Source organism: Flaviramulus multivorans (assembly GCF_021728415.1).
Classification (GTDB): Bacteria; Bacteroidota; Bacteroidia; order Flavobacteriales; family Flavobacteriaceae; genus Sabulilitoribacter; species Sabulilitoribacter multivorans.
In genome coordinates, this window is sequence record NZ_JAKKDV010000006.1 from 57,672 (window position 1) to 173,014 (window position 115,343).

Below are 115,343 nucleotides of genomic sequence, written 5' to 3' on the forward strand. Positions count from 1 at the left end.
CCTGTTGGAAAAGGAGAATCTATACAAAATGCTTCATCTACATATTATCAAAACTAAAAACATTTATACACACTTTATAATCTTTAAATAAAAGCCAAAAACATAATTTTAAAATGCATCAAAAAACTTTACTCTTCCTGTTCATTTTTTCATTGATTTCGATAACTGTAGTTGCTCAAATAGTTAAACCACCCAAGGGTCGTATTGCTATAGTTGCCGATGGAAATTCACCCGACCCTGATGATCTTGGTGGTACAGCCATTTCTATTGCATTACTTAGATCTGCAGGTCTTGAGGATAGACTTGTACATTATTCACATAGTTGCGATTTAGTAAGAGACGACAGAATTTCTGAAAAAGCCGAAAAAGAAAGACACCATTTAATGCAAGTAGCTTGCGACATGACGGCACGTCGTTGGGGCGGATTTGAACAGCTTAAGTTTTACGATGCCCTATGGCAAAAAGAAGAAACCATTAACGATTTAGCTTGGGCTATAAATGCATCAACTGCCGACGATCCTTTATGGATTATTGAAGCAGGAGAGCCTGATATTATTGGTATGGCCTTAAAAATAACACCTACAGAGAAACACCAATTTGTAAAAGTTGTAACGCATCACCCTGCTAATGATAACGCAGGCGATTATTATACTTGGCAACAAATATTAGATTTTGGTATTGAGGAAGTTCGTATTCCAGACCAAAATATTAAGCTAAAAGTAGATATTGAACAATGGGATTGGGCAAAAAAACATGAAGACCCACGAATAAGACTCATTTGGACAATAGGAAACATAGCAGAAATTGATAACATAGTAAACTTCCAAAAAGGTAAATGGGATTGCTCTGATGCCGGTATGATTTTATATTGGATTACGGGTGCGAATGTAAATGATGGATTAAAACAAGGAGATATTGAAGATGTAAAAAACATGCTTTTAAAATATATTAATAAAAATCCAGAAATTAAACGCAGAAAATAATCTTCAACATGAACTATAAACTTTCTTTTGTTTTATTAATAGCTTTTTTAAATACAAGTATTTCTTTTACTCAAGAAAAAAACTTAGAAGTTTTAGTATTCTCAAAAACACAAGCTTTTAGGCATAAATCTATCCCCACAGGCCTAGAGTTTTTGGCAGATATGGCTAAAAAAAATAATTGGAACATACAGTTTTCTGAGGATTCAAATGATTTTAGCATTAGCAATCTTTCACAATATCAAGTTTTAGTTTTCCTAAATACTTCGGGCGATATTTTTTCTGAAGCACAAAAAGCTGCGCTACAAAATTATTTTGCACGAGGTAAAGGTTTTGTTGGGATACATGCGGCTTCTGACACAGAAAAAGACTGGGACTGGTTTACTGAAATGATTGGAGCTACTTTTAAAAATCATCCTAAAGTACAAGAAGCAACTCTTAATATAAATACAGAATGTAATCATCCAGCCATTAACGGACTAAAAAGCAAAGAAGTATTTAAGGACGAGTGGTATAATTTTTTAAAACCCGTAGGGAAACACGTATCTGTTTTAGCTTCCTTAGACGAATCTTCTTATGAAGGCAAAAAAATGGATACCGATAATCACCCTATAAGTTGGTATCATATATATGATGGTGGTCGTGTTTTTTATACCGGCTTAGGACATACGGATGAAATTTATAACGATTCAAGATATTACAGTCATATTGAAGGTGGTATTTTATGGGCTTCGGGCATGAAAAAAGAACCATCGATTTCAAAAAAATGGACCAATTTAATTGATGGCAATCCTCACAAAAATTGGGATGTATTTATTGGTGCTCCACATGCTACAGTGAAGGATTTAGAAGGTGTAGACCCAAAAAGCGATGGTAAAAATGCTAAACCCTTAGGATTAAATAACGACCCTAAAAAAGTATTTGACTTTAAAACAATTGAAGGTGAGCAAGTGCTTCATATTTCGGGTGAAATTTATGGCGCTTTAACTTCTAAAAAAGAATATCAAAACTATCATTTAAAACTACAATTTAAATGGGGTAAAAACATTTGGGAACCTAGGTTGCTCCGTAAAAGAGATAGTGGTATTTTATATCATTGTACGGGATCAAATGGGGCCTTTTGGAATGTTTGGATGCAATCTCAAGAATTTCAAGTTCAGGAAGGTGATATGGGAGATTATTATGCTTTAGCTGGAACCATCATTGATATTCCTTCAGTAAAAAAAGAAGGCCAAAAAGAATTTGATTATGCAGTTGAAGGTCAACTCCATACATTTTCAAGTGCAGAAAAAAAATTTCCGGCGCATTGCAACAAAGGTTTAAACAATGAAAATCCGTATGGCGAATGGAATACCTTAGAATTAATTTGTTTTGAAGGCACAAGTTTACACATTGTGAACGGAAAAGTTGTAAATGCCTTATTTAATTCACGTCATAAAGATTTAGATGATAATATTGTACCGTTGCAAAAAGGACGCATTCAAATTCAATCAGAAGCAGCAGAAGCGTTCTATAAAGCCATTAAGATTAAATCGATTGATAAAATCCCTAATAAGTATAAAAAATACGTAAAAGGCTATATGAAAGGTTAACATTTATCCTGATCTATTAATAAAACAAATCGTTAATTAATTTTAACTAAACATTCTTCTGTTATTGAGGAATAAGCTCGATAAGTTTAACACTATGCGGTTCTAAATCAACTTCTAACGTAAGTTTACCTTCTACTTTTTTAATTAAAGAACCTGAAATGGTTTGAGGTAATTCAGCCAACTGGATATATTTTGATAAGTTGGCATTAAGCACGTTTTTCCATCCATCTTCAAAACGATCTGAAGGTCTGTTCCCATAAATACGTCCATTCGTTTTTTCACCTACACCAGCAGCTCTAACATCTTTATAAAGCTCGTGCATCATGATACCATGTGTTTTATCAACCGTCCATTCATTCATTCTCCAAGTTGTTCCACCAGCAATAATGCCGCCTTCTAATTGCGGATACAAGGTTCTTTTTGACGTGCTCGTTCTAGTTGTGTTGTGGTTATAAACCAATAGGTAGATTATATCGCCTTTAACCACAGGAATTACTCCCGCATGACCACTTAAACTTTCTATAGCTTCTAGTCTATTTCCTCCTTCCATCTTCAAAAACATTTCAGTCACATTTCTTCTACCTTGGGGCAGATCGCTAGATTCTATTTCTTGTCCCCAATCATAAATTTCAGTGATTCCGTTCTCGTAAGCCAAATCGGCTATTCTTGCATACCAGCTTGCCCCAAATTCTGTGGCATCTGTTAGACTCACTCCTCGAACTCTATTTTCGTCACGCAATATTCCAAATTCCTGTATATCAAAAGGTATATTGCTAAACTGAGGGTAACTATTAAGTTTTGCTCTAAATGCTTGAACCGCTTCTGGGAGTCTTACTTTATTTTCATCCATTTTCTCGTAATATGAAAAACAGAAAAAATCCATTTTTGTACCTGTTTCTCCAGTTGCATAATTTGTACCGTTTGCACAATGGTCAATAATTTCTGTGGTATATGTCGCTACGCCCTCTGTTAAATTATTTCCCGGACCAATAATGGCATCAGGAATTACTTTTAAAACTTCATCTACGGTAATATCATAATGCTTAAAAAATTCTTCTTTTGTACCATTCCAGTGTTGAGGTGAGTAATTTGGCTCTGTAGCTACTCTAAAACGCCAAGTTTTAACTTCATTCATACCAAACTCAGTGATAAGCGTTTGCAAGAATGCATTTATGTATTGTCTCCAAATGTTATAATCATCTGGTGGATTTGTATTTCCGTAGGTATTCACCTCTTTTACAGCATTCATTTCCCAGGGCACATTATCTAAAACAATTCTTGGTTTGAAGCCTGTTTGCATGAAACCACGCATACTGCTTAATAAACCGCTAAAATCTGTTATAATGTTTCCTGAGCCATCTACACCTTTATAAAAATCGTTTAAATTATCAGTTCTTCCTCCAAGAACTCTCACCATATTGTAACTTTTTACATAAGACTTTATAGGATCAAGCGAAGATCGAAAACTAGAACTTGCAAATCTGGTTTGATTAACCATGGGCCTAGTGGACCAAAAGTTATAAAATTGCCCTACTACTGCTCCTGTATTTATAGCTACTAAATTATTTGGATCTACAACTATTACTGGCTCTTCAGGTTCTTCAGGCTCTGGGTATTCTATAATTACTTCACCAATATCGTCAGATTTTGAACATGTAAAGAAAAGGGTAAATACTGATAGAAATAAAATAACAGTATACTTTCTTGTCGAATAAATTGATTTCATAATCTAATCTTTTACTACAAAACAATTGAAAATAGACATGAAATCTATCCTGTACTGTCGTGTTGTGAAAACACATATTAATTGAACAAAAAGCTTAGGTTTCTTTTATAATTGCTTTAGTTTTAGGATTTTTATATCTTTTTTAATCAATGATTACTTTACTTTTCCACCAGTTTTCATTGGGTTGAAAATCTTTTGAGAGGACCTCTAAACGTTGCTTTTCCAAAGATGGCCATTTGTTATTTATGGTATTTAAATAACGTGTTTCAGCTTTATTTTCATTGTATTTCGTATCGTCAACTGGATATTTAGCGTTTACCTCTTTTAACCACGACAATAAATTATCACTAAGTGATTTTGCAACTTCAGGATACCGAGCAATGACATTTAAATCATCATTTTCTTGTGATGGTAATTTATATAACTCTTCACAGCCATCTTCCCAATAGTGAATTAGCTTCCATCCATTTTCTTGAATTATGGATGTGGGCTCTCCTCCTTGATTTCCATAATGGGGATAGTGCCAATACAATGGTCTGTTTACCTCCAAAGGCTGTCCTTCTAATAATGGCTTAAGACTGATACCATCTTTATGCTGCTCTGGATTTAATGGCACATTAGCCAAATCTAAAAGCGTTGGATAAAAATCGGTATTAATTACAGAAAACTCTGTTTTTACACCTGCATTTTTTAACCATGGTACTTTTATAAAATAGGGTTCGCGTATACCACCTTCCCATTGGTAGCCTTTTCCGCCTCTTAGTGGTAAATTACTAGTTGCATAATGATCTCCTGATGCTACTCCTCCGTTATCTGAGGTGAATACAACTATAGTGTTCCTATCTAATCCGTTATCTTTTAATGCTTTCAAAACGATACCCACCGCGTCATCCATAGTTTCAACTAATCCTGCATATATAGGATTGTCTTGTACTTGACGGACAGGTAATACACGCTCCATCTTATAACCTGAATCTGCAATGCCTAGGCTATCGGCTTTATCGCGGTATTTTCGCCATTTTGCTTCTGTAGTTTGAATGGGTGCATGTACAGCATAAAAAGATAAAAATGCAAAAAATGTTGTGTCTTTATGTTTTGAAATAAAATCGGCCGTTTCATTGGCTAAACGGATGGTTAAATTTTCACCATCTTGATTATTTTTTAATTTAGGATTTTGCCAAGGCGCAAAGTATCCACCTTTTGGTGAACCTGCTTCTATACCAGCGATATTAATATCGAAACCATGATTTTCAGGATAAGAGCCTTCGCCTCCTAAATGCCATTTTCCAGCAAAATAGGTTTTATAGCCATTGCTTTTGAATGCTTCGGCGATGGTAATTTCTTCTATTGGTAAGGCTTGAACGTAATCTGCCGGTAATAATTTATCATGGCGATCTCTTGAGCGCCACGCCTCTCCTGTTTTTGCTCCTATCCAATCGGTAATGCCATGACGTGCAGTGAACTTCCCTGTCATGATACTGGCGCGCGACGGACTGCATACGCGACTTGCAGCGTAACCATTCGTAAATATCATCCCTTGGTTTGCTAATTTATCTACGTTTGGGGTTTCGTAAAACGTGCTACCCGTAACTCCTAAATCGTGATAGCCTAAATCGTCTACTAAAATGAATAAAACATTGGGTTTTGTTTGTTCTTTTTGTACTTGCCCTTTGCTATTACAACTTAAAAAAACTAGTAAGACTAAACAGAAACTGAATATTTTAGACAGATGCATATTTACTATTTTTTTAATCTACTGAGGTTTTACTTTTTTGTGGTTAAGCATAAACATAACTATTAGCGCGTTAGGGATTGCTGCGGCATCCTTTTTAATACTCGACTTGACTAAAGATAGTTTTTAAACTATACAGTAACAGATTGCCACGTCGCTCGCTCCTCGCAATGACATATTAAAAAGATATAGCGGAAAGCCCGACCCCTTGCGGGTAACGCGCAAATATTTAATTAAAGTTTTGCCGCTTTGGGCCCATCATAATCATAAGTGAACCAATCGACATCGATATATCCTGCATCTTCTTTTTCGTTCCATGAAAAGAAGCCTAAACGATCGCCCGTCCATTTTCCAAACGCAATGGTAAATGTAGGACCGAAAGGTTTATAGTTCTCGCCATCGAGACTATACTCGTAGGTAGCTTGGTTGCTGTTATTTGATGTTTTAACGTATAAATCGTTTCCAGTTATTTCTGGGCCTTTAGTTTTTTGCGCCATTGGGTCCATGTAAAACAGATGTTTTTTTCCGTTTTCGTCCATTTCTATACCTAGCAAATTGAAAACGCCACCAAAGCGTACAAAGCCTGCTAATTGATGTGGTTTCATTCCTGAAATATCAAATTTTGCCTCGGCAGTTCCTGCGGTTATACCCATAATACGCTGACTTAGCGTATTTGAAGCTCTCCAGAAATCGGAGTCAGACCCATCGTTGTTGGTCCACTCATTTATGTTTGGTCCGTAGCCTTTTTCGTTTGGTAATATTTTGCTTGCTTTAAGGCGTAACCAACCCGGACGCTCGGTTAAAGACCAATGTGTATTTCTTGGATTGTGGTTCCATTCCCATTGGAAACCTAATTTTGGCGATGAAAAATCGTCGTCTGAACTCGGTGCAGCAATTGGGTAACCATCTATTGGTTTTTTATATTGTTTTACTGGTTCGCCAATACCGTCATTATCTTCGTCTATGCCTATAATTGGCCATCCGTCAACCCAATTTACAGGTTCTAAACATTGTGGACGACCTTGAAACGGTATAGTATCGTTTTGAATGAGTTGATGCATGTACCACCACGATTTATCTGGTGCCTGCATTAATGCGCCTTGGCTTGCACTACGGTTGTTAAAGGCTGTACCCTTTTCTAGAACAGTTTTTACTTCGTATGGACCATAAATGCTTTCTTTTGAACGCAGCACAATTTGCTTACGGTCGTTTTTTGGATTTTTAACTCCTGGTTTGGTGGATGTATCACCCATGGTCCATTGCGCTAAAAAGATATACCAAGTGCCATCTATTTTATAGATTTTAGCAGCTTCGGCACCCATACCTGTATAAACCAATTTACCTTCATCAAGAATTTTGGTACCATCCCAACTCATTTCGTAAATTCTATTTTCATTGCCTTCAATTTTATTACTTGCTGCTTTTTGCTTGCCTGCAGTGTTAATAATCACGTAAGCTTTATGCGCTTCTTCATCCCAAAATACTGCTGGATCATCTAATACTTTTGCCTTTGGAAGCATCATAATAGGCTTGCTCCATGGACCTTTGATATCTTTTGCTGTTGCCACCATTAAACCATGTTGATAGTCAATTTGATAGCAATACCAAGTGCCATCGTGATAGGCTAAATCTCCTGCCCAAGTACCAAAAGAATAACCATTCATTCTATCCCAATTGTATTCTGGTGCCCAAGACAGGCTAACAAATACGTGACCTACATTGGTCCAGTTTACCATATCCTTAGATTCCAAAATAGGCATCCCTGGCGACATGTGTTGTTTGGATGTAATCATATAATACGTATCACCTACTTGCTCAATATCGGAATCTGGATAATCGGCATTTAAAATAGGGTTGATGTATGTGCCGTCACCTTGATCTCCAAAGCTTCCTGTTTTAGCTTGTTCTAGGTTTTCAGATTCTTTTGATTCACTAACTTTATTTTCTGAATTTGATTTGCAGTTTGAAAGAATGATGACAGATATCAAAACGAATGCTTTAAAAGTACTTAAATAAGATGTTTTCATGAGACGATTATTTAAATTTTAGTAATTTTTTTTGTCAAACGATTTGTATCATTCTTAATAGTTAAAAAATATATTCCGGATTGTAAATTACTTATATCTACGGATTGCTCGATTGAAGTACTTTGCAGTGTTTTTATAATTGCGCCTTGCATATTAGAAATTATAAGCTCTGACTTTATAAGCAGATTATCAATATTTATTATACCATTTGTTGGGTTTGGATAGATTTTTATTTCTCTTCTGTTTACATCATTTATAGATAGAGCCTCATAACAGGAAGATTCTGGATTATTTAAATTAAAAGCAACACCATCTGAAACATCACTTCTTCTTAACACCATTTTATCCATAAAAAAGAAATTTGACCTTGCATCAACAATTACTGAGTAATTTCCCGCAGTATTAAAAGTTGCCCATATAAATCTAAAAGAATCCCCATCGTTGGTGTTTGTTACAAAACCCCAGCGTTGCTCAGGAGTAGAATTTATGGGATGCCTATTCATAAAAGCCTTGAAATAACCATCAACACTAGAGCCTACAGGACAATCTCTATTTGGATTACTATTGCAATTAGGTTTTGGTTCTAACGCTTGAGTAGAAGTTGAACTACTCACTTTTGTAGCATAAAAGTCATCAGCCACTATACGAAGCCAAGCATCATTATGCTCGCCTCCTGACGAACCTGCTCCTATACGACCACGCCACGTAAATCTATAGGTGCCTGGATTATTAATTTTTATGTTATATGTTATTGGTGCACCAGAAAGTGCATTGAAAGACTCTATGCCATTCCAAAATATATAATTGATAGTTGATCCAGATAAATTAGGGTCTGATTCACTACCAGTTTGCCAATTTGACCCAGAAGGTAAGATACCCGATTCCATCTCTATTGTTAACAGACCATTTTGTTCCTCGAAAGGCAGAGTACCATCACATGCCGTTTGTGAAAATGAACATACTGAAATTGTAAACAGAGTAATAAATATGGGGATGATTTTATTTTTCATTTTTAAAGATTTTATATTACCCGTATTGAAAGCAAATGAATTCTACGGTTTTTTATTTTTCTTGTATTCAATTTTATAACTGCCCGAACCTAAAACTACATTTGTATTTTCAATTACTTCGGATTTATATTCCTTCTGAAAATCATAAAATGACAAACCGTTTATTTTAAGGGATTCCTTTTCACTCTCATTTAAAACCAATTTAGCTTCTGTGTTGAAAGGCACTTCAAACGTCATAGATAAGATCCCTGTTTCAAACGTCCAATCGTTTTTAATGTTCCCATAAGGGGTGGGCACAATAACTTTTGTTTGGGTAATTTGGCTTGGAAATTCTGGATTGACAGTAAATTGTTTATATCCAGCCTGTTTTTGGCTTGATTTAATGCCTCCCAAACATTCGAAAAAGTAAGCCGAAAACGCACTATGCATGGGGTGGTTTAAAGAATTCGTTGGCCCTTCCATGGTTTCCCATTCAAATTGGCGCTCTGGCCAAGTAGTAAAACCTGAATTCATCACATAGGTTTGACTTGGGAAATTTGGTGTTGTTAAAATGTTATACGCCAAATCTGCTTTTCCGTATTTAGACAACACGGTATAAATGTAACGGTTACCGTGAATTCCTGTGGAATGGTGTCCACCTTTAACTTCAACAATATCGTACACCAAACCATTAACTACATTTTCTATCTCTTGCTCAGGAACCATATCAAATTGTAAAGCCTGAACCGTTGCAGTTTGACTTTGGTACCACTTGTGTTCTGTACCTGGAATATTAACTAAAAATTCTTTGTTGAATGCTCCTTTTAAAGCTTCTTTTTCTGATTTCATTTTTGATTGAAACGCCGCATCATTATTCATTTTCCCGAAGGTTTCCATAATGCCTAAAACATCATAAAAGTAAGCGTTAGCTGAAATAATCGGGTCGCATTCCATAGCGCTTGGGTTTTTTCTTCTATCCCATCGTGGTGGGCACCAATCGCCCATACCATCTTGCATAATACCATTTTCACCTTTAAAATTGAGATAAAAGTTGGTTAATTCTTTCATTTCAGGATAATACTCCTTGACAATGGTATCATCGCCATAATATAAATAGTTGTACCAAGGTAAATACATGGTTGCCACACCCCAATCGATTTTTGCATACGTAGAGGTACGCTTTCCAGGGGCGATCATGGTAGGCACTTGAAATTTGATATCTGGATTATTATGCCCTTTGGTAGGACGCATTTGCGTGCGGATATCTTCCATATACTTTTTATAAAAATCGTACATGTCGTAATTATACAAGGCATACTCACAAAAAGCGTGGGCATCACCCAACCAACCACATTTTTCGCGATGCGGGCAATCTTCTGGTATACCGTGAATATTATCAACAATAGTCCATTTACTTATGCTGTGCATATTATTGAATAAATCATCGGAACATTCAAAACTACCCGTTTCCTGGATATCTGTAGCCACCAAAACGGCTTTAATCATATCGGCATCTGGTTTTCTGGAAACGCCTTTAACCTTAGCATATCTGAAACCGTGGTAACTAAATTTAGGCTCCCAAGATTCAAGACCATCTCCTTTACAGATGTACTGATAAATTTGAGGCATGCCGTTGGCACCACCTCCTGTAGACCCTTGAAAAATATCTTTTCCGTTGGTTAATAATGCTTCGGTAGTAATGATTTCAATAAGTTGACCTTCTTGCTCTTTAACATTCAATTTTACCCAACCGGCAATATTTTGTCCGAAATCGACAATCCACTCACCATCGGCACCCTTAAATACGTTTTGCGGTTCAAATTCTTTTAACTTTTTGATTGCGGGGATTTGTTGGGCACTTATTTTATTTACTTTGGGAGCAGCTTCTTTGGCATTTCCCCAAGCACTATCATCATAATCAACACTTGTCCAATCACCTAATTCGTAATGCGCATCATACGTATCGCCGCCATAAATGTTGTTGAATACTATTGGACCCGTAGATTCCTTCCATGTTTCATCGGTATAAAAATCTGATGACGCACCATCTGTATAGTTTAATTTTACCAAACAACGAACAGTTGGTGGACCATAAGAAACCCCTTTTTTATTTGATTCTGGATCGCCATTCCAAGAAATATTTTGTCCATAAAATCCATTTCCTAATATAATTCCGAAGGCATTTTTACCAGAATTCAACTGTTCTGTAATATCATAATTTACATAATACGCTTGCTTATCGTAGTTAGATGGCGCAGGGTCCAGCACATGGTCGCCTACTTTTTCACCGTTTAGATACAATTCGTAATAGCCTAATCCGCAAATATAAACTTGGGCATTTTCGATATCTTTACTAAGGTTTATCTCTTTTCTAAAATAACCAGCGGCAAAACCCTCAACTGGCTTCCCTTTTTTCATATTACCGGTTATGTAATCCCTAAAACGATACGGAGAAGTTCTAGTATCTTTGTTTAAAGAAATCCATTTCGCTTCGCCCCAATTAGCTTCATACATCAGTCCCATTTCAAATTTTTGAATATCAGACCAACTAGATGCATTTCCACTTTCGTCCCACATTTTCACCTGCCAATAATAGGTTTGTAGCGGTTTTAACAGCTTTCCTTGATAGGTTACAAAAGTAGACTTATCACTTTCCACCTTGCTTGAATTCCATAAATCGGCATCGGTTTCATTTAGTTTATCTACTGAAGAAGCCACTAAAATGTGATACGCCGATTGCGATTTATTATATCCTTCGGCATTTGCTACCCATGAAAAAAGTGGCGCTTCGCTTTCAATGGCGGTAGGGTTTATTTTTGAATTAAGTAATAACTTGTCAACAGACAATGATGTATTTAGCGATATTTTCTCGTTACAAGAGAAACAAAAAACAGCCAATAGTAAAATGGAAAATAGAAGTTGGTTTTTTTTCATTATTGTAGTTTGATATTTCTGATGTTATTGTATTATTTGATTTAGATATTAATTTTCGGAACTAATTAAACTCCCATACTTATTAAGTGGTTTTAAAAACTTATTGAACCACAATTTTATGGGTTGAGATGCCTTGACTACCTACTACTTGCAATATGTAAATACCGGCTTGATTATTGTCAAAATGAATCTCTTTTGATGAAACAAATTTTCCGTTTTGAATTTCTACACCATTCATGGAATAAATCCTGTACTGTGCGGCCTCTCCGTGATTCAATTTTATGTTAAAGGTACCATAACTAGGATTCGGATATATACTTACCTCGGCTTGTTTAGCGATTTCTGAGTTTGATAATGAGGCGTTCGTTAACTCAATAATGTTTATTGAAAATTTTGGCAAAGTAATACTGCCACTTCCTTGGCTAACTAAAGTTAACGGGTCCACATCAATCCCAATGGCTCTTTCTTCGACCATAGAGGTAAACGACATGGTTTTATGTACTGCAGCATCTGTATAAGCCACTCCATCAATATTTATATTAAATGGTACATCCTGATTGCTAAGGTTAACCACAAAAACTGAGGTTTTCCCCTCTTTAACTACTACTCTAGCATTAACAGCTTTTACCCCATTGACCAAACTTGGCACTTGCATATCACTTTCAATTAACGTAGTGTTTTCAAAAGCCAAACGAATAATTTCATAAGCTGAACCAAACAAGGTTTTTTCTAATGGATATTTAATTCTTGGACGTTCAACCCCACTTGGTGAAATATACGTTTCCCAAACGTAATGCGAATTTAATTTCCCATTTACGCTAAACCAATTTGCACGCTCAAAAACATCTTGGTTTTCACTCATAAAAATATAACAGTCCGCCATACCTAAAGCAGACACCGCATTCGGGCCGCCCGATTTCACACCCCACTCGGTTAACCAAATGGGTTTATTAGGTGCTACTTGATGCGCATAATCATAAATTGAATTTCCTAGGTCTTTACGGGCTGTAAGTGCAGTGCCGTAAGCTTCGTCGCTATTTGTGGAATCATCAGGGTCTGAACCCACGTAGGTATGTACAGTAACGGCATCAAAATAAGTAAGATCTTGTGTTAAATCGGCATTCCAATTAGGGTTTGCCCAATTATCTCTTCTTAATAAAGGAATAGAGACTTTAATATTGGGGTCTTTGGATTTTAGTGCTGCCGACATGGCTTTTGCTCTGGCAATATAATCTTCGGTATTTGGAATGATAGAGCTTCTTTGCCCTGGATAAAAATTTTCATTTCCCATTTCAACAGCTTTTACATCAAAACCTCTTGCAATTAAATCATCGTATCGTGCTATGGTTTCTGGACATCCGTTATTAAAATCGTTACCATCTGCACTCATGTTAAACGTCCACATCATATCAAACCCCTTGCCTGTTGCAGATTTTCTAGTTGCATTTAAACCTGTGAGGCCTTCTATTCCAACTTTAATATCAAGATTATCAAATGTGTTTATGCTGGCTAAATGATCCACTGTTTTAGTTCTGATAGTTTTATTGACACCTTGTTCGTACTCAAAACTTTCTGTTCCGAAAAGTCGTGTAACATCGCGCCTCCAATCATACCAGTTAGACCATAAACCATGTGGAAACCTTATGGTTATAGGTTTTAATTTGTTTATTAAATCCTTCTCTGTTGTGGTTGAAAAATGATGTGTATTTGTTCCAAGCAATAAATTATTATACAATTCTTTTGAAGAAGACGTTATATTAATGGTGGCTTCCATATCTGATGGTAGGCTAAAAGGATAATCTTGAGCAAATGCCATTGCTGAGATTAGCATTGTAAAACAAAAAACCAATAACTTTTCTAACATCTTATTTTTAATTTTTTCTAAAAATAAAGTTATTCATATCTAGTCCCATCCTGTTCTATCATGGTTAAAATAAAAAGTTATGTTATATTTACTATTAGCAAAAACACTAATAAGCATCAAGTACAAAAAGTAAAAGTATTTAAATCAAACCCGCTCTAATTTAACGGGGTACGCTTTATTAGCATTCCATTGGCAGACATATAAATTTTCATCTTTATCGACACACACGTCATGGCAATGATGAAAAATGGGCTGTTCTTGCACCATTCGTTGTAATTTCCCTTTTTTGTATTTTGGTTTTGTCCCTCCTGGGTTAGAAACCACCTTGCTTTTTTCATCTAAAATAGTAACAAAACCAGATTTAGGGTTTATATTAAAAGGATGCGTATTCTTATTGCCTTCTACATAATCTATCTCTGATGACCAACAGACTCCAGAATACAAGTTTTTATTATGAATTACTGGCCGACATACAAATGCCCCAGGCAAATCAATTTGTTCTATATATTTGCCCTCTAAGGTGAAACGTTTAAAACAATTTGCCGCTCTTGATGTAATTAACAAAGTAGGCTCACCTTTACCCCTATAATCAATACACACCCCATGAGCGGTTTGAAATTGATTTTGTTCTGTGCCTCTTCCTTCTCCAATTTTTCTAATAAATTCACCGTCTTTTGTAAATTGTAAAATGTAATTAGATCCATAACCGTCGGCAAGATAAATATCTCCATTGGGTCCTATGGCAGATTCTGTGGGTTTAAAAGGAGCGTCTTTATCATAAGCCCCATATTCAGAAGGGTGGCCTATTATCATCAGCTCTCTACCATTCGTTGTTGTTTTTATTAGGCTTTCTCCTTTAGTATCACAGATAAATAAAAAATCTTCAGAACCATCATTCCATAGCGATAAACCATGTCCACCTCTATATCGAATACCCCAAGAGTCTAATAATTTTCCTGATTTATCATAAATCAAAATGTTGTTATGCGTATCATCCCCCACCATAATCAGGCGTCCTTTAGAGTCCATTACCATTTCATGACAATTCTTTACAGGTGTAATAGTTCTATCTAAATCGCCCCATGACTTGTGTACCTTGTATTTAAAATCACCATGACCAATTACTTCATCATACATTTCAGGTTTTGATTTTAATATGTTGAAATGCGGAACAACCACCAAGCCTAAACTTACTTTTGCAGTAGTATTTATAAATGTTCGACGATTTATTATAGACTTTGTCATGGTTGTTTTGATTTTAAGCGACGTTTTCTTTTGAAGATTTCATAGGATTACCAAATAAATCTAGTATTGGTTGGCCTTTACCATCTGGGGTAGTATAAAAAGGTCTACCTTCTATTTCATAATGGGTTTCTGGATGAATTCCTAAAGCATGATAAATAGATTGATGCACTTGGTCTATCACGACAGGATTTTCTACAGAAGAACAAGGTCTCTCGTCGGCAGTTTTACCATAAACCAACCCTTTTTTTATACCACCACCCCACATGAGAATAGAGCTTCCATCTGTAAAATGGCGATGCATGCCATAATGCTTTTCGTGCTCAATAATATCAGGTTGATTTACTTGGTCTTTTACCTTTTTACCTGGCCTACCTTCCATAATGGCATCACGACTAAACTCACTGGCTAGAATTATCAATGTTCTATCGAGGTGCCCACTTTCATCTAAATCTTTAACAAGTTGAGCTATAGGTTTGTCTATTAACTGTTTCATTTTTACAAGTCTTGTATGCCCATTTTCATGAGTGTCCCAGCCTAAAAAAGGTTCATATTCGGTAGACACACTAATAAAACGCCCTCCATTTTGAGCTAAACGCTTTGCTAACAAACAACCTAGTCCAAAACGCCCTGTGTTATATGTGTCATATACCTCTTTAGGTTCTTGTGATAAATCGAAAACCTTGGCTTCTGGCGAATTCAATAAACGATATGACTGTTCCATTGAACGCATTAAAGACTCACGCTGATAATCACTGGCCTGCTCCATCACTTCGCTTTTATTTGCGAGTTCTTTAAACAGTTTATAACGCGCTTCAAAACGTTTAAGAGACATTCCCTTTGGAGGACGCACACTTTCCAAACCACTTGATGGGTCTGGAATTAAGAACGGACCAAATTCAGTACCTAAAAACCCTGAAGAGTGAAATGCTTTTAACTCTTCTGATTCCCCCATTGTAAAACGTTGCCCCATGGCTATAAAAGGTGGAATTACAGGGTTTGCTGGCCCCAATTCCTTAGCTATCCAAGCCCCAATATGTGGTGCCTGTACAGATTGTGGTGGCTCATAACAAGTATGCCAATGGTATTGATGACGGGTATGTAAAATATGTCCTAAATCGGCTGATTTATATGAACGAATTATAGCTCCTTTATCCATTATGCTGCCTATAGATTCTAATCCTTTTGAAAAATATAAATCATCAACTACAGTTGGTTTTTTAGGAAATGTACTTAACACTCGCTTACTTTCCACGCCTTTTTCAAACGGCACATAAGCTTTAGGGTCAAAGGTTTCGGTATGCGCCATTCCTCCTGCCATCCAAAGTAAAATGACAGTATCTGCAGTTGAAGCCATTTTTTGAACTTCAGGCGAACATGAACTTAAAAAACTAAAACCCGGAATTGTAGTTGCAGCCGCTGATAAACTAGCAGCACTCATTTTCTTCAAAAAATCTCTACGTGACTTATTTGTATCCATTTTTCCTTTTTAGTTGATAAACTGAAATTCTGGAGACATTAAAACAGCCCAAAATACATCTTGCAATTGTTCTTGCTTTGGATTCTTTCCTAAAACATTCAGCATAATTGTTTTTTCTTCATTTGATGGTTCTCTATTTAATGCCTTTTGATATAAGTTTTTTACAATTGCTCTGCTATCATCTCCATAATTTTTTAACCATGATTGTGCTCCTTCTTCTAAAATTCCGTAAAAAAACTCTCCATTTGTTAGTTCTAAAGCTTGTAATAAAGTCGCTTGATCTTCTCTCGAAGTGGTAACAATTTCTCTACTAGGCCTACCTAAAGCTTTCATAAAGGGGTGTTGCTTTACCAAACTAGCACGTGCAAATTTTTCGTTGTGGGGTTTAAAGGTGAAATCGAGCAGTTGTCCCCAATTTTTAAAATTTCCAGTACTATAATTTCTAACTTTTTCCCATGAACTATCATCATATGCAACCGCAACCCAATCACCTTCCGGTAGTTCTCGAGAACTCACCCATGAGGTATCAGATTTTAATAGTATGGATTTGCCCGACGCATAATCCAATTTTAAAGCGAACAAAATACCTGCAGGATTCGCAATAGCTCCTGTGTTTCCACCTTCAATGGCGATGGTATTTTTTCCTGGCTTTAATTGTTTGGTGATATCAATTTTGTCTACAACCTTCCAGTTTTCGTTCGCCATTAATTTTTTTCCGTTAAGATAAAGCACATATGAATTATCTACAGAAATTAAAATCTCTCCTTTCTTTATCGCTTCTTTTGAGACATTAAATGATTTTCTAAAATATCTTTTACCAGGTTCAGGTAATACCACCCTTCCCAACTCTTCTTCTAAATGCCAAATACGTATAGCGTTAATATCATCGCCATTAGGATTGAATGCTACCTGTGGATACAAAGGCGCAATAATTTGACTAACGGCATCCGAAAATTGCTCAGCACTAAGTCGGCGCGTTACAGGACCTTTAAAAACATACTTGGTTTTTAAGTCCTCTTCTTTTCTATAATTGACCATAGGTAATTGATAGACTTTAGAAGTCATGATGCGCTTAATTAAATGTTTCAAGTCTGAGCCCGAATCCACAAAATCTGCCGACAACCAATCAAGCACATGGGCATCCCATGGTGCATTATCCATTTCATCTAAAGGTTCAACAATGCCACGACCCATCAATCGGTCCCAAAACCTATTGGTAATGGTACGGTACAACCTTCCGTTATCTCGTTGTACCATAACCTCAGCAAGCTTTAACAACCTATCCTTAACCGTTTCACCTTCTACGCTACCAAGTTCAGGATATAAAAAATTAGCCTTCGCCATTTTGCCAATTGGTTTATCACATCGATTCAATTCTAGAATAGTATCAGAAAAAACAGTTGCAAAACCGTAAGCCTGTTCTAAGGTTAAGTTACTCACAAAACTATTATGGCAAGAAGCACATTTTACATTAACCCCCATAAGGGACTGACCAATATTTTGCGCAGCTTGCATCTCTGTTCTCTGGCTAGCATTAACCACACCGCGCCATTGAATCCCTTGAATAAAGCCTTCTGAACCCCTAACAGGGTTTACCAATTCAGTTACCACTTGATCGTACGACTTATTATTCATTAAAGAAGCAAACAACCAATTTGTAATTGGTTTTTTATCACCTACACTATAATAGTCGTTTCGTAATAAATCATTCCAGAAGCTCAGCCAATGTTGAGTATAGTTTTTATTATCATTTAATAAAGAGTCAATTAATATTTCACGTTTATTAGGACTTAAGTCTTCTTTAAACTTTTGAATCGCTTCTGGTTCAGGAAGCAATCCAACAACGTCCATATATGCCCGTCTAATAAAAGTTCTATCATCTACCAATTCTGGCCAGTCAAGATTATTTTTATCAAAATAATTATTAATTAATTTATCTAGCGGATGTTCTAAGTTTTCTGCATTTGGAATTTGTGGTTTAACCAGAGCTAATTCTGCTTCAGGGAAAACTTTAACCGCTTGATCTGACCAATGAGCGCCTGTTTCAATCCAAAGCTTTACAAGTTCTATTTCATCTGAGGTTAGCAATTTACCTTTGGTTGGCATAACCTCCTTATGATATGCTGGGAGCGTAATACGCCTGTACAATTCACTTTCTTTAGGTTTTCCTAGAACCACTACTAATCCTGATTCTCCTCCTTTAAAAACACCTTTTTTATGCTCTAGAACTAACCCTCCTTTTTGTTTATTTTCGCTATGACATTGGTAGCATTTATGAGCAAAAAGCCCTCTTACTTCTAAGTTTAATTTATCTTTTTGCAATTCTGATAAGGAATCTGATGCATTAAGTTCAGACAGTAAAGCTTTAGACTTTTCATTATCATAATTGTTTTTATTTCCCGGTAAAACAGCTGTTAGATAATCTTCCCCATGTGTTAAACTAGCACCTAAATGTCCTGCAATAGTTAAAAAAACAACGGTGGCAAAAAGCATAAATCGATAAGTTTTTAAATTAACTTTTGATTTTTTAAAACTATTTTTTAAAATAATGGCAGTAATAATGGCTAAAACAGCCGTAGCGATTCCTGTGTATTGATGGTTGTTTACTAAATCACTACTGTACTCATCTTGAGTTTTTAAAAACCAACCAAAAAGTGCCGAAAATAAAGCAAAACCTGCTCCAATATAAACCATAAGATTTATACCTTCTCTTAGTCCTTTACGCCTTCCATTTATAGTCAGTAATTCTAAAATAAAGCCAACAACCAAAAGTCCAATTGGAAAATGAACTAATAATGGATGTAAACGCCCTAAAAATTGTAATATCCAATCTATGTTTTCCATAAGTCAATAATATTCATCTTATGACTAAGTCATATCCTGTACAATCCTGCACTTCTACTATTTTTTAACTTACTGTAATTGTTACAAGCAATTCTTTTTTACCTTCTTCAAAAAACACTTCTAAGGGCAATGCTTCGACTCCTGGTACCATATTAAAAGTTCTTTGACCTTCTATATCTTTCATAGCTATAGGTGCACTTGCCTTAATTATTACCAAACCTTCTGACTTTTGAATGGTTATTTCTTTATCACTAATTTTGGTAACCGCTTCTCTATTTGGTGAAATTATTGGTAGAACAAATGCGGTTGGATTAGAGATATTTTTGTCTGATTTTACCTTAATTTGAAGACTCTCATTGGTAGATTTATAAGACAAATCAAATGCTGATGCAGTATCAGTAATAACTTCTCTTTTTTGATTTTTTAAAGACACTTTAGAAAAAATAGTGATTTCTCCATTTTTGTCTTTAGATTTTGTTGTTGCTGATAAATCATAAAGATTTGTGTACCAAATATTATCTTTAAAAGTTTCTATTCTTGGTGTTAATGCAATATCTTTAGTAGGTTGTGGTTGTTGGTTGTATGGCTCTACCATATGATATTCGGCCATACTTGCTGCACATAACAACCCAACTTTATTATGGTATAGTACCCCAAAACTAGCGCCTGTTGCTTGACGAAAATCTTCTTTATAATGATACTCTGCATCGTAAGCACTCACTGTTCCTCTCCAATCACCTCTTGCAAAAAGTGTAATATCTAAATCTTTAAAATATGTAATCCCGTCAGCCATTACTCTTGGCAATGCTATATCTGCATTAATTTCTGGCAGATGCTCCCAATGATCTAGTAAAGCTGCTAACGGTTTTGCATGGGTAAACGTATGATGCACGCAAGGTGGAATTCCTGCCGATACATAATGTGGCCCACCGTGAATTAAACCATCTGATGTGCAACGTTTTAATAATTCTGTGTTTTTTACTGCGGCTGTTCCAAAAACAGGATTGATATGTGCCATCATCGCAAAGGCTGGTTGACTTCCATCGCAGGTTCTACTTCCCCAATAACTCCATTTATACATTCTGTTACCCCAACTATTATCCCAAGCACCATCTGGCAGCATAAATTCTAAATGACTATTTAATGATTTGGTCACTAATTGTAATAGTTCTTCATCATTTTCTTTAAGTGCATACATGACGATACTGTTTAACGATTCCTCGACATTGTAACCTAAATCAACTCCATGTAATCCTTTTTGACTTAATTTTTTAGAGCTTTTTTTACATTCACCATATAGAAAACCTTCGTTTTCTGTAAAATATGCTTTTACTTCTTGTGCTAGCTCTTTACTTTTTTCTTTAAAATCTTCTCTTTGTAAAAAGTCTCCAATTAAATTAAGTCCATAAATAGCCGTTGCTCCATAATTGATATTTGTAAAATCGATGGTAAATGTATCGTGAACATACTGACCAGCACGAGCTAAACGGTTGGTCCAAGATTCACGAGTTTTTTTATCTAAAACATGACCGTGATATTTTAAAGCTTCTGCTAAAGCAATGGCCCCAAAAACGGTAATTCCCTTCCATGATTTCGGATTAGGAACAACTGTCCATGCTCCATTTTCTTGGGAGACGTTATTTTCTGCCCAAGTCATCACCAACTTAGCTGCTTCGATATATTTTTCTTCTCTTGAAACATCGGCCATATACAGAAATGGATACACCGCATCCATACAACGTCCATGAATATGTGAACAAGACGGACAACCTAAGGCTCCATGCTTTTCTAAATTAGAAGGGTTATTAATCTGAACATTTATCATGCCATCACACCAATCTTTTAAAAGTTCAGAAATTAAATTTTTGAATTCCAGTGAGTGCTCTGGGTTATTAGCGCATGAATTTAAAATGCCAGCTATTGGAAGCGAAAGTCCTACTCCTGCCAGCGTTGATATTTGTATAAAGTTGCGTCTTTTCATATTTATTAATTGAAGGTCTAAAGCATGCTTATGAAGCCGAATTTAAAAATGCATTTCGTAAAAACCATCCTGTTTTGTCCTGTAATCTGAAATAAAAAAAACCAGAAAAGAAATTTTTCTGGTTTTTTATGATTTGTTTAAACATCTCTTACTTCATCACAAGTCTCTTATGATATACTTTATTAGTATTATCAATAACTTTAATCAGATAAACGCCCGATTGAAAATCATTATCAACTACAAGACTATCGTTGTTAGTAAACTTTTGATAAACCACCTTTCCTAAAACATCATAAATACTAACTTTTGCGCCATTCATATTTTTAAAAGATATGGTGAATCTATCCACTGAAGGATTAGGGTATACTTTTATTGTTGATAACAAAAGTTCATTATCATCAGTACTTAGCACTGTACTTGTTGGAATAGCTTCCCAATTACTTCTATTATCTGACTCTAGAACTGAAATATGAGTTACGGTTCCATTTGCTTCATGATACAAGTACCTGCCACTGTTACCAGATTCAAACCTATAAGTATCCTCTGTTTCATTATAATGTATTGTCCAAACTTTGTCACCATCACTTGAAGGCGCAGCATTTCCAGTACTTACAACTACATAAGGACCTCCTGGACCACCAGAACCTGGTGCACGCAGTATTCCAAAAGTTTCACTATCAATATTAAAATAACTTCCGCTTTCTACAAAAGTCCAATGTGTGTTTTGAGCTTCACCCGAATCTGTCATAATAACTGGTGTGGCACTTGATCCTGCATCTGTTAAAAATTTACCTGTAGCTACATTTCTCAGCCTGTAAATATTATCAGCTGGATTTGGTCCGCCATTATCTACAATTTCTACCTTCTGGTACGTAGTATTTGCCCACCTAATTTGAGCTCTTCCTCCTTTAACTCTATATGCACCATATCTAATACCAGATTCCGTTCCTCTTTCTGGTTCAGGAATATTCCAATTAAAAACCTCTCCTCCAATTACCGCGTCACAATAATGAATTTTTTTAGTGGCATCGTTTGGGTCTTCTCTAAAACCTACCTCTAGTTCAAAACTGATTTCCGCATCTTTATTTACGTTCTTTAAAAAAACGATTTCCCTACCGCTTCCTTCGCCTCCACGATATAAGATACGTTCAGCATAAATATCGAATGACATCTGCTTATCTGCATCGACACCAGTACCATATACGGGCTTAGCTAAATACAGACAAATTGCTGGATCTGGGGAACCTCCACCACCAGTGTGTTTTCCTTTAGCTTGTATTAAATAGCTCCCATCTTGGTTGGTTCCTGCGGTATCACCCACTTCAAGAACTCTTACAACTCCTGTGAATCTTGCATAACTTCCTACACCTGTCTCCTGAGACCTACTTAATGAGCGTTCCATTCTAGGTTGCAAAGTTGTATCAAATTGATTTGAACCATCTGTTATGTTGTACACACCCCAAGTTTTTCCATAAACATTGCTTTCTTTGTAATTTGCGTAACACGTACGGTCATCAATAGTTCCTACATTAACAGGGTTTGGTAAATCATCTGACGTCCTAGTAGCATTTGCACCATCTGGGTTACAAGTCGTATATGGTACTCCATCTTCATCAGGAGCAGTTTGTGCTGTTACAAAGCATGTTAAAAGCATTAAACAGTAAAACAACATGGATTTAAAAGTAATTTTTTTCATAGCTATTTGAGATATTTTTGAGTTGAAAATAACATCAATAAGATAAAGTTCTTAAAAACTCCTGAAAAAGTGTCCTGAGCTATCCTGACTTTAAGACAAACGGACTAATAATTCGTTAAAACACTAAACTTTAACAAAAAATTATGCTTCTAGTAGGTGAAAAGATTATCTAATGAGTTTTAAAACAACTGGTCCTATTAAGCCAGAATCTTCCAAGTCAGTTTCATGCTTTTTAGGTGGATTGGTAGTCCAAGTTTTCTTTTCATCTTTAGATCTGGTATTATCGAAAATTAATTGATTTCGCCATGTATTGGTAACCTTAACTTCAATGATATTCTCTCCTTTTTTAATCGTGTCAGAAATATCAAATTCAAAAGGAGGCGCCCATTTTACCCCTATTTTTTTTCCGTTGCACCAAAGCTCTGCTATATTAGCTACTTGTCCTAAATCTAAAATACTATGCTTACCTGTTTCTTCAATATTGATTACTTTGGAATAGGTAATTGTTCCAGAATAATGCCTAACAGCTTCATTATCTAAATCAGTTAATGACTTTAGCTCATCAATTATTATGGAATTAGGTGTATCCCAACCTTCATCAAACTGCAACTTCCAATCACTTTGTAGTGACTTTTCTTCGATGGCTATTGCTTTTTTAATTTCATTTTTATTTTGATGAAAAATAAATTCTCCAGACTTTGAAGCAATAAAATCGTCACCTTTCCATGATAATTCCGGCAAATTATCTGTTTCATGAATTCTAAACCATCCTGTTTCTGCACTTAAAATCACCTCATCATTATAGGTGATTTTTGAAGCTAATGGCGTTTTGTTTTCTTTTGAAAATACTACAATTTGGCTTCCACTTGGTGCGAAAGAAAGTGCAACATTTATTCTATTATTTGATGCGTTCCAAACTTTTGCTTCTTGTTGTTCGCCATTAAAAGCATTCCATATTTGAGGACACACATCTTTCAATCTAAAACTTAAAGTAGCATCCACTAGTTTATCCATATTTGAAGCCACAAAATAAATATGTGCATCCGCTGTTTCGCGGTGAATCCATTTTATATTTAAGTCATCTGGAACTATTACATCTTGTTCAATTTTCTCTTCCTGTAAAACTTCGTCTAATGTTCTACCCCAATATACCTTGCCTTTACCAACTTGCTTTACGCCTTCGTTTGTGTTTCCCCATAACTCATCTCCAATTTGTAATAATTCTTTTAAATCCTTTTCATTATCCATTAAACTGGGTGAATCTTGAGGTTTTTCACCAAGAATTACAGCACCTGCCAATACTAATTCCTTAAGCTTTTTAGCTGTAGACAGCAACATTTCTTTTGAATCTCTTAATGTAATGATGCGATAATCTCCTGCATTTTTAACATGAATTTTACCGTTTTCAACACTTAATCTATCATGTAGTATTTCAGCATTTAAATAATCAAAACGGTAGCCTTCTGGGAAATAATCTAAATCGAATGGTGGGCGGTCAAAGTGATCGCCATAATATCGCAACACATCAGCTACGTATTCACCTTGTTGTAAAACATATTGGTTTCTTGCTAAATAATTCGTCCAATCTTTCATGTAAGGCCACCATGTTTGTTGTCGAACTAGCGGGAACCCAATATTTCCTCCAAAACTAGACCCAGGAGACACATTGGTTTGCGGTGTATGCGAAAAGGTATGGAATACTAAATGATTTATGCCTTTGGTAAAATTATAATCGATTAAATATTTTACAGAAAATGGATGTTCGTTCCATTTCAAACCTACTTGAGTACAAGCTTCAGCTGCCAAAACTGGTTTATTATATAAATGTACAGCAGATGCCGCATTGAAAACAGGTTTAGCATATTCATTTTGAACAGATGGTGCTTTGGGATACCAAAACTCAGTCATTGGAATATCGCTAACGCCGTAATACCTCAGAGGGTCTATGGGTAATACTTCGCCTCCAGCACCTTCGGTATAAACATCTGCTCCCATATCATGGGCAACGGTAGCAAAATGTTTAAAAAAGTTATCGATAAACACCTCATCCATTGTATGTCTTAAATCCCTCAAGAATTTTGTAGTTATTTTAGGACTTTCCACAATATAGCCCATAGTAGCCGGCAAATAAGTTTTCATGCTATACCCCCGCCGTTGCTCAAATTCCTCGAACATATCTTCAGAATTCATAGTCCATGTAGGCACATGACTCTCCCAGCTATCTATTAATAATCCATGCAGTTTACCATCACCTATCGGGCCTCCGTCTTTTATTAAATTGCCAATCATCCCATTACGCAAATGGTTCTCGATAGTAACTTTATCTAACTTACTTGATTCCCAACCTGTAGCTTCTGGAACTGCAGGTTTATTTGTTAAGCGCATATTAATATGGCCAAAACGTACTATTGTCCATTTTCCTTCTGGAATTTCCCAGGTCAACCTACCATCACTGGACATTTTATCAGTGAGATTAATAATCGATTCTGACTTGATAATCGTATTTTCAGAATAGTTGTATTCCACCTCTTTTTCAAGACGTCTCAATACTTTTGCCGCTTTAGCTTCATGATTATGAAATTTAGGATTGGGGCTTAAGCGAATAAATTCCGGAGCAATAGTATGTTCACCAATAAAAGTAAATACAAACGAATTTGATGTTGTTTCTGGAATGGCTAAAGTGAGGTGCTTTCGTCTATCATTCCAATTAGCGTCTGGTAAGTTTACGGTTATTATTTCCGTTAATTTATTGTCAATACGTGCTTCCACCTTAATTTTTACATCAATTACTGGATATTCCGTCCCCATAATGATATGTCTCAATTGTGGAAATTTGATGGTACGTAAAGTCACAGGGGCATCAAAGGTTGCTTTAACCCATGTATCTTTGTCATTTACTTTTGAAATGCCTTGATTTCTGTATTGTTCCAACGATTTATCTAAACGTGTCGTTGTACGAGTAACAATAATTTTAGAATTCGGATTGAAGATATCTTTCCATGGAACTAAAGGATTATTTGTTTCAATTTTAGATGGATTCAAAGGATGTAAATCATCTCCTTCAGGTGTTGGAAAAGCCAAAAGCTGAATATCTTTATAATTATAATCTGGTGTATGGTATAAAGAATCTATCTGTAGGATATCTTCAAAGGTATTTCCACCCTGTACTCGATAAACAGTTTCTACAACTTCGCGTTGTGCTTCTTCAACCGGCACCCAAGGCCCTCCAGTCATTGACCAACCAGGACAATTTTGCATGGTGAATTTTAAGCCTAAACGTTTGCATTCATCTGCTGCATGACGAATCATGTCTTCCCATTCAGGAGATAAAATTTTTATTGGTTTTACATTAGGGAATGGTCTTCCGTCTTTATTAAATAAGTGGATACCTTGCAGACCTGCTTCTTTTATAGCTTCAAGATCTAAAGTTAAACCCTCCTTGGAAATATTATTTCCATTAAGATGAAACCATGTTTCTGGGCGAAAGTTACAAGCAGGGTTTTTAAAATTTTGCCTTAATTCTTCAAAAGTCATTAAAGGTGAAATATTTGTGGTTTCTACTTGCGATTTACAAACCAAACATAAAAATGACAACAATAGAAAATAAATATATTTCATAAAAACAACTTTTTATTTTATAAATAAAGAGATAATATTTCATTAATGTAACCTGTAGTATCATGCACGAAAAAACAGCCAATAATCGTGCTAGATTTTTATATAGAATTAATTACCCATAGCAACTACTTGCTCAAAAAATCGAAAACCTGAAAATGGTTTTTGTTCTATAAGTTTCGCCTGGACTCAAAATAATTGAAGAGAATAATTTCTGATTTGGTGCATCAGGAAAATGTTGAGTTTCCATAGCAAATGCTTCGCGATATTTAAGTGTTTTTTCCGATTTTCCGATATCGGATCCATCAAAAAAATTACCTCCGTAAAACTGAATTCCTGGTTCTTCGGTAAATACTTCCATTTGACGTCCACTCTGAGGGTCTATAACTGTTGCTGCTGGAGTAATTTTATTATTTTTTTTATTCAGAACAAAATTATGATCATAACCTAAACCATTTTTAAGCTGTTGATTATTTTGTTGTTGGTTTAAGTCATGACCAATTTTTTTCGGTTTTCTAAAATCAAAAGGAGTGTTTTCAACATTCAGGTTATCACCTAAAGGGATTAATGTCTCATCTATCGCTGTAAACTTGTCGGCATTAATTGTTAAAATATGATTGTTTATTGTACCACTTCCCTCACCACCAAGGTTAAAATAAGCGTGATTTGTAAGATTTACAGGCGTTTTTTTATCCGTGCTAGCTTTATAAGTTATTATCACTTCATTTCTATCGGTTAATTCATATTGTACCAATACGTTTAAATTCCCGGGATACCCCATTTCTCCATCTTTCGACATATAAGTTAGAACAATTGAAAAATCACTTATTGATTTCACGTTCCAAACTTGGTTATGAAATCCTTTAGGACCTCCATGGAGATGGTTTATACCATTATTTATAGGTAATTCATATGTATTCCTTTCTAAACTAAACTGTCCCTTTGCAATCCGATTCGCAACACGTCCGATTATTGCCCCATGATAAGGTTCATTGGCTTCAATATATTCCTTAATACTTTTAAAGCCTAGTACAATGTCTGCTATTTTCCCATTTTTATCGGGTGTACATAAACTAACAATACGTCCGCCATAATTGGTCACAGCCATTGTGATATTAGCATTTTTTAGAAAATAAATGCCAACTGTTTTACCATCTATGATGGATTGAAAATTCTCGGGTTTCAAACTACAACAGTTTCGTTTTTGACATAGCATACTAGATTATAAAAGATTAATTAAAATAATTTTGGCTAGGTAAACTTTTCGTCTTTCATCATATATACAAAATCATTTTTTTACTCAAACTTACTACAGTTATGACATCTAAAGTTTCCAACTTTTTTTTGTTGGCAATTTAAAAATTGCTACTAAAAATGTAAAAAATACTTAAAAATTTACTCTTCATTTAATGAACCTTTTAAACAATAAAATAACAGTTTTTTAAGTTTAAGAGTATCCTGCACAATCATGTAAAATAAAGCATATAGGAATCCTAACATCAATTCTGCAAGATTTAAATTTGTTTGAGAAAACTAAAAAATAAGGCTCCTTTAAGTTAAAAATTATTTTCAATCAGGATACCACAGGATAACCAGATTCTGCTATCTTATTATCTTTGAATTAAATTGTTAAATATTATGAAAAAATCAAAATTCATTTACAAACTAGTATCAATTACTTCATTAATTGCCTTTGTAGCCTTATTTTCTTGTACAAAAGATGGGCTCGGGTTCTCTGAAGACATTATCGTATATGAATACGTCCCAGATCCTGATCCAGAACCAGACCCAGACCCTGTAGCTATAGCAGAGGATGAAGATACGGGTTCAGACCTAAGCTGTTCTTCTGAATTCCAAAACAACAGTACTAGAAATGTAGATGTGCCAAACCCTGCTAATGTAGGTGAAGTTGATGATAGAAGTTGCTACTCCGATTACTCAGAAAGTATTATTGATGGTACTACTTGGGGAATATATAATATTACTGATGGGTCCAACCACTGGGATGCACCAAACACCTTACAACCCAGAATAGAAAGATCGTTAAGCAGATCTGGAAGCACAGTAGTAGGAAGTTATGCAAAATTTTCAGCAACATTTAGAATTTTAGAAGTAGGTGACACAGACGGAACAAATCAAGATGGAACATACATAGCTCAAGCCAAAGGAAAACACACAGGAGGTGGTGGTTCTCCAGATCCTGCTATTTGCCTATATTTAGCTAAGCCTGTTTATGGCACAGGTGTTAATGCAGACAAACAAATAGCATTCGATATTTATGCTGAGCGTATTTTAACTCGTGGTGGAGAAGGAAGTGATGGTAGAGAAATAGTTTTCCTAAAGCAAGTTGATAAAAATGAGAAAGTTGACTTTGTTCTAGAGGTAGGTTTTGCTGAAGATCCAAATGATGCAACAAAAAAAATACATTATTGTAATGCCGTAATTGGTGGTGAAGCCTTTAATTGGAATATCCCTGAGCCGGATAGAGGAACAGAATCTGGTATTAGATATGGTGCATACCGAGTAAAAGGAGGTAGAGCACAAACTAGATGGGCGAATACTATTTATGAAAAAGTGGAAAATTAATCAAAATACTTTTAGAACAACTATCCTCAAGGTAGAATTTTAATGCTATTTTGTGACTTCATTTTGGAAAAAATTAAAATTCTTTATTTAGATTCACACATTTGGTAGAATAACAATATTAATGAAATCCCTGGTGCATAAGCATCGGGGATTTTTTTTTGATTAAATTTTGCCTTTATTTAAGCAGAAATCTTCATCTGAAGTAGAACTTATATAATCTAACCCATTTAAGCGGTGAGTTAAAATCTTGAATGAATAGTTTTATTTTTAATGAAATAAGATTTGAATAAAAATTATAAGTAATTAGTTAGTGTTTATAGTTTTTTAAATGCATATAACTCATAGTTTATCAATCAAACTCGACTGTTTTACTTGGTATAAACCCTATACGATGTGCTTGAACTTGTATTTTTTCACCTTCTGAAAGTTCTATTGGATTTTGATAAACCATCCAAGACTTTGGTGTTTTACCTTTTTTAATAATTTTATAGCCAATGGAGGCGCCTTCAGTATCACAATTTATAGTAACTTTTCGATTTTTAGTAGTAATGGTTGGAGCAGATGTTTTTGGCTGAGTATCACTACCGTTCCACAATCTTTTAATAAGATCACCTTCTGGCAAGTCAGGATTATCCCCTATGGCTTCAAGCCATTTATCCATTTCGGCACTCATCTCTTTGAGCTTATCTTGATATTCAGGATTATTTGCAAGATTATTCAATTCAAAAGGATCAACCGAGCAATCAAACAATTCTTCTTTAGGCTTCCTTTCCCTGAACCATTGCATTTGATGTTCGTTAAGTTGCCCTTCGTTTTTCAATCTCAACAATTCCTGCATGGTTGGAATGCGCTCTCTATATTCAATAGGTAGATAATACCCTTGATCCGGTCTGTAATTTCTAATGTATTTATATTGTTTATCTCTTACCGCTCTTATCACGTCTGTTTCTGCATCAAATCGATCAGCCGCTGCATGAATATAATCACGTTCCTTGGTTTTAAATGGCCCTAAAAAAGCTTGCCCTTGCATGTATGGTTTTGGCTCTTCGTTTATAAATGACAATAAGGTTGGTGCAAAATCCACAAAACTTATTAGTTGATTATCCTTTGTGCCTGCTTGGATTTTATTAGGAAATCGAATAATCATTGGTGTATTTAGGCCCGAATCATAAATTAGTCTTTTTTCTCTTGGTAGTGGCCCGCCATGGTCTCCGTAGAAAAAGATTATTGTATTTTCCAACAAGCCATCATCTTCAAGTTGCTTTAACACGGCACCCACTTGCTTATCCATTTCGGCGATATTGTTGTATAATTTCCACATATCGCGACGTGTTTTTTCTGTGTCTGGCAAATATGGTGGAATGTTAAATTTTGTATCTTTTGGAAGGTGAATTGGTGTATCCTCTTCAGTCATGCGATTATTAGCATGATGCTCGCCAAAGTTTTTCCATTTGTATTTTTTATCTCCTGCATGATAAAGTCTGGTTTCAATTTCTCTGAACCCATAAGGCTCAAACAATCCAGATTCGTGGGTTTCGGTAAAATTAATTACTGAAAAGAAAGGTTGATTCTTATCTCTATTTCTCCAATGTGCATACGGACTATTCTCGTCCCAAGCGGTAACAGGCTCTTTAAATTGGTAATCGGTTTTGTAATTATTAGTACAATAATAACCTGCGCGACGCATCCATTCGCTTATCATCTTAACTTCGGAAGGCGGAACAGCTTCATAGGGTGGAAGTCCTCTTTCTTTTGTATATGAATTAACACGCATATGATTGGCGCCAATACTTGAAGGGTACATGCCCGTGGCAATTGCTGCCCTACTTGGAGCACAAACCCCTGAAGTTGAGTATAGGTTTGGATAAACTATGCCTTCATTTGCTAATCTACTTAAATTAGGAGTGGCAACGGTAGTATCTCCAAAAGGTGGAATATATGGCCCCATATCTTCGGTTACCAACCACAATATATTTGGACGGTCGAGTAACTCTAAGATAGCCTCTTTTGAGGTTTTTACTTTGGATTTATCTTTTGATTGACATCCTATAAAACCGATGCATACAATGAGTAAAAATTGGAGAAACTTCATGTTATTATTTTTTAAATTAAAAAAGGATAATAATTAAATTAATATCCTTTCTTTCTGCGTTGTTTTTAGATCTATTTTAATTTTAAAATTTCACTACCTGCCATTAAAAAGGCGCCTGCCCCAAAATTCTGCCAACTATCATATGATGCAGGTTCTGGGAAAGCCCCAATGTTTTGAACCCAACCTACACGACCATCGTCATGTTGACACGCTGCTATAGCATTCCACGCTTTAATGACTGCTGAAGTATGTTTTTTATCTACCAGACCATTATTGATACCCCATGCCAATGCAAAAGTATGGAACCCACTACCACTTACCTCTCCATGGTCATAAGATTCTGGAGATAGTAAACTTGTTCTCCAAAGTCCATCTTCTGGCTGAATCTCTAACATTTTCGCTGCCATTTCTTTGTATAGTTTTTCATAAAACGGACGGTGCTTATAATCTTCAGGCATATCATCCAATATTAAAGCTAAACCAGCTATAACCCAACCATTTCCTCTAGACCAAAACACTTTTTTTCCATTTGGCTCTTTATTATCATTATCAGATCCAGTCCAAACAAAACGCATATCTCTTGCAAACAATCGTTCTTCTTCATCATATAATTGGTTATAGGTTTCCATATAAAACTTATGCATGTCGTCTAAATACTTAGGCTGATTGGTGTGTTTTGCATATAAGTTAAGTACAGGAGGCGCCATAAATAAGGCATCACACCACCACCATAAAATGGTTCTACCGTATTCCGATTTATCGGTTCCGGCTTTCCAGTTATCATCTTCATACAAGTGTGCATCTAAAAACTTTTTTGTAGGCTCCAAGTCCACAAAATTCTTTCTCCCTTCATTCATATCAATATATAAGTAACTATATGAAATGGCTACATCATCAGCGTGATGTATTCTATCAAAAGTCTGCCAATCATTCCAATACGCTTGATTTTTTAAGGCTGCCATATACATCATATCCTTAGTAGTTTTATGTGCCCTAGCAACACCAGTATAGTATGCACCGTTAGTCCAATCGGTTGGTGCTAATGCTATAATAGGGTGTGCTTCTTGCCACTCTAAAGCTTTTATCATTGAGGATTTCACTTTGGATTTATCTATGCTTTGAGATTCAGCTACTTTTTGAGCTGTTGAACAATTGAATAATAATACAACCGCTACAAGTGTTAAAATAGTCTTATTCATGATGTCTTATTTTTTTAGTTTGAATGTTGTTTCTAAATATTCTTGTGATGAGGTTCCTATTTTAACGGAATAGTCTCCAGCTTCTAAAACTTTTTCCATTGAAATACCGGTAAACTCTAACATTTTAGGTGTAATCTTAAATGAAACAGTTTTACTTTCTCCCGCATCTAATTCTATTTTCTCAAAACCTTTCAGTTCTTTATCTGGTCTTGTAACTGAACCTATTTCGTCTTTAATGTACATTTGCACTACTTCTTTAGCCTTAACATTACCATTGTTAGTGACTTTTACGCTAACCTCTAACTCTGTGTCTGGTGTTATTTCAGCATTTGAAATTGCAATATCTGAGTATTCAAAATTAGCATAACTTAAACCATGACCAAATGGGTATAATGGGCCTTGACCTAAGAACAAATATTCCTTTTTATAGTTGATTTCTTTCATACTATAGTGAAACGGAATTTGCCCAATAGATCTTGGAATTGTAACTGGCGATTTACCTGATGGCGATACTTCACCAAAAACGATTCTGGCCGTAGATTCATCACCAAATTCACTTAAATCCCAAGTATCTAAAATAGCATCGGCTTGTTCTGCTATAACATTAATAGATAAGGTTCTTCTGTGCTTTAAAACCACAATTACTGGTTTACCTAAAGCTTTAATTTTTTCAACGAGTTCGTCTTGAGGGCCAACAGGGTCAATAGTTGCTCTATCACCTAACGTACTATTACTAAAATAAGCTTCTTTTGCAGTGTACTCATCACCTCCCAAAAATAGTATTGAAACATCTGCAGACCTTGCTTTACTTACTAAACTAGCTATGGCTTTTGGATCTCTGTCTAAAAGTTCTGGTGCACCGCCTTTCTGATTCGTTAATTGAAATCCTTTTTCTGCAATGAATTTTACATTTGAACCCGCAACAGATTCAAACATCTCTTTTGTGTTTTCTTTTAATAGAGGACCTAACAAGGCTATTTTTAAAGATTTATCTCTTGACAAAGGCAACGTGTTTTTTTCATTTTTTAGTAAAATGATAGACTCTAAATCTGATTCTTTGGCCAAATCTAACGAAGACTGAGCACGCACACCTTTTTTGACTTCTTCAATATCGATATACGGGTTATCAAACAATCCTAAAATAAATTTTGTTCTCAACACACGTCTTACAGAACGGTCGATTAGCTTTTCCAACTCTGGGTTTTTCTTCACCATTTCTGGCAGGTAAGCATACGAGTCTTCAGCATATAAATCGATATCTATTCCTGCTTCTAAGCCCATTTGAGCTGCAGCCTCGGGAGACTCAGCAACTTTCATGAAATAGAATAATCGCGCAATATCATTCGAATCTGAAACCACATAACCTTCAAATCCCCATTGATCGCGAAGTACACCAGTTAATAGTTCTGGATTACCATGACTTGCCACACCGTTTAAATCGCCATGAGATGCCATTATACCTAATGTTTTAGCTTCTTTAACGGCCGCTTCGAATGGTGGATAAATTTCATCAATCAAGGTTCTTTCAGAAATCTCAATGGCAGCGAAGTTAGAACCTCCTAATACTTGTCCGTAACCCGCAAAGTGTTTCGCTACGGCGCCAATATGCGTTCCATTCCCTAAGCCGTCATAATCACCTTGGACCCCAATTATGGCATTTTTTACCATCTGCGTTGTTAAATACGTGTCTTCTCCAAAAGCTTCACTCATTCGTCCAAAACGTGGGTCGCGCACCACATCTGCTTCAGGTGAATGGCACATGTGCATCCCTCGCAAACGGGCTTCTCTACCTACAACATCCCATTGACGCTGTACCAATTCTGGGTTAAACGATGCTGCTGATGTCATTGGGCGTCCAAATCGCGTACAACCTACTGCATCTACACCATTATATGATTCTGTTACAAATAACGCTGGAATACCCCAACGGTTATTTTCAATAATATACTTTTGAAGCTCGTTATTCATTTTTGCTGCTGCTACGGCATCAATATGTTCTCCTGGATTTTTTATTCCTGCAATTCCTAACTTTAATTTTTCTATAACTCTATCTGACAATGTTAAGTTACCATTTTCATCAGGCTTTGTACCGATGTTGGCATGAAAAATACGCATTTGTGCCACTTTTTCTTCAAGAGATAATTTAGGCAATAAGGCCTCTACACGTTCATCAATTGATAAAGATGCATCCTTATAATCCATTGAACTTGAATCATTGTTTTTACATGACGCGATAATTATTAATACTGCTAAAAAAAATATTTTCTTCATTAGTTTTTAAATTTAAATCGATTTAATTTGAAAGACTCAGGCTTTACGTCTTTAAAAACAAAACATAGTGACTGATTCTCTTTAAGGTTTTTGGTTTCAAAACTTCTTTTTTGAAATGTGTAGATTTCATTTTTAGGCACATCACAAGTAAATAACAACATACCTTGAGCATCATTTTCTCTAACTTCTATTTGTATAGCTTGATTAGCAATAACTTCTAATTCTAAAGTAGATGAATGCTTTAAATTCTTGATTTTAGGATATACAACAGAACTTATGTCTTCGGTTGGTTCTATAGAAAATCCGCCTTTAGTATTTTCAACTTTTACGATGTTAACTGATTTAAAATAATCTTCAGCTTCAATAATCGCGTTGGCATCATAGTTCCCTACGCCAATACCATCAACTCTAATTGTGGCCATTTCACCATTTTCTTTGTAGTGAATATAACTTATGAAGCTATCTCTAAAATATCTATTTCCTGTTTGACTGATATCACAATAGATATAATACCATTGGTTATGCCACTCAAAAAACGAACCGTGACGCCCTTGTAAAAATCCATTTGGCCATGTTGGTGCATCATAGCCTTCATCAAAACTTCCCTCTTTTATAACAGAATCTTTATAATCATAAGGTCCATATAGATTATCTGACATAGCATAAAAACAGCCCCAAGACAAGTAATATTTCCCATTGTATTTATGCATAAATGGTTTATCATCTGTTGGCATCTTTTTATTATTACCATCAGGATTATAAGGTCCACGCGGATTATTAATAACAATTTTTTTAGGTTTTTCAGCTAAACTTACCATGTCATTATTCAATCTGGCTATGTAGTAATCCCAAACACCAAAAATTATATAATGTTCTCCATTATCTTCAAAAATGGCCATATCATATTCATGAGTTGGGGTTAATTCTGAAGACAACAGTGGTCCACCCAAAACATCTTCCCAAGGTCCAACTGGCGAATCTCCAACAACTACACCTGTTTGTTCGTTACCCTCTGAAAAATAAAAATAGTATTTACCATCTCTATATGCAGCATCGGTAGCCCAACAACGTGAAAAATCTTTACCTATGTATGTATCCTTTGGATTTAGCACACTGCGTTTTGTCCAATTCACTAAATCAGGAGACGACCATACCCACCAATCTTCCATGATGAATTCTTTGTTTTCTATAGATTTATCATGAGATGCATACACGTATACCGTATCGTTAAAAATATGAATATGTGGGTCGTTTAATCCTTGGTTTGGAACTATTGGGTTCTGAGCAAATAATAAAAAGCCATTTATAACCAGCCATACTTTTAATGTATACTTAAATAGTCTAGTCATTATTTATTTCTCTTTGATAATTAAAATCACCCAATCTTTATCGATATCTGAAGGTGGTATACCTAAATCAACTATTTCCCCTCCTCTAACTGAAAGTACTGACCCATTTTGTATTTGACCTCCGTTTCGAGGATCGAACCACTTGACTTGAAAAGCACCAACCCATTCATTCAAATTCAGTTTTATTTTACTGGCATTTGCTTCAGTGTAAACAGCATAGATTTCACCTAGTTTAGCTAAACAATATGATGTATTATCTTGAGTCAATCCATCATTTGGTTCCATCTCCCTAAAAGGGATATAACTATTAAAAAAATGCAATGCGTACCTGTTTTGGTCCCAAAATAGATCACGACTTCTAAAATCTTGACAAGTTAAATCTGAATTAGGGCTAGCATATCCGAAATACCATTCTACACCGTAACCTCCTGCCATAAGTGTTCCCCACATGGCTCTGCTTCTAGCAAAATTATGTTCAGGATCTTCATCATCAGGTAATAAAGCAATATTTGCTTTACCAGGTTCATCAACTGCTAATGCCCATTTTCTTCCAGTAGCATTGGATTTATCTCGCCATTTTAAAACTCTGGGGTGCACATCATTAAACTCAGGATGACTTAACTGTAATGAGGCTCCTGTTAATGGTGATTGATCACCTATCAATTCGGCATATCTATCATCTTTGTTTGGGAAGGTATGAATCACTAAATGACTATGGTAAGCATCTAATTTCGAGACATAGTTGGCTGCTTTTAAAACTTCTTCAATAGGTTGGTTGTTTTCTTCACCTAAATTCCAATTCATGGAAAGATGATGCCCAAATCTTGCAATGAGTTCTCGATAATATAATTTACCCTCGGTTCCAAAAACACCATTATCCATTAAATGATCTGTCTCGGTTTCATGGGTTTTAAAATGGAGAAACATACCTTTTGTTTCGGCAAATTCAAAAATGCGTTCCCATTGGTCTAATTTTGAAACATCAAATCGTGTTTTATGAAACATGGTTTCCCAAGCTTCTTTATTCTTTTTAACACTGGCATAAGCTTCATATTCTTCAATTGGAACCTTTAATAAGTGAGGAAATATATTTCTGTCATCTCCATCTACATTAAAAGTTAAAAATGAGAAAACATTGAGTTCTTCGCTAGCTAAATAATTAATAGCTCCCAAAAGATTTTTGCCTTTATACTCTTGCCACACATAGGGTAATGCACTATTATCAAAATCTTTGGCGTGAGGTATCCAAGTTTTTTGAAAACCTAGAGCATTTGTAGACACATCAAAATCTGTATATGCTAATAAATTTTCTGGCGCGTCAACACCTAGTTTTATGAAATAATCTTGACTTTCGGCATATTTTAAATAGAATTCGCCAACGTATTGCAGTCTCCCTTTAGCACGATTATCTATTCCTTTTTTATCAGATTCTGAAATAATAAATGTTCCTGCTTGTCCGTCCATAAATCCTGCACTTGAAGCGTTTCTTGCATTATCAGCTACAGCGATATTATCTCCTTTTTTAAATGAAACTGAATATGTCCATTTCCCAACTTCATTTGGGGTAAAACGCACTTGCCAAACATTTCCTGAATCACCACTTGATTCGGCTGCATTGCCATCGGCTGCATAAAAACCTGGAATTATAAATTCTTTTTCTCCATTTTTGAAAGTAACATCCAACCTATAGTTTAAAAACGGATTATTTTCATCCATTTCATTTGTATCTGGACCTTCAAAATTTAAAGTAATTCTATGCCATTTTTTTAACTCACCTTCAACCTTTACCTGATTTTGTTGTTGACAAGAACTTAGGAGTAAAAAAAACAATAAAGAGCATGAAATGTATTTGAGCATTAGATCTTTCTTTATTTGATAACTATTTTTTTAACAAACCTATCTGTCTTATTAGATAATTCTACAAAATAAATCCCTCGAGCGTGGTTAGTAAAATCTACTTTATTTTGAGAAACACTTCCTTTTTCTAAAACTTGGCCTTGTATATTCACTAAATTATACTGTAGGTTTTGGTTATTTGATTTTATATTGAAAACACCATCACTAGGATTAGGGTAAACTGATAAATATTGAGCATTGAAGTCATTAATACTCAGAGCCGATGTCAATTCAAATTCAATTTTATCGGGTTCACTTGACAATGATCTTTGTTGTGTTAATCTTACTGTATTTTCACCTTGATTTAATGTAACATCTGGTATTCTTGTTTCTAAATATATATTCCAATCAAAGGTTCTTGTGATTAAAACATCGTCATACAGCGTTCCATTAATTTCAATATCCATAATGGAATCGTCTCTATTTCTGTTTGCCGCAAAAAGAATAAAATCATAAGTACCTGGAGTAGTTACCTGAAATTTATGTTCAATAAACTGATTTGATGCAAACGAATCTATATATTCACCTCCAGAAGCTGAAATACTAGTACCAACATTAATATCATTGGACGCTATTGTATAATCTTCTGCCTCTAATGATAAGTTATTAGTTTCCTCAGGAGCATCAACCTCAGACAGAGTGAATTCTTGAAAATACAATGGGCGTTTATCACCAACTTCTGGTGTATTGTTTCCAGTATCTTCCATGAGATAAACATATAGTTTGTTACTTTCAACAAAAGCATCAAAATGATCAAAGTCTATAGATTCTGTTCCAGTATAAACTATCTCCCAATCACTTTGTCCTTCTATTGTTGTTTTTATATTTACTTTCCCCCCTAAAAGCTCCACCATAAACACATGGTTTTTATAGCTATAAAGTTCACCACGAGTTTGGGGGTTAGGGATAAGCCCACCTACATTACTAGAAAAATTAGTATCGGTAGCCAACTTATAATAATGTACATTTCTATTATCAACACGTTGTACAAAATGAATCGCACCATTTTCAGTAACTGTCCATGCTGGATCGGAAGACGATTTAGGAAATGTATCTGTTCCATAATCATCTCCTGGTTGTGCAATCTGAACTGGATCTAAGTTTGAATCAATATTATTTCTTATCGGGAGAGAAATAGAAGTATCATTAACATCGAACCATGGTGTAGATGCATTTGCGGGAATTCCGTTAGTATACGCATAATATAATCCACTATTTAACATATAACCATTACTGGTATTGGCATCATTGTTAGTAGAGTATCTTATTGAAAAACCAGAATAAAACTTACCGTTTAAAAAGCGCTCACCACCATACATATTGTTTCTATTTGGTAATGCAAGCGTACCTTCATGAAATAACCAGTTATTACTCCAAACGCTACCATCATAATGTGCTAAAAGTATATCACCATTACCAGAACCGCCTTGTCTATATCTGGCAATCAAACTTCCATCGTCAGCTCTATGAATCATGGGGTAAGTCATACGCTCATAGTCCTCACCAGATTTTAAATAGTTTCGCTTAGGATTAAAAATATCCAAAGTAAATTCATTATCAGGCACAAAAGCCATATTCGTTTTTGAGACTGAATAATTAAAGAAATCGTTAGGTAAAGAAGAGGATCTATAGGCATGCATATCATATAAAATATGAATGGTATTATCTATCGTACTAACGCCAATAGCCGCTGTATTATGAGAATCGCCACGTATACCTGTACCATTAAGAAGTTCACCGCCTTGACCGACATGTTTATGTGGAAACTCTATAGTTACCCAACTTGAGTTTGGTAGGTTTAAATTCTTTCTTGAAAGCATTAGATTTCGAGTGTCCATACCACCTTTGTACCAAGTTACAAATGCGTATCCATTTACTACATCCACACAATCTCCATGCGGAGAAATCCTTTGACTAAATCTATAATTTACATCTTTTGTTCCTGCAAAGTACAACCCTCCTTCTCCATCAGGTGTCACTTTTGTTGAGCTATCTAATACAACGTCGAGCTCTTTTTGCGCTGTTATCGTGATTGACACAAAAACTATCAAAACAAATAATACCAACTGATTCTTTTTCATATTTTTTTATATTTTGATAGCTTTCATTACTTATAAAAAAGCCAGTACAAATAGCGATTCTGCTAGCTTTTTTTTAGTTACTAATTTTTAAAACGAATTTATTTTTAACTGAATAACATGTTTACCTGGAGATAATCGAACTGAATCGAAAGCAGGTGGAATTTTATTTCCATTATGGATTAAGTCTTTTCCGTCTATATCTTTTAATGAAAACTCTGCTACCATATTTCCTGGAATTTCTATCTCATAAGTTTGAAGTCTAGCGCCGTTGTAGGTATATTTACCAATAATTGCTCCTCTTACAGTTGGAACTTTTATTTCACTAGATTTCAATTTACCCATTTGAGGTTGAATAGTTGCCACGCCAAAACCAGGTGTTTTAGGTTTTATACCCCATAATCCTCTTGGTATTACATTAGCAGGTACAGCACCCCAAGCGTGATTCCAATCTAAATTGTTCTTGTATTTTAAATCCCAAGCTTCTAAAGTTATGGTTGAACCTGAACGTATCATATTATACCAACTTCTTTCAGCTTTGCTAGCAAGTAGCTCTAAAGCATAATCTGCTTCACCTGCATTGTACAACCCATCCATTAAAAATTGAGCTCCATAAACACTGCAAGCCATTCCTCGTGATTTTACAAAATCTACAACCGTTTGATAATGCTCTTCTGGAACTAACCCAAATGCCAACGGCATCATATTAGCATGTAAAGACGCATGATCTGTTCCAATACCGTCTATGTAAATACCTCGTTCTTTATCGAACATTTGTTCGTTAACCGCCTTTTTAACTTTTGCCGCTCTCAATTCAAAGTCTAATACCTCTTGTGTTTTGCCTAAAATTTGAGCAAACTCAGCCATAATTTTCATGTTTTCGTAGAAAAACGAATTAATTACAGTGCTGTAAGGTTGGAACACAAATCCATCGCGCTCTCCTTTTGTTTTGCTGCCGTTAAAATTGGCAGATGGCCAATCCACAATATCTGTTAATGGCTTTTTATAGCCTTCAGGGAAGCCTAACTTTTTCATGAATTCGTCATCTACTTTTGTAGAAGTTATTAATCCTTCGTCATTAGAGAGTTCAAAAAGTGTTTTATGTTTTAATGGCTCATAATACCTTTCAATAAGTTCTGTATTTCCAGTATACATATAATCGGCATATATCAATAAAGCCACATGTTGTTGCCATTCGGTTGGCCATGTTGGATTTTTCATAAAATACTCGATAGTTCTTCTTGCAATGGCAAATTCTCTATCCGTAGTATAATGACTTAATTGATTCAAGTATGCATCTGCTTCGTAAGGAATACGTTCTCTATCTCCATCAACATATAACCCATTAAACGTTGTTGCTTTTATGGAATATTTACATAAATCCCAAACCTGATTTAAAATATCGTTATTACTTTTAAAACTACTGGCATTATCATCCCAATAGGTATGAAATGCTAATTGTTCAACGTTCTCTATTGAAATTGTTTCTTGAGCGCCTTCTATTTCGGCATATCGAAATGGCACCAAAGGCGGAAATCCATCTGGTAAAGGAATGGCTTTATTAGCTCTTGTATTTCTCTCATCTTCCTGAACTTTTATTTGATACTTTGTTTGCCCAGGTTTAACATCAACTTTTATTTCCTGATAACGAATGTTGCTTTTTGCAGGCGGAGTTCTGTTAACATTACCTTTTTCGTCTAACATTTCCCCAACCCTAACGGTTAAGGTATGTGGCGATTTAGCATTATAGGTAAAATCCATAGTAGCAAAAGCTGCTTTTCCGAAATCTATAAAAATGAAGTCGTCTCGTTTTTCAAGTTTTACCGGTGCTACTTTCGTAACTACAAATTTGTTTTCAGTTGAAATAATATAACTATCACTTTTACCTGTGGTAAACTTTTGAGGCTCTGAATAATCTACTAAACGATTTTCTTCATCCCAAATTCTTACTTTCCAGTAGTAAGTTTTCCCTATTTCAAGTAGACTGCCATTATACTCTACATTTGTTGATTCTAAAGATCGTACTTGACCGCTATCCCAAACATCGCCGTTATTATTGTTGATGTTTTTCTGGTTGGAAGCGACTAATATTTGGTAAGCTCCTTGATATTTAGCGCCTAAAGGCACTGTCCAGCCAAATTCTGGTTTTAAATCGAATATTTTAACATCCGTACTAGGTTCTCTAATTAACTCAACCGTTAAATCTGTTGGCGCCGCTCTAAACTCATTACTGTTCTTCTTAATTAACTCATCAAGCTTTGCTCGAAGCTTATCGGCAACTGCTTTATATTTCTTCTTTCCTATTAAATTGTTAATCTCTTTCGGGTCTTTTTTAAGGTTGTAAAGCTCTTCAAGAGATTTATCATTTACATATCTAAAATATTTCCATTCTTCAGTTCGAACACCTTCACTTGGAGGAATTTCGCTAAAATCCCATAAGTGCTCTATTAAAATGGTATCTCTTGCAATGGTATTGGTTTCTTTTTTAACAATAGGTAGTAAGCTCTTTCCCTGCCATGCATCTGGTGCTTTTACACCAGCTAAATCTGTAATTGTTGATGGTACATCAATATTTAATACCATTTCATCAACATCCTGATGTGAGTTCACTCGTGGATCATATACAATCAAAGGCACACGAATTGAGTTGTCGTACATCAGCCATTTTCCCGCTAATTTACGTTCGCCTAAAAAATATCCATTATCGCCCATAACTATGATAACAGTATTTTTTTCTATACCCTTTTCCTCTAATTTTTCTCGAATTTTTGCAATTTCTAGATCTATTCCAGAAATCATACGGTAATACCCTTTTAAGCTATGTTGATACTTTTCTGGAGTATCATAACGCCATGTCCAGCGTAACCAGTTAAATCCGTCCCTTACTATTTTAGGTTGTGCATCAAAATATTTGTCATCACCTAACTCAGGTCCTGGAATGGTAGTGTCTGCAAGTAATTTATCTGTTTCAGCTTGCCAAAAATATTGATCTGGTGCACTATCATGTGCATGTGGCGCACTAAAGCTTAATGAAAGACAAAATGGTTTTTTATTTGTTGCATTTTTATCAATAAAATCGATTGCTTGTTGTCCTGTATAACGGGTTAAATGTACCGTATCATTATCAATGGTTTTATAATAATATCCTCTTCTGTCTTTAAAACTGTGATTTCTGTCATAATCTTCATACTCATCAAATTGTTTGTCCAAATCATTATAACGCACGCCATATTTGCCATAAAAACCTGTGTAATAACCGTTATTTTTTAACACGGTTGGATATGAATTTGCCATATATTCTTCTCTCACATTTCCTGTTTGAAAATTAAAGTTATGTGCTCTTTCATGCAAACCTGTCAATATACTCGCTCTACTAGCAGCGCATATGGGTGTTGTAACAATAGCTGTATTAAAATAGGTTCCAGATTTTGCCAAATCATCCATTTGAGGTGTTTCTACATATTTATTGCCTGCATAACCAATGGCATCAAAACGTTGATCATCAGTAAGAATAAATATGATATTTGGTTTATCTTCAGTACTCTTTTGTTGAGCATTTGATACATTAAAACCACATATGGTTGAAATTAACATGAATAAAAAACTGACTTTTTGCATTTGATTTCTTTTTATTTAAAGAGAATTATAAAAATTTATTTTTAAAGTATAAAGCTACCGTTTAACTCTAGGAGTTCTATCCTGCTCTGTCCTGAAAGCCGATTAAAAAGCTCCTTAAATTAAAAAATCTTCAACAATTATGATTTAAGGTTGAAGATTTATGCTTTATATAAAATTATCAATTAAATAATTATCCGAAATTCCAATTAGAGTTCCAATCAATTATTTTGTTATTATACATAGCGTCCAACCCCATTTGAACGCAAATAGCTGCTTTGGCTCCTGTAACTATATTCGATTCTGGATTTTTGTTATTTAAAATAGATTCCTTAAAATCTAAAAGGGCTTGCTTACTAGGGTCTAAATGTTCAACATCTATGGGATATCCTTTTTCTGCATCCCAACCTGATGTGGCGCCACTAACACCATCTACATCGGCAATAATCTTATTCCTTTGTCCTTCAGGATAAAACCAAGCATTTTTTGTATCGATCATGATAGTACCTTTATCTCCTAATACTTTTATCTGATAACCATCTTTAGCGTTGCTTGTTAAACATGTGAATTTTGCTTTAACCCCATTTGGATAAGTATAAATTAAATGAACATTATCATATGTTTCTCTACCATCTTTCCAATAATCAATACCTCCAACACCCATGACTTGATTAGGGGTTTCATTAAGTACCCAGTTTACAAAATCGATTTGATGTGAACACAACTCTGCAGTAAGTCCTCCTGAGAACTCTCTATACATTCTCCAATTTACGGCCTTTTCAAATTTCGGATCTGGAACTCGTCTTCTCCAATTGCCATGACGATTCCACTGGCACTCAAAGGCAGCAATTTTACCTACTTTACCTTCTTTTATTAAATCAACTACAGCTGTATAAAGCCTCGAACTATGATATTGATGCCCTGTTTGAAATATTAATTTAGAATCATTAGTTCTATGCATTAAATCCTGAATACCAGTATATCCTTTAGCCAAGGTTTTTTCACAATACACATGTTTCCCTGCATCTAGTGCATCAATGGCAATTTTTGAATGTGTATTAAATGGTGTTGCTACTATAACAGCATCAATATTTTTGTTATCTAAAAGTCGTCGATAATCTGAGTAGCCAATAGGATTTGAATTGGCTTTAGCCAAACCTTCTTTTAACCTAAATGACAAAACATCGCAGGATGCTACAACATTCACATTTTCAATAGAATTTAAAATTGTTGTTAGTCCGCCACCTCGATCTCCTGTACCAATAACGCCAATATTTATAGTATTATTAGCATTTATATTAGACATTACATTGCCATATAAATATGCAGAACTAGCAATACCTACCGTAGCTGCAGTTGTTTTTTTAATAAATGAGCGTCTTTTCAAAATTTATATTTTAGGTTCCCAACCTGGTTCATACGTCCTTGACCATAATTTCATGGCCTCTCGATTGTACATCATACCCGTTTTATCGTTGATATCAAAACCATCATTAATTCGATAAGCAATATTCGCATAATGTACCATAGCCATACTTTTACTGGCATCATCTATAGGTGCAGTTAATTTAGTTTTGCCTCTAATTGTATCAAAAAGGTTCTGAACATGTTTTGTTGAAGTATCTCCGCCACCGCCTAAAGCAGTTCCGGCTTCTTTAGATGCTGAATTATATTCTTTAACTAACTTCCCTTTACGATCGTATAACATATACTTACCTCTATCTACAAATACAGTTCCTTCTGTACCATAAATAACGGTGCCTCGTCCAGTACCATAAGTACTATAACTATTTCTAGATTTACCATCCCATTTAATGACTTTATTATCGGCAAATTTAAATGTAGCCTCCATATCATCATACATCTCCCAACCGTCATCTAAAAAGTGACGTTTTTCTGCTTCAACATAAACATGCTGTGGAAAATCTACCTGTAATGCCCAACGCGCCACATCTAATTCGTGAGTTCCGTTATTACCGGCTTCGGCTGTTCCATATTCCCAACCATACCAATGCCAATTATAATCCCAAGTTTCAGAAGTATAAGCACGCCTTGGAGCTGGACCTTGCCATAAATCCCAATCTAGTCCTTCTGGGATAGATGCACTTTTTTGCAATGGTACCTGACCTCTTCCATTGTTGTAAAAAGCAACCGCCTTGTATGGTTTTCCTATAATACCATTATGAATTTCATTTATAATTTCAATGGTGTGACCAGACGAACGTTGCTGGTTTCCCATTTGAACTACTTTGTTGTAATATTTTGACGCTTTTACCAATTGCTCATTTTCATACATGTTATGGCTGCATGGTTTTTCAACATACACATGTTTTCCCGCTTTCATGGCCATAATAGAACCTGGTGTATGCCAATGGTCTGGTGTAGCATTAATCAACACATCTAGATTTTTATCGTCCAATACTTTTCTAATATCATTCTCTAAAGTTGGATTATAATCAATGTGTTCTCTAAAAGCTTTCAATCCTTTTAAACGTTGACTTTCCATAACATCGCACAGATAAAGTAATTTGGCGTTACTTTCTTTTAAAGCTATAGGTTGTGTAAAAGCTCCCATTCTTCGTCCCAAACCAGCAATAGCAACATTTAAGCGATCATTAGCCCCAATAATATTCTTGTAACTTTTTGCAGACATTGCATTAACACCACCAGTTAAACTAACTCCAATAGTCGCCACCGTAGTTTTCTTTAAAAATTCTCTTCTTTTATTGTCCATCTTACTTTTCGTTTTCTGTTGGAACTTTAATTTTAATATTTCTGAAAAACACCTTGTCTCCATGATCTTGCAATAAAATTTGGCCTTTTTCTAGTACTCCAAAATTGGGCCATTTGGCATATTTACTTTCCGAAACCAATTTTAAAAATTCTTCACTACCCCGTACGTATTCTAGTACTTTTACATCGTTTATCCAATGCTCGACATGGTTATTTATAGATTTTATATAAGCGGTATTCCATTCTCCAATTGGCTTAATTGGTTTACTCGGGTCAGCTTGAATTAAATCGTACAACGAACAAACCGTTCTACTTCCTTCATGAGAGCCTAACTTAGCATCGGGATGAAGGGCATCATCTAAAATTTGATATTCCAAACCTATTGATGACCCTGGACCTTTATTCAATTCAGTATCAACATAATATTTAATTCCGCTATTAGCTCCTGGGGTTAACTTAAAATCTACTTGTAATTCAAAATTACTATACTCATTTGTGGTTACAATATCTCCTCCAGCGGCAGACTCTGATCCTCCTGAGGATAATACGATTAATTCTCCATCTTCTATTACCCAACCTTCTTTTGGAAATGCGTCTAACTTAGCACCTCGCCATCCGTTGGTCGTTTTACCATCCCAGAGCATTTGCCATCCGGAATTTTGTTCATTAACTGTCAGATTATTTTTAGTAACAACCGGTTCTAGAGGTGAGTTTGTAGTATATTTGGATAAATTCTCAGTTAAAATCTTAGCATTCTTCCACATCACTTGTTTACCCAGTTTTTCTTTAGTTTTTCCAATAGAGTGTACTTGCAAAGCTATAAATCCGCTTGCAGTTTTATCATCAATTAAATGCGACGCTGGAACACCATTTATCCATGTTTTAATGGTATCACCTATCGCTTCAACTCGGTAATGATTCCAATTATTTTGTTTAAATGCCTTTTGGGCCTCCGGATTGTTTTCTAAAGTGTTTAACCATTTGCGTCTCCCTTCATCATAGATTCCGCCACTCCATGAGCGTTTTGATGGATCAATCTCTACTTGATAACCATGCACCCTGCCATTTTGATAATATAGATAGCTATTACTTCTAATTTGAATACCTGAATTCATGGTTGAATCTACTTTAAATTCTATTTCTAAAATAAAATCACTATACATTTCACTCGTCGATAAAAATGTATTGGGTGTATTAGCAGCTGTTGTACCAATTATAACTCCATTTTCATTTTTATAAGTAGCTTCACCACCTTTAATATTCCATCCTTCCAAAGAATCATTTTTTATTAAATCTACCCAAGGGATTTCTTGCTTTTCTTCTTTACAAGAATACATATTACATGTAATTAGAACGGCAACTAAAAATAGTAAGCTTAATTTAAATACTCTCATTTTATTTTTTATTAAAAATTATAAAAAAAACTCTCCACCATAAAATAATTTACACCTATGACAGAGAGTATTGACTAACTCAAACAATTTAAATTTTATTTTATCCTTCAACATAATTACAGAATTTTTAACTGGGATCTATCCTGCTCTATCCTGAAATCAATATTTTTCATATTAAATCCCGTTGTTCTACCTATTAAATCCTTATGGCAGATTAAAATGGCAAAATATCTTTGTTAAATTAAAAAAAAATTGCGAGGATTAAATCCTCGCAATTTTTTTAGTTTCAAGTTTATTATAAAAAATAAACTAAGGTATTCTTAACTCTAATATAAACTCTTCGAATTTAACATCTCTGTCTCGTATTACTAAAGTATCCTTCACCGTATGCATCAAATCAAGTGTTGATCTAGAACGTACTTGACCGAAAACTAACGTCTCAACAATTTCAAGGTCTCGGTATTCGTATTCTAAATAAATTACATCACGTTTTTCTCCACCCCATTCATCTCCATCTTCTAAAAACCTTCCTGATCCAGTTATGACAATATCGCTTTCATCATCAGCATTGGTTATTGTAATTTCTTCGTTATCATTGAATGTCAATTCTAAAGATACAGTACTATTGCTGGGAATACCTGCTCTTCTGATCAAATTAGTGCTAATGGCTTTATTCCTTCCTGCAGTTGATACTGGAGTAAGTTCATCTTGTACAACAAATTCTGCTCTATAAACTGTAGAGGTATCAATAACAGTTGTTTCTGTAATTCCTGTTGCAAGTGTGAACTTTTCTGAAGTTCCCACAATCTTATCCTCTCCACGTCTTAGATATATCCCTTGATATTTATTCATAAACTTAATACCGTAAAGTGTATAGTCCTTAGGTGCCTGATCCCAATCATCTGCTTTAACTTTAATAGGGTTTGTAACACCTTCAGCTGGGACACCGGTTAAAAGCGAATCTAGCTCTTCATAATCTGTAATTCTTAAAGGAATTACATAATGTACCTCACCAAACTCCGCAAATGATAATGGATCATCAAAAAATGCATCTTCTAGTTGTACAGGAATGCGTCCCTTTGTAGAACCCGATGGGATTGTTACTGGACTTTGCTGCTCGATAGTATAGTAAGCTGCTGGTAATACCTTAACATTTACAGAATCAACTCCAATTCCTGCAAGTTGTACAGGATCTATCAGTTCTGGAGCTAGCTCAAAATGCACTCTGCGGTCTATTTTATTTTCATATACTCCCGACATGACAACACCAATTTCAAATCTACCGTTATTATCGTTTTCATTAAAACCCAAATCGTATTCACCCAAAATTAATGTTCTTACGGGTGTTTGAAATGGAAAATATACTGAAGTTGAGCCAAAATCATCAAATTCATTTTCCTGATTCTCACATGCCATAAAACTAAAGGCAAGTGCTAATATTATTAAAAATTTTATTTTCATATCTAATCCTTTTTTAATTGTTTTAAAGTACATAATAATCTTACCAGCCATTATTTTGCTCAAGTTCAGAAAACTTCACAGTCTCAGCATTTGGAATTGGCATATATGTAGCAAATGGTTGATAATTTCTAATTTCAACAGACGGTAACTCAACATAATTACTTCCGTCAAAAAAGTAACCTTTAGCCGTTTCATTTAAAGATAGTCCCCATCTTCTAAGATCCCAGAACCTGTGTCCTTCAAAACTTAGTTCTATACGACGTTCATTTCTAATAAGCTCTCTCATCTCCTCCATAGTTGTAATAGATGCTAAGTAGTTATCTGGTTGTGCAATTCCTGCTCTATCACGTATTGCTGCAATCACGTCACGAGCGGTAATACCACCAACCTGATGGTCTGGACCACCAATTTCATTGGCTGCCTCAGCAAATATTAAAAACAATTCAGTATACCTAAAATACACATCAACATGTATCTTACCTGTAGCAGTATTATCATTATTAATTCTAACATCTGGACGTAATAATTTTTTAAGGTAATAGCCAGTGGTTGTTGATTGCTGAGGAATAGAATCTAACCTATCATTTCCTCCACCAACACCAGTATTAATTGTTCCACCTCCAAAAGAAGCCCCGTTAAGAACAACATATTTTTCTAACCTAGGGTCTCTATTGGCATACGGGTTCTGGGGATCAAAACCATTAGCCTCAGTTGCAGGATTTCCGTCTTGCATTGGGAATGCCATTACAAAGTTATGTGTTGGATTAATCTCCCCATTTCCATTCACTGAAGGCGGAAACATTCTTTTTTCATAGTTAGAAGTATTACCTCCTAAAGAACTACGCCAAAGCATTTCGCTACTCACTAAATTATCATCTGATGCATAAAACTCAAGACCATTTGGATCTAAACCAGCAACGCCTCCAATAGTATTTAAAATTTCAGCTGCATTATTTGCTGCCAAATTATAATAGCCTTGACTATTTAAAAAAGAAGGACTCGCCGCAAAAAGCGCCAAGCGTGCTTTAAGTGCTTTTACAATTCTTCCTGAAATACGTAAATCAAAAAAATTATCATTTACCACTTGGTATTTAACATAATCAAAATCTTCTAAATCTGAATACCACTCATCTACCTGTCCCTGACTTAATCCATAATCAGTTGGCAATAAAGTAAGTGCCTCATCAAAATCTGCCATAATAGCCTGAACAGAAGCTTCAAATGATAAACGGGGTACATTAAAGTTACCATCAGGTTCAATAAATTCAGTAAAATAAGGAATACCTAATAATTCACCAGAAGTACCTATTCCTGCATGTGCTTGAAGTGCATAAAAATGATGCAATCCTCTTAACGCTAATGCTTCACCCTCCAAACGCATGTAAAACATTTTATTGGTTAATGTATCTCTGCTCCATTCTATTTCTCTTGCATCAATAATTTCTAGAAATCGGTTTACCCAGAATACACGTTCAAAACTATTCCACCGGGATGCAGGATTAAATTGTGCGCTTAACTCGCCAAGAGCCATTCGCTTGTAATTATTATCCAAAATATTATTAACAGCATCATCAGTAGCCGCTTCAGAAAAAGAATATTGATTAACCAAGCCCGAATATCCATTTAATAATATGCCTTCTGCTAAATTTGGATTCGCGCTAACATCATCAAAACCTAACCTGTTTTCATCAATAGGTTCAAGGGTATCACAGGCAATCATGCCAGAAAACACCAATACAATTAATATATATTTTATTAAATTTTTCATTTTATTTATCTTAATTTTCTAATTATATTAAAATGACGCTCTTATCCCTAGAGTAAAAGCTCTAGTTAGTGGTGTTGTACCAATCCTTAATTGACGAACATCTCTATTTTTAGCTATTTCCAAAAGATTAGTTCCTTGGAGATTTAAACTTAAATCTTCCATACCAATTTTATTAGATATGTTATCATCGAATTCATATGTTAACTGAGCACGATTAATAGAAAAGAAGCTATTATCGTACAACCAAAATGTAGATGCTCTAAAGTTGTTTTGATTTGTACCAGCTGACAACCTAGGAAACGTTGCTGTATTGGCAGTTTCCGGAGTCCAACGATTTAAAACAACCTCAGAATATTTATCATTTCCGTCAACTGAATAATATTCGTTAAAATTATCATTTAATTTATTACCATATCCTCCTGTTTGTCCCGTTCCAAGGACAAATAGGTTAAACGCTTTATATTTTATATTTAGGTTAACTCCATAAGTCCAAGGACTACTAGTCTGCCCAATAGCAATTCTATCATCGTCATCAATCCAATCATCTCCATTTTGATTGGTATATTTTATATCACCTGGTTTCACCGCACCAAATCGAGGAACTGGCAAACCGGCATTTAAATTACCGTCTCCATCAAAATCGGCCTCAGAATAAAAGCCTTGATCAACTAAACCAAAAATTGTAGAAAGCTCTTTTCCAACTCTGTTTTGGTAATCAAACTCATTTATTTCAGATCGTTTTAATGCTTCTGTTTGACTATACAAAATATTAGCACCTATAGCTAATGAAACATCATTAAAGGTTTTGTTAAAATTCATACCAATTTCAAAACCAGTATATGAGTTTTTATCGAAATTGTTATATGGTCTGAAGTCATCATAAAAAGACGGGTATAGGGCATTCAAAAATACTACTTGCTTATCGAGCTCTGATTTAAAATAATTAAACTCGAACCAAAGAGAATTCATTAAATAACTTTCTAAACCTATGTTTAAATCAATACGCTCTTCAAATGTTAAATCAAGATTCTCTCCTTGTGAAATATTTTGTCTGCGATTACGATTTCCATCAGCCCAATTAAAATTGCTGCCATCAGAATAGTTTACATCATATAAATAGTAACCATCAATCCCTTGATCAGACTTTAAAATACCACCTGAAGCCTTTAACTTAAGGTAATTAATAAAATTACTATTCTTCAAAAAAGGTTCTTCACTTAAAATGTACGCCACACCCGAAGTTGGTGATAAAGCACCTCTATTTCCTTCTGGTAGTTTTAGCGAATTAACATAGGTTCCGGTTAATTCAAAAAATAGTTTCTTTTTGTAGTCATAAGCTATTTGAAACCCTAAGTGAGCATCAACATCTGTTTGAATAACATCGTTCGTCTTTTGTGAATTATAAAAACCTAATAACGTTGTATTTAAAGAATGATCCTTAGCAAAAGTCGTATCGTAATTTACCAGTCCATAAAGACCAAATCGAGATACAAAACCATTGGTACTAACATTTTCAGTTTGATCTTTTAGGTCTTCCCCAAAAATACCAGAATCATCTGCGATAGGGTTAAGTGGATCATCATCATTAATGCCAAAATTTGTTATTCTATTGCCTTCCCAACCTGGTGCATAAGTTTTAAATTGATTCTCTATTGATAAATTATAAGAATCATAAAAATCAAAACTTATATAGGTTCTAGCTGATAACCCTTTTGTTACCCGATCCAAATCAAAATTGATTGAGTTGTTAAACTGTGTAGAACGAAAAACTGTAGTCTTATAACCACCAGCAATAGCCAAGGCTATAGGTGCATTTGAACCGAACTCTTGTGTTGAACCCAAAAGAAACCCATTAAACGTCCGTGCCGTTTGCAATTGTGCCGCAACCGTAGGGTCGCTGGTATCTACTAAATCTATAGGTAATAATGGCGAATAAGCATTAGGCTTAAAAGTAGTACCCGCGCTCAACAAATCAGCTCTAGACGCATTATTTGTACTTATAACCGCAATACCATCTAGACTACTAGTAATCCAATCATTTATTTTAAAATCTATATTACCTCTTACATTAAAACGGTTAGTTCCTGCATTTATATCATCATTAATATTAACCCATTCCTCGCTAGTATTCCAACCAACATTAACATAATACTGATTTTTATCATTTCCACCTGAAAACTCAGAAATAACATTTGTAGTATTAATAAAGGGTTGTACATATTCACTTGAATATAAGTCCACATCTGGGTATAAGTACTTATTTACGCCACTTATAGTATTTTGAATACTCTGGTTTGAAAACCTTCGTCCATCAGTTGCTGCTGCACCATCGTTATCCAGAGCTTCATTAAACAGTATCATATATGCCGATGAACTCAAATAATTAGGCAAAGCCCTAGGCACACTAATACCAGAGCGTACATTAACATTAATCTCTTTTCTATTTATTTTTCCGCGTTTCGTGTTAATCACAATAACACCATTTCTAGCTTGACTACCGTATAATGCCACAGAATTAGCGTCTTTAAGCACCGTTATCTGCTCAACCTCTTCCATATTAAGAATATTAGGGTCACGACCAATTACACCATCAATAACAAAAATGGCATTGCCTATGCCTCTTATATTATCAGAACCTCTTACTCCTGGGGTTAGGCCATTAATGTAATCTCTTACCCATTGAGTATTGTCATAGGTTAAACGGTCTCTTGTGCTTATTGATGAAACTGCTCCAACAATATCACGACGATCTTTAGTGGCTACTCCCATCTTAATTTCGTCATCTTCAGTGGCCAGAAATGGTGATTTCTCCAAGATAATATTACCTATCAAATCAGACATAATAATGAGCTTCGATTCATAACCCTTTTTTTCAATTACAACAGACTCATCACCAAGTAACTTAATTTGAAACTGTCCATTAACATCCGAAAATGCTTTATTTCCATTAAGGCCAAAAACATTAACCCCATTTAAAGGGTTGCCCTGCTCATCAACCACAGTTGCTTTTACTTCTGCACCTTTTGTTTGCGCTGTTGCAATACTACAAAAGCAAAACAAGGTAAAGCACACTAAAGTTAACAACCTATATAATTTATTTATCTTCATTTTTTTATTTATATTAATTAAAACGAAATTTTATAAAACTACCATCCAGGATTTTGAGGAAAACCCTCGTAAATTTGTGTTTGATCAGCTTTAAATGGTAACCAATAGTGCTTTGGGAACTCGCAAACTCTATCTGCAAGAAGTCTTTCAGTGAAACTACTTCTGTCTTGCGGAAAATCTAAGGCTAATTTTCTTCTATACTTTTCTTCGTGTGCTACTCCCCAACGGCGAATATCAACCCATCTATGTGCTTCATAACTTAACTCCACAGCTCTTTCTCTTCTTAGTTCGTCCATAAACTTGTTGTTATTTGCAACTATATTAGGATGTACATTAGGAATACCCGCTCGATTACGGAATAAATTAATAGCTGCTTCAGCCGTTAAGCTATAAGACGCTGGTGCTGTAGTTGCTCCCTTAGATGCATGTAATGCTTCTGCATACATTAAATAAACATCTGTAAGTCTCATATGCATACGCATACCAGAATATTGTCCTATAATATTATTCCAAATACTATGATACTCACCATCAATTATGGGATAAAATTTTGTCCACATATACCCTGTTGTAGATTTTTTATTATCAAAAATAGTTCTACGGTGTATACCTGCATTACCTGCATTTTCATACCAAAGTTGAGCAAATCTTTGGTTTGCGTTTCCTCCTGTTGCTTTTGGAGCTACCTCTTGACCATCTATAATATGCCATCTGTAAAAGCGTGGATCACGATTTTCAAAAGGTTTAGTATCGTCATAATCTGAAGCTCCGTATTGACCACTTTGATCATCCTCTATTGAAAGGCCATTAGCCATTCCAAAATTGTTATGAATATAATTATGGGTAGGAGAGATATTTTCTGATATGCTACCATGTAATTCTCTATTTACTCCTGATGTCATAAATCTTTCGACTTGACTTTGATTACCTCCTCCAGCAGAAAAAATATATTCTGTACCTCCTGGCCACGCATTAGGTGTTGGCGATTTCCAAAATACCTCATCATAATTATCCCAAGAAGCTAATGCATAATAACCTTGGTCTGCTAATTTAAGTATCCCTGCAAAAGCATCAACAGCCATATCACATAACTGTGTATCATATTGATACGTATTTATACTTCCGTTATTTCCAAACATTAAAGGGCTTGCTGCTAAAAGTAAGTTTTTACCTTGAAAAGCATATGCTGTTCCTTTAGTAAGCCTACCTTTATTTTCACCAAATGTTAGTTGGCCGTATGCCTTCTCATCCCAATCATTAGGTAATAATTCAATGGCTTTTTTGTAGTCTTCATTAGCTAGTAAAGCAACTTCTTTATAGGTTTCTGGACGTGGTATTTTAAAATCATCTATTAAAACTCTATCAATATATGGAAAACGCCCCCAGAATTTCATAATCTCATTATGGAAAAATGCTCTAAAAAAATAAGCTTGTCCAAGAATAACATCTTTTTCCTCTTGAGTAGCATTTACCATTAAATCTAATCCTCCATTTTCGGCACTTTCTACATTTCTAATTACAATATTAGCTTTACGAATACCACGTAAGCTGCCATCCCATAACCCCGGTCTTTGTCTATTAAAATTATTAGGGTTTTCGACATTGGCTGAATTGGTCCCTGTCGATCCATATAAAGAATTATAGTGATTATTAAAGTAAGAAAAATTATCTGATATAACAGCATTGAAGTTTCCTGCATCAATATCACCACTTATTTTTACTTCTCTATTAACATGCCCATCATCGCCCAAAAGAAAATCTTGAAAGGTATGCGTTTGCACTTCATAAGCTACCACTAAGGCATACATTTCTTCAACGAAACCTTGAGCATTTTTAAAGGTTGAAAAAACCACTTCTTCGTCTAAGGATGACTCTGGTGCCTGATCTAAATAATCCTCGCATGAAAACGACAATACGAGTCCTAAGATTATTAATAAATTTATTTTATAGTTTTTCATTATTTATTTTTTTTAAAAATTCATGTTAAAACCAAAGTTAAATCGTTTTAAGGTCGGATAATCCCCTCTTGACTGTGCATCAGATGACGTGTTAAACTCTCTATCATCAGGTAGATCAGACCATAAGAACAGGTTATTACCATTCGCAAAAACTTGAAGTTTCTTCAGCCCAAGCTTTTCACATGTCTTTTTTGGTATATCATAAGATAAAGAAACTGCTTTAAGCCTTGTTAATGATCCATCCAACCAGCTATCTCTAGGATTGGTAGCTCCATTAGCTTGCCAACTTGGTTGTGTATCTATATTGTTAGGCGTATCTACGGTCCAATAATCTAAATCCTGTGTAAAAATCAATGGTGTTGTTTGAGTAAACGTATTGTTGCTAAAGCGTCTAGAAGCATTTTGAGTTCCATACAACTGAGCTGAAATACTAAAACCCTTGTAGCGGGCCCCCAAAGTAGCACTCCAGTTTCTTTGAGGTTGTTCTGGATAACCAAAAGGTGCGTTGTCAAAATTAGGATTGTAAATACCATCTCCATCAAAATCAACAACATCATAATAACCTACACGTGTAGAACTTTGATTTGCATTTGTTGGTGTTGACATATAAACATCGTCCCAATTTGTCAATATCCCTGCGGGAATGGCTGTTCTTCCTTGCCCAATTGGATAACCAGCAAACTGTTGATAAGCAGGTCTAAATAATGGATCATCTCTTGCTATGGTTTTATCTATAGCTTCCGTATAATTAAAATCGCCAAATATATTTATATCGTTATCGAAGGTATAATTGGCACCAAGAACAATCTCAAAACCTCTTACCTCAACTTCACCTATATTAAGAGCTGGAGGCGTTGCTCCATAGAAATTTGGCACACTAAGGTCGTTACCAAGAACGACAATATTACCACGATCTTCTGCAAAATAATCAAATTCACCAGTTAATAAACCATTAAATAAAGAGATCTCAGCACCTATGTTATACTTTGTAGATGTCTCCCATTGCAGGTTTGGATTTCCTACTAACAATTCTCTATAGAAAGTATAAGGCGATAATGCTCCATTGCCTTGATATGCGCTTGGCACTAAATATGCGGATCCTCCACTTTCCCATTGTGTTTGATATTGAAATCTGCCTAGACCTCCAAAATTATCATCTCCAACAAGTCCATAAGACCCTCTAAATTTGAGCAAATTTACCCAATCTACACTTTCCATAAAGGCTTCGTTTGACACTGTCCATCCTAGTGCTAAAGAAGGGAATAAGTCGAAACGAAATCCTGGACCAAATTGTTCAGACCCATTGTAAGCTCCGTTTACATCTAAAAAGTATCTTGAATCATAGTTATAAGTTACCCTTCCTACCCAATCTTCACGATATCTTGGAAACTGACTACCCGTAGCAGACTGCTGTCTTCTCACTAAAAACAGAGCTGTCAGGTTATGTTTTTCTGCAATAGTTTTGTTGTAATTAAATGAAAAGTCATAAACCATTTGTCGCGATCGTTGACCATTCTCAACCTCAGAAGTTCCCAAAGTCCAAGGTGGTTGAACATAATCAAATCGAGTATCACTATTTGGAATGTCGAACTGCTCTAGATCACCATCGTAAAATCTATATGATACACCCCCATCATTTAGAGATTGCCTACTCCTCATATTATTATCTAACGAAAATCGTCCTTGAAAAGACAAGCCTTCAGTTATAAAGTCTAATTTTTGCTTTAGTATAAAATCTGTATTCACTTGGAAGTTCGTAAAAGTTTCATATCCTGAGGCCGACAAATTAACAATAGGGTTATTGAAAATAAAAGCAGTATTTATAGATTGTCCATAGAAACCATCTGGATATACAGGCGTGTAAAGACTTGGAGCTATTTGGTAAATACCATTTATAACATTACTTACACTAGAAGGATTTTCTCTAATACCTAAGAAACCAGATAGATTAACAGACAACTCAGTGGTGCTTGTGATATTAAAATCAATATTAGTTCTAAAATTAAATCTTTCGTAGTTGAATTCACCTAGATACCCTCTTCCGTTATCATACTTCCCACCATCAAAAATATCATTTACTGTTTGGTAAGCTAAACTCCCAAAATATTTGGCCGTGTTATTACCACCACGCACAGACAAATTAATTCTATAATCTTGCGCAAAATCTTTCAACAATTCATCTTCCCAATTAACATTAGGATAAATATAACTTTCTTCCAGAGATGCAGGGTTACGGTATCTATCAAGAATAGCTAATGGCGTATAATCTCCCCATGACGAAGGAGAAACTGCTATTTCTCTAAGAATAGCACTATTTGCCTGTAATATAGCATCATAAGAGTTCAATTTTTGCGGCAATTGTGAAACCATTTTAATGGTTGTATTCACATTTAGAGACAACTCTGCTTTCCCTCTTTGCCCTCTCTTGGTAGTAATCAATATTACACCATTAGCTCCTTCAACACCAAAAACAGCCGTAGCAGAAGCATCCTTAAGCACAGATAAATTTTCAATATCGTTCATATCTATATCGGTCATCGACCTCTTAACACCATCTACGAGAACAAGAGGATCGCCATCACCGTTCCATGAACTTCGACCACGAATAAAAATTTTAATATTATCCTCCCCAGGAGCACCGCTACCTTGTATGGCAGTAACACCTGGCAAATTTCCTTGTAATGCTTCTTCAACATTGGTTATACCAGCTGCTCTTTCCATTAATTCTTCTCCCTTTACCTGCGTAATGGCCCCCACAACACTCTCTTTCTTCTGAGTTCCATAACCTACAATAACTATTTCATCTAGACTTTCTACATCATCTTGTAGACTTACATTGATAGTAGTTTTATCAGCAATAGCAATTTCTACTGTTTTAAAACCCAGATAAGAAAACACTAAAGTTTTTTCTCCTAAAGTTAATTCAAGTGAATAGTTTCCATCAAAATCAGTCGAGGCACCTCTTGTAGTTCCTTTTTGTATTACACTAACCCCAGGCAGAGGCACACCGTTAGCATCTGTAACAGTACCTGAAACCCTCTCTTGAGCATGTAAATTTGTGGCAGTAAAACTGGAAAATACCAACATCACTACTAATGTCATTACAGAAACAAAACATCGGTTTTTAATTTGTTGTTTCATTTTGAGTTTTAGTTTTAACATATATTTTGAATTTATATAGTTTTTATATACTCTAAACTATAATAAAAAATAGTCTTAAAGCTACGTTAGCAATTTTACGACATAATGATTGTATAACTATCCTGCACTATACTGCATAGTTTATTTTTTGACTGAATATCTCTAGGCTTTTAATAACAACAGAATGTAGAGTATCGTAATTTAAAAGGAAATCTCTCAAAATTGATAAAGTAAAAAAAAGATTCCCTCTGCTACTTATTAAAATAGCCTAAATTTTTTTGATGTACATCCCAAGTTTACAAATCAAACAATGTTGGTAGGTACATTGAAATTTCAGGAATATAGGTTATCAACAGTAAGACAAGCACCATTATAAGTAAAAATGGCAACAAAGGTTTTATAACTTTAGACACCGATACATTAGCTATACCACTACCAACAAAAAGTATAGTACCTACTGGTGGTGTGCACAAACCAATACATAAATTAAGTACTAATACAATTCCAAAATGTACAGGATCCATGCCCAAAGCTACAACTACTGGCAAAAATATAGGTGTAAAAATTAAAACTGCCGGAGTCATATCCATAAATGTTCCAATAATTAATAACACCAAATTAATAACTAAAAATATCACGATTTTATTACTGAATTGTTCTAGTAAAAACCCACTTATGAGTTCTGGTATGCCTTCAAAAGAAAACAACCAAGACATAGCCATAGAAGTACAAATTAAAAACATTACCACCGCAGTAGTTTTGGCACTCGTTAATAAAATTTCTGGAAAATCTTTAATTCTTACATCGCCATAAATTAATGCCAAAACAGCAGCATATAATACTGCAATAGCAGAAGCTTCTGTAGCTGTAAAAATCCCAGCCACAATACCACCAACCACAATAACTAACAACAAAAGGCTGAAGAATGCTTTTCTAAAATAAGTCCATATTATTGAAATTGGTGTGCGACTACCCTTTACAAATTTACGTGTTATAGCTACAAAAGCAATGTAACCCATGATAGCAAAACCTAATAAAATTCCCGGTAAATATCCAGCAATAAAAAGTGCTGCAACTGAAGCTGTACCGCCACTAGCCAAAGCATAAACAATTAGAATATTGCTTGGTGGTATTAGTAAACCTGTAGTGGACGAAGTTATATTAACTGATGCGCTAAACTCTCGGGGATACCCTTCTTCTTCCATCCTATCCGTCATAATACTTCCAATGGCAGAAGTGGCTGCAATAGCCGAACCTGAAATGGCCCCAAATAACATTGAAGCCAAAACATTAACATAGGCTAATCCTCCAGGAAGACTCGCCACTAAAGATTTTGCAAAGTTTATTAACCGATTTGCAATTCCGCCCCGTTTCATAATCTCGCCTGCTAGCACAAAAAATGGAATAGCCAATAAAGCAAAACTATCAATACCCGTGGTCATTCGTTGAGCAATGGTTGTAATTCCGGGTAATTTATCAATATTTAGTAATAAACTTAAAGTTGTAGAAATACCAATACTATAAGCTACAGGAACCTTTAACATTAATAAAATAAAAAAACTTGCAAATAAAACGATGATACTTATTACTTCAATACTCATTTTTAGTCGATTATTTTATTAGTATTAATTTTTGAGAAATGGTATATTGAAAACAACATAATTAACAAGCCACTTAAAGGCATAATAGCATAAATATAGCCTAAAGGTATTCGTAAAGTGCCTGATAATTGTTCTAGATGCAGTGTGGTATAGACTAAGTTAAAACCTCCTATAACCATAACTATTAAGGCGAAGAAAAAAATACAGATTTCAATAAGTATCAAAACCTTTTTTCTGGTTTTCACAGAAAACTTTTGATACAGAAAGTCCATTGACAAATGCTCCCTTTTGGCATTTAAATACGCAGCACCAAGAATTGATAACCATATTAAAGAAAATCTTGCTAATTCTTCGGTAAAAGCAAAAGATGTGTTTAATATATACCGAGAAAATACTTGCCCTAATACATCTACCACTAATAGACCAAATATAGATATCAGGAAAATTTCCATGATTCTGCAGGCTTTATTGAAAATAACATCGGCTAGTTTCATAATTATTGGTTTTTAATTTTATTTATTAAATCAGTCATTTCAGGATGTTCTTTCAAAAATGCCTCTAAAACCGATTTAGATTTTTCTTGAAACAGTGATTTCTCTGGAATAATAATCTCAACACCCGCTTTTTTAGCAATAGCCATAGATTCCTCTACGGACTCATTCCAAAATTGTTTCTGAGCTTGAGACGACTCATCTGCAGCTTCTTGAACCCATTGCTTTTGCTCATCCGTTAATTTATCCCAATATTTTGTTCCGATTAATAAAACATCTGGAACAGACGAATGTTGATCTAAAGTATAATACTTGCTAACTTCGTAGTGATTTGAAGACACAAATGATGGCGGATTGTTTTCAGCACCATCAACTACACCTTGTTGTATAGCTGTATATAACTCGCCATATGCCATTGGGGTAGCCGAGCCTCCTAACGCATTCACCATATTAATTGCCATTTGGTTATTCATTACTCGAATCTTTAAACCTTTAAGATCGTCTGGTGTTCTAATTGGTTTTGTTGACGTATAAAAACTACGGCTACCTGCATCGTAATACCCTAATCCTCTTAACCAAAATTTACTTCCTTTTTCTAAAATAGATTTCCCTACTTCGCCTTCTAACACTTCAAATTGATGGTCTTTATCTCTAAATAAGTATGGTATCCCTAACACATGATATTCGGGCACGAAGTTTGACAATGTTGCTGCACTAACTTTAGTAATAGCAACGCTGCCTATTTGCAAAAGTTCAAGGACTTCTCGTTCTGAACCCAACTGGCCGTCAGGAAAAATCTTAACATCCATAGTACCGCCGGATTTTTCGTAAAGCGCTTTTTTAAATTCTACAATCCCTTTATGAACTGGATGGGTTTGAGGTAAGGTATGTGCCAAATAAAGTGTTTGGGTTTTTCCATCTTTTTTGCAGGACATAAAGGCTGTAAGAATGATACACACTAGAAGTATTTTTTTCATCTTATATTTTTTTCAATTCAATTTAAATCCAAAATAATTATTGGCATTGTAGTAACAAATATCTTGAACCATTTTACCTAAGAAATCTATATCGTTTGGTATAAGGCCTTGTTTTACATCTTCCGCTAATAGATTGCATAGAATTCGTCTGAAATATTCATGTCTTGGAAACGACAAAAAACTGCGGCTATCTGTAAGCATACCAACAAAACGACTTAACAGCCCCATGTTAGATAAGCAATTTAATTGCTTTTCCATACCATCTTTTTGGTCTAAAAACCACCATCCTGAACCCCATTGCATTTTTCCTGGATAATCAGAATTTTGAAAATTCCCCATCATAGTAGCAAAAACTTCATTCTGAGAAGGGTTTAAATTATAGGTAATGGTTTTAGCGAGTTGATTCGTAGACTCTAGTTTATTAAAAAGATTTGACATAAACTCAGCCATTGGAAAATCTCCAATAGAATCAACCCCAGCATCAAGTCCAATTTGGTTTAACAACCTACTATTGTTATTACGAATTGGTCCTAAATGATATTGTTGTACCCAATCAAATTCATGATATTTCTTTCCTAAATAAACAAAAAGAAAAGATCTGAATTGATCTACTTCATGTTTAACCAGGACTTCACCAGATAACTTCTTAGAAAATAACGCATCAACTTCTTCTTTTGAAACCTCAACAATTTTTAATTCTTCTCCTACTCCAAAATCAGACAATCTACAACCTTGTTCATTAAAAAATGCTATACGTTTATCAGTAGCATCCAAAAATGCATCGAAGCTATTTATTTTTATAGCACTTGCCTTAGAAAGTTTAATCAGATAATTTGAAAATGTTTCTTTGTTTATAAAAAACAACGCATCTGCTCTAAACGTTGGTAATACTTTGGTATAAAAATCGCCATTAGCAATCTGTTGATGATATAACAAATCGTCCACTGGGTCGTCGGTAGTGCACACTACTTTTACTTTCAAGTCTTCTAGTAATTGTGCTGGTGTTTTATTTTCTAAAATAACATTCGCACTTTCATATATAGATTCTGCAGAACTAGGTTGTAATATATCATCTATGTTGAAATAGCGTTTTAACTCTAAGTGCGTCCAATGAAACAAGGGGTTTCTTAATGTATAAGGAACCGTTTCTGCCCATTTTAAAAACTTTTCTTTCTTTGAAGTTGCAGAACCTGTAATGTAAATTTCGTCAATACCATTAGCGCGCATAGCCCTCCACTTGTAATGGTCGCCATTTAACCAAGCATCAGTAATATTTCTAATAGGTTTATCCTCAGCAATTAATTGTGGTGATAAATGATTATGGTAATCTATAATTGGTAAATCTTTGGCATAGTCATGATACAAAGTTTTAGCAATTTCGGATTGTAAAATAAAATTATCAGTTATGAAGTTTGATGTTTTCATAATAAATCTAGTTGATTGTAACAACTAATGGGTTATTGATTTTTAGTGCAAAAGTTTCTAAGTAATTTTCCCATGCTTCTTTGGTAGTAAATTCATTTGCTTTCTTCCAACCAAAACCTGCATAATACACAGCTCTTCCATTATTTACTTTTACTTGTGCATATAAATTGCTCCAATCTTTCACTGGAGTATCAAATAATTCACTTGAAAGCATGTTGTTTTTTGGAACTACTATTGCTGTTCCAAGCTCGGAATCATCATGAGGTTGCCAATACGAGATCCATCCTGATGCTTCATTCTGTGTTGGCATTCCATCTTTCTCGTGTAGTGTTAAACCCGTATAAATTGCATCAGTACCAGTAATTTCAATTTCGAATCTTGATAAATTACTTCCATAATCTAATGAGATATGCTTTGTTTCCGTGATGGTTTTTCCATTCGCATCCCAATCGGAATACTCTAATACAAAGCTTGTTCTTATAGGCCCAGTCGTAATTGTTTTCCATTCTGTGAAGTTTTTAGAAATGTAATACGTTGTATCAATTTTTACGGCAATTCCTCCTATGCCTCGACTCACACCTACATGAAAATTATCAAGTCCTTCCCCATTATCTTTATGATAAGCCCCTTTATCATGTTCTGCATTTTTGTACCATTTATTAATTATAGGATATTCTACTCGTTTTAACCAGGCATCTATTCCGCTAGACAGTGTGCCACCTTTTACATTTTCCTCAATCATTTTTTGGGCAGTAGGTCCAAAAGTTCTGAAACCAACTTTATTATTTTCCCAAGCATAATCATCTGTACGTTCTGGCACAAACCTAGAATAGCAATATTCTATTACCTCTGGTTTGGATGATGCTTCAACCTCTAAAAGCTCAAACTGTTTTTCAGAATTAGCTGCAATCTCTGGTTGAAATAATAAAATATCAACTTTTCCATCTTGATCTTCATCTACAAATTGAGATACTAAAATCGTATTTGTCTTTAAATCTTTAACACTTAATTTTTCAAAATCTTCCCCAGCTTTGAGTTTAACATCTGCTCTTTTAATTTCTACAGTTTCAAAATTACGACCTATATCTAAATTGTTTTTTATAGTTATAATTTGACCCGTTTTTGGGCTACAACTTACAATAAGACAATACAAGAATAATATAGCAACTAATGGACTTTTCATATTAATCTTCATTTGATGGTTTTCCTATGGTTGCTAATATTCCGCCATCAACATAAAGGATATGTCCGTTTACAAAATCGCTAGCTTTTGATGATAAAAATATGGCTGCACCAGCTAAATCGTTTGGGTCTCCCCACTTTGCTGCTGGTGTTCTATTAATAATAAAATCATTAAAAGGGTGTCCGTCAACACGAATTGGTACCGTTTGAGATGTGGCAAAATATCCTGGGCCAATACCATTAACTTGAATATTGTGTTTTGCCCATTCTGTGGCCATATTCTGGGTTAGCATTTTTAATCCGCCTTTGGCTGCAGCATAAGCACCTACGCTATTTCTACCTAATTCACTCATCATAGAACAGATATTAATAACTTTACCAGCTTTTCTAGCAATCATACCTTTTACAACATGTTTTGACACTATAAAAGGACTTACTAAATCAATATCGATTACCTGTTTAAAATCGGCTACTTCCATTTCAATAAGCGGTGTTCTTTTAATTATACCAGCGTTGTTAATTAAAATATCTATTTGTCCTATTTCAGCTTCTATTTTTGAGATAGCAGAAATAACTTGTTCTTCATCAGCAACATTAAATTTGTAGCCAACGGCATTAATGCCTTCACTTTTATATTCGGCTACAGCTATATCGATTTTTTCTTGTGAAGAATTGCCGTTTACAATAATTTTAGCTCCAGCTAATCCTAACCCTCTGGCCATTGCCATTCCTAAACCGTGTGTACTTCCTGTGACTAAGGCATTCTTGCCTTTTACATCAAATAATGACATACTCATAACTTATCTTAATTCGGTTATTTTAGCAACATCCATATCGCCATAGTCTAAATTTTCACCTGCCATTCCCCATATAAACGAATAACTACTTGTTCCTGAACCCGAATGAATTGACCAAGGTGGTGAAATTACAGCTTGATTATTTCCCATCCAGATATGACGTGTTTCCTGTGGCTGTCCCATAAAATGACATACAGCTTGATCCTCCGGAACTTCAAAATAAAAATAAACTTCCATGCGTCTGTCGTGAACATGAGCTGGCATGGTATTCCAAGAACTTCCTGATTTTAAAGTTGTCATTCCCATTTGTAGCTGGCAAACATCAACAACACTGTTTACGATATACTTTCTTAAAGTACGGGCATTTGCCGTTTCAGCAGCGCCTAATTCAATAACCTCAACATCGTTTATTCCAATTTTTTTATTCGGATATACTTTGTTTGCAGGTGTAGAATTAATATAAAATAATGCAGGATTTGAGGCAGATTTGCTAGAAAAAGTGACATCTTTATTTCCTTGTCCCACATATAAAGCCTCTCTATGTTCTAAAACATATTCAACACCATCAACATTAACGGCACCAGCGGCTCCTATATTAATAATTCCTAATTCCCTTCTTTCTAAAAAATACTCAGCTTTTAAAGGGTCTATAGCTTCTAATTTTAATGCAGTCTTAGTTGGTACTGCACTGCCAGAGATAAATCTATCATAATGCGAATACACTAATACAATTTTGTCTTCCTGCATTAAATTATCAATTAAAAACTCCTCTCTTAATTGCTCAGTATCATAGCTTTTTACGCCTTGTGGACTTGATGCATATCTTGTTTCGTAATAGGTTTTCATTGTTTTTATGCTTTTATTATTATATCGTTTGTTTTAATCCAAATTCTAAGCCTCTTAATTCTGCTAAACCACGTAGTCTTCCAATACCCGAATATCCAGGGTTTGTTTTTTTATGCAAATCGTCTAGCATTTGGTGTCCATGATCTGGTCTTACTGGAATTGCAAAATCTGAATAAGCTTCTGCTTTACGTCTTTTCTCTTCAACTAACACTGCTTTTACAACACTATACATATCTACATCACCTTCTAAGTGGTTTGCCTCGTAAAAATTACCATCGGCATCTCTTTTTGTACTTCTTAAATGCAAGAAATGTACGCGATCTGCAAAACGGTTAAATATGTTGACTAAATCATTATCTGCTCTAACACCTAACGAACCTGTACAAAAAGTAATACCATTAGCTCTGTCTGGAACATTGTCAAATAAATACGCGTAATCGGCTTCTGTACTAACAACCCTTGGCAACCCGAGAATAGGATACGGTGGATCGTCTGGATGAATACACATCAATACATTGTTTTTAGAAGCTATGGGTATAATTTCTTTTAAAAATGCCACTAAATTATCTCTTAGTGTTTGAGCGTCAATATCTTTATAAGTATCTAAAATAGTCTGAAATTGTTCTAATGTATACCCTTCTTCTGCTCCTGGTAAACCAGCAATTATATTGTTCACTAATTGCGTTTTAGCTTCCTCAGAAAGTTGTTCTAAATAAATTTTTGCTGCTTTTTGTTGTGCTTCGGTATAACTATTTTCTGCCCCTGGTCTTTTTAATAAAAATAATTCGAAAGCAGCGAAAGCAATGACATCAAAACGCAATGCTTTTGAGCCATCTTCAACCTCAAAACCCAAGTCGGTTCTAGTCCAATCTAAAACTGGCATAAAATTATAGCAAACTATGTTAACACCGCATTTTGCTAAATTTTCTATACTTTGTTTATACCTTTCGATATAGGTTTCAAATTGTCCTGAACGCGTTTTAATATTCTCATGAACAGGAATACTCTCTACGACGCTCCAAGTTAATCCAGCTTTTTCAATTATTGATTTTCGCTTTTGAATTTCATCTATAGACCACACTTCTCCGTTAGGAATATGGTGTAAAGCAGAAACAACTCCTGTTGCTCCAGCTTGTTTAATATCTGATAAAGTTACAGGATCATTTGGCCCGTACCATCTCCATGTTTGTTCCATTTTATAAATTATCTTTTGTAAATGCTTCCATTATATCTATTACCAATACACCATCTTCAACAGGACATGGATTACTTCGTTTTCCTAAGAAATAATTAACCGTTTCTTGGATCATTGGTTGTTGAATATTTACAGGGTTTTTAAAATTAAATTCTCTATTTGTATTCTTTGATTTAAGCTTGAGTTGCTCCTTATAAAACGACAACTCTATGGTACCTTCTTCACCATAAATTGTGCAACAATCTTCTTCTAAATATTTTGGGATTGCGAACGACCACATACCTCTAAACTGCACACCACTTTTAAAATTTATTAATCCATTTACTGTATCATCAACCTTATTAATACCCGATTGATTTACCGCAATGCCTTTGGCTTGCGTGTAGTTTCCAAAAAAATGATACATTAAATCTAATTGGTGAGGTGCTATATCATGAAAATAACCACCTCCTGAGACATCCTCATCTAACCTCCAAGTTGCTTTTGAATTAAAATCGAAAGGTTGTAGAAATCTTAAATCTACAAATTTAACCTCGCCAATGGTGTTAGCATCGAGTAATTCTTTAACCTTAATATACATTGGTAAAAACCTACGGTAATGTGCTACTACTAGTTTTTGATTACTATTATTTACAGCTGTTTTTAGTTGTAACGCTTCTTTTTTAGATAAAACCATTGGTTTTTCTAAATACACATCTTTACCCGCTTTTAACGCTTTTAATGCATAATTTAAATGTGTGGATGGTGGTGTGGCAATATATACAGCATTAACATCTGGTTGTTCTAATAATTTATCTGCATCATCAAACCAATGTGGCACATTATGCCTATTCGCAAAGTCTTTTGCTAAATCTCCGTTTCTGCGCATTACTGCAAATAATTCTGATTGCTCGCATTTCTGAAATGCAGGGCCACTTTTAACCTCAGCTACATCTCCGCAACCAATTATTCCCCAAACTACAGAATTACTTCCCACGTTTTTAACTCTATTTAATTAAACACCACTATAAGCACTAAAACCTCCATCAATAGGTATCACAACACCAGTAACAAATGAAGCGCCTTCACTACACAACCACAAGGTTGTACCAACAAGATGCTCGGGCTCACCAAATTTTCCCATTGGTGTTTGCTCTATAATTTGAATACCTCTTGGCGTTAAACTCCCATCGCTATTTGTTAATAATGCTCTATTTTGATCGGTTAAGAAAAACCCTGGAGCTAACGCATTTACGCGAATGCCTACTTTTGAAAAATGAACTGCAAGCCACTGTGTGAAATTTGAAACTGCTGCTTTTGCACCACTATATGCAGGTATTTTTGTTAATGGCGTAAAAGCATTCATTGACGAAATGTTTAAAATGCTACAACCTTTTCTACCTACCATATCTTCCGCAAAAATTTGCGTTGGCAAAAGGGTTCCAATGAAATTTAAATTAAATACGAATTGTATCCCTGATGGATCTAAATCAAAAAACGTTTTAAAACCTTCCGTTTTATTAACTAAATCTTCTGCCTGTAAAAATGGATTACTTGTTGTGCCTAATGGATGATTTCCTCCAGCTCCGTTTATTAAAATATCGCATAACCCAAAAGCATTATTCACCTCCTTTTTAGCATGTTGTAAAGAATCTTTTTCAAGCACATTAGCGGCAACTCCAATTGCTTTTCCTCCTTCTCTGTTTATTTCATCCGCAATTGCATCTGCCGCTTCTTTTCTTAAGTCTAATACCGCTATTTTATTTCCTTCTTTGGCCAATGCTTTGGCTAATGTTCCACAAAGCACTCCTCCAGCTCCTGTTAAAACGATTGTTTTATTCATGAAATAATTGTTGTTTGGTTAGTCTATAATAATTGATGATAGTAAAACAATAAATTGTAATTAATTGAATTACGCATCCTTACAAATATAAAAAAGAACAAAGGCCCGTCTGTCCTGCTCTGTCCTGCTCTGTCCTGTAATTTTACACCAAAATACTAAACATTAAAATAAAACTCTAAAAAATATTTTATCAATGTAAGATCCTAATCATTCTAGGTTTTCCTAAAAATTTAAATAATAAAAACCTAGAAAATAAATTATAATGACTCTCTTAGTATAAGTTTTGTAGGCAAATAGGATTGCATTGGAGCATCACTTGTAATAAACTCTGCGGCCTTGGCACCAAATTCATGAAAATCTACAGATACCACCGAAATACCTTTGTATGTAAATCTTTTTATAGGAGTTTCGTTATATGATAATACTCCGACATCCTTTCCTAACTCGTAGTTAGAATCTAAACATTGGTCTAGTAATTTGTAGAGCATTCTATCATTTACACTTATGTAGGCAGTATTTTTGTTAACTATAAACGACTTTGAACTTTTAATGACATTAAAATCAAAGTTATGTTTTTGGCAGAATTTTTTAAAATACACGACGCTTTCCCATGGATGATATGTGAATTCTGGATAAATAAATTTAACCGCATTATATTTTTTAAACAAGGGTAAAGCTTCTTCTAAACAGTTATAAAATCCTTGTCCAAAATCTTGTAAAATAAAATTATTTGTTTTTTTAGAATGCAAATCCCAATCAATTAATAATAACTTACTTTCATCAATTTTATTTATAGCCTTTTTAACTTCTGGATGATCAAAACCCATCACAATGTATTTAAAATATTTATCGCTTTGTATATCGAGCATCGATTTAAAATTCTTAACGCTATAATGATGAAATTGTAAATCAACAATTACATTATTAGGTAAATTTTGCATAAATGAGTGGTACAATACTTCCTTATATGCTTTGAATGTACTTATTAATAAAAGTACTTTTATTTTGTTATCCGTTATGTAGTAACCCTTATTAGGTGTTGATTTTATAAAACCTTCATTTTTTAGAAGTTTATAAGCCTTAAACACAGTATCCCTAGAGATTTTATAATCTTTACTAAACTCGTTTATGGAAGGAATACTATCGCCTGACTTAAAGACATTTGTTTCTATAGATTCTTTAAACGCATTGAATATTTTTTTGTATTTAGGTATATCGTTACTACCGATGTTTTTTAAATTAATTAAGTCCCCGACCATATTTTATAAAAGATTTTAAACAGAAGTAATTGTTAAAAAAATGAACAGACTTGAATGATTTAAAAGACAGAATAGGTGTTAAAAAAAATCAAGTTTTCTAAATAAACACAAATTTTAACAAAAACTGTCCTGTACTCTCCTGTACATAATTTTACGAAAATAAATGGATAAATATTTTATATTAAGAAGATTAATGAAATACTTTGTAATATCAAAAACACCATTTAAAACAAAAAACACTGATAAAATACTATTAACAGTGTTTCTAAATACATTGATATACTACTAGGTCGGGATGACAGGATTTGAACCTGCGACCACACGGCCCCCAGCCGTGTACGCTAACCGGACTGCGCCACATCCCGATTTAAAAAAATTGTATTCAAAGAAAACAATTTTTTATAATACTTAATAGCAAAAACCAAGACATTTCTTGCCTTGGTTTTTGCTATTTAAAACTATTTTTTAATTATAGGTAGATGTAGAAACCTCAAAAGTGGAATCTTTTGCTGCTAGATAACGTTCAGCATCTAAAGCTGCCATACAGCCAGTTCCTGCAGCTGTTACTGCTTGTCTATAAACATGATCAGCGGCATCTCCAGAAACAAAAACACCTTCAACATTAGTTTTGGCTGTTCCAGGTACATTTATAATATAACCGGTTTCATCTAAATCTAGATAGTCTTTAAATATATCTGTATTAGGTTTATGTCCTATGGCCACAAAAAATCCTGTAGCAGGAATTTCATGCTTTTCATTGGTTTTATTATTAAAAACTCGCACACCTGTTACCACCTGTCCGTCTCCTAAAACCTCGTCGGTTTCAGTATTATAAAGTATTTCAATATTCTCGGTATTTTGTACTCTTGCTGCCATGATTTTAGACGCTCTAAATTCATCTCGTCTTACTAGCATGGTCACCTTTTTACAAAGTTTTGATAAATAGTGAGCTTCTTCACAAGCTGAATCTCCCGCGCCTACTATAACTACTTCTTGATTTCTATAAAAGAATCCATCACAAACAGCACAAGCTGAAACGCCCCCTCCTAGTTTTAGGTATTTTTGCTCAGACTCTAACCCTAAATATTTTGCAGAAGCTCCTGTTGAAATTATCACAGTATCACAATGGATTTCTTTGGTATCATTTACCCAAACCTTATGAACATCTCCCGAAAAATCAACTTTCGTTATCCAGCCATGTCGCACATCTGTTTCAAAACGTTCTGCTTGCTTTTGTAGTTCCATCATCATTTCTGGCCCTGTTATTCCATCTGGATAACCAGGGAAATTTTCAACCTCATTAGTTGTTGTTAATTGCCCACCTGGTTGTGTCCCTTGATATAAAACTGGCTTCATATTTGCTCTTGCTGCATATATCGCTGCTGTATAACCAGCAGGTCCAGAACCTATTATTAAACATTTTAATTTTTCTATTGTATCAGACATAATTTTATATCGTTTTATCCTAACAAAAGTAGGATTTTTGTTAGAAAACTTACAGTTAAGTTATCAACAGTTCTTATGAAATAATAACCAAACTTTATAAAAAAAGCCTCGATAAACGAGGCTTTTTTAAATATCATACGCTATTTCTATTGAATTTGAGTTTTAGCTCTATTATCCTCAATTTCGGAAGCTTCTTTTAAGGCATTATATAGCTTAGAGTTTACTACACTAATCTTTTGTTGCTCCACTCTATTGGCAGCAGCTTGATAATTATCTAAAGCCACAGCGGGTGTAACCTTAGTAACTTGAATCATATAAACCCCATTTGCACCATCAATTAATTTTGAGGTCTCTCCTTCATTTAAACCAAATGCTGCACCAACTACTAATGGTTCTCTTCCAGCACCAGAGATGGTTGGAGTTTTCATATTAATAGCAGTTGCCGTTTTAACTGTTGTATTTTCAGCAGCAGCCAAATCTTCTAATGTTGTAGCCGTTACTCTATCTCTAATTAATTTTGCTTTTTTCTCTTTTCTTATAATTGGTAAAACTGTTGCAGTAGCATCTTCAACTGACATTAAACCTTCTTTATGTTTAGCTACTAATTGAGCTATCAAATATCCACCAGGGATATTAAAACGCTTTATATCTCCAACTTCGGCTTCATCTTCAAATGCCCAACGTACAATTGGTCTTTGATTACCAACTCCTGGTATCGATTCGTCTAGAGCTTTAATCCCATTTACCGGACGTACTACATAGTTGTTTTCTTTGGCAACAGCTTCAAAATCACCATTACCCGCGTTAATCTCAAAGTTAGAAGCATCCCTGAACACTTTATTACTTGAAGCTTCTGATGGTTCTATTTTTCTTGCTATTGTACCTATTTGTACGGCTTTCTTTTTGTCTTTTTGACCTTCTATTTCAATGATATGAAACCCGAAAATTGTTTTAACTACTCCTAAATCACCAACTTTTCCATTAAATTCAAAATCATTAAACTCAGGTACCATGGTATTATAAGGGTGCCAGTCATAACGCCCTTCGTTTGCAATACTTCCTTGATCTGAAGAAAACTCCGTTACAAACTCAGAGAATTTAGAACGATTTGACTTTAGTACATTTAATAAACTATCTGCTGTCTTTTTAGCCTGAGCTTCCGTTTGAGTAACTTCAGGTGAAGCACTTTGCGCACCTAAAAAAGGTATTAAAATGTGTCTTACTTTAGCTGAATCAGGAATTTGTTTTACAGCAATTAACTTAGACACTTTATAGTAACCATTATCTTTAAATGGCCCATAAACTTCTTCTTCATTTAAATTAAAAATACTGTCGGCAACGGTTGGTGGCAAACTAGATTTAAAAAGAAAACTGCCGTTAAATTTTAAATCCGAAGAAGCTCTTAAATTGATATAATCTTCATTATTTTTCACTTTTGAAAAAGCTACTAAAGTATCCTTTCTTCCAGTTTCATCAACAAATCGTCCGTTTACGTAAGTTTCAAGTTCAGCTTTAATTGCATTTTCATCTTCAACTGATGCAACTTCTTTAAACTCAACAAATCTTATATCTCTTGAAGCATCAACTTTAAACTGCTTTTTGTTATCGTTAATATATTTTGAAATATCAGATTTTGTTACCTCAACAATACTATCAGGAATAGATGAATATGCAACCTGAACATATTTAATATCAACTTTATTTCCTTCTAATTTATGCTCTAATTCTCCTTCAGCCAGGGTTCCGGTTAAGCCTGCTTTTACTAAATTAAAATAGTTTTGTTGCAATGCATTGGCTGCAACTTGTTTTTCGTAGCTAACCCAACTTTGGTAAGCTGCTTGCGAAGTTTCTTTTAAATTCGCAATATATTCATTCAGTTTATTTTCATCAAACAAACCTGCTTCATTTAAAAACTCTGGACTTGATGCTAAACTAGTTTTTAACAAGTCTCTCATTTGGTCTTTCTCAACAGATATTCCTAGTTTCTCATATTGAGTTTCCATAACCGCTTGTCTTACTTCATCTTCCCAAACTCTATTCATTACTTGCGTATTGGTAGCATTAGGCCCCATTTGTCTTTGCAAGTTTTCTACCTTTTGCAAAAAGTCTTCACGAGTAATGTCTTTTCCATTTATTGTAGCAACAATATTTTGAGATTTTGCTGTTAATGCATCACTATTTTTAAACAAATCTGCTAATACAAAAGAGAATAGCGCTAATGCTATTATTAGTATTAAAAAGAGTGATCGTTGTCTTATTTTATTTAAAACTGCCATTTGTAAATTTTGTTTTTAATAAACCCGTTGGGATTGCTTGTTAAGTTGGTGCTAATTTTTAATTAACCGATAAAAATATCGTGCGCGAAAATACCATTTTCTATTCAATAATAAAAGTAGAATTTGTAATTTAATCTTCCTGTAAAACTTTAAGTTCTATCATATCAATCTTCGTATTTGATACTTCTAAGATTGTGAATTGAAAAGCGTCAATTTTAACGATCTCATTTTGATTTGGTATTTCCTCAGTATGATGAACAATTAAACCTCCAATAGTCTCATAATTTTCACTTTCAGGCAGATTGACTTTATAGGTTTCGTTGATATAATCTACTTCCAATCGTGCTGAAAACTTATATGTATCGTTATCAAATTTTTCTTCAATTAAATCCACAGAATCATGCTCATCTTCAATCTCTCCAAATAATTCTTCTACAATATCTTCAACTGTCATAATACCCGAAGTTCCTCCATATTCATCAAGTATAACTGCTATACTTTTTCGTTTTTTTGTGAGTACACTTAAAACATCTTTGATAAAAACCGTTTCTGGAACAAACTCAACCGGCAGCATCATAGATTTAATACTTTTAGGTTTTTTAAACAACTCAAAGGAGTGAACATAACCTAAAATATCATCAATAGTATCTTTATATACTAAAATTTTGGTACAACCCGTTTGTGTGAAAAGGTTGTTCAGCGATTTAATAGAATCGTTAATTTCAACTGCTATTATTTCAGTACGTGGCACCATCACCTCACGTGCTTTTACATCGGAAAACTCTAAGGCATTTTGAAAAATTTGTATTTCGCTATCTACATCTTCATGTTCTTCAACAGATTCCATTTGCTCGCTGATATAATGACCGAGTTCTACTTTTGTAAAAGCTAATTGAATTTGGTCGCCTTCTGTTTTAAACAAGTGCTTTAGTACAAAATCTGAAATCCAGATTACAAAATCTGAAATAAACGTAAACAACACATAAAAAATATATGCAGGAATTGCTAATAACTTTAATAATGTATTTGAATAAATTTGAAAAAATACTTTTGGTAAAAACTCAGCGGTAATTAATATCAATATAGTAGAGATAATAGTTTGGGATAACAAACTTAAATCTGTTAACAAATAATTTAAAACCTCGTTTGATGTTGGTAATTTTGACTGAAACCAATTAACCAACAAATCGCCCATAAAAAAACCATATATAACGAGTGCTATGTTATTACCAATAAGCATAGTAGCTATAAACTTTGATGGCTTTTCTGTTAGTTTGCTTAAAACTTTTGCTAGTACACCGTCCTGTTTTTTTTCAATTTCAATATGGATTTTGTTTGAAGACACATAGGCAATCTCCATACCTGAAAAAAAGGCCGAAAGAATTAACGATACAATTATGATAAGTACATAAATGCTCATCTATTTTGAGTTATCTCTATTTTCAATTTTTTTGCTAAATTTTCTCCTAAAAAAAAACATAAAAACAGCTAATGCTGCTAATCCTAAAGAAATATAAGCACCATTCGTACCATCTCCCCATTTTGATATACCATCATAAAGAAATAATACTGCAAATACTAAATACGCATATTGAAAAATCTTATAATACTTCATGTATATTTTATTGTTTTTTGAAAGTATAAAGATACTTAAAATTGAGAAAAGAGAAATTAATCTTCTAGTGTTATTATTCCAGTTACCTCAAGCACTTCAGCATTTGTAAATTTAGAGTTAGAATCAAATCCATTACCGTATATCACATCTTGTTCTGTTTGAAACGAAACTGGTTTATTGGTATATAACCATTCTCTTTTTTGGTCGTAAAATAGCTGGTCTGTTTTTAAAATTTGGTTGTCATGTGTCGTTATCACCACATTGTTCTGCATATCAATTAAATCGGTTACTGTATAAACAATAGCATATTCTGCAACCACAGTACTCTTCCTGTTTTCTTTATCATAAATATAAAGCGTAGCACCATCTGTAAACTCATAAAACGGAAAATTCCGATTTGAATAATCTAGATACTTGCTACTTATCAAGTTAGCTACAACTCTACCCGAATCGGTATATTTTAAATTCGTATTATACTCAATACCTATAGGTTCGTTTTCAGAAATTCCAATTTTTTGAACTTGTTTAAAACTGTCGTTACATGAAAAAAACATAGTCACAATAAAAATTGTGACTATGTTTAATATATAATATGAATTCTTTTCTTTCATTAAATATTTGGCACTGTAACTGAAGCTCCAATCCAACAACCTATTCTAATCGTTTCTCCTGACCTACCCGAGCTAAAAATCTCAGATTTTTGTGGCGCCTTTGCTAAGTAATTAGCAACAGATTGTGAGGAGGCACTTGACAATGTTGGGTCCACTCGCGCCGCTTTTCTAGCTTCATCGGCAGCTAACCAATAAACAGCTCTTTTATTAAAGTTTGTATCTCCACAGCTGTTTGCGCTTGAAGCATACATAGCTGCTATTGATAGGTAAGGACGACCATTCGATGGGTTTAGTTTTACAGCCTCTCTAAAGAAGCCTCTTGCTTGTCCATAACTTCCTCTAGCTTTTAATTTTAACCCAATTCTATTATTAAGCTTTGATTTTTTAAAACTATCCGTTTCTAAAGATATAGCTTGTTTATAAAAGTTTATTGCTTCACTTGAATTACCTTCTTTATCCTTTAAAATACCTAAATAATAAGCAGAATTAGCCGACGGACTTAAATTGTGATATGCATTAACTAAATCAAAGAATAATGGGTCGTCTGTACATTCCTTTTCAGACATTTTACCTGCTGCTCTTTGCAACCAAACAGCATTCGTTTTGTTTTCTTGAAAACCTTTCTTATAAAGCGGAATTAAATTTTCGCAATTCGCTCTAGTACCTAATTTTTCATCAATACCAGAAGATATTTGGTCATAAGCTTTTAAATAACTTTCGTAATATCTCTGATATTGCTTTTCTTTTTTAGTATACGTAGCTCCTGTTGAATCTTTAGCTATAAGCTTATTTAACTTCTCAGAGTAATTTTTTACTTCATCTTCAACCTTCTCTACAACATCATCATATTTGTTAAACAAATCTTCAGCGGGCTTTTTCCCAGCATCATACAAATCCACCATTAAAGAAAAATAAGTATATAAACTTTTAGGATTTGTAAAAGTTTCCTTATCTAATTTATAAGCTGCATCAAAACAATCGTATAATTCTTGATCTGATTTCCCTAATTCTTTTCTATTATCATACATTAATTGACAAGCCTGTGCAGCGTACTCACCTTTAGGTGTTTTACTAGCAAAATGAACTCCTCTTTCATCCCAAAGTTTAACTAGGTCGTTTATAAAAGCCACTTTTTCTGCACCAGTTGAATTATCAATTTTATGTTCTAAAATTTTCTCACCATCCACATATATAGCATTATTGAATTTTGGACATTTGTTTCTTACATCCATCCATGGTTCATAAGCTGCGTCAAAGTTTTTCGCTTTAACGTACTCATGAAATATTGAGAGTTTAGTCATACACTCTTCATCTTGTTGAGCAAAACCAAAGTTTAACCCAATAAATAAAATTGCAAGTAATAATGTTATTTTTTTCTTCATGATATTAATTTTATGCTGTTAGTCATATTTCCTTTTTTGAAACCATCTATCGTTCAAAGATAAGCTTAATTGGAAATTAATAAAATTCTCTTGTATTAAATTACTGTTTTTTGTTCCTCTTTTTCCAATTTCGAAGCCCAAATTAGCATTTGAAAGCAATGAGGGGTTCCCAACTGGTAATCCTAAACCAAAAGATATGCCAAACTCTTTTATAGATTCATTATTTATGTTTAAACCTGTATTTTCAAAGTGTAAACCTGCTCTATAAACGGTTCTTTTAAAGTAACTTGAAAAGGAGTTGTACTGCGGAATATAAAAACCTCCTAAAGAAAACGTAGAACCGTCTTCATAGGTTGTTGTGCTACTATTATACAAAACATTTGAAAAATTACTAGTCTTTATGGTTGCATATTCTGCGCCAATAAACCAACTCATTGGTTTGCCAATTCCAGCGCCAAATGACAATTTAGAAGGCAAAATTAAATCGGTTTCTGATAAACCCATAGATTCTAAATCCACATCAATGGTATTAATTTCAAACTCTTCACCCGTATTGGAGCCTATACTAACGGTTGAAAAAGACCTTTGATTTTTTGATGTTAAACTACTTTCTGGCGTGAATGTAACACCCGACACAAGCTCTAGTTTATCATTTATTAAAGTTTTATATGAAATTCCGAAATTTAAGTTTATTCCACTTAAATCAGATCTATTATTTTCACGAGCTTGGTATTGAACTGGAAAACCATCATCGTACTGATACTCAATGGTACTATTTTGAATATTTCCAAAGTTGTAGTGCAAATCAGCTCCAATAGATAATCCTTTTGCAATTTGATACCCTAAACCAAAAAACACTTTATTTAGCCCACCTTCTCCTCTAAATCTATTTTCAATTTCATCGTCTGAATTTATCGATTCTAATTTATATCCCACCGATGTGTATGGAAGTAACCCCAAACCAAAACCAAACTTTCCAACAGGTACCGATATAGCTAAATAATCAAAAGTAGTTGCAGATGCGTTATCACTACTAGAATCACTTTCTAAATTTGTACTTGAATAAGTTCCTCCTAGTGTAAACTTCACAGGTCTACTTTCTCCATTAAAGGGATAAGTTGCAACATTATCGCCAGTGTAAGATGCAGGATTACGTAAATTCATATGAATACTGTCAGTATAAATACTTAAACCGCCCATACTCCTATTTTCAACAGTTCCTTTGAATTTCAGGCTTCCTATTCCATAAAATGAATAAGGTGAGGCAGTACCTTCCTGCCCATAACTGTGAATTGCAATAAATGCAATAAAAACTAATACAAGTTTTTTAATCATTCGTTTGTGTTAAATTGTAAAATATAATTAAGTCCCTCTATAAGAAAATTAGGAAGCGCAAATATGCTACTTTTTAATTGTTTAGACAAGAAATTAGCATCACCTCCTGTTAAAATAACTGTTAAATCAGGATATTTTAGCTTATAATTAACAATAACCCCATCAATTTCATTTACAATGCCGTTAACAACACCTGAATGAATAGAATCCTTAGTTGAGTTTCCTATTATATCTTTTGGTTTTTTAGAACTTAATAACGGTAAATTGGCGGTTAAATTATTTAAAGACTTATATCTCATATTTAACCCTGGGGATATGGCTCCTCCTAGGTATTCATTTTTTACGTTAACAAAATCATAGGTAATACACGTGCCAGCATCAATAATAAGCACATTTTTATCGGGAAATTGTTCTACAGAAGCACAAACCAAAGCAATTCTGTCTACTCCAAGTGTTTTAGGTGTTTTATATAAATTTTTAAAGGGTAATTTAGTATTAGAATCTAGAACAAGTAAATCTAAATGTTTACCTATTGATTTGATTTGAGTTTTTTTTAGTTTTCCAACGGATGAAATAATGCCTTTATTGATTAAGTTATATTTCTTAATCAATAAATTAAATTGATTTAAAATAAGGTGATGTTCTACTACTTCCTTGTGCAAAAGCTTGCTAGACTTAAAAACGGCTAGTTTTACAAAAGAGTTTCCTACATCAATTATTAAATTCATAGTATTTGAAAGCGATAAATTTACAAAACAGGCTACAATATTATTCTTAATTATTTTATAATATTAGTTTTAAACACGCTTTATGAATTAAAAATTATTTACAATAAATTTTGTAACTTTAGTTTGGCGAATAATAAAAATGAATTTATATTTGCAACCGCTTTGGCGAGGTACCTTAGCTCAGTTGGTAGAGCAAAGGACTGAAAATCCTTGTGTCCCTGGTTCGATTCCTGGAGGTACCACAAAAAATCCCCGAAACATCAATGTTTACGGGGATTTTTGTTTTTATAGGGACGACGCAAGGGACAACATACGCCATTTTATTCATTTAATCTTGATATGATTCACCTCCTTTATTTTTGATTCATCGTCATTTCGTGATCATATTGACAGCACCCTGGTAAGCTTTTATAAGCTTCTTCATTACCTGAAACCCTTTCTGTATCATAACCAGAAGCGGCTATTGCCTCATGGATTGCCATTACATTTGTTTTAGAATCGTCAAAAGAGACATCTATTTTCTTTTTATCTTTATCCCAATTTGCATTTGAAACGCCAGCTACACTTTTGGCTGCATTTTCAATGGTTTTTTTGCACATTCCACAATTACCTCTTACTCCAAACGACAAATCAGTCATTGCGATTTCTTTTGATACTTCTGTAGTTGTAGCTTCTTCAACTTTTTTTGTTTCGTTTTTACAACTTGTTAGACCAAATGCTAATATTACGGTTAGACCTAAAAATACTTTCTTCATTGTTTTAAATTTTATTGTTATTACTTGATTTATTATTATTCTATTATTTGTTTTACCTCTCCACAGGTTAGCATTGCTTCACCAAAATATGGGTTGATTACTTTTTCTTCTTTACTTAGCCAGTATGCGCCTTTGTTATTATCAGCCATTGGGCAAAATTCTACATATACTTTTTCCTTAACGCCAAACAGTTGTACAGCATTTATTAAGTGTGATGATAGATGTTTGAAATGGTCTCTTTGTCCTTTTATATCAGAAGTTTTAGATATAGATGTTGCAGAAGATTTTATGTCGCCTACTAATGACATCCAATGTGTGTGAGCATTATTGTCTGATAATAACTTCATATCTACTTTACTCAAATTGTTTAATAAACTTGTTGCATAAACTGAAGTTCTTTTTGAATCTTCTTTCACTAAAGCATCTTTTAAATTAATATAATCATTGAAAACAACTTTTAATTGTTCTTGAAATTTCTCTGATACTGTCAATCTTTCATTCATATTGGAATGGACACTTTCTTTTGTTGATAAATTATTGTCCATTCCTAAATGTCCTTCGTGACCTGTCATTATTTTACCACCATCCTTATTCATCATAGATTTTTTACCTTGTAATTGAGCTGCTGCATCAACAGTAAATGTTCCATTGGTGACTATTTCATTGCCAACAAATAATCCTTCTAAAACTTCATATTCATTACCAACTTGATTACCTAAAACAACTTCACGCATTTCAAAAATAGCTTGGTCTGGATTGGCTTTTAAATAGACAACAGAACGTTCACCTGTCCAAAGTACAGCAGATGCTGGAATTGTTAATACTTCATCATTACTATTTGAAACTCGTTCAATATTTGCAGTTACAAACATTCCTGGTTTAAATATATCTTCCCTGTTATTGAGTACGACACGTAAGGTTACTGTTCTTGTTTTCGTATTTAAAACTGGATCAATAAAATCTACTTGCCCTTTAAATTCTTTATTAGGATAGGCATTAGTTGAAATCATAACTTCCTGTCCTTTTCTAAAATGGTCAATCTGATTTTCGTACATATCAAAGTTTGCCCAAACCGTATTGAGGTTTGCTATTTTAAGTAACGGTTGCCCTTGTTTGATGTAATCACCTTGTTCCACTAATTTTTCGGTAACAATACCTGAAACGGTTGCATAAACTGAAAAGTTCTCTTTTACTTTTCCTGTTTCTTCAATCTGATTTATTTGACTTTCAGAAAGCTTCCATAATTTCAATTTATTCCGAACAGCCTTGTATAATGCAGGTTGTGATTCCTTTAATGATGAAGCTGTAATCAATTCTTGTTGTGCTGCATACAATTCTGGCGAATAAATAGTTGCTAATAGCTGACCTTTACGTACTTCTTCGCCTGTAAAACTGATATTCAATCGTTCTATTCTACCTGTAAAATAACTGACTTGTACCGCGTTTGCTTCTTCGTTCTCAGCAATTTTACCAGATAATTTAATCATGTTGCCATCAACATTTCCTTTGCCTACTATGGTTGTTTGAATATTAGCCAAGGCCATAGCATTTTCTGTTAACTTGAATTGGTCTACCAACAAGCCATCTGCACTACTTTCGGCAGGAATTAAATCCATCCCACAAATCGGGCAATCCCCTGGTTCTGGTTGCATAATCTGTGGATGCATCGAACAGGTCCATAATTGATTGGCTTCTGCCACCCTATCATGACCATGTTCTGACTCGTTGTTTGATGAGCCGCCAAATAGTAACCAACCCAAGAGTAAACCAACTACTAATATTCCTGCATAAATTAATATCTTTTTCATCTCTTATTTTTTATTTCGTTTTAATAATTTTCTAACTGAAGGTGACGATGAAAACCATAGTAAAAAGCCACTTAATACAGTAATTAAGCCTAAAAGTGAAAATGCCCTTAATACTATTGTATTAAAATTGTCTCTCCCTTCGTAATCCATAGTATGTGTCATCCATAAAAAATCAAACCAACGCCAACTTCGATGTCTAACTGTCTGAAATTTTCCATCTTTTATAGAAACATAAGCTTTTAAGGCTTCGTCTGATTCATACGAGATAACATAAGCAGGCAGTAACTTTTCTCTATACTCGTGATGTTTTCCTGTTTCATTAATCTGTTGTATAGATGCTACCTCTAAACCATTTTTCATATTGAGTTTTGCGATATACAAAGCCTCTTCTTTCGTTATATTAGTTTTTAAATTACCATCGATAGCATTGTATAACTGATTATTATTTACCCAATAGTAAGGCAAATTATTAATGTCTCTCAACTCAATAGTATTGATACCTTGAGAAACATTAAGTTGAGATGGACTAATGAGGCCGTTAAATGTTTTAGGCTGGTATTCCATATTTTTAAAATGGTCGCCGTGTATGTCATCAATATCTGTCCAACTAAAGTATAAACCACTAATAGTCCAAAACAAAAATTGAATACCCAAAAACAAACCTAAATAACGATGTGTTTTTCTGATTTTTAATGCTGTATGCCTATTTACCATTTTATTGATTTATTTTGAATGGAAATCTAATTGTTACCTTCTCCCAAGCAAGAGAAATACTTCCCTCTGTTTCACTAATCTTATTTACTTTATACTCTAAATGCTCTGTATTTTTATCTGAAATACTTGGTGTCACTTTAAATCTTATCACATCATCATTTTCATTATAATCATCTTTACCGTGCTGATTCCAGTTTTTATTAATCATTATAGTCCAATCATCTTTTGAAGGTATCGTGAAAAATCCATATTTTCCTTTTGGAAGCACTTCATCATTTATAATTAAATCCTTATTGGTTTCAATCCATGTGGCCATATGTGCTCCTGCTTGCCAGACATTATCATAACCAACTAATCCACCAAAAATGATTCGTCCTCTAACTCCTGGTGACGAATAGTCTATATGAATATGTGCATCTCCAATCATTGCCATTGCAGATGTATGTGGGCTTAAAGGTTTCTTTTTAGGAACATCTTCCTGTTGAGTTTGAGTCTCTTGATGGTTGTGTTCTTCTTTTTTCTGCTGTTGATTATTACAGCTTAAAACTGAAACTGTTAACACAAATACTGCTATTAAATTCTTCATAATTATATTTTAATATTTCTTAATCTTAATGCGTTTATAATAACTGATACTGAACTAAAACTCATTGCTAAAGCTGCTATCATTGGTGACAATAAAATACCAAAGAATGGGAATAAAACACCAGCAGCAATTGGCACTCCTAATGTGTTATAAATAAGTGCAAAAAATAAATTCTGCTTAATATTCTTCATCACAGCATCGCTTAAATTTTTGGCTTTTACAATGCCGTGTAAATCACCTTTTACCAAGGTTATCATTGCACTTTCTATCGCCACGTCGGTACCCGTTCCCATAGCAATCCCAACATCACTTTTTGCCAATGCCGGTGCATCATTAATTCCATCTCCTGCCATCGCAACCACTTTTCCGTTTTCTTGTAGTTTTTCTACTTCTTTGAGTTTGTCTTCTGGCAGCATACTGGCTCTAAAATCTACGAGATTAAGTGCTGATGCTACTGCTTGTGCTGTATCGTGATTATCGCCTGTAAGCATAATGACATCAACGCCTTTATCTTGAAGCTCTTTGATAGCTTCGGCACTTGTTTCTTTTATTTTATCTCCTATAACCACATAACCAACAACGGTCTCATCTATTGATAGATAAGACACTGTTTTACCCTGTTTTTGGAAAGATTTGGCCTCTTCTTTCATTTTAGATGTAATGTCTGCTTTCGCATATTCCATCATTTTAGGATTCCCTAATGCTACTTTTTTACCATCTATTTTAGCTTCTACTCCTTTTCCTGTGACAGCACTAAAGTTTTCAGATTTTATTGTTTCAGCGTTATGTTCTTTACCGTATTTTACTGTTGCTTCTGCCAAAGGGTGTTCACTGTTTGTATTTAATGAAACAATGTACTTTAGTACTTCTTTTTCGTTTAAAGTATCATTAAAAGCAACTAAGGTTTCAACTGTTGGTTTCCCTTCCGTAATCGTTCCTGTCTTGTCAACTATAAGTGTATTTACCTTATCCATTTTTTCAAGAGCTTCGGCATTTTTAATCAACACACCATTTTGAGCACCTTTACCCACACCTACCATTACAGACATTGGTGTTGCTAAACCTAAAGCACAAGGACACGCAATAATTAGAACTGCAATTGCATTCACAAACGCAAACACATAAACGGGTTCTGGTCCCCAAATTGCCCAAACAATAAATGTGATAATAGAAATAAGAACTACAACTGGCACAAAATAACCTGAAACTTTATCTGCTAAATTTTGAATAGGTGCACGACTTCTACTCGCATCATTCACCATATGGATGATTTGTGAGAGTAATGTATCGCTTCCTACCTTTTCTGCTTTCATTAAAAAGGATCGATTGCCATTAATTGTTCCGCTACTTACTTTATCATCTTGAGATTTGTTTACAGGAATTGGTTCTCCTGTAATCATAGATTCGTCAACGGTTGTTTGGCCTTCAGTTATCACACCATCTACAGGAATTTTATCGCCTGGTTTTACTTTTAGAATATCATTTAATTCTATCTTATCTATACTAACTTCAACTTCTTCACCATCTATTATTTTTATAGCTTTATTAGGTGCTAACTTTAATAATTCTTTTACTGCTGAATTGGTTTTACTATGGGCACGCGCTTCTAACAACTGTCCTAAAAGCACCAAGGTTAGAATAACCGTTGCTGCTTCAAAATAGACGTGTACTGCACCTGATTCTGTTTTAAATTGACTTGGAAATACATCTGGAAATAGCATTCCAACTACACTAAATAACCAAGCTACACCTGCACCAATCCCAATGAGTGTGAACATATTGAGATTCCACGTTTTTATACTTTTATAAGCACGTTCAAAGAACATCCAAGTAGCATAAAATACTACTGGAATTGATAACACGAATTGTACCCAATTCCAATATTTCTGCTCCATTAAATTGTACAATGGATTATTATGAAGCATTTCGCTCATAGCCATTAAGAATATTGGTAATGTGAATGCGGTTGCAATCCAAAACTTCTTCAATAATTTTTTATAAGTTTTTTCTTCTGATGAAACATCTGGTTGCATTGGCACTAAATCCATACCGCAAATAGGACATGAACCTGCTTCATCTCTTACAATTTCTGGATGCATTGGACACGTCCATTGTTCTGTTGTAGCTGATGATAGATTTTGTTCTTCAACCAAATCCATACCGCAAACAGGACAATCTCCAGCTTTATCATAAGTTTTATCTCCTTCGCAATGCATAGGACAATAAAATGTGCCTGTGCCTTTTGCCTTTGGTTGGCTTACCTTTTCTACTTTGGCATGATGATGTTCACCTTGTTTGTGAATACTGTATCTATCACCATCATTTTTTAAGGCTTCTTGAAATGTTTCTATAGGAATATGCGATTCCATTTCGATTGTAGCTTCTGCCTTTTCTAAATTGACTGTCGCTTTTGAAACACCTTCCACTTTTAAAAGTGTTTCTTCTACGTGAGTACGACAACCGTTGCAAGTCATTCCGTGTATGTGATATGTGTGTTTCATTTTAACAACAACTTTTATTATTTTGGATTGGTGGACAAGGGACTGTGCCGTATGAACAATAAACACAACAATCTCCTTCCTTTGGTTTTAGAACTGTTTTACAATTATTACACTCATAAAAGAATTGGCAAGCATTTGTTGGCATTTCTTCTACTTTTTTATATCCACAACTTGTACAAGTAATTTCTGATTTTAATTGAATCTCCATTAGTTTTCTTGTTTGTCTGTTACTTTATAACCTGTTGCATTAATTGCTTTCTCAATTTCCTTTTCATTGGTTTTAGTTTTATCAAATTCAATAATTGCGTTTCCATTTTTGTAGGATGCTTTTGAGTTTAAAATTCCGTCGAGTTTATTTACTTCGTGATTTACGTGTTCCTCGCAACTTGCACAAGTCATTCCAATAATTTTAAATTCAGATGTATTAATGTTCGATTTATCTACTACGATAATTTGCCTTTCTGATTTTGGGTAAAAAATTTCAGAATAGTATGGAAAAGTCAACATTATTACTGCAAATGCAGTTATAATTCCCAAAAAGGTTTTTGACTGAATAAATTTTGTTTTTTCGTCTTCGTCACAATCGCAGTCAATTTCCTTTTGAGGTTTTAGTTTTTGATACCACACAAAACCAAGAACTAAAATTGTCAGACCAATTAAATAGGGTCTAAATGGTTCTATCCAAGAGAAAGTTGAAGCAATCCCACTTGTTCCTGCAATTAAAGCTATAACTGGTGTGATACAGCACAAGGAAGCTGTAATAGCAGTTATTATGCCTGTACCAATTAGTCTATTATTATTTTTCATTTTTTACTGTATTAAATAATTAATAATCGTGGTCTGCATATAATAGGTCTTAACTGTTTCTATTTGGTTCATTTGAAACTTCAATTGCAATTCTTGAATATCCAAAACGTCTTTAAAGTCGATGGTGCCAGTTTCGTAACTTTTGATTAGAATATTTTCTGCATCTTTGGCTTGCTTTAAATTTTTGGTTGCAGTGGCATTACTAATTCTAGCTGAAATGCGTTCGCTAATTGCTTTATTCAAAAGGGTTTCCAAAGAATTTAATCGCTCTTGTTTTTGGTAATTGATTTCTTGTTGTTGCAGTTCATTTTGTTTAGAAACCGATTTGTATTTTTTATTAAAGATTGGGATGGACACCGAAACCATTGGCATTACTATATCTTTACCGTTGTCCATTAAGTTCATGTCAGTACGCTCTGATACTGGAATATAATCCAACCCAAATCCTATCATTGGGCTACTTTCTTTTTGGTTCAATAATTCAGATTGTTCTACTGATTTATAGAGTTTATCATATTTCAGCAATTCTGGGTGTAAGGCTAATTGTGGTGAATTAATTTCAACATCTTCTGTAGGAATCAGCAGTTCAGCAACTAACTGAACAGAAACCGTATTATCTCTGTTTAAAAGATTATTAAGATTGGTTTGTTCCGATAAAAATTGTTGTTGCAATACTTCTCTTAATTGTTGCATCTCGTTTTGACGCATTTGTAAACGTAAGACGTCAACCGCTGAAGCCTTTCCGGCCTCAACTGAGGTTAGTGCTAAAGTTTCGTAGGTTTCCAATAGTTTTATATTTTCTTTCAATACCTGCTGTTTAGCCTTATTAGAGTATAGGTTGTAATAAGATTGCGACACAGAAGAGATGAGTTTGCGTTTAGCAATAACAATGTCTTCATATTTAGCATCAGCTAGCGAACTAACATAGTTCTCTCTTGCACCAATATTACCAAACCATGGCAACATTTGTTTTACCGAAAAACGTGCACGTTGTGCACCTGTTCTTGTTTCGGGTTCACTTATAAAATACCCAACTGCAAATTCAGTATTGGGAATAGCATTCACTTCATTTACTTTTTCCGAAGCTATACGATATTGCAATTCAAACTTTTGAATTTCTGGATTGTTCTGTAAGGCTTCCTCAATAAGAAGGTCTAAGGATTGTGCTTGGGCTACAACACTCAAGCAACCAAAAACTAGAACAACGACCAATTTAAGGTTATGAGCTTTATTTTTCATTTGTTATTCTTTTAAGTTGAAACTCTTTTTTCAAGCTAAACAAAACAGGAACTATAAAATAAGAGGTAATATCTATAATCATACCTCCAAAAATGGGAATAGCCATTGGAATCATTATATCACTTCCTCTTCCTGTAGATGTTAGGACAGGTAGCAAGGCAAGGACTGTAGTTACTGTAGTCATTAAACATGGTCTAATACGTTTTCCTGCTGCCTCTAGTGTTGCTAAACGAATACCTTTTTTATCTGTTGGCGATTCTTTATCAAAGGTTTGAGTTAAATAGGTGGCCATAACCACTCCATCATCGGTCGCAATGCCAAACAAGGCTATAAACCCAACCCAAACGGCAACACTTAGGTTAACGGTTTTCATATTGAAAAGCTCTCGTAGGTTCTCACCAAACAAGCTGAAATTTAAAAACCAGTCTTGACCATAGAGCCACATCATGATAAAACCACCTGCAAAAGCAACGGTAATACCTGTAAAAATCATTAATGAGGTTGACACCGAACGGAATTGGAAATACAAAATTAAGAAGATGATGAGAAGTGCTAGTGGAACAACAACAGACAAGGTTTTCTCAGCTCGAAGTTGATTCTCGTAAGTACCAGTAAACTTATAACTAATCCCTTTAGGAACTATAAGTTCACCAGAAATGATTTTACTCTGAATAAGGGCTTGCGCATTTTCTACCACATTCACTTCTGCAAAGCCATCCAATTTATCAAACAATACATAGCCTACCAAAAAGGTGTCTTCACTCTTAATAACTTGTGGTCCTTGTTCATATCTAATGGTTGCTAGTTCGCTTAATGGAACAGGGCTGCCTCTCTCGACAGGCACATATATTTGTTCTAAATCAGTTGGATTCGCTCTTAGCTCTCTTGGGTAACGCACGCGAACTCCATATCGCTCTCTGCCTTCAACAGTTTGAGTTAGCACCATACCACCAACAGCTACTTTTAATACATTTTGAACTTCCTCAATGGTTACGCCATATCGTGCTATTTTTTCTCTATCAATATCAATTAACAAATAAGGTTTACCAACAATACGATCGGCAAAAACAGCTTCTTGTTTTACCCCTTCAGCTTGCTTAATGATGTTTTCTAATTGTACACCAAAGGCCTCTATTTGTTTTAAATCTTGACCTTTTACTTTGATTCCCATAGGCGCACGCATACCTGTTTGTAGCATCACCAATCGTGTTTCGATGGGTTGCAATTTAGGCGCAGAAGTCACACCAGGTAACTTAGTAACACGGACAATCTCATTCCAAATATCATTAGGCGATTGTATCTCTGGTCGCCAATTTCTGTAAAACTCACCATCATTATCTTCAATCAATTGAGAATTACTAACTTTATTTAGAGCTACATTTTCGGTATTATTTGGATTGGCTATTAATCGTCCATCTTTCAATTCAAACAAACCATCACCATTCACTTTGTAACGTTGTCTCTCTCCATGAGCATTCAACATATATTCTGGCTTATACTGTATCACGTTTTCATACATGGACAATGGCGCTGGATCTAGAGCGGATTCTGTTCTACCAGCCTTACCAACTACAGTTTCAATTTCAGGGATACTGGCTACTGCCATATCCAACTGTTGTAACACTCTTTTGTTTTCTTCCACACCAGAATGTGGCATTGAGGTTGGCATTAATAGAAAAGAACCCTCATTTAAAGATGGCATAAACTCCTTGCCAGAATTTTTCATGATAAGAAATCCTAAAACCAGTAAAGTGGCTGGTATTGATAGGAAAAGCAGCCTATTTTCTATAGCCCATTTTAAGATATTACGATAATAGTGCTGAAACAAGACAAAAACACCCAGCAACCCAAAGCAGATGATACTAACAAAAATCAAGTTGAGTAGGATACTTTTATCGACACCTAGTGGTCTCCAGTATTCAGCTAATAGAAACACTATTGCTAATGCTGAAATAATAATATTAACAAGATTAGCTCTTTTGTCTGTTAGCCTTTGGTTTCGTTTTAAAAATGCAACAATACCGTAGCCAATTAGCAAAACCCCAATCCAATATCCAAAAATCATAACCGTTAAACCAAGAATAACCATGAGTCCATTCAGAACATAATGGCTAGTTTTTCTGATGTTAACTTTTTTAAATATGGAGGCAGCAAATGGTGGTATTAAAAACAGTGCTATAATAAGTGCCGCTGCTAGGGCAAAGGTTTTTGTAAAAGCTAATGGCCTGAAAAGTTTTCCTTCAGCACCAATCATAGTAAACACAGGAATAAAACTGATTATAGTTGTCGCTACAGCAGTTACAATGGCTCCTGACACTTCAGCTGTCGCATTATACACCACAGTATTGATAGGGAACTTCCCTTTGTCTTCATCTAAATGCCTTATGATATTCTCAGACAGAATCACACCAACGTCAACCATGGTTCCAATGGCAATGGCAATACCTGATAAGGCAACAATATTAGCATCAACACCAAAGAGTTTCATCGCTATAAATACCATCAGAACAGCTACTGGCAATAATCCAGAAATAAGTACTGAGGCTCGCAGATTAAACACCATAACTATGATAACCAAAATGGTAATAAGTATTTCTAAGGTTAAAGCTTCGTTAAGAGTACCTAAGGTTTCTTGAATCAACTCTGTTCTATCATAAAATGGAACAATAGTGACTTGCGATGTTCTACCATCTGATAAAACTTTTGAAGGTAAACCTGCACTTAATTCGTTAATTTTATCTTTAACATTGTTAATGACTTCCATTGGATTAGCACCATAACGTGCTACTACAACAGCACCAACAACCTCTGCCCCTTCTTTATCCAAAATACCTCTTCGGGTTGCTGGACCCAATGAGACTTTTCCAATATCTTTAATACGTATGGATGTATAATCTTCGGAAGTAACTACTGCATTTTCAATGTCTGCAATAGATTTCACATAACCTAGACCACGCACTAAATATTCTGCTTGATTTATTTCTAAAGTTTGTGCACCAATATCTCGATTACTTTCTTTAACTGCTTTTACAACTTGACCCAAGCCAATATTGTATTGTCGCATGATTTCTGGGTTCACATCAATTTGATACTCTTTCACATAACCGCCAATGGAAGCCACTTCAGACACACCACTAGCAGATGACAAGGCATACTTAACATAGTAATCTTGAATACTACGTAGTTCCTGTAAGTCCCATCCACCTGTAACGTTTCCGTTTTGGTCACGACCTTCGAGTGTATACCAAAATATTTGCCCTAAACCTGTAGCATCTGGTCCCAAAGCTGGATTAACACCTTCTGGTAATAAACCACTTGGCAAGGAATTGAGCTTTTCAAGAATGCGACTCCTACTCCAGTAAAATTCTATGTCTTCTTCAAAAATAATATAGATACTTGAAAAACCGAACATAGACGAACTACGAATGGTTTTTACTCCAGGAATACCTAACAATGATGTAGTTAGTGGATAAGTAATCTGGTCTTCAATATCTTGTGGTGAACGACCGTCCCATTTGGTAAATACAATTTGCTGGTTTTCACCTATATCTGGAATTGCATCTACAGCCACAGGATTACTTGGTAAAAATCCAGTATCCCAATTAAATGGTGCGTTAACAGTTCCCCAACCAATAAATAGGACAAGTAATAAAACTGCTACGAGTTTGTTTTCGATTAAAAATTTGATGCTTTTGTTTAGCATTGGGTTTGATTATTAAACAGTTAGACATTGGTGTTACAACAACACCGAATACAGCAGAATATCCTTATAACATAAAGCCATAGGATAAAACAGTCTAATGTTTAAAAATCAAATTAAATAGGTCTCGTCAATCTTGTAGATACGCCTTATAACGAGTGGCGGTTTATATTCTTCATATGAAGAAACATTACTATCTAAACCTTCAAAAAGGTTAATATACGTGTAAAAAAATGAAGCAATGAAAACTTGCTGGTCAAAGGAAATTTTGTCAACCTGTACTTGTAATTCGTCTTGGCCTTCAATAACTAACTGCTTATCATCACAACAGTTTTTCTTGGTAACTGAACAGCCCTGAGTAGAAGGTTTTTCCATTTCCATACCACACCCTTTAGCTTTTTTGAAAATAGCAGTTTCCACTAAATTATCTCCACAATAATGCATATTCAAAGTAAATGACATCGTAGAAAATAACACTACAAAAGCCATTGTTAAGGACATTATTTTATGGAATATTTGTTTCATACCAATTGCGAAGTTACGAAAAATCAAATAATAGGTTGCTTTTTAACAAAATATTAAATCATCAAACAAAACATTTTATAAAATTAAAGCATAAATTTCATTAACAATAATAAAGCTATAAATAGACCTACAAAAGCTAACACTGCAACAACTTTATCTTTCAGAGTTACATTACGCTTATTTGACTTTTTTGATTTTCTATATTTTTTCTTATTCCCTCTATAATGTGACATTTTTACTTAATTTAATTCCATTTCATTCGCTGTAATCTAACCGCATTTAAAATGGCTAATAATGCAACACCAACATCTGCAAAAACTGCTTCCCACATGGTCGCTAAACCACCTGCTCCTAAAATAAGTACTACTAATTTAACGCCAAAAGCCAAAATAATATTTTGCCATACAATCTTACGAGTGGAACGACTAATTTTAATGGCTCTCACTACTTTTGAAGGTTGATCTGTTTGGATGATGACATCTGCTGTTTCAATAGCGACATCACTTCCTAAACCACCCATTGCTATTCCTACATCACTTGCTGCTAAAACTGGTGCGTCATTAATTCCATCACCTATAAAAGCAATTTTATTTTGAGGATTTTGTTTTAAAATTTCAACTTCATTTAATTTATCCTCTGGTAATAATCCGCCTTTAGCCTTTTCAATATTTAATTCTCTTGCTACTTGTTGCGTAATGGAATCTTTATCTCCAGAGAGCATCATTATACTATTAATACCAACTTTATGTAAGGCTTTAATCGTTTCTTTTGCATCCTCCTTTAATTCGTCTGCAATCACCACATAACCTGCGAACTTATTATCGATAGCTACTAATACAATCGACTCCACAATAGTTTCAGTTTCATTTAAAACATTAATGTTATTGGCTGTCATCAACGCTTTGTTACCAACTAAAACAGTCTTACCATTTACAATACCTTTTAACCCTTTTCCTGCTATTTCAGATACTTCGGAAGCTTCATAATCTTCGCCTTCTACTTTATACTCTAATATTGCTTTAGCAATGGGATGTGTGGATTGTTCTTCCATCGCCATTAAGTAGTGCATAAATTCGGTTTCATTCCAACCAATTGCTTTTACTTCTTTGATTTTAAAAACACCTTTAGTAACGGTTCCTGTTTTGTCCATTACTAATGTATTTATCTTGGTCATTGCATCTAAAAATGAAGCTCCTTTAAATAAAATTCCATTTTTTGAAGCTGCTCCCAATCCACCGAAATAACCCAAAGGAATAGAAATAACTAAAGCACAGGGACAAGAAATCACAAGAAAAATTAAGGCTCTATATAACCAATTTATAAAGACATAATCGTCTACAAAAAAGTAAGGAATGAACGTAACACCAATTGCTAAAAACACTACAATTGGTGTATAAATTCGTGCGAACTGCCTGATGAACAATTCGGTTTTAGATTTTCGAGCTGTGGCATTCTGCACCATATCCAAAATCCTTGCAATGGAACTATCTCTAAATTCTTTGGTAGTTTCTATTTCAATTACACCTTCCAAATTTATACTCCCAGCAAATACTTTTTCACCTTTTACAATCGTGTCAGGTTTGCTTTCGCCTGTCAATGCTGCTGTATTAAATGAACCTTTTTCGGAAAGTAGAATGCCGTCCAAAGGAATTTTTTCTCCCAAACGTACTTGCACTTTTTCGCCAATTTCAACGGTTTCTGGACTTACTGATAGATAATCATTGCTTCTATATACCAAAGCTTCATTTGGTCTTACATCCAACAACGCTTTTATATTTCCTTTTGCTCTGTTAACTGCTGCATTTTGGAATAATTCCCCAACTGCGTAAAACAACATTACAGCAACACCTTCTGGATATTCGCCAATGATAAATGCACCTATAGTAGCAATAGACATTAAAAAGAACTCTGTAAACACATCGCCTTTTTTAATACTTTCCCAGCCTTCCTTTACAACAGGTAATCCTACAGGTATATAAGCAATTCCATACCAAATAATACGAACCCAATCCTTGAAAAAATTAACATCAAAATAGTCTAACCCAATACCAATAATTAGCATTGAAAAACTAATTATGGCAGGAATATACGCTTTGAAATTATTTGATTGACCACTATGGTCGTGACCATCATCGTTACTATGTTCCGCTTCCGAATCTGGTTTTAAATCTCTTAAATTGATTTTCTTTTTTTTCATCTAATTTCTAATAATTTTTTAATATCATTTGGAATAGGCATACGTTTTAGTGGTGGTACATTTGCACCTCCAGTATTGCCAAGTGGCACGTGATTAATAAACGATTTCCAACCTCCAACAAGTAATCTAATAATTTGTCCAAATACTTCTTTAGTATTTTTTTGCATTAAACCAAACTTTAGCATTAACCAATGTGAATAAGTATGTTCAATTGGGTAAGATTGACCTATAATATGACTTCTTTCTAAATGATGCCACGCATTTATAAAATCCTTATTGGCAAAATCAACTTTATATGAACGAAGTTCTTTATTATATGCATCTTTTAAATGTTTAGGCATTTTATAATTTAGTTTCATTATTATATGTTTTTGATTGTAAAAGTATAATACCAATGCGTGCAATGGAAGTGCATTAATGGCCACTACACTTGTCGCAAATCCCTTTTACTACCAAGTTTACGTTTTCTGAAACGAAGCCTTCTGGCACTTTAATTTGGGGAATCTTATGATCTGTTAAGCAAATGGTTTCATTACAGTTATTGCAATGAAAATGCAAATGCAAATCGGTTTCAATCTCACAATTACAGCCGTTTTCACACAAAGCATATTTAGTGATTCCTGTACCATCATCTATTTGATGCACAATATCCTTTTCCTCAAATGTTTTAATAGTTCTGTACAATGTCGTTCTATCTGCTTTATCAAAAGCATTTTCTATATCACTTAATGTTACTGCTATTTGTTTATTTGCAAGAAACTTATAAATCAATAAACGCATTGCAGTAACACGTATATTTTTTGACTCTAATAATTCTTCTATTGTTTGCATAATTAATGTTCGTGTTCTGATTCGCCTTTTTTCATTTCTGCTATAAGATAATATGCATTATTAAAGGCGAATTTTGTGTTTGGTTCTATATATACAGAAAATTGAACTGCTATCCAATTGCCATCTTTTGCACCCAAAATAACTTCAATGGGTTTAAAGCTCCATTCATCATTTTCTTTTTCCGCCGAAAACACGAAAAACCTATCACCTTCTTTTACTATGGCACTTTCAGGCATTGCCATAGTTTCCACATTTTCAGTTTCAATTTTACCTTGAATATACATACCAGGAATTAGATTCCCTTTTTTGTTTTCAATTTCAGCGTGTACGTGTACTGCTTTAGGATTATCTTCAAATGTTTTACTTACTGAATAAATTTCTGCTGTTAATTCTTCATCTTGCATTGATTGCACATTAAAGTTTACTTTTTGACCTTTTTTTACTTTATACACATCTTTTTCAAACACCATTAAATCAGCGTGAACGTGATGTGTATTTACTATTTCAAAGAGTTCGGTTTGTGGTTCAACATACTGTCCTGTTTTTACTTCTACCTTTTGCACATAGCCTTCAATAGGACTTCGTAAGGAAATACTTTGAGCAATTGTTCCATTTCGTACTGATGACGTATTTATGTTTAATAGTTTCAATTGGGCTTCCAATCCATTTACCATAGCTTTAGAGGCATCATATTCTGCTTCGGCCTTTTGAAAATTTGCACCAGAGCCAACTCCTGCATCATATAATTTTTGCTGACGCTCAAAGTTCTTCTTTAAAAAATTACCATTGCTAAAAGCATTCAAATAATCGGTTTGCATTTGAATAATATTTGGATGTGAAAGATATGCCACAACTTGACCTTTATTAACTTTGTCTCCTTCAATCACTTTTATGGATAATACATTTGCGCCAACTACAGAAGTTATTGCTGCTTCACTTTGTGGTGGCACTTCCAATGTGCCATTGGCTTCTACATAACCACTCATATTACGCAATGCAATAGTGTCTATCTTCATTTTTAAGGCTTCAAACTGTTGTTGTGAAAGCATCACTTCTTCGCCTTCGCTATGGTCATCATTTCCTTCAGTCTTTTGTTCTTCGTTATGGGCATGACCATCATTTTCTTTGTGGCTTTCTTTATTTCCACAAGCAACCACTAAAAATGAAACTGTTAGTAGTGCTAAAATTATATATCGTGTGTTTTTCATTGTCTTATTGATTAAAATATTGTAGTTGAAATGTGCTTTCTAAATAATTTACTAAAGCTGTTTGTGCTTCCAGTTCTGATTGAATAGCTTCTTTTATAAGTTGTGTAAACGTTGTGTAATCAATCTCTCCTTCTCTATAGGCAAACAAAGCACCAGTTTTTTGTTCTTTAATAAGTGGTAATACTTCATTCTTATAGAACAGCCAAGATGTTTTCCATTTTTGGTAATTTTCTTTGGATTGATTAAATTTAGATTGCACTTCCTTTTGCTTGAACTGCATATTTGATTCGGCAATTTGTCTATCAATTTTTGCTGTTCTAACTTGCGCTTTTGTTGTACCTGATAAAAAAGGTATTGAAATACCAGCTTGATAGGTATAAAACCCTGAATTTCCATTTACTTTTTGCAAACCACCTTGAAGGTTGAACTTTGGTAAATTTTCGGCTTTAGCAGTTTTATAGTTTGCTTCGGCTTCTGCGACTTGAAGTTGAGAAATTGTATATAAAGGGTGTGCTTCTAAACTAAAGGATTCTACATTTAATTCGCTCTCTATATCAATTTCATCTGAAACTGTGAAAAAATCATCTGAAACCAACCAAAGGTTTAACTGTTGTAATGCAATAGCATATTCACTTTTTGATTGCATAAATTTATTCTGAATCTGTAAAGCTTGATTTTTAGCTGCTGCATATTCCAGTTTAGAAATGGCTTCTACTTCATAATTTAAAGCAACTGCTTTTTCAAAGTTGGTATAAATAGAATCTAACTCTTTGTATAAATTATAATTCCTTTTACTCTGTAAAGCATTTGCCCACGCTTTCTTTACTTCCAATTCTAAATCTAATTCTGAAAGTTGAAACGCTTTTTGGGCTAATTGAATGCGTTGCTCAAGTAATTTTCTCTTTGGTGCTATACCAAATACATCAATATTTGATTGACCAACTCCAATAGTGGTGTAAATACCATTTCCGTTATTAATTTCTTCACCTCCCGTAAAAATTTGGGTAGTACCAAAATCGAATGCAGTTCCTTTTAATTGTTGTTTCTTATCAATTTCAAGCTGCTGTTGTTTTAAACTTGGATAGTTTTCTTTAGCCAATTTCACAGCTTCTTGCATCGAAATAATAGGTAACGAATCATTTATTTGTTGTGCGTTTCCTGTTATTGGCAACAAAAACATAAAAGCCACCATAGCAGTAACTGTAATTACCTTTTTGTTAGCTCTAAAATTGAATGATTTGTTTTCTACCCAATGATACAATATAGGTAAAACGAATAATGTTAATAGTGTAGAGGTTAACAAACCACCAATTACAACGGTTGCTAAAGGTCGCTGCACTTCTGCACCAGCTGATGCTGAAATTGCCATAGGTAGAAAGCCTAAAACATCTGTAAAAGCAGTTAACATTATAGGTCTAATTCTTCGTTTTGTGCCTTCTATAATTCTATCTTTTAGATTAGTAACTCCTTCTTCTTTTAATTCATTCAAACCACTAATCATTACCAATCCGTTTAAAACCGCAACACCAAATAAAACGATAAAACCGACTCCTGCCGAAATACTAAAAGGCATATCACGTAACCACAATGCCACAACACCACCAATGGTTGCCATTGGGATAGCTATGTAAATCATTAAGGTTTGTGGTAACGATTTTAGAGCAAAAAATATGAGGATGAAAATTAGCAACAAGGCAATAGGAACAACGGTTTGTAAACGGTTGCTGGCACGTTCTAAATTTTCAAAAGCTCCACCATAGCGAATGAAATATCCAGATGGCAGTTCTAATTGTGCATCTAATTTAGTTTTGATTTCGCCAACTAATGATTTTACATCACGACCTCTTACATTGATACCTACATAAGTTCTTCTGTTTGTATTGTCTCTACTGATTTGCATTGGACCTCCTTTGTAACTTATATCAGCTACTTCGCGAAGCGGAATTTGCGCACCAGAAGGTAAGTTGATAAACAAATTTTGAACATCTGTTATGTCTTTACGGTTATGAGAACTTAACCTGACCACCAAATCAAATCGCTTTTCGCCTTCAAAAATAGTTCCTGCTATTCCTCCTGCAAATGCTGATTGTACAATTTGGTTTAAGGTATTTATTTGAAGTCCGTATTGTGCTAATTTATTTCTGTTATACGAAATGGTCATTTGTGGTAAGCCTGTTGTAGCTTCCGCTTTCATATCGCCAATACCTTCTGTACCAGCAATAATTTTAGATATTTCTTCTGCTTTTTGAGATAACACTTCTATATCTTCTCCATAAAGTTTAATAGCAATGTCTTCACGAACACCTTCAAGCAGTTCATTAAATCGCATTTCAATAGGTTGGGTAAATTCATAGTTAACACCAGGAATTATTTCCACAGCTTCTTTCATTTTTTCAATGAGTTCGTCTTTTGTTTCAACGGTTGTCCAATCGCTTTTTGGCTTTAGAATTACAAAAACATCGGCTAAATCCATTGGCATTGGGTCTGTTGGAATTTCGGCAACACCAATTCGACTGACTATTTTTTCAACTTCTGGAAACTTTGCTTTTACAATTTGTTCAATTTTTGTAGTGGTTTCAATCGTTTCAGTTAGAGAACTTCCGGGTTTTAAAATGGCGTGAAATGCAATGTCTCCTTCATCTAATTGTGGAATAAATTCGCCACCCATTCTCGTAAACATAAAGACTGTAATTCCGAATAGCACGACTGCAATACCTATAATCCATTTTCCTTTTTGCAATGCCTTCACCAATAAGGGTTGGTACTTATCCTCAACCCAATGCACAAATCTATCTCCATATGATTTTTTATCGCTTTTTGGTGCTCTTAACACCAATGCAGACATCATTGGAACGTAGGTTAAACAGAGTACCATTGCACCAATCATAGCAAAAATAAAGGTCAATGCCATTGGCTTAAACATTTTGCCTTCGATGCCTTCTAATGCCAAAATTGGAAGAAACACAATAAGAATAATAAGCTGACCGAAAAACGCAGCATTCATCATTTTTTTTGAAGCATTTGATGCTACTTTATCTCTTTCCTTTGATGTGAGATTCTTCTTTTTTAAAACTTGGGAAGCAATAAGAAAAACAGTGCTTTCGACTATGATTACCGCGCCATCTACAATAATACCAAAATCTATCGCACCCAAGCTCATTAGATTTGCCCACACGTCGAATACATTCATCAATATAAAGGCAAACAATAGAGATAATGGAATAGTTGAAGCAACTATTAAACCACCTCGCCAGTTTCCTAATAAGAAAATAAGAACGAAAATAACAATTAACGCGCCTTCAATTAGGTTGGTCGCCACTGTAGAGGTTGTTTCACCAATTAGTTTACTTCGGTCTAACAACGATTCAATAATGATTCCTTCAGGTAACGACTTTTCTATTTGAGCCATTCGCTCCTTTACATTGGCAATAACATCATTGGAATTAGCCCCTTTGAGCATCATCACTAATCCACCAACTACTTCACCCTCACCATCTTGTGTTAATGCACCATAGCGAATTGCAGAACCAAATTGAACTGTGGCAAGATCACCAATGGTTATAGGAATATTATTAACGTTCTTGACCGTTATTTTTTTAATATCCTCTAAACTACGCACTAATCCTTCTCCTCGAATAAAATTAGCTTGATGGTTTTTTTCTATATATGCACCACCTGTATTTTGATTATTAGCTTCAAGTGCATTAAATACATCTGTAATAGTCAAACCAATAGCGTTTAAATCGTTTGGATCAACAGCGACTTCGTATTGTTTAATTTTTCCACCTATGGCGTTTACCTCAACTACACCTTCTACCATTGCCATTTGACGTTGTACAATCCAATCTTGCATCGTTCGTAAATCAGTAACCGAATATTTGTCTTTATATTCTGGTTTTACTTTAAGTGTGTATTGATAAATTTCTCCTAAACCTGTGGAAATAGGACCCATTGTGGGTTCTCCAAAACCCGCTGGAATTTGGTCTTTTACTTCGTTTAGTTTTTCTGCCACTAATTGTCGCGGCAAATATGTTCCCATATCATCATTGAACACTATAGTAACCACAGATAATCCAAAACGGGAAATCGACCTAATTTCCTGTACATTGGGAAGGTTGCTCATTGCGACCTCAACTGGATAGGTTACAATTTGCTCAATATCTTCAGTACCTAAATTAGGTGCTTGTGTTATAACTTGCACTTGGTTGTTGGTAATATCTGGAACAGCATCGATGGGTACTTGGGTCATACTCCAAATACCTGCTCCAATAATGGTAAGCGTTAGCAAACCAATAATGAATTTGTTATTGATTGAAAAATCAATGATTTTATTAATCATAGAAAATGTTTTAATTCAGTTAAACTTTTCGATATAATTCTGATATAAGAATTTGAATTACACGAAATGAAAAGAACCATAAAGGCTCGAAATTGGATATAGTTTCCTTTAATAAACTGAATTATGCCCTTGGTGGCTGTAAAATTGAAGTAGTAAAATCTTTTTCTGTACCGCTTAGATAGAAAAAATCTTGAGTAGAAATATAAATTGTATTAAATTTTATGTTTACAAATTTGAAGTGTGTTGCATTTATATGGCAACATTGACAAATACAAAAGGGCGAACACAAATCTGAATCTTGATGCTGGTGGTCGTCTCCAATAGCCTGAGAAATTTCGGTCTTAACTTCATTATCAAGCGCAGCATTATCTTCGCAAGGTGCTAAATTAAGTGCGAAAATATAAAGTGATAATATGAAGGCTAAAAGTTTCATTATAGCAAAGATATAAATTATTTAATGCAATGGTTGTGCAAAAATTTTATAACAAGTCAATTATACACCGTTAAAATTATGATTGCTCAACAATAGCAATCTCCTCCTCTGTTAAGCCATATAAATCGTACACCATTTGGTCAATGTGCTTTTCTGTTTGGGTTATTTGGGTTTGTAGGTCTTGGGCTTTTTTCTTGTTGATTTCAAACAAGCCGAAGAACACATTTGAATAAGCTAAGGAAAAAGTTTCCTAGTTTGATGTAAAGTTTTATTTTACTCTTTTTGGGAAATAATTTGAATATTTCATATTAACAACCTTCACTCGAGCCATCTCATCATCTATAATCCTTGAAATTGCCATGGTTAATTTAGTAAACTCATTTTCAACTTCAATTTGTTTATTATCCTCTAATTCTGATTTATATTTGTCTGATCTTAAATATAAATATATTCTTTCACAATTATGCGATTCAAATATTTCCTTCAATAAAGATTTATCTGTAAGCCCGAGAGAATGACCTAATACATGAATATTAAATTTCTCTTTGACTCTTATTAAACTATTATAAATTAATTGATAATAATTGTTTTTCAAATAGTGATGAGTTTTGAAGTTTGTTAAAAAATTATCATCTCTTAAATTTTTAATTTCGACGTAATCCCCATCTTTATCATTACCCCAACCAAATATAATTTCTGAATCTAATGTACCATGTATTGGATAATGTTCGTAACCTATAACATCAAAACTTCTTATTGTTTGGGTATAGTTAAAATCAATAACCACTATATCATTTGTGTTTCCTTCGTTTTGGAAAGATTTAAATAAACTCTTTATAAAATTAGAAACCGGACTATCAAAATTGACATTCAATGTTGCCAAATACTCTTGCAACAAGTTTTTTATTTGAATTAGTTCTTCATTTAATCTTAATACTTGGTCCTTATGAGAGTTCTTATCTTTTGATTTGCGTATATTACTTAACATATCAAAATATGTTGACTCTACATCAAACCAAAACTCTTCTTCTTCTCTATATAACTTTGATAAAAATTTATTTTTAAGATGTTCCAAAAATATCATCTTATTATTGATTAATGATAGTTTAAAATTTTCTTTTGATAAGTTGAGAAGTACTCCTTCTAATGAATAATTATTGTTATAGCCTACAGGAAATAAATGCTGTTTGAATATTCCCTTTATACCATCTGTATAATAATCACTTGTTCCAGTTTTCAAAACGAACTGCTCTAAATCTGAGATTAGAATTTCCTCCAAAAGAAACTTTGAAAAATTCTTAAAACTAGTTGGAAGACCATGCGCAATATCAAACCCATTACCAATAATTATAACTTGTTTCATAAAAATATACTAAATCATTTGATATTGCTCTTCTTTAGAGTTTTTTATATTTTCTTGAATTTCCGGATTATGAAAATACTTGATGTATTTTTTATAAGCACGTTCTAATACTAAATTACCTTGTTGGGCTAAATAGGCTTTTAATACAGAAGTTTGGAATAATGCCATAAATTAAATTACCAATAATGCGGTTGCATAAAAGTAACAAATCTTGTGGTAATTTTAAGGCAAGAAATTATTTTAAAAAGGAAGTTTGTTACTATTATAGTTTCTAAACATCAATTTTAACTCGTTCAGCTCATTTTTTAAAGCAGCAACATCTCCTTTCGTTGCTGGAAGGCTATTCGGGGCAAACAATCGTTTCGCACCATTAATTGTTGCGTTTGCTGCTAATGAACCCAGTGCAGAATTAGTAACTGAGGAGACGTTAACACCATCCAATTTTTTTACACGAGCTTCGAGGGCAGCAATAGACTCTTCAACTTTTTGCGTAATAGGTACAGGCAAGCTTCCTTGGTTTGTATTCTTTTCCTTTTGATAATGTCCAGCTATATATTTATAGTTGTTCCTTTTATAGCTAGCCATGGTCCTACAGCTACTAACACAGTATAGGTGGTTGCGTCTTCTTGGGGTGAACAATTCGTTGCAATGTTTACAATTTTTTTGATTTTCCATGGTGTTTTTGGTTTTTATCCGTTAAATAAAGTTTAATTTAACCTTTTGTCATCTGTAACTTTTCCCGTGAAACTCTATGAAATTGAACATTTCAAACAGTCTATCGTAAAGTCGAAAACCATATCTATGTCCTAAAGCTTCAAGCGTGTGTGTCAAAGATTTTTCATCAGTCAAGTAATTAGTTGTTACATAAGTGATTAATTTTTTTTCGTGACGGGACATTAAAATATTTCCAACAACGTCATATTTCCCATAGTTGCTGGCAATTGATTCCGAGTTAATATCATCTATAAAAAGTCGTTTTCGTTGGTGCCTTCTAAAAAATAATTCCTTATCAGAAGGTGTTGCACAAGTTTCGTATTGGGTAACTAAATCGTTACTATTTTCTCCTTTAAATCTATATTGATGAAACTCGATGAAAATTTTTTCAAAAACTTTTAGATAATCTGTTTTACCTACTCCTGTAGCTCCAATTATCAATAACCCTTTATCGAAAGACGGTTTTGAAATGTCAGCGTGCAAATTTTTGCAAGTAAAAAAATCATCATCGCGTAGGAAATAATAAAACAGTACTTTTAAATTACTTTTAGTTTGCTTGTCATTAATCAATCGCTTACCAGTTAATGACTTAAACGTTTCCAAGAACCGTAACCACAAATCTTGTTTTGAAATTGGCAAGCAAGGCTTTGCCACAATTCGTTGGCAGTTATTGTGGTCATTAACCACCGCATTAATAACTTGGCTTATTTTTTCTGTTTTACCATCTCTAAACATAGTAAATTACCTATTGGTTAATAATTTTTTTCCTAATTCTGATTGAAAATTGGGTCGTCTTTCATTTTGCGCCCATTTTTTTAAACGTTTTCCCACCTCAAAAAACTCATCAACCTCGGATCGCATTTGTTTTTTATTTAGGTTAACCTCGCTCCAATAATTGAAAAAATCATTTAAAATTTTATCTGAATAATGAGAGTGTTCAAAAACTCGTTTTTTGAAATTTTTCTTGCGCTCCTCTATTTTTATATTATTTCTGTTCTTTTTATTATTACTTTCTTTAGTTGTTGTTAGTTGTTTGTTATTTGAAAGTTGCTTGTTAGTTGTTTGAGGTATGTTTGGCTTGTTGCTTGCATCATCTATAGACTGCATTTTGTCATAGTTCACAACAGTAATCAGGGTAAATCTGTTTGTTGGTTGGCGTGTTATATAACCACTGGAATCAAGCTTTTTTAGTGCGGTTCTTATTTGTTGTTGAGACAACTTTAATTCGGAAGTTAGATGAGCAGTTGAAGTTATCAATTGTCCTCTTTTTACATCTACTCCTTGCCATTTTTTATCAGTATAGTTGACCTTTAATAGTAAATGGATAAATAATCGAAAAACTTCTGGTTTTTGATACCACTCCCATGCCAATATATCCCTGTGTAGAAAAATAAACCCGACCATTCTATTCCTGCTTTACAAGTTTGGCTAGTATATCACTCATTTTATAGTAAACACGGTTACCCAAACGATAGCTTGGAAGGACACCATTTTTTCTCCAATTCCATAAGGCCTGTTTGGAGCATTTTAAGCGTTTTAAGGTTTCATCAACCGTTAGAAGCTCTACTTCATCTTTTTTAGATGGTTGGTATTTATCAAAAAACTCCTTTAATTTACTATCAACCCCAATTAAGATGTTGTCAGTAAGCTCCTCGGGAGTAGTTTCAATAACATGCAGTTGTGTTGACTTCATTTGAACTGTATTTAATATTTTACAGTACAAAAATACTCTACAACATAAGCTATTATAGAGTTTATGGGTATATGCCAGTATATATACTAGGTAAATTTAGCATCAGGAATGTTAAATCCTCTATTGTCAAAAGTTTCTTTTGCTTGTTTATATTTTTTGTTATTAGGGCTCAAATATATTTCTATCGATTTTGATGTATCGCAGTCATTAATTGAAAAAGCTTTAAACAATTCTCTAGATAACTTTGAGTTATTAATCTCTCCTCTATGCATATCAGCTTCCATATACCCCTTATCTATTAACTCTCTTATAATTATAGCTAATTGAGAAGGACCTGCTTTCCAATTTAATAGTTTAGGCTGAGCATTGTTTTTATATTCGTCAATAAATCCATGAATAATTTGGATTCTCTTTTTAAAATCATTTTGTAACCGATTCCATCCTGCTAGATGCATCATGTGAGGATAATCATAATCCCAGTTTTTAATGACCCCTTCACTTTCAATAAAACCATATTCTAAAGGCTTTTCATCATAATATCCTCTTCCATTTAAATTTGGTTGAGCATTATCGACAAGTTCTTCAATCTTTGGAATTATTTTAACATCAAGTATTGAATAATACTTTTCGGGGGCATCGCAGTAATCATAGTGATATTCAAGAAATTCTCTTAACTCTAAAATATCAGTTTTGATGAGTAAATCATGCATGAAGTATTTTAAATAAAAATCTTCAATAAGTTTTGGTTCGTAAAAATCAAAATTATTTAACTGGTATTTCGAGTTTTCAGATTGATTGTCTTCCGATAATTTATTAAATGCAACTTCATTTACTGCAAAGGCTTCTTTGTAATTCATAGTATTATTAGCGAATTTAGTTACTAAAAAAAGCACTGTCAGCAATTTTCACAGCTCTTTCCTGAGGTGTAACCTTAATATATTTATAAAATTCTCTTTCTGTAGAGTGACCGCTTATAGACATTATATCTATCGTTGGCATTTTAGACAAGTATGCGTTAGTGCAAAAGGATCTTCTAGCTGTATGAGATTGGATTAAACTAAATTTTGGAACAGTTTCTGTGATTATTTCACCTTTTACTTTTTTCTTAATTATAATTGGTTCTTCTATCTCAGCTTTCCTACCAGCCTCTTTTATAAATTCATTAATATCTGGTGCGTTCAGTTTTGGAGGTGGAAATCCATTGTACCGCTTATTCATAATTTCTTTAATTCGAGAATGTAATGGAACATATATTAGCTTATTCGTTTTTTGTTGTTTAAATTCAATTACTCCTCTTCCATTAAAAGATTTTATTTGCTCCATCTTAATTCCATTGTAATCTGAAACTCTTTGCCCTGTATAATATCCTATTAAAAAAATATCTCTTGCCAATTCCCAGTCCTTAGTTTTAGATAAATCAACTTTATACAAACTATCAATTTCTGCTTCTGTTAAATATATTGAAATAGATTCCTCCGATAACACCTTAAACTCAGAATTTTTATATTTAAGATTGGTATTAACTCCTTCTTCAGTTGCCTTATTCAATATCGTTGTAAGATTTTTGATATGCTTCCCTATAGTATTTATTGAATAATTAGTATCCTCTAAAAATTTCACAAAAGCGTAGTAAAATTTAAGGTCTATACTGTCAAAATCTAAATTGTAGTTAACCTTTTTATTGAATTCTTTTAATCGGTTAATTGTTTGTTTATAAGACCTTACAGTAATTATACTTAGTTTTACAGAACTTATAGTCTTAGATTGTTTTTCGCGTCGTTCAATATAATCATCAGCGAACTCAAAAAATGAAGTAAAAGCTTTTTTAGTATCATCGCCTCCTCGAATAATATTAATAAGGATTGATTTTAAAATTTGTCTACTTTGTTTTTCTTCTTCATTTAAACCTGTTACAGCATCTAAAAATTCAGCAGAAAATTTCAACAAATCACTATTCACCTTTTCTCGATTATTTATAGTAGCAATAGCCCTAATCCTTTGATGCGTTTTGTCCCAATTCTTAGGACTAACTTTGTACCCTGTAGCGAACTTTATCCTTTTATTACGTCCAAAGCTATAATCTAAAATTATCGATGTTTGCCCTTTGGCATGTATATCTTTTAATCTATATTTAATTGTTCCAGTAGTTGAACTAATAGATTTATTCATATTGTAATAAGTTTTATAATTTTATAAAGGGACAACAAAAGGGACAACATTCTGTTTAATTATGATTACTCCAAATGTAATTAAATTATTTGAAAACTCATTTAAACCCTGAAAATAAAGAGGCTAACATAACATTGATTAAAATAAAGTAAAATAGTTTCCACTTAAAAAAAGTACTGGAGGTACCACAAAAAAATCCCGAAACATAAATGTTTTCGGGATTTTTTGTTGGTAATATAATTTTTAAAATACTACTGCTTTACCAGTTTTAAAGTACTAGATCCATTCGCAGTATCTATCTTAGCAAAATAAATTCCTGATTTTAAATAAGATGCATCCATTTTTACTTCAGTAGCATCTGGTTTCAACGATAATACATTTTTACCTAAAACATCAAATACGTTAATTGAAGTAATATTTAAATCTTTAGATTTAAGAGTCCAACTATCTTTAGTTGGGTTTGGATATGCTTTAAATGCAATAGGTGTAAAATTGGTCGTTCCAAGGGACGGTGCTGCTCCTGTTATCAACCCTTCCCATGAAATATTGTCGAAATATGAAATATTTTCCGTAGTTCTAGGGTCTTGCCAATCTGGAAAAACAACTATTTGGTCTACATTATTATTATCACCACTAGCCACAAAACTCGATATATCGTAAGTTAATGTTTCCCATGTGTTTATCATCGTATTTGGCTGTGCAATCTGAAAAACAGTTCCGGAAGTAGTATTTACCATCTTAACCGTAACATCGCTAATAACCGGCTTATAAACATCAATTGTTATTGTTGTAGTAGTCCCATCTAACTTCCATTCCCAGATTGTACCATGTTGTGTTTCACAACCTGCCCAAGGTGCTCCTGTAGTTAGTGTCGTCATTTTAGCAACAGTTGCACTAGTATTGACACCAGATGCATTAGGGTTTGCCACAACTTCAAATGGTGGGTTGGAATCATTTTCAAATACATTCCAGCTGGACGCAACACTACCAGTAGTTCCAGATTCAAAAGTCAAATCGAATGTTTGACTCATAGGCGTAATTTGAACTGTAAAATTTATGTTATAAGTCATAGTATCGGTTCCGTTTTGTGCTGTAACTAAAATAGAGGTAGTTCCTGGAAGTGAACTAGCATCAGTTACTACAGCCGATGCTGGAGACGCTTGAGATGTAGTAGCAATAACCGTAGGAACAACTGTTGTGCCTTGTGGTAATTCTACGTTGTAATTCAAGGTGTTTGATGAAAACCCAGCTACAGTTGAACCATTAACAGTAAGGTCGCTTAAGGTTGTATCTGTTAATGGGTCGACAGCTTCATAAATCTCAAATTCCCATAAACTGTAACCATAAGGTGTACCTCTAACGGTTCCATACATACGAACATATCTCCCAGTTTCACTCACTGGAATAACATCCATCCCACCATTTCCAGTTGTAGTTGTATAAGCCGTTGCGTAGGTTGTGAAAGTAGCATCATCGGTAATTTGTATTTCATAAGTACTTGCAAAGGCACCTTCCCAATTTAAAACAACCTGACCAATATCGTAGCTAGCTCCCAAATCGATAGTTATCCATTGTGGGTCTGAAAAACTAGTTTCCCAGCGTGTTCCAACATTTCCATCAATGGCGTTACTGGCAGGTTGATTTTCGTTTGACCCCGTTGCAACTCCAGTTAAGGCAAGATTCTGTGAATACCCAAAGGTGAGAAACATTAGCGCGATTGATAATAAAGTAAATTTTTTCATAATACGTGTATTTTAATAATTAGAATTATATAGGCTAATATGATTTGGATATCATAAAAAAAGCCACATTAACAAACGCTAATGTGGCTTTATTATAGTTTTAGTAATAACTTAAGACAAGCTAGTTTTTTATAAGCTTAATGCTTTGTGTTCCAGAAATTGAACTAACTCTTGCGAAATATATACCCGATTTTAAATAAGATGCATCTATAGTAGCTTCATCAGAATTAGGTGATAAGGTAAGTACATTTTTTCCTAATACATCAAATACGTTAATCGACGTAATATTCACATCTTTAGATTTCACAGTCCAACTATCGCTTGTTGGGTTAGGGTAGGATTTAAATGACACTTTAGTTAAATCTTCAGTTCCTAATGTAACACCTTCAACAACCACACTTCCATTAGCTCCTTCGTTAGCAGGGTTAGCGTTAATACCATAAATTCTAAACCCATACTGAACTATTAATCCTGGTGCCAATTCTGCACCTGTAACTGTTACCGAAAACGTACCCGATGCTGGTAGTGTTATTACATAAGCACCATTTAATGCATCTGCAAATGAAGCATTAGGGTCAAGTGCTTTAATAAAATATTCAGCAGTCCAATTTCCTCCAATAGTATTAGAAACCACATTTCCCGTAAATGTTAGGTCTTGTCCATTAAACCCAGCACCAGGCTCAACAAACGTTGAAGCTTCCATTATTTTATTACCTAATGGTCCAGCAGTAACTCCACCATCACTAGAGTTTGTCCAATAATCTCTATCTCCATCTGTGCCACCAACAGCATTTGCATAACCGTTATAATTAGGTTGCAGTGTAATATCACTACCACCGATAACAGTTTTTAAATCAGCAACAGCCCATCCGCTTCCAAAGCAGTATCCGCCGCCACAATTAGGTGTACCGTCTGCGGGATTATCGAACACGTTCATAAACCCATTCCAAGTAGCATTCACATCAACAGTTACCGTGTTTTGTGAAAAACCATAAGAGGCCGTTAATAAAATAAAGAATAAAGTAATTTTTTTCATCATAATTTAGTTTTAATTAATATTTAGTTTAAGTATTCATAAATTTACATATAATATTTTACGATTAACCAAAAAACACCTTTACAAAAATCATACATCATTAAAAATAATGTTACTTTTTTATTAATTTCTCAAAACACTAGTGAAATTAATGTTTTCAAGCATTCAATTAAATTTTATTAAAATGCCAAAAAAGCAAATGTTGTGGTAATGTTGTGGTTAAAAATATATTTGTATGTATGCTTAATGATTTTATTTCAATCTTAACAATCAGAATAGCAACTTTTTAACTTTTGTTGCAAGCTTTTTTTGTAAAAACTTTGGGTTTTCATCCTTATCCCATAAGCCCCAATAAGCACCAACATCGCCTTCAGAATCCACTTTCCAAGATTCATCGAACGAGGAAAAATAAAACATATCGATATTATCTTCCTTCGACCATTCTTGCGCATTGATAAAATACTTCATGGCATTTTCATGTGATGGTTTGGCTCCTAATAAACCTAAGCCTTGACTAGGCCATCCCGTTTCTGTAATAATCACCTTTTTACCATTACCCGCCTTAACAGCTCTAGCAAACATATCCTTCATATAAATTAAAGAATACTCTATACTACAGCCTTCCCAATACGGGTAGCAATTGGCTAAAACAACATCGCAAGCTTTAGTAATTTTTGGGCGCTTTGCAAACTCGTAGTAGGCATCCACATAACCCATTGGAATCTTAGGAATTGCTTTTTTTACTTGATACATAAAACTTAAAAGCTCTTCTTCAGTTAAATCACCGCGATACATCACCTCGTTTCCAACAGCCGCTATATCTACAAAACCTTTATTTGCCAGATGTATTAATCCTTCTATTTCCTTTTTATTTATTTCGGCATCGCTACCTAACCAAGCACCAACCATTGTTTTAATTCCGAATTCTTTGGCAATAATTGGAATAAGCTCATTACCTTCGGTACAGGAGAATGTGCGAATCCATTTTGTATAAGGCTTAATAATTTTCATGCGACGTCTAATCTGTTTCTCGGTTAGTTGATCGCCTGTTTTTTGCCCTTCTTCATAAGCACTAAAACACAACCCATGCATACCGCCTTTTAAGACTCTTTGAAATGTATTTCTTAATCCTTTTTCTGTTTTGTTCTCGAGTTCGCCTCCTGTTAGAGACAATATTTTATCCGCTCTATATGACATCTTTCCTCGTTTTAATAAATTATAATTCTCCTCTTCGATTTATTAATTCTTCTTTAATTTCTCTTGCTCTTTCTTCGTTTAAACTATATTTCCACATAATCCAAATAGCAATTGCCGCTGTAGATGCAGGTATAACTATATCAGCTATTCGTAATCGAAACATTGACTCAGCAGTTTGAGACACGGCACCTTCATCGAAACCTACTAAGGATAAAATGGCACCGCCTAATACAAGTGAAATTGCTTGCCCTAATTTTACCATCCACCAATAAATAGCACCAAAGGTTCCTTCTTTTCGTGGCATTCCATTCTCTAGTTCATCAAGGTCACAGACATCTGCCGTCATACTCATCATTAAAGTAAATAAGCCGCCTAAACCAAAGGCCATAAAAGGAATTGGTAAAAACATTAACCATGGTCCTCCCTGGCTCACATCCATACTAAACCAAGACATACCAATACTATCTAAAAATGGATTAATAGACTCAAATATTGAACCAACAATATTATTTAAGCCCTGTCCAACTGCTGATTGGTTAAACGTTGCATTGAGTGCATTATCAAAGCCCCACCATTTAAGGCAATACCCAATAATAGAAATGACTGTAGAAATAATAAAAGCTTGTCGCTTTCCCCACTTATTTGATATACGAGATATGATTGGAATAACAGCAAAGGCAGTTACAACTGCTGTAAACGAAGCAAACCAAGCGGGCCAAGTGCCAGCATTTCCATAGTCACCGTTATAAATATAGAATACTATAATAAAAAAGCTAAATGAAGCCACCATTTGAAAGCCGTTAAAGACTAAAAACGTAGCACCGCACAATTTCATAAATGGTTTGTTTTGAAACACGTCTTTAATTCCTTGAAATAAATCTTTAAAACTTGATGATAGGGTTTTTAAACTTATTTTTTTTCTGTTCTCCATTTTACCTGCATCTATACCTTTACAAAATAAGGCTGGTAAAATTCCAAGAACAGCACATCCTATACCAACTAAAATAGACAATTTACGAACACCTGTAGCTTGTAATTTTTCATTCGTAATTTTTAATAAATCATCGCCAGAAAGACCCATTTCGCCAATAGTTCTTAATGTTTCTTCACTTATAGGAAAAACTGTTGGATCTGCAATTACCACCCAAAACCACGGCACAAGCATCCAAGCGATTTGACCTACTGTATTGGCAAAGGCCATTAATCGTGTACGTTCATTGTAGTCTGAAGTCATTTCGTATCCTAAACCAACCAATGGTGTGGCATACATGGTATTTCCAACAAGAAATAATAAAGACATTAATAAGAAATACCAGAAATTGAACATGACTGAATTATCTTCACTCATCTGAAATAAAAGTGCAAACAATATTCCGCTTAAAATAGCACCAATGAAGATGTATGGTCGTCGTCGACCCCATTTAGACTTGGTATTATCAGAGATAAAGCCCATGATTGGGTCTGTAAGTGCATCAAATATTCTAGGTAACCCTCCTAATAAACCTGCCAAAAATGGATCCATTCCAAAAGCGGTTACCAAAAAGAACATAAATACTGCTAAGGCTCCGGGTAATAAATTAAGCACTAAGTGTCCGGAACCGAACGCCATTTTTTGACCAATTGGCACTTTATCTTTTAACGGGGTTACAGTGTGATTCATATTATTTTGGTTTATTTAGTTTAGTAATATCTTATGTTAATTAGGAATTACAATAGTCTGAATTGCCTGTGCATCTATTGCGAAATCTAAGGTGTTTTCTTGTAAAGATATCTTTATTGACTTTGGAGTTTTAGTTTCATTAAATAGCACAACGACAATTGATCCATCAGGATTTTTTACGGCGGTAGCCATTAATGATTCATCTGTGTTTTCGTGCAAAATTACTTTAGCACCCGGTCTTATATATTTACTAAAATGTGCCATAGTATAATATAACGGAGTGAAGTAAACCTCATCGTTATCTGGGTCTACAATTACAGGAGCAACACACCAGTTTTCAAACCAGTTTGGACCTCCTTGTCTGTCTAAAACCATATTCCAATCAACCCAACCATCAACCCAATTATTAAGACAACCTATAATATCTCTTGCATAACGATTTACTGGTGCATATTTAGGGTGTAAATATTTCTTTTCGGGCTCTCTCCAATCATAACCCCAATCTGTTGCTTCCTTTTTCCAATACCATGAATCATCTTTCCAAACTGGTACTTGTGAATCGATACATCCTTCAGTTTCTATTAAGTATTTATCTGGCGCTTTATTATGTGCGTACTGTAAGGCTTCAGGAAAATAATCATAGGTACTCTCATACCAATGTATGGCAGTTCCATCGAAATATTTTGAAGACGATTCATCTCTATACATCTCATCAACCCATTCTTTTAAACCTTCTCTATTTTGATCGTAGCCCAAAATAATTTTATCGCCATAACCATCGGCTTCTAGTTTTGGACCTAAATGAAATTCAACAAAATCTGTCATTTCTTTAGGCGAAAAATGCATGCTTTCCCAATTATTTCCATTACCATGTGGTTCGTTTTCAACAGTGAAACCCCAAATATCAATACCTTCAGATTTATAAGCATCAATATATTTTGAGAAGAATAGCGCCCATGTATCATAATATTCAGGAAGTAATTTACCACCTACCCATTTATTATTATCTTTCATCCAAGGTGCAGCTGTCCAAGGTGAAGCGAATATTTTAAAACCATCTTCTGAGACAGCCAAAGCATCTTTAATCATTGGAATTAAATCATCTTTATCTTCCTGAATTGTGAAGTGTTCCAAATTTTTATCACCTTCAACAGGTGTATAAGAATAGTTCGTTAATGAAAAATCACAAGAATTCATATGTGTTCTTGTTAATGAGTAACGCGCACCATCTTTTGCGAAATAAGCTTTAAGAATAGAGTCTCTGTTCTTTTTACTTAATTTATTTAATAAATACGCCGATGACTCGGTAAAGGCTCCACCAAACCCAGTAATAGTTTGTAAAGTTTCTTCAGGTTTAAGTGTGATAGTAACCAGACTGTCACCTGTTTTAAACTCTGTAATTTTGGTTAAACTATTTCCACTTGCCGATGTTTCAAATACTTCAAAGTTCATCTTTTCTTCTTTCTTGTTACAACTTGAAATTAACAATGCAACGATGCATACCCATGCGTAATTAAATGCTTTCATTTCTTTATTCTTTTAATAGTGTGTATTTAGCTTTTATCACACTAAAAGTTTCCTTTTTGTTTCTATCTATATCTACAATACCCCAAAATTCTTCGTTGGGCGAACCATCATATGGCACTCCACTACTATTTGGCGCCCAACCACCAATATCTTGTTGGTCTGGATTCCCTGCTTTCCACCAGCCATCGGTAAACGAAAACATGGCCACACCTGAGCAAACATCCTCGTTCTGAAAAATTTCATCTAAAATATTGGCATTG

At 34.3% G+C, this 115,343-nt stretch carries 82 protein-coding genes and 2 tRNA genes (2 of these 84 cut by a window edge); 5 read left to right on the top strand and 79 right to left on the bottom strand.

Annotated elements, in window-relative coordinates; genetic code table 11:
- The 3 genes in view from L3X39_RS12905 to L3X39_RS12915 are tightly spaced (at most 56 nt apart) and all read left to right on the top strand, a layout consistent with a single transcriptional unit that may run on beyond the window.
- Positions 1-57: the final stretch of a hypothetical protein gene (locus L3X39_RS12905; RefSeq protein ID WP_237232272.1), read on the top strand. Its footprint begins 1,185 nt before the window's first position; 57 of the gene's 1,242 nt are visible here — the last part of the coding sequence; its start codon lies beyond the left edge, outside the window; the stop codon is at positions 55-57.
- A 56-nt stretch (positions 58-113) separates the two neighbouring features.
- Positions 114-983, top strand: a complete 870-nt coding sequence (locus L3X39_RS12910; protein WP_237232273.1) for a hypothetical protein — start codon at positions 114-116, stop codon at positions 981-983.
- An 8-nt stretch (positions 984-991) separates the two neighbouring features.
- Positions 992-2,572, top strand: coding sequence for a ThuA domain-containing protein (locus L3X39_RS12915; protein ID WP_237232274.1), 1,581 nt, complete (start codon positions 992-994; stop codon positions 2,570-2,572).
- A gap of 61 nt (positions 2,573-2,633) precedes the next feature.
- Here the strand turns inward: L3X39_RS12915 and L3X39_RS12920 are convergent, their stop codons facing one another.
- The 13 genes from L3X39_RS12920 to L3X39_RS12980 form a co-directional block, all read right to left on the bottom strand.
- The gene (locus L3X39_RS12920) at positions 2,634-4,298 is read right to left on the bottom strand and encodes a GH39 family glycosyl hydrolase (RefSeq protein WP_237232275.1); all 1,665 of its coding nucleotides are present in this window, start codon (positions 4,296-4,298) and stop codon (positions 2,634-2,636) included.
- Between the two features lie 142 nt (positions 4,299-4,440).
- On the bottom strand, positions 4,441-6,033 hold the full coding sequence (locus tag L3X39_RS12925) for a sulfatase (protein ID WP_237232276.1): 1,593 nt from the start codon (positions 6,031-6,033) through the stop codon (positions 4,441-4,443).
- Between the two features lie 230 nt (positions 6,034-6,263).
- Positions 6,264-8,057, bottom strand: coding sequence for a glycoside hydrolase family 43 protein (locus tag L3X39_RS12930; RefSeq protein ID WP_237232277.1), 1,794 nt, complete (start codon positions 8,055-8,057; stop codon positions 6,264-6,266).
- An 11-nt stretch (positions 8,058-8,068) separates the two neighbouring features.
- Positions 8,069-9,067, bottom strand: a complete 999-nt coding sequence (locus L3X39_RS12935; protein ID WP_237232278.1) for a T9SS type A sorting domain-containing protein — start codon at positions 9,065-9,067, stop codon at positions 8,069-8,071.
- 42 nt (positions 9,068-9,109) lie between these two features.
- Complete coding sequence (locus L3X39_RS12940) at positions 9,110-11,980, bottom strand: alpha-L-rhamnosidase (protein ID WP_237232279.1); 2,871 nt, start codon at positions 11,978-11,980, stop codon at positions 9,110-9,112.
- A gap of 100 nt (positions 11,981-12,080) precedes the next feature.
- Positions 12,081-13,811 (bottom strand): T9SS type A sorting domain-containing protein, encoded by a 1,731-nt coding sequence (locus L3X39_RS12945; protein ID WP_237232280.1) that lies wholly within the window; start codon positions 13,809-13,811, stop codon positions 12,081-12,083.
- A gap of 177 nt (positions 13,812-13,988) precedes the next feature.
- Entirely contained in the window at positions 13,989-15,089 is a 1,101-nt protein-coding gene (locus L3X39_RS12950) for an NHL repeat-containing protein (protein WP_237232281.1), read from the bottom strand.
- A 13-nt stretch (positions 15,090-15,102) separates the two neighbouring features.
- Positions 15,103-16,566 (bottom strand): DUF1501 domain-containing protein, encoded by a 1,464-nt coding sequence (locus tag L3X39_RS12955; RefSeq protein ID WP_237232282.1) that lies wholly within the window; start codon positions 16,564-16,566, stop codon positions 15,103-15,105.
- Positions 16,567-16,575: 9 nt separating this feature from the next.
- Positions 16,576-19,410, bottom strand: coding sequence for a DUF1553 domain-containing protein (locus L3X39_RS12960; RefSeq protein WP_237232283.1), 2,835 nt, complete (start codon positions 19,408-19,410; stop codon positions 16,576-16,578).
- A gap of 64 nt (positions 19,411-19,474) precedes the next feature.
- On the bottom strand, positions 19,475-21,391 hold the full coding sequence (locus tag L3X39_RS12965) for an ulvan lysase-like protein (protein WP_237232284.1): 1,917 nt from the start codon (positions 21,389-21,391) through the stop codon (positions 19,475-19,477).
- Between the two features lie 148 nt (positions 21,392-21,539).
- Entirely contained in the window at positions 21,540-23,087 is a 1,548-nt protein-coding gene (locus L3X39_RS12970) for a T9SS type A sorting domain-containing protein (RefSeq protein ID WP_237232285.1), read from the bottom strand.
- 165 nt (positions 23,088-23,252) lie between these two features.
- The gene (locus L3X39_RS12975) at positions 23,253-26,705 is read right to left on the bottom strand and encodes a glycosyl hydrolase (protein WP_237232286.1); all 3,453 of its coding nucleotides are present in this window, start codon (positions 26,703-26,705) and stop codon (positions 23,253-23,255) included.
- 133 nt (positions 26,706-26,838) lie between these two features.
- Complete coding sequence (locus L3X39_RS12980) at positions 26,839-27,888, bottom strand: aldose epimerase family protein (protein ID WP_237232287.1); 1,050 nt, start codon at positions 27,886-27,888, stop codon at positions 26,839-26,841.
- A gap of 452 nt (positions 27,889-28,340) precedes the next feature.
- On the opposite strand from L3X39_RS12980, the gene L3X39_RS12985 reads away from it, so the two are divergent.
- The gene (locus tag L3X39_RS12985) at positions 28,341-29,288 is read left to right on the top strand and encodes a hypothetical protein (protein WP_237232288.1); all 948 of its coding nucleotides are present in this window, start codon (positions 28,341-28,343) and stop codon (positions 29,286-29,288) included.
- 349 nt (positions 29,289-29,637) lie between these two features.
- Here the strand turns inward: L3X39_RS12985 and L3X39_RS12990 are convergent, their stop codons facing one another.
- From L3X39_RS12990 to L3X39_RS13160, 35 genes are all read right to left on the bottom strand, one after another.
- Positions 29,638-31,380: a sulfatase family protein gene (locus L3X39_RS12990; RefSeq protein WP_237232289.1), complete on the bottom strand. Its 1,743-nt coding sequence runs from the start codon at positions 31,378-31,380 to the stop codon at positions 29,638-29,640.
- A gap of 71 nt (positions 31,381-31,451) precedes the next feature.
- The gene (locus tag L3X39_RS12995; RefSeq protein ID WP_237232290.1) at positions 31,452-32,579 is read right to left on the bottom strand and encodes a glycoside hydrolase family 88/105 protein; all 1,128 of its coding nucleotides are present in this window, start codon (positions 32,577-32,579) and stop codon (positions 31,452-31,454) included.
- Positions 32,580-32,585: 6 nt separating this feature from the next.
- Positions 32,586-34,850, bottom strand: coding sequence for a glycoside hydrolase family 3 N-terminal domain-containing protein (locus L3X39_RS13000; RefSeq protein ID WP_237232291.1), 2,265 nt, complete (start codon positions 34,848-34,850; stop codon positions 32,586-32,588).
- Positions 34,850-36,199, bottom strand: coding sequence for a family 43 glycosylhydrolase (locus L3X39_RS13005; RefSeq protein WP_237232292.1), 1,350 nt, complete (start codon positions 36,197-36,199; stop codon positions 34,850-34,852). Before L3X39_RS13005 ends, L3X39_RS13000 begins: the two co-directional genes overlap by 1 nt.
- A gap of 3 nt (positions 36,200-36,202) precedes the next feature.
- Positions 36,203-38,056 carry a DUF5060 domain-containing protein gene (locus L3X39_RS13010; protein WP_237232293.1) on the bottom strand — a complete coding sequence of 618 codons (1,854 nt, stop codon included), beginning with the start codon at positions 38,054-38,056 and terminating at the stop codon, positions 36,203-36,205.
- A gap of 11 nt (positions 38,057-38,067) precedes the next feature.
- Positions 38,068-40,176: a BNR-4 repeat-containing protein gene (locus L3X39_RS13015; RefSeq protein WP_237232294.1), complete on the bottom strand. Its 2,109-nt coding sequence runs from the start codon at positions 40,174-40,176 to the stop codon at positions 38,068-38,070.
- An 87-nt stretch (positions 40,177-40,263) separates the two neighbouring features.
- Complete coding sequence (locus tag L3X39_RS13020; RefSeq protein ID WP_237232295.1) at positions 40,264-43,791, bottom strand: sulfatase-like hydrolase/transferase; 3,528 nt, start codon at positions 43,789-43,791, stop codon at positions 40,264-40,266.
- 190 nt (positions 43,792-43,981) lie between these two features.
- Positions 43,982-45,175 (bottom strand): Gfo/Idh/MocA family protein, encoded by a 1,194-nt coding sequence (locus L3X39_RS13025; RefSeq protein WP_237232296.1) that lies wholly within the window; start codon positions 45,173-45,175, stop codon positions 43,982-43,984.
- 3 nt (positions 45,176-45,178) lie between these two features.
- Entirely contained in the window at positions 45,179-46,522 is a 1,344-nt protein-coding gene (locus L3X39_RS13030; protein ID WP_237232297.1) for a Gfo/Idh/MocA family protein, read from the bottom strand.
- 1 nt (position 46,523) lies between these two features.
- Complete coding sequence (locus tag L3X39_RS13035) at positions 46,524-47,915, bottom strand: 3-keto-disaccharide hydrolase (RefSeq protein WP_237232298.1); 1,392 nt, start codon at positions 47,913-47,915, stop codon at positions 46,524-46,526.
- Positions 47,916-48,224: 309 nt separating this feature from the next.
- On the bottom strand, positions 48,225-49,427 hold the full coding sequence (locus L3X39_RS13040) for a DUF5627 domain-containing protein (RefSeq protein WP_237232299.1): 1,203 nt from the start codon (positions 49,425-49,427) through the stop codon (positions 48,225-48,227).
- Positions 49,417-51,144, bottom strand: a complete 1,728-nt coding sequence (locus tag L3X39_RS13045) for a RagB/SusD family nutrient uptake outer membrane protein (RefSeq protein WP_237232300.1) — start codon at positions 51,142-51,144, stop codon at positions 49,417-49,419. The genes L3X39_RS13040 and L3X39_RS13045 overlap by 11 nt, the downstream gene beginning before the upstream one ends.
- Positions 51,145-51,171: 27 nt before the next feature.
- The gene (locus tag L3X39_RS13050; protein WP_237232301.1) at positions 51,172-54,252 is read right to left on the bottom strand and encodes a SusC/RagA family TonB-linked outer membrane protein; all 3,081 of its coding nucleotides are present in this window, start codon (positions 54,250-54,252) and stop codon (positions 51,172-51,174) included.
- Between the two features lie 38 nt (positions 54,253-54,290).
- The gene (locus L3X39_RS13055) at positions 54,291-56,210 is read right to left on the bottom strand and encodes a RagB/SusD family nutrient uptake outer membrane protein (RefSeq protein WP_237232302.1); all 1,920 of its coding nucleotides are present in this window, start codon (positions 56,208-56,210) and stop codon (positions 54,291-54,293) included.
- Between the two features lie 12 nt (positions 56,211-56,222).
- A complete protein-coding gene (locus L3X39_RS13060) occupies positions 56,223-59,351 on the bottom strand; it encodes a SusC/RagA family TonB-linked outer membrane protein (protein WP_237232303.1) in 3,129 nt (1,042 codons plus the stop codon).
- A 296-nt stretch (positions 59,352-59,647) separates the two neighbouring features.
- Positions 59,648-60,952 carry a TRAP transporter large permease gene (locus L3X39_RS13065; RefSeq protein WP_237232304.1) on the bottom strand — a complete coding sequence of 435 codons (1,305 nt, stop codon included), beginning with the start codon at positions 60,950-60,952 and terminating at the stop codon, positions 59,648-59,650.
- A 2-nt stretch (positions 60,953-60,954) separates the two neighbouring features.
- Positions 60,955-61,446 carry a TRAP transporter small permease gene (locus L3X39_RS13070; protein WP_237232305.1) on the bottom strand — a complete coding sequence of 164 codons (492 nt, stop codon included), beginning with the start codon at positions 61,444-61,446 and terminating at the stop codon, positions 60,955-60,957.
- 2 nt (positions 61,447-61,448) lie between these two features.
- Entirely contained in the window at positions 61,449-62,420 is a 972-nt protein-coding gene (locus L3X39_RS13075; protein ID WP_237232306.1) for a TRAP transporter substrate-binding protein, read from the bottom strand.
- Positions 62,421-62,432: 12 nt separating this feature from the next.
- Positions 62,433-63,845 carry a glucuronate isomerase gene (gene uxaC / locus L3X39_RS13080; protein WP_237232307.1) on the bottom strand — a complete coding sequence of 471 codons (1,413 nt, stop codon included), beginning with the start codon at positions 63,843-63,845 and terminating at the stop codon, positions 62,433-62,435.
- A gap of 7 nt (positions 63,846-63,852) precedes the next feature.
- Positions 63,853-65,028 carry a BT3233 family polysaccharide utilization protein gene (locus tag L3X39_RS13085; RefSeq protein ID WP_237232308.1) on the bottom strand — a complete coding sequence of 392 codons (1,176 nt, stop codon included), beginning with the start codon at positions 65,026-65,028 and terminating at the stop codon, positions 63,853-63,855.
- Between the two features lies 1 nt (position 65,029).
- On the bottom strand, positions 65,030-65,824 hold the full coding sequence (locus tag L3X39_RS13090) for a gluconate 5-dehydrogenase (RefSeq protein WP_237232309.1): 795 nt from the start codon (positions 65,822-65,824) through the stop codon (positions 65,030-65,032).
- 3 nt (positions 65,825-65,827) lie between these two features.
- On the bottom strand, positions 65,828-66,670 hold the full coding sequence (gene kduI, locus L3X39_RS13095) for a 5-dehydro-4-deoxy-D-glucuronate isomerase (RefSeq protein ID WP_237232310.1): 843 nt from the start codon (positions 66,668-66,670) through the stop codon (positions 65,828-65,830).
- A 19-nt stretch (positions 66,671-66,689) separates the two neighbouring features.
- The gene (gene uxuA, locus L3X39_RS13100; protein WP_237232311.1) at positions 66,690-67,865 is read right to left on the bottom strand and encodes a mannonate dehydratase; all 1,176 of its coding nucleotides are present in this window, start codon (positions 67,863-67,865) and stop codon (positions 66,690-66,692) included.
- A gap of 1 nt (position 67,866) precedes the next feature.
- Positions 67,867-68,841: a Gfo/Idh/MocA family protein gene (locus L3X39_RS14780; protein ID WP_237232312.1), complete on the bottom strand. Its 975-nt coding sequence runs from the start codon at positions 68,839-68,841 to the stop codon at positions 67,867-67,869.
- Positions 68,842-68,859: 18 nt separating this feature from the next.
- Positions 68,860-69,687, bottom strand: a complete 828-nt coding sequence (locus L3X39_RS13110; RefSeq protein WP_237232313.1) for an SDR family oxidoreductase — start codon at positions 69,685-69,687, stop codon at positions 68,860-68,862.
- A gap of 257 nt (positions 69,688-69,944) precedes the next feature.
- On the bottom strand, positions 69,945-70,946 hold the full coding sequence (locus L3X39_RS13115; RefSeq protein ID WP_237232314.1) for a GntR family transcriptional regulator: 1,002 nt from the start codon (positions 70,944-70,946) through the stop codon (positions 69,945-69,947).
- A gap of 290 nt (positions 70,947-71,236) precedes the next feature.
- A tRNA-Pro gene (locus L3X39_RS13120) sits at positions 71,237-71,311 on the bottom strand.
- Positions 71,312-71,411: 100 nt separating this feature from the next.
- Positions 71,412-72,392, bottom strand: coding sequence for a thioredoxin-disulfide reductase (gene trxB / locus L3X39_RS13125; protein ID WP_237232315.1), 981 nt, complete (start codon positions 72,390-72,392; stop codon positions 71,412-71,414).
- Positions 72,393-72,538: 146 nt separating this feature from the next.
- Positions 72,539-74,668 (bottom strand): peptidylprolyl isomerase, encoded by a 2,130-nt coding sequence (locus L3X39_RS13130; protein WP_237232316.1) that lies wholly within the window; start codon positions 74,666-74,668, stop codon positions 72,539-72,541.
- A 130-nt stretch (positions 74,669-74,798) separates the two neighbouring features.
- A complete protein-coding gene (locus L3X39_RS13135) occupies positions 74,799-76,088 on the bottom strand; it encodes a hemolysin family protein (RefSeq protein WP_237232317.1) in 1,290 nt (429 codons plus the stop codon).
- Entirely contained in the window at positions 76,089-76,283 is a 195-nt protein-coding gene (locus L3X39_RS13140; protein WP_237232318.1) for a hypothetical protein, read from the bottom strand.
- A 56-nt stretch (positions 76,284-76,339) separates the two neighbouring features.
- Positions 76,340-76,894: an LPS export ABC transporter periplasmic protein LptC gene (lptC, locus tag L3X39_RS13145; protein WP_237232319.1), complete on the bottom strand. Its 555-nt coding sequence runs from the start codon at positions 76,892-76,894 to the stop codon at positions 76,340-76,342.
- Complete coding sequence (locus tag L3X39_RS13150; RefSeq protein ID WP_237232320.1) at positions 76,894-78,276, bottom strand: hypothetical protein; 1,383 nt, start codon at positions 78,274-78,276, stop codon at positions 76,894-76,896. The genes lptC and L3X39_RS13150 overlap by 1 nt, the downstream gene beginning before the upstream one ends.
- Before the next feature lie 18 nt (positions 78,277-78,294).
- Complete coding sequence (bamG, locus tag L3X39_RS13155) at positions 78,295-79,611, bottom strand: BamG family beta-barrel-assembly machinery protein (protein WP_237232321.1); 1,317 nt, start codon at positions 79,609-79,611, stop codon at positions 78,295-78,297.
- Positions 79,608-80,339 (bottom strand): type III pantothenate kinase, encoded by a 732-nt coding sequence (locus tag L3X39_RS13160; RefSeq protein WP_237232322.1) that lies wholly within the window; start codon positions 80,337-80,339, stop codon positions 79,608-79,610. The genes bamG and L3X39_RS13160 overlap by 4 nt, the downstream gene beginning before the upstream one ends.
- Before the next feature lie 169 nt (positions 80,340-80,508).
- Between L3X39_RS13160 and L3X39_RS13165 the strand changes: the two genes are divergently transcribed.
- Positions 80,509-80,581, top strand: a tRNA-Phe gene (locus tag L3X39_RS13165).
- Between the two features lie 111 nt (positions 80,582-80,692).
- On the opposite strand, the gene L3X39_RS13170 is transcribed toward L3X39_RS13165, so the two are convergent.
- The 31 genes from L3X39_RS13170 to L3X39_RS13315 all read right to left on the bottom strand — a co-directional run.
- Positions 80,693-81,094, bottom strand: coding sequence for a heavy-metal-associated domain-containing protein (locus tag L3X39_RS13170; protein ID WP_237232323.1), 402 nt, complete (start codon positions 81,092-81,094; stop codon positions 80,693-80,695).
- Positions 81,095-81,129: 35 nt separating this feature from the next.
- Positions 81,130-82,902 carry an efflux RND transporter periplasmic adaptor subunit gene (locus L3X39_RS13175; RefSeq protein ID WP_237232324.1) on the bottom strand — a complete coding sequence of 591 codons (1,773 nt, stop codon included), beginning with the start codon at positions 82,900-82,902 and terminating at the stop codon, positions 81,130-81,132.
- Between the two features lie 3 nt (positions 82,903-82,905).
- The gene (locus tag L3X39_RS13180) at positions 82,906-83,616 is read right to left on the bottom strand and encodes a PepSY domain-containing protein (protein WP_237232325.1); all 711 of its coding nucleotides are present in this window, start codon (positions 83,614-83,616) and stop codon (positions 82,906-82,908) included.
- A gap of 1 nt (position 83,617) precedes the next feature.
- On the bottom strand, positions 83,618-84,202 hold the full coding sequence (locus tag L3X39_RS13185) for a DUF2911 domain-containing protein (RefSeq protein WP_237232326.1): 585 nt from the start codon (positions 84,200-84,202) through the stop codon (positions 83,618-83,620).
- Between the two features lie 2 nt (positions 84,203-84,204).
- A complete protein-coding gene (locus L3X39_RS13190) occupies positions 84,205-86,703 on the bottom strand; it encodes a heavy metal translocating P-type ATPase (RefSeq protein WP_237232327.1) in 2,499 nt (832 codons plus the stop codon).
- Between the two features lies 1 nt (position 86,704).
- Positions 86,705-86,911: a GDCCVxC domain-containing (seleno)protein gene (locus L3X39_RS13195; protein ID WP_237232328.1), complete on the bottom strand. Its 207-nt coding sequence runs from the start codon at positions 86,909-86,911 to the stop codon at positions 86,705-86,707.
- Positions 86,911-87,510 (bottom strand): mercuric transport protein MerTP, encoded by a 600-nt coding sequence (gene merTP / locus L3X39_RS13200; RefSeq protein ID WP_237232329.1) that lies wholly within the window; start codon positions 87,508-87,510, stop codon positions 86,911-86,913. The genes L3X39_RS13195 and merTP overlap by 1 nt, the downstream gene beginning before the upstream one ends.
- 3 nt (positions 87,511-87,513) lie before the next feature.
- Positions 87,514-88,749 (bottom strand): TolC family protein, encoded by a 1,236-nt coding sequence (locus tag L3X39_RS13205; protein ID WP_237232330.1) that lies wholly within the window; start codon positions 88,747-88,749, stop codon positions 87,514-87,516.
- Entirely contained in the window at positions 88,739-92,452 is a 3,714-nt protein-coding gene (locus L3X39_RS13210) for an efflux RND transporter permease subunit (RefSeq protein ID WP_237232331.1), read from the bottom strand. Before L3X39_RS13210 ends, L3X39_RS13205 begins: the two co-directional genes overlap by 11 nt.
- A 108-nt stretch (positions 92,453-92,560) precedes the next feature.
- The gene (locus L3X39_RS13215) at positions 92,561-92,974 is read right to left on the bottom strand and encodes an HYC_CC_PP family protein (RefSeq protein WP_439649561.1); all 414 of its coding nucleotides are present in this window, start codon (positions 92,972-92,974) and stop codon (positions 92,561-92,563) included.
- 244 nt (positions 92,975-93,218) lie between these two features.
- Positions 93,219-95,171, bottom strand: coding sequence for a heavy metal translocating P-type ATPase (locus tag L3X39_RS13220; RefSeq protein WP_237232333.1), 1,953 nt, complete (start codon positions 95,169-95,171; stop codon positions 93,219-93,221).
- Positions 95,168-95,530, bottom strand: a complete 363-nt coding sequence (locus tag L3X39_RS13225; protein ID WP_237232334.1) for a DUF3703 domain-containing protein — start codon at positions 95,528-95,530, stop codon at positions 95,168-95,170. Before L3X39_RS13225 ends, L3X39_RS13220 begins: the two co-directional genes overlap by 4 nt.
- Positions 95,531-95,585: 55 nt before the next feature.
- Positions 95,586-96,002 (bottom strand): Fur family transcriptional regulator, encoded by a 417-nt coding sequence (locus L3X39_RS13230; RefSeq protein WP_237232335.1) that lies wholly within the window; start codon positions 96,000-96,002, stop codon positions 95,586-95,588.
- Positions 96,003-96,004: 2 nt separating this feature from the next.
- Positions 96,005-97,210 carry an efflux RND transporter periplasmic adaptor subunit gene (locus L3X39_RS13235; protein ID WP_237232336.1) on the bottom strand — a complete coding sequence of 402 codons (1,206 nt, stop codon included), beginning with the start codon at positions 97,208-97,210 and terminating at the stop codon, positions 96,005-96,007.
- A gap of 4 nt (positions 97,211-97,214) precedes the next feature.
- Positions 97,215-101,549 (bottom strand): CusA/CzcA family heavy metal efflux RND transporter, encoded by a 4,335-nt coding sequence (locus tag L3X39_RS13240; protein WP_237232337.1) that lies wholly within the window; start codon positions 101,547-101,549, stop codon positions 97,215-97,217.
- Positions 101,550-101,670: 121 nt separating this feature from the next.
- Positions 101,671-101,982, bottom strand: coding sequence for a DUF6660 family protein (locus L3X39_RS13245; protein ID WP_237232338.1), 312 nt, complete (start codon positions 101,980-101,982; stop codon positions 101,671-101,673).
- Between the two features lie 76 nt (positions 101,983-102,058).
- Positions 102,059-102,193 carry a DUF8810 domain-containing protein gene (locus L3X39_RS14760; protein WP_262910991.1) on the bottom strand — a complete coding sequence of 45 codons (135 nt, stop codon included), beginning with the start codon at positions 102,191-102,193 and terminating at the stop codon, positions 102,059-102,061.
- A gap of 57 nt (positions 102,194-102,250) precedes the next feature.
- Positions 102,251-103,345: an AbiH family protein gene (locus L3X39_RS13250; RefSeq protein WP_237232339.1), complete on the bottom strand. Its 1,095-nt coding sequence runs from the start codon at positions 103,343-103,345 to the stop codon at positions 102,251-102,253.
- Between the two features lie 9 nt (positions 103,346-103,354).
- Positions 103,355-103,513, bottom strand: a complete 159-nt coding sequence (locus L3X39_RS13255) for a hypothetical protein (RefSeq protein WP_237232340.1) — start codon at positions 103,511-103,513, stop codon at positions 103,355-103,357.
- A 72-nt stretch (positions 103,514-103,585) separates the two neighbouring features.
- Positions 103,586-103,930, bottom strand: coding sequence for a hypothetical protein (locus tag L3X39_RS13260; protein WP_237232341.1), 345 nt, complete (start codon positions 103,928-103,930; stop codon positions 103,586-103,588).
- Between the two features lie 138 nt (positions 103,931-104,068).
- A complete protein-coding gene (locus tag L3X39_RS13265; RefSeq protein WP_237232342.1) occupies positions 104,069-104,794 on the bottom strand; it encodes a P-loop NTPase family protein in 726 nt (241 codons plus the stop codon).
- A gap of 6 nt (positions 104,795-104,800) precedes the next feature.
- Positions 104,801-105,463: a hypothetical protein gene (locus L3X39_RS13270; protein WP_237232343.1), complete on the bottom strand. Its 663-nt coding sequence runs from the start codon at positions 105,461-105,463 to the stop codon at positions 104,801-104,803.
- Position 105,464: 1 nt separating this feature from the next.
- Positions 105,465-105,752 (bottom strand): helix-turn-helix domain-containing protein, encoded by a 288-nt coding sequence (locus L3X39_RS13275; RefSeq protein ID WP_237232344.1) that lies wholly within the window; start codon positions 105,750-105,752, stop codon positions 105,465-105,467.
- An 86-nt stretch (positions 105,753-105,838) separates the two neighbouring features.
- Positions 105,839-106,609, bottom strand: coding sequence for a hypothetical protein (locus L3X39_RS13280; protein ID WP_237232345.1), 771 nt, complete (start codon positions 106,607-106,609; stop codon positions 105,839-105,841).
- A 16-nt stretch (positions 106,610-106,625) separates the two neighbouring features.
- The gene (locus L3X39_RS13285) at positions 106,626-107,921 is read right to left on the bottom strand and encodes a site-specific integrase (RefSeq protein ID WP_237232346.1); all 1,296 of its coding nucleotides are present in this window, start codon (positions 107,919-107,921) and stop codon (positions 106,626-106,628) included.
- A 251-nt stretch (positions 107,922-108,172) separates the two neighbouring features.
- Entirely contained in the window at positions 108,173-109,663 is a 1,491-nt protein-coding gene (locus L3X39_RS13290; protein WP_237232347.1) for a T9SS type A sorting domain-containing protein, read from the bottom strand.
- A gap of 121 nt (positions 109,664-109,784) precedes the next feature.
- Positions 109,785-110,699 carry a T9SS type A sorting domain-containing protein gene (locus L3X39_RS13295; protein WP_237232348.1) on the bottom strand — a complete coding sequence of 305 codons (915 nt, stop codon included), beginning with the start codon at positions 110,697-110,699 and terminating at the stop codon, positions 109,785-109,787.
- 270 nt (positions 110,700-110,969) lie between these two features.
- Positions 110,970-111,896 carry a glycoside hydrolase family 17 protein gene (locus L3X39_RS13300; protein WP_237232349.1) on the bottom strand — a complete coding sequence of 309 codons (927 nt, stop codon included), beginning with the start codon at positions 111,894-111,896 and terminating at the stop codon, positions 110,970-110,972.
- A 19-nt stretch (positions 111,897-111,915) separates the two neighbouring features.
- Positions 111,916-113,556, bottom strand: a complete 1,641-nt coding sequence (locus L3X39_RS13305) for an MFS transporter (RefSeq protein WP_237232350.1) — start codon at positions 113,554-113,556, stop codon at positions 111,916-111,918.
- Between the two features lie 36 nt (positions 113,557-113,592).
- Positions 113,593-115,083 carry a glycoside hydrolase family 30 protein gene (locus L3X39_RS13310; RefSeq protein ID WP_237232351.1) on the bottom strand — a complete coding sequence of 497 codons (1,491 nt, stop codon included), beginning with the start codon at positions 115,081-115,083 and terminating at the stop codon, positions 113,593-113,595.
- A 4-nt stretch (positions 115,084-115,087) separates the two neighbouring features.
- Positions 115,088-115,343, bottom strand: the end of a protein-coding gene (locus L3X39_RS13315) for a glycoside hydrolase family 2 TIM barrel-domain containing protein (RefSeq protein ID WP_237232352.1). It continues 698 nt past the right edge of the window; the window shows 256 of its 954 coding nt (coding positions 699-954); the start codon falls outside the window, past its right edge — the gene reads right to left on this strand; it ends in the stop codon at positions 115,088-115,090.

Bases quoted from the DNA above. Each gene is read 5' to 3' on its own strand.
- L3X39_RS12910 (WP_237232273.1), top strand. From the start codon at position 114: ATGCATCAAAAAACTTTACTCTTCCTGTTCATTTTTTCATTGATTTCG.
- L3X39_RS12915 (WP_237232274.1), top strand. From the start codon at position 992: ATGAACTATAAACTTTCTTTTGTTTTATTAATAGCTTTTTTAAATACA.
- L3X39_RS12920 (WP_237232275.1), bottom strand. From the start codon at position 4,298: ATGAAATCAATTTATTCGACAAGAAAGTATACTGTTATTTTATTTCTA.
- L3X39_RS12925 (WP_237232276.1), bottom strand. From the start codon at position 6,033: ATGCATCTGTCTAAAATATTCAGTTTCTGTTTAGTCTTACTAGTTTTT.
- L3X39_RS12930 (WP_237232277.1), bottom strand. From the start codon at position 8,057: ATGAAAACATCTTATTTAAGTACTTTTAAAGCATTCGTTTTGATATCT.
- L3X39_RS12935 (WP_237232278.1), bottom strand. From the start codon at position 9,067: ATGAAAAATAAAATCATCCCCATATTTATTACTCTGTTTACAATTTCA.
- L3X39_RS12940 (WP_237232279.1), bottom strand. From the start codon at position 11,980: ATGAAAAAAAACCAACTTCTATTTTCCATTTTACTATTGGCTGTTTTT.
- L3X39_RS12945 (WP_237232280.1), bottom strand. From the start codon at position 13,811: ATGCTAATCTCAGCAATGGCATTTGCTCAAGATTATCCTTTTAGCCTA.
- L3X39_RS12950 (WP_237232281.1), bottom strand. From the start codon at position 15,089: ATGACAAAGTCTATAATAAATCGTCGAACATTTATAAATACTACTGCA.
- L3X39_RS12955 (WP_237232282.1), bottom strand. From the start codon at position 16,566: ATGGATACAAATAAGTCACGTAGAGATTTTTTGAAGAAAATGAGTGCT.
- L3X39_RS12960 (WP_237232283.1), bottom strand. From the start codon at position 19,410: ATGGAAAACATAGATTGGATATTACAATTTTTAGGGCGTTTACATCCA.
- L3X39_RS12965 (WP_237232284.1), bottom strand. From the start codon at position 21,391: ATGAAAAGACGCAACTTTATACAAATATCAACGCTGGCAGGAGTAGGA.
- L3X39_RS12970 (WP_237232285.1), bottom strand. From the start codon at position 23,087: ATGAAAAAAATTACTTTTAAATCCATGTTGTTTTACTGTTTAATGCTT.
- L3X39_RS12975 (WP_237232286.1), bottom strand. From the start codon at position 26,705: ATGAAATATATTTATTTTCTATTGTTGTCATTTTTATGTTTGGTTTGT.
- L3X39_RS12985 (WP_237232288.1), top strand. From the start codon at position 28,341: ATGAAAAAATCAAAATTCATTTACAAACTAGTATCAATTACTTCATTA.
- L3X39_RS12990 (WP_237232289.1), bottom strand. From the start codon at position 31,380: ATGAAGTTTCTCCAATTTTTACTCATTGTATGCATCGGTTTTATAGGA.
- L3X39_RS12995 (WP_237232290.1), bottom strand. From the start codon at position 32,579: ATGAATAAGACTATTTTAACACTTGTAGCGGTTGTATTATTATTCAAT.
- L3X39_RS13000 (WP_237232291.1), bottom strand. From the start codon at position 34,850: ATGAAGAAAATATTTTTTTTAGCAGTATTAATAATTATCGCGTCATGT.
- L3X39_RS13005 (WP_237232292.1), bottom strand. From the start codon at position 36,199: ATGACTAGACTATTTAAGTATACATTAAAAGTATGGCTGGTTATAAAT.
- L3X39_RS13010 (WP_237232293.1), bottom strand. From the start codon at position 38,056: ATGCTCAAATACATTTCATGCTCTTTATTGTTTTTTTTACTCCTAAGT.
- L3X39_RS13015 (WP_237232294.1), bottom strand. From the start codon at position 40,176: ATGAAAAAGAATCAGTTGGTATTATTTGTTTTGATAGTTTTTGTGTCA.
- L3X39_RS13020 (WP_237232295.1), bottom strand. From the start codon at position 43,791: ATGCAAAAAGTCAGTTTTTTATTCATGTTAATTTCAACCATATGTGGT.
- L3X39_RS13030 (WP_237232297.1), bottom strand. From the start codon at position 46,522: ATGGACAATAAAAGAAGAGAATTTTTAAAGAAAACTACGGTGGCGACT.
- L3X39_RS13035 (WP_237232298.1), bottom strand. From the start codon at position 47,915: ATGAGAGTATTTAAATTAAGCTTACTATTTTTAGTTGCCGTTCTAATT.
- L3X39_RS13040 (WP_237232299.1), bottom strand. From the start codon at position 49,427: ATGGCTGGTAAGATTATTATGTACTTTAAAACAATTAAAAAAGGATTA.
- L3X39_RS13045 (WP_237232300.1), bottom strand. From the start codon at position 51,144: ATGAAAAATTTAATAAAATATATATTAATTGTATTGGTGTTTTCTGGC.
- L3X39_RS13050 (WP_237232301.1), bottom strand. From the start codon at position 54,252: ATGAAGATAAATAAATTATATAGGTTGTTAACTTTAGTGTGCTTTACC.
- L3X39_RS13055 (WP_237232302.1), bottom strand. From the start codon at position 56,210: ATGAAAAACTATAAAATAAATTTATTAATAATCTTAGGACTCGTATTG.
- L3X39_RS13060 (WP_237232303.1), bottom strand. From the start codon at position 59,351: ATGAAACAACAAATTAAAAACCGATGTTTTGTTTCTGTAATGACATTA.
- L3X39_RS13065 (WP_237232304.1), bottom strand. From the start codon at position 60,952: ATGAGTATTGAAGTAATAAGTATCATCGTTTTATTTGCAAGTTTTTTT.
- L3X39_RS13070 (WP_237232305.1), bottom strand. From the start codon at position 61,446: ATGAAACTAGCCGATGTTATTTTCAATAAAGCCTGCAGAATCATGGAA.
- L3X39_RS13075 (WP_237232306.1), bottom strand. From the start codon at position 62,420: ATGAAAAAAATACTTCTAGTGTGTATCATTCTTACAGCCTTTATGTCC.
- uxaC (WP_237232307.1), bottom strand. From the start codon at position 63,845: ATGAAAACATCAAACTTCATAACTGATAATTTTATTTTACAATCCGAA.
- L3X39_RS13085 (WP_237232308.1), bottom strand. From the start codon at position 65,028: ATGAAAAGTCCATTAGTTGCTATATTATTCTTGTATTGTCTTATTGTA.
- L3X39_RS13090 (WP_237232309.1), bottom strand. From the start codon at position 65,824: ATGAGTATGTCATTATTTGATGTAAAAGGCAAGAATGCCTTAGTCACA.
- kduI (WP_237232310.1), bottom strand. From the start codon at position 66,670: ATGAAAACCTATTACGAAACAAGATATGCATCAAGTCCACAAGGCGTA.
- uxuA (WP_237232311.1), bottom strand. From the start codon at position 67,865: ATGGAACAAACATGGAGATGGTACGGGCCAAATGATCCTGTAACTTTA.
- L3X39_RS13110 (WP_237232313.1), bottom strand. From the start codon at position 69,687: ATGAATAAAACAATCGTTTTAACAGGAGCTGGAGGAGTGCTTTGTGGA.
- L3X39_RS13115 (WP_237232314.1), bottom strand. From the start codon at position 70,946: ATGGTCGGGGACTTAATTAATTTAAAAAACATCGGTAGTAACGATATA.
- trxB (WP_237232315.1), bottom strand. From the start codon at position 72,392: ATGTCTGATACAATAGAAAAATTAAAATGTTTAATAATAGGTTCTGGA.
- L3X39_RS13130 (WP_237232316.1), bottom strand. From the start codon at position 74,668: ATGGCAGTTTTAAATAAAATAAGACAACGATCACTCTTTTTAATACTA.
- L3X39_RS13135 (WP_237232317.1), bottom strand. From the start codon at position 76,088: ATGAGCATTTATGTACTTATCATAATTGTATCGTTAATTCTTTCGGCC.
- L3X39_RS13140 (WP_237232318.1), bottom strand. From the start codon at position 76,283: ATGAAGTATTATAAGATTTTTCAATATGCGTATTTAGTATTTGCAGTA.
- lptC (WP_237232319.1), bottom strand. From the start codon at position 76,894: ATGAAAGAAAAGAATTCATATTATATATTAAACATAGTCACAATTTTT.
- L3X39_RS13150 (WP_237232320.1), bottom strand. From the start codon at position 78,276: ATGAAGAAAAAAATAACATTATTACTTGCAATTTTATTTATTGGGTTA.
- bamG (WP_237232321.1), bottom strand. From the start codon at position 79,611: ATGATTAAAAAACTTGTATTAGTTTTTATTGCATTTATTGCAATTCAC.
- L3X39_RS13160 (WP_237232322.1), bottom strand. From the start codon at position 80,339: ATGAATTTAATAATTGATGTAGGAAACTCTTTTGTAAAACTAGCCGTT.
- L3X39_RS13170 (WP_237232323.1), bottom strand. From the start codon at position 81,094: ATGAAGAAAGTATTTTTAGGTCTAACCGTAATATTAGCATTTGGTCTA.
- L3X39_RS13175 (WP_237232324.1), bottom strand. From the start codon at position 82,902: ATGAAAAAGATATTAATTTATGCAGGAATATTAGTAGTTGGTTTACTC.
- L3X39_RS13180 (WP_237232325.1), bottom strand. From the start codon at position 83,616: ATGGTAAATAGGCATACAGCATTAAAAATCAGAAAAACACATCGTTAT.
- L3X39_RS13185 (WP_237232326.1), bottom strand. From the start codon at position 84,202: ATGAAGAATTTAATAGCAGTATTTGTGTTAACAGTTTCAGTTTTAAGC.
- L3X39_RS13190 (WP_237232327.1), bottom strand. From the start codon at position 86,703: ATGAAACACACATATCACATACACGGAATGACTTGCAACGGTTGTCGT.
- L3X39_RS13195 (WP_237232328.1), bottom strand. From the start codon at position 86,911: ATGGAGATTCAATTAAAATCAGAAATTACTTGTACAAGTTGTGGATAT.
- merTP (WP_237232329.1), bottom strand. From the start codon at position 87,510: ATGAAAAATAATAATAGACTAATTGGTACAGGCATAATAACTGCTATT.
- L3X39_RS13205 (WP_237232330.1), bottom strand. From the start codon at position 88,749: ATGAAAAATAAAGCTCATAACCTTAAATTGGTCGTTGTTCTAGTTTTT.
- L3X39_RS13210 (WP_237232331.1), bottom strand. From the start codon at position 92,452: ATGCTAAACAAAAGCATCAAATTTTTAATCGAAAACAAACTCGTAGCA.
- L3X39_RS13215 (WP_439649561.1), bottom strand. From the start codon at position 92,974: ATGAAACAAATATTCCATAAAATAATGTCCTTAACAATGGCTTTTGTA.
- L3X39_RS13220 (WP_237232333.1), bottom strand. From the start codon at position 95,171: ATGAAAAAAAAGAAAATCAATTTAAGAGATTTAAAACCAGATTCGGAA.
- L3X39_RS13225 (WP_237232334.1), bottom strand. From the start codon at position 95,530: ATGAAACTAAATTATAAAATGCCTAAACATTTAAAAGATGCATATAAT.
- L3X39_RS13230 (WP_237232335.1), bottom strand. From the start codon at position 96,002: ATGCAAACAATAGAAGAATTATTAGAGTCAAAAAATATACGTGTTACT.
- L3X39_RS13235 (WP_237232336.1), bottom strand. From the start codon at position 97,210: ATGAAAAACACACGATATATAATTTTAGCACTACTAACAGTTTCATTT.
- L3X39_RS13240 (WP_237232337.1), bottom strand. From the start codon at position 101,549: ATGATTAATAAAATCATTGATTTTTCAATCAATAACAAATTCATTATT.
- L3X39_RS13245 (WP_237232338.1), bottom strand. From the start codon at position 101,982: ATGAAACTTTTAGCCTTCATATTATCACTTTATATTTTCGCACTTAAT.
- L3X39_RS13250 (WP_237232339.1), bottom strand. From the start codon at position 103,345: ATGAAACAAGTTATAATTATTGGTAATGGGTTTGATATTGCGCATGGT.
- L3X39_RS13255 (WP_237232340.1), bottom strand. From the start codon at position 103,513: ATGGCATTATTCCAAACTTCTGTATTAAAAGCCTATTTAGCCCAACAA.
- L3X39_RS13260 (WP_237232341.1), bottom strand. From the start codon at position 103,930: ATGGCTAGCTATAAAAGGAACAACTATAAATATATAGCTGGACATTAT.
- L3X39_RS13265 (WP_237232342.1), bottom strand. From the start codon at position 104,794: ATGTTTAGAGATGGTAAAACAGAAAAAATAAGCCAAGTTATTAATGCG.
- L3X39_RS13270 (WP_237232343.1), bottom strand. From the start codon at position 105,463: ATGGTCGGGTTTATTTTTCTACACAGGGATATATTGGCATGGGAGTGG.
- L3X39_RS13275 (WP_237232344.1), bottom strand. From the start codon at position 105,752: ATGAAGTCAACACAACTGCATGTTATTGAAACTACTCCCGAGGAGCTT.
- L3X39_RS13280 (WP_237232345.1), bottom strand. From the start codon at position 106,609: ATGAATTACAAAGAAGCCTTTGCAGTAAATGAAGTTGCATTTAATAAA.
- L3X39_RS13285 (WP_237232346.1), bottom strand. From the start codon at position 107,921: ATGAATAAATCTATTAGTTCAACTACTGGAACAATTAAATATAGATTA.
- L3X39_RS13290 (WP_237232347.1), bottom strand. From the start codon at position 109,663: ATGAAAAAATTTACTTTATTATCAATCGCGCTAATGTTTCTCACCTTT.
- L3X39_RS13295 (WP_237232348.1), bottom strand. From the start codon at position 110,699: ATGAAAAAAATTACTTTATTCTTTATTTTATTAACGGCCTCTTATGGT.
- L3X39_RS13300 (WP_237232349.1), bottom strand. From the start codon at position 111,896: ATGTCATATAGAGCGGATAAAATATTGTCTCTAACAGGAGGCGAACTC.
- L3X39_RS13305 (WP_237232350.1), bottom strand. From the start codon at position 113,556: ATGAATCACACTGTAACCCCGTTAAAAGATAAAGTGCCAATTGGTCAA.
- L3X39_RS13310 (WP_237232351.1), bottom strand. From the start codon at position 115,083: ATGAAAGCATTTAATTACGCATGGGTATGCATCGTTGCATTGTTAATT.